Below are 110,232 nucleotides of genomic sequence, written 5' to 3' on the forward strand. Positions count from 1 at the left end.
CCCCGCGGAGCGGGTACCTGAGCGCTGCGCGCTCAGGACTGAACGGCCTCGCTGCGCTCGGCCGAGGCCCTTCGGGCCCGGCTCGCCGCTTCGCTGCGAGCCATGGCCGGCCCTTCGGGCCGGGGTCCTGCGCTTCGCTTCGGACTGCCCGGGTTTCGCTGCGCTCCACCCGGGCGGGCCCGCTTCGCGGTCCCTTCGGTCTACCGCGCTTCGCGCTGGAGGTGACCCCGTCTCACGGAGTCCAGGCCTTCGGCCTGTTGGGTGTCCGCTTCGCTCCCACCCCGGACCTTTCGGCTTCGCCTCCAGGTCCAGGGCCCGCTTCGCGGTCCCGGCTGGCAGCGGCGGGGGTGCGGGCTCGATCTCAGCCTGACGGCCCGTGGGGTACTCGGGAAGGGGTGGCGTTCCTCGGGATCGTCCCCGCGTGGGGGTGTCCTCCGGGTAGAGTCAGCCTACATCAGGTCGGATGTAGGCTGTGTAGTATCCCGTGAAACTGTTGGCTACCGGATCGGGTTGATTGATAGGCAGTATTCGGCCGGTGTCCCGATCGTGTGAATCTGATGCTGTGTGCCATCCCGGGGATTCTGCCAGTGCCCTGGAAGCTGTTGAATTCTTCTCTATCTGTCAGCGGGAGCGAAATGCAGAAGTCGATCGACTGGGGCAGTGACCGTAGCTTCAGCGTCTGGCGGTACGGCATCGGGCACTCCCAACTCCTGCTCGCGAGCCAGGAGACGGCCACGGAGGCCGGTCTGGGAGTCCACTTCGAGGCCGTGGAGTACATGCGGCTCATCCGGTCCTTCAGGAGCCTGCGCATCAGCATCGCCGATGAGCAGCAGGTACACGAGGTCAAGGCCTCCGGCGCCTTGGTCCCCCCGTCTGGTGGGCTACTTGTGCTGGCCCTGCATCACGACAGCGGCGTGGGTCTGGTCGCCTGCTCCCGGCTGCGGATCGGGTCCTTCACCGGCCAGCCCACCAGCGACTTCGACATCGTCCAGCTTCACGCCACAGCCACCCGGTGACCATGAAGCCCCCGATGCCGAACCAGACCCCCGTCACCCTGCGCCCGCACCAGGAAGAGGCGGTGGAGGCAATCGTCCGCGGGCTCGAAGTCCGCCCCGGGAAGCGTCTTCCGAAGGCCGGTCTACGGGCAACGGTGGTCGCGGCGTGCGGGACGGGGAAGACGTTCATCGCCGCGGCGGCCGCGCTCCGGCTGGCACGGGGCGGGCGGGTCCTGGTGCTGCTGCCCACCCTGGATCTGCTGACCCAGACGGCACGGCAGTGGCGCACCGCCGGCCACCACGGCCCGGCGGTCGCGGTGTGCTCGCTGGAGGACAACGTCCAGCTCTACGGCCTTCAAGTCCGTACGACGACGTCGGCACCGCAGTTGGGGCTGTGGCACGGGGAAGGCCCGGTCACCGTGTACGCGACGTACGCCTCCCTGCCCGTCATCGCCGAAGCCCACGGCGGCCAGTACGGGATCCCGATGGCCCCCTTCGACCTGGTCGTCGTCGACGAAGCGCACCGGACCTCGGGGTCGGCGGGCAAGGCGTGGGCGGAGGTCCACCGCCAGGAGGTCATCCCCGCACGGCGCCGGCTCTACATGACGGCCACTCCGAGGATCTGGGCCGAGCGGCTTCCCCGCACCCGGGCGCAGCGGAAGGCGGCCGAGGAGGAGCAGCGTTCCGCCGAGGAGAAGCGGCGCCTGGAGGCGGAGGCCGAAGGGCGGTTGTACGTCCCGGCCGGGCCGGCGTACGACCCGCTGCCCAAGGAGATGGCCTGCTCCATGGACGACCCGAAGGTGTTCGGGCCAGTCGTGTACGAGCTGTCGCTCGCGAACGCGGTCGCCCGGGGGCTCCTCGCGCGCTACCAGGTGGTCGTGGTCGAGCTCGTCGATCCCGTGGTGACTCCGAAGCGGCTCTACAGCGAGGAGCGCTGGGAGGAACGGCTGCGCGGCCAGCGCCTGGCCGCCGTGCAGACCGCCCTGCTGGAGACCATGGCCGCACACGGCCTGAACACCACGATCACCTTCCACCACCGCACCGTCGAGGCCCAGGCCTTCGCGGAAGGTCTGCCCCGCGTCGCCGCCCGGCTCCACGAAACGCACCCCGAAAAGCACCCCGAACACATCTGGACCGGGTGGCTGCGCGGCGAGCACGAGGCGGAGTACCGGGCTGATGTCCTCGCCGACTTCGGACGCCGGGCCGGGCGCGCGGTGCTCGCGAACTGCCGCGTCCTGGGCGAAGGCGTCGACATCCGGGCAGTGGACTCAGTAGCCCTGATCGACCCCAAGGGGTCCGCCGTCGACATCGTCCAAGCCATCGGGCGTGCGCTCCGGCAGAAGCCCGGAGAAGGGAAGATTGCAACCCTGATCGTGCCCGTTTTCCTGGCCAAGGAAGAAAAGCCCGAGGACCTTCTCTCTTCGAAATCATACGGGCCTTTGATTCGGGTATTGAATGGCCTTCGTGCGCATGATGAACGTGCGGTGGAATTGCTTGCAATTCCTCAGGCGAAGCAGAAGCGTACCGTTCAGCCGTCGCCGGTGATCGGCGACGGACCGGCTGATGGGGAGGAGGCGCGGCTTCTGCTCCGCTTCGCGGCACCGCGCGACCCAGCGCTGATCGCGAAGTGGATCGGCTACCAGGTCTTCAACACCGAGCGCCAGGACTGGCGCCGGGGCATCGAGGCCGCCTTCCGATACCGGGAACGCGAGAGCGACCTGGAGGTGCCGTACGGGCACTCCGAGGGTGCGTACCCGCTCGGACGGTGGCTGTCCGACCAGCGGCGCGCCTTCCGGGCCGGGACCATGACCGGCGAGCACGCGGGCGAGCTGGAGGAACTGGGGATCGTCTGGGACACCGCCGACCAGACCTTCGCCGAGAACCTCGCCGCCGCGAAGGCCTACTACGACCTCCACGGAACCCTGGCCACCCCGCGGCACGCCACCGCCCTCGACCGCCCGGTCGGGCAATGGCTGACCAACGTGCGCCGCCCCGGCGGACTCGGCAAAGACCCCGTACGCGCCCGCCGGCGGGCCGAAGCGCTCGCCGCGATCGACGAGGACTGGAACCCCGGCGCGCGCGGCTGGACGGTGGACTGGCAGCGCCACCTCGCCTACCTCGCCCAGCTCCTCGCCGACGGCGCCCGCCTGGCCGCGATCCTCCCCGGGGTCACCCGGCACGGCGAGGACATCGGACGCTGGCTCGCCACCCAACGCCGGAACTTCAGCCGGCTGACCGACGAGCAGCGCGAGCGGCTGGCCGAACTCGGCGTAAAGGGCCCCGCACGGGCCCGCAAGACCGCCGCGAAGACGCCTTCGACCTCCACGTCCAGGCGGGGCGCAGCAGCCTTCCAGGCCGGCATCCAGGCCCTCACCCAGTACCGCGAGCGAGAAGGCGGCGGTCTGCCGGGACGCGGGCACATCGAGCAGCTCCCCGACGGCACGGAGCACCGGACCGGGGTGTGGATCGTCAACCAGACACAACGCCGCGACCGCCTCAACCCGCAGCAGCGCGCTCAGCTCGCCGAACTCGGCGTCCACTGGGCACGGTAACCGGGCCGGCCGGGCACCGCAGCCTGCCGCGGCCAAACGGTCTAGCTTCCCGTGCGGGGCAAGGGGCGCCCGTCGAGGGTGGGGACAGGCCGACACGGGGTCTGCCGTCACATCGCCGAAGGAAAGCCATCCATGCGCGCCTTGAAAACCATCACCCTGGCCCAGGGGCTACTTCTTGCCGTAGCCGCCACGGCGGCCATGATCAGCCCTGCGGCCGCCTCCCCGGCGCCCGCGGCCGCACCGTGCCGCACGGACAGCGCGATCCCCTGCGTTCCCCGTGCGCAGTGCACGCGGTATTACGGCGAGTCCCCCACCGACATCGCCGAATACGGCGTCGTTCTCCCCTGCCTGAGGCTCGGCTACGTCCGCTGCCTGGACTCCCTCCTAGGCCCCCGCCTTTCCGAAGCACACATGTAGGACTCCTCAGCCCGAGGGCCGATGCGGCCCAGGCCGTCACCCGCCTCCGGACAACCCTCCACGAGGCGGGTGAACCGGCGAGAGCCCTGCATCGACGCACAGCTGCAGACAGGCAGCCCCGATCGGCCGTCCAGTTCACACACGCGGGTAGTCGTGGCCGGGCGGCGGGTACTCCTGGCCGGGGAGTTCGGCGGCGCCGTAGAGGACGATCCACTCGAACTCCGACAGCTCCCCGCCCTGCCCGAGGCCGTCATCGGCGGCTTCGTCGATCGCCTTCAACAGCCGCATCGACCGGCTCCCGGTCCGCCACGGCCCACGCCCAGGACGGCGGCGGCGTGGGGGTGTCCGGCGCCGGCTCGGCGGCCTGCGGAAGGTGCAGGGCGCCCGAGCACCACGCACCGCCCAGCACCACGGCCCCGGCCAGCAGGGTCAAGGCCAGGCCCACGACCTCGTACCCGGACCACTGCGCCCACCAGCCGGCCGTCGCCAGCGCGAGCCCCGCCAACGCGCTGCCACCGGCCCGGCGCTGCCTGCCCGTCATCACCACCCGCGTCCCTCCCTCAGCTCTCTCCGGTCAGGCCCCGGGCCCGGTGCCCGCCTCACGGGCGGGCGTGCCGCTGGACTTCTCCGAGGGTGCCACCAGCGGCCCGGCCACAGGCGGGGCGGGCTCCGGCCGCCACACGGCGCCCCGGCACAAGGTGGCCACACCCGCCGTGCCGCCGAGCACCGACAGGACGAAGTCCGCCTGCACCAGACCCAGGTGGCCCGCCCGCAAGGCGGCCGCGAGCAGCGCGCCGGTCAGCAGCAGGCCCTTGATGCCGATCCGGTCCCGACCGGACAGCGCCCACCAGGCCGCCCGTACCCGGTCCGCGCGCTCCCGGACGCCCCACCCTGCACGTTCGAGGGGAGTTCTGGCCGTCACCGTGCGCGGCATGTCCCCTTGACGCGCGAGGCGACCTGCCGGTGGGCGGGCACCGCGGCCTCGGCCGGAGCGGCCTGTCCCGGCGCCGCCCCGCCGGACATCGAGGTGGAGCGTCGCCGGGCCGCGCCCGGGGACACCCGCACCCGGGAGACCGGTCCCGGTGGCGGCGTGGTCAGGGCATGGTGTGTCTACTCGACCAGGCGTCCCACCAGCGCGGAGTCCGGACCCTGCTTCCAGGAGGTGCCCGTGCCCAGACGGGCCAGGTGCGCGCCGAGGACCTTTTGGCCCTGGCTGTCGCCGAGCTGCTGCATGCGAGCGGCCAGCAGTGGCCACCGACGGGCGCCGATGCGGAGGCCCGCCTCGTGCTCGGGCAGCACGTCCCTGACCATCGACACCATCCCCGCATGCGCGGCCGGCTCCACGCCGAGCTGTTCCAGCGCTTTCGCCCTGTCCCCCAGATCCAGGTCCAGAGGGACCTTCAGGCCCTCGGTCAAGGGCCCCCAGGAGCGGCGCGCGTCCTCACTCACCGCCACCGTCGGAGCCGGCCCTGGAGCAGGCGCTGGAGCAGGGGCCGGGGCCGGGGCGGCAGCAGCAGGGGCGGGGGCGGGCGGCGCCCACGGGTCGAAGTCCGCTCGCACCGGCGCCACGGCAGCGGGCACGGTGCCCGGAACGGGGGCCGGGGCGAGGACTCGGGCATCGGCCGAAGCCGGAGCGGCGGTGGAGGTACGGGCAGGAGCGGCGGTCGCCGCCGGTGCGGACGCGGGTGCCTTGGCGGCGGCCGCGGTGGTGACGGCGGCGACGGCCTGGTCGACCCCGGCTCCGGCGGCGTGCGCGTCGAGGAGGATCCGGGCGACGTCCACGCCGCGGGCGTCGAGCAGGCCCATCGCGGCCGCGATGTCCGGCCAGGCCGGGGAGGCGAGGATCGCGTCGCGCACCAGGCCCTCCGACATCGTCGCCTTCAGGAGATCGGCCCACCGGTCTGTGCCCTCCACCTTCGTCCGGGCCGCGTTCGCCACCACGGCTTGGTGAACCCCGGCCGTCATGCGACCCATCTGCGGCAGAAACGTGGCGAGGTCGACACCGACCTGCTGGAGCCCGACGAGCTGGCGGGCCATCACCGGCCAGTCCGCGCCCCGCATCAGCTCGGCCAGGATGTCGTCGCCGAGGACACCGCGCAGCTGGTCGACCGACCAGCCCGACGCCATCTTCTCCGCGTCCTCGCCGAGCTCCTCCTTGCCCGTCAGGCGCTTCTGGGTGGCGCGGCGGACCGCGTCAGTGATGGCCATCACCAGCCGGTAAGCCGCCGCCGCGGACTGCGCGGCTTCCCCGAGGGCTTCGGAGAACGGCTCGGGCTGGGGCGGGTACGTCATCGACAGGAAGCTCCCTCGGTCACGGTCAGCGCGTACGGAAGGGGCCCGGCCGTCCGGGATCCGGGCGCGGCCGGACCGATACACCGGCAACGGGTGTGGTGGTCGGCAGGCCACGGCCCGGCGTCCGCGCGGTACGCGCGGTGCGCGGCTTCGTCCCCGGGGGCAGGTTGCCGGTCAGGCCGGCTGCCTCCCGCAGCAACACCGCCGCCCCCGAGGCGGCCATCGCCTGCGCGCGGAAGGCCTGCCCCCGGTGCCACACAGCGGCGGCCTCCACCGCCTCCGCGAGCGCCAGGAGCAGCGTCAGCACCACCGCGGCGCCGCCGCCCCGTGCCGCGCGCGGGGCCCTCTCCAGGGCCCGGGCCAAGGCACGCCAGCCCGCACGCACCCGGCCCTCCAGACAGCGGGCGCCGGGGGCGCGGCCGGCCTACTCGAACGCGTCGGCCGCCGCCTGCACACGGTCACGGACCAGGGCCGGAGAGTGCACCGCGGCCACCGCCAAGGGATCACCGAGCACCGCGACATCGCCCGCGGGGTCCTGCGGCGCCGTCGTCGATCCCGGCGAAACACCCAGCCTCTTCCCCAGCCGTCGACAGCACGGACTCCAGGGGGAGTGTGACACCACAGCCCAGCAAACTGGCCGTGCCCGTGACGTGAAGTCAGGGCACGGCCAGTTCCGGTGCCGGTGCCAGCGGGCCCGGATGAGGCTCACCGGCGATGGGTTCCGGCTACTTCCACACCTGGTAGTCGCTGCCGTTGCAGGGTTCCCTGTCAAGTCCTTGTGTTCAGGTTCAAGGTCACGCGTAGGTGGCCTCCGGGAACCGGCTGCTGTGCCACGGGGGCGGTCCTGCTTGCCGTAAGAGCTGACTCACCGCGCCAAAGTAAAGCAGCGCGGGGTTAAAGGCGGACATCATCGGTCTCGCTGGGGAGGATCTGGGGAGTCCGGGAGGCCGTGGGGCGCCTCTGGGGAGAATCGGCCGCATAACTCAGCGCGATCCCGAAAGACACTGAAAGACTCATCCGCGCAGATCAGAGGCGGGGACTCCCATATCGATGCAGGTCAGCGCCCCCAGTTACACGACTTCATAACGACCCTCACCATGTTGGACGCGCGGGCGCGTCACCTCGTGCGCGGGACTCCGATCGGTTCCGTCGCTTTCTGTACTTGGTTCCATGCGCATTCTCCGTTGTCAGTGCCCGGCCTCGGTTGTCCGGCACAGGTGGCGAGGTTCCCGCGACTTCGCGTGTGTCCAGCTTGGTGCCGCCCTCCATCTTCCCCCGCGAGGGCAGAGTCCCTGGCCGGTTTCGGGGTCAGACGAGCAGGCCAAAGACATAGAAGTTCTGTCGGCTGGTGACGACGAGGTCGCCGTCCTGGCCCCAGGCACAGTTCGTGCACGGCTCGTCGATCCGGTCGAAGGCGGCGACGATGTGATGCTGGGCGTCCCAGATGCGTACGGTGCCGTGGTCGTCGGTGGAGGCGATCCAGCGGTCGTCCGGGGAGACGGCGACCGACTGCACCCTGCCGGGGTGGCCCCGGAGTACGGCGGTGCAGGTTCCTGTCGCTCGGTCCCAGATCCGTACCGTGCGGTCGAGGGAACCGGAGGCGAGCCATGTTCCGTCGGCGGCGACGGCCACCGCGCTTCCGGCGTCTTCGTGACCTGTGAGCGTCATCGTGCACTGCCCGGTCGACAGGTCCCAGACCCGGATCGCCGCGTCGGTGCCGCTCCCGGCCAGCCAGCCGCCGTCCGGGGCGACGGCGAGGGCACTCACTCTGCCCTCGGGGGCGGCGAGTTGGGTGGTGCAGGTGCCGGTGGCACGGTCCCAGAGACGTACGACACGGTCGTCGCCTCCGGAGGCGAGCCAGGTGCCGTCCGGTGCGACGGCCACGGCGCGCAGGGTGTGGAGATGGCCTTCGAGGCGGGCGAGTGTGTCCCCGGTGAAGCGGTGCAGGAGCACCACGGCCAGGCTCTCGTCGACCACGGCGATCCAGGAGTCGTCGGGTGCGACGACCACGTCGAGGACCGAGCCGGTGAGGCCGGGGTACCGCGTCAGGCGCTCTCCCGTGCGCCGGTCCCACCGGGCCATAGCGCCGTTCGTGCCCACCGTGACGAACCAGGAGCCGTCCGATGCGAAGGCCGCCGCGAGCGGCCAGCTCGCGCCCTCGGTGTTCTGGCCGGGGGTTCTGCGCACGGCGGCGGCCCGGTCCCAGATCCGTACCGCGTCGTCCACTCCGGCGGTGGCGAGCCAGGAGCCGTCGGGGCTGATCGCGACCGCCTTCGCCGGCCAGGCGGCCGGAGGGAGCTCTGCGATCTGGGCCCCGGTGCGGAGGTCCCACAGGAGCGCTTCCCGGCTGCCTCCGGTGGTTGCGAGCCAGCTGCCGTCCGGGGCGAGGGCCATCGACGTCACCGGTCCGGTGTCGAGGTCGGGGTCCGGGCCGTCCCCGGAGCGCTGCAGCCGGATGCGCCGCACCCCGTGGTGGCCGCCCGAAGCGAGCCAGGAACCGTCGGGGGCCAGGGCGAGGAGACCGGCCGTCGGCCGGTGGTCGGTGAGGATGCCGAGGAGATCTCCCGTGCCTGGGTCCCAGCGGCGTACGGTCCCCTCCGAACCGGCGGTGGCGAGCCACGCCCCGTCCGGGGCGACGGACATCGCGGAGATATAGCCCTGATGACCGTCGGCGAATGTCCTGCACTCGCCGGTGGATGGGGTCCAGAGTCGTACCCGTTTGTCGTCGCCGCTCGTTGCGATCCAGGTGCCGTCCGGGGAGATCGCGAGACATGTGGCCCGGTGAGTTCCGGTGAGTTCGGCGGTGAGGGCGCCGGCCGCACGGTCCCAGATCCGTACGGTCGAGTCGTTCTCCGCGGTAGCGAGCCAGGTGCCGTCCGGGGAGATCGCGAGGGCCTCCACCGCGCTGGTGCAACCGGTGATTTTGACGGTGCAGGCGCCGGAGGCGCGGTCCCAGATCCGTACGGTCCGGTCCCCTCCGCCGGTGGCGAGCCAACTGCCGTCCGGGGCGACGGCCAGGGCCCTGACTTGCGCGGTGTGCCCGGTGAGAGTCCGGACCAGGGCGGTCTCCGGCGGGCCGAGGTGGCTCAGGCGGTTGACGAGGACGGGCCGGGTCGCGGGATCGTCGCGGCGGGCCAGGACCTGGGGGCGCCAGTGGGGGTCGGCCTCGAGATGCCGGTGGAGGATGCCGACGACCGAGTGGGGCGGGTCGGTCGGTGCGAGCGCGTGGGCGATGCGGGCGAGGGTGCGGGCCAGCGCTCCGGCCTGTTCAGTCCCGATCCGGTCCAGGTCGCTCCACGGTGCCGTCGGCCCGCGCTCCAGGAGACGCATCTCCACCCACCGGACGTCGCCCGCCACCGCCTCCGCCGTCGCCGTCCGCCCGGCGTCGACCAGGTGGGCTATGAGGTGGGCACGGATGTACGGTTCGTCCGTCTCCCACCACTCGGCGTCCCCTTCCGGTGCGATCGCGTCGACGAGCGCGGCGTTGGTACGGCGGATACCGTCCTCCGCCAGCTCACCGCGCAGATAGTCCCGTACGACGTCGTGGAGGGTAATCCGTCCGCCGTCCGCCGGGTCCAGGCCGACCAGGGACAGACCGGCCAGCTCCGCGCACAGGGCCCGCGCCCGGTGCTCCGGGAGGCCGCCGGTGGCGGACCAGAACCGGACGGCGAGGCGGATCGGGACCGGTTCGTCCTCCGCGAAGACGCAGAGCTCGGCGAGGCGTTGTGCACCCTCACCCGGCAGCAGCGTGGTCGCCGCCTCGATCGACGCCGTGACGGCGCGGCTCCGCAGCCTGGGATCGTCCAGGTCCCACGCCGCACCGACGTCGTCCACGGCTCCCGGCCCCGCCTCCCGTAACCGGCGCAGCAGCGCCTCGGCCGCGGCGACTGGCTCCGCGCCCGTCGCGAGCTGCCTGGCGAGCACACCGTTCGCGAGGCGCAGCAGCAGCGCCCATCTGCCGGTGGCCCGGACCAGTCCGGTGATCACCGGTTCCGGCAGTGGCGGCAGCCCTCGCCCAAGTACGGTGCGGGCCTGCTCCACAGACATCGCGTCCACCCGGATACGTTCCGCATCCGGCGGGAGCAGCCCGGGGTTGCGGGTAGTGACCAGGCGGACGCAGTTCTGTCCGCCGTGAAGGAAGGGCGCGAGCTGGTCGCCGTCCCACACGTCGTCGAGGACGAGCAACGTGCGCGGACGCTGGTCGAGGAGACGCCCCAGGTGGGCGCCGGCGAGGCCCGGGTCGTCGCCGAACTCGGCCGTGTCGCCCGTGATGTACCGCGTCACCGCCGCGACCTTGGCGGCGATCGCGGCGCGGCCCCGTACGTCACGTCCGATCGTCACGAAGTGGACGCGTTCCCGGAACCTCTTCCGAACGGCCGGATCCGCGCAGACGGCCTCCGCGAGAGTCGTCTTCCCGAAGCCGCCCGCACCCCACAGGGACGTCGTGACGCCGACCGTCCGCCGCCCTCCGCAAACCGCGGCGACCGCCGCGGCCGTCTGCTCCTCGCGCGGGACGAACCAGTCACCCAAGGCCGGCGCCGGGGGCACCGGCGGATCATGTTCTCCGGCCGGGGCCCGCCCCTGCCACCAGGCCACGCCCACGGCGACGGCCACCGCCGTCGCCCCGAGAACGCCCACGGATTCCCACGGCCGGGTCCGCAGCAGGTCCAGGACACCAGGCCACCGCTCCGTCGCCGTCGCCGCGTTCCCAGCCAGGGCCGCGAGCACGGCGAGCGCCGCCGTGGCACCGGCCAGCATCCCAAGGACCCCACCCCGACCTCGCACCGCGCACGCACCCCCCTGTTGATTCCACCCCTGAATCCTATGTCTCCGCACGGGACTTCACGGTGAGGAGTGGGGAGCTTGGCGTCTGCCACAACGCGATCAGTCGCATTCAAACGGGGGAATGTTCTTGAAGTCCTTGTCCGAGGGGTGGTCTGCCCTTCCGTACCACTCCGCCGCACACCGCCGGTGGCTCCGGGACCGCAGCATCGTCCCTCGCATCGCCCGGCCCGGCATCGAGAACGGCGAGCGCCTGGGCCGACACCGTTGGAAGATCGAGCGCACCATTGCCTGACTCTTCGGCTACCGCCGCCTCACCGTCCGACACGAACGGAAGGGAGATCACTTCCTCGCCTTCCTCGGCCTCGCGGCCGCCCTGACCTGCTACAAGAACCGCGCAAAACTTGCCACGTGAGATGACCTCTTAGTCGCCGGACGGGCGGAGCGGGATGACGTTGTCGGGGACAGGCTGGTCTTGGCCATCGGGTTGCCGGAGGATGAGAACGGCTGCCGCGAGGGCCATCTGCTCCGCTCGATGCCGGGACTGGGCCTCGGCGGCCCGGGAGTCCTTGAGAGCTTCCTTCAGGCGGACCACCTCTTTACGAAGCCGCCTTTCGACCTCCGGCGTCTGGTGCGTTGCCGTATGCACCCGCGCGTAGAACTCCTCCTTCAGGTCGGCGTGGCGCTTTTGCAGAGCCATGCGGTGGACGGCCTCTGCGGCGAGCGCGACCACCGTGAGGCTGCCGTTGGAGCAGGTGGGCTTGCCGGCCAGAAGGCAGTCCATGGCCGCGCGGATGCGGGAGCGTTCGTCCTCGTGCTGCTGGTTCATGCGATGGCCTCCTCGGCAGTCTGGGCGGCGGAGTCGTGGGCGTCGGCGAGAGCGCGGAAGCGGCCGGCGGTCAAGCGAAGCCGGTCGCCCAAGGGCTGTGGCATCAGGGCTGCCCTCGCATCGAGCCGATCAGCGTGGTCTCGCGCGGCCTGCGCGTGGCTGTCAGTGCGGATCGCGTTGCCGCAGCCGAGCTGGCAGGCGAACTGGTTGGGGGCCGTCGCCCCGGGATCCGGATCGCACAGGGCTGTGTCGTGCTTGAAGGCGCAGATGAGGAACGCGTCCGGATTGTCGAAGAGGACGAGGCCATCGCGTGCGAGGAACTTGGCGGCGGCCTTCGGGGTGGTCAGGGCGCCTTCGAAGGCGGGGATCGAGGTTGCTCCGACGAGAGCCCGCCGAGCAGCGGGCCCGGAGATCTTCTCGCCGGCCGCAGCGGCGTCGCGAAGCCGCGCTGCGGTCTGCGCCGCGGCAAGAGAAGTCTCGACGTCGAGCTCTCCGTGGAATCCCCGACGGGCGCGGCTGCCGTAGCCGGTGGACGTGCGGGTGTCCAGGGCGGTGCGCATGTGGCCGTACTGGATGGCGAGCGCCACCAGGCCGCCGGGCCGGCGGGCGATGTGCCAGGCGAGCGTGCGGCGCAGACGGCTCAGTCCAAGGTTGCTGTGCGGGTCTGGCGGTATCTGTTGGGCGGGCAGGCCCTGGGCGGTGGCCTCCTGGTTGATCCACGAGACGAGGGCCTCGACGCGCAGACCCAGACTGCTGCGCTTCAGCGCACCGTGGTGCTTGCGCTGGCTGACGACGTCATGATGGGTGGAGCTGAACAACAGCTCGCCCTCAAGGACGATCCGCTCCAGCACCCGGATGGCGTTCACCTCGCGGAACGGGTCAAGGGCAGGCGGTATCGGCGATGACGCGTCGGCAGGCACGGTATTCCAGGCAGGTCACGGGGCATCCAGAACTCCATGATCTTGGAAGACCGTGCCTATCCGCTTCCAGGGCCCACCGGTTGACAGATCGTCACGAACCCGACGACCTTCTACTCCGCCGAAGCCCCGGCGGCGGCGGGCTTTCTCGGAGCAGTCATCATCATCTGCAACCCGGTCACCTAGGATGACGTCCGATTTTGACCGACAGCTCTCCCGAAAGGAGTGGTGAGCCGGCATGCACAAGATCAGATGCGAGATCGACACCGAGTACCGCGACCCCGAGGCACTGGCCGATCTCGCCTGGCGCTGGCTCACGGAGTGCCCAGATCGCTTGGAGCACGAGACCTTCCAGGCAATCCTCGACTCCACCGAGCAGGTGGAGGAGTCGATCAAGAAGTCGGTGCAGTGCGGCCCACCCGGGTCGCTCTGGGGCTTCCTCCAGGCGGACATCGTCAGCGGCACCACCGGGCGGGTCACCAACCGGTCCCGGGTGCTGACCCGCAAGAACCTGCCGATGCTGCGCAAGTGGCTGGCCCTGGACGTGCAGCTGGTCGAGACCGCGGTCTACCGGCTGGACGATCACGGTATGCCCGGTGAGCAGCTCCTGCGGGTGGGCGTCGCGCGCGCGAGGACGGCTCCGAGGACTGGGTCAGGCTCAGCGTGCACACGCCCGAAGACCACTTCGGGCCGGCCGCCCAGGCACGCTGGACGGACCTGCTGCGGGACTTCTCGCAGGAGGTGGACCCGTGCTACGCCCAGATCGGCTACGGCCTCACGCTGGGCCGCACCGAGCACGAGGAGCGGGTCGGCCCGCCGCTACCCAAGTGGACGCTGCCGGAGTCACGGCGGCTGCTGCGCGGGTACGAGTGGCTGATGGTGATCCCGCGCGAGATCGCCCAGCGGCTCGGCGGCGACAGGATCGCCGCGGCCGGTAACTTCCACCGCGTCGAGACCCTGCGCGATGGCGCGGTACTGCTCCAGGTCACACCGGAGTTCGACGGCTTCACCGGCGAGGCGATCGAGCGGACGTGGCGGCTGCTGCGCCCCGCACTGAGGCCCGGGATGCCCAGGCGCTACCCGGACTCCGACCAGACCAGCCCGCCGAGCCGGATCTGGTACGCCGACGTCGTCTGACCCCGCACGGCCGGGGATCACGGGGCGTAGGACTCCATGTTCTGGAAGCGCCCCGTCCGAGACCGCTGTCGACCCGCCCGCCGCCGGACTCCGGACACCGCCTCGCCGCCGACCCCGGCCGAGCCTGCCGTCCCGCGACCGGATCGGCACCCGGACCGCCCGCTCGCAGCCGCGCCCCCACGCGCACCCGTCGTCCCGGTTCTCTTCGGTCAGGCGCCGGGCTCGTGCCCGCCTCGCGGGCGGGATGGCGCTGGACGTCCTCCGATGGCGCCACCAGCGGCCCGCCCTGAGGCGGGGGCGGGCTCCGGCCGCCACACGGCGCCCCGGTGCAAGGTGGCCACACCGGCCGTGCCGCCCAGCATCGACAGGACGAAGTCCGCCTGCACCAGAGCAAGGTGGCCCGCCCGCCAGGCGGCCGCGAGCAGCGCGCCGGTCAGCAGCGGGCCCTCGATGTCGATCCGGTCCCGGCCCGACAGCACCCACCAGATGCCCCGAACCCGGTCCGCGAACGCCCGAACGCCCCGTTGTCCGGGCGCGGGAGTCGCCCCTGTCACCGCGTGCGCCCCGCTGTCCTGTGCCAGCGAACCTTGATCGTGTGCCACCGAAGATTGATCGACCGCCCGGAACACCGCCCGGAACGAGGCAGCGTGGGTTCTGCGTAAGCCTTAAGACGCAGCTGTGGCCCGGCCGCCTTCCCCGTCGGGAGACCGCCGGGCCACAGTCTGGCTGTCCTGTTCGCCTATGCGCGCCGACGGTGCCGGGGTTCAGGCGCCGGCTTCCTCGACGGCGAACGCCCACAAAGCGTCGTCCTCGACCTCGTTGTCGGGCAGCTCCCCTTGAGGGCTCAGGCCGTCAACGAGCGCGGGAAGCTCCTGGGCGAGGTAGTCGGCGTACTCCTGAACCGAGAGGTTCAGCTCAGCCGCAAGATCGCTCAGTACCCCCTCGGGCAGGGCGCCGACGAGCTCCGTCCCGGTGAGCGGGAGATTGGTGACGTCCGGGCTCATCCAGGAGCCCACCTGGTCGGCATAGCCGTGATCAGCCAGGTGCACGAGGAGAACTTCCAGGTCGTCCGGGGCCTCTGCCCCCGTGTTGACGGCGGTCACTGGCTCGTCCCCTTCTCCGATGCTGCGCGGCCCAGTGCGCTCAGCCTGCTGCGCGCGTCTGCGGCTGTACCGGTTCGGCCGAGACGTCCGGCAGCAGCACCGGCAGCCTTCCCGGACAAAGTCTCTGGCGGATTCGCCTCGCTGACGCTGATGGTGCGCCGCTCGTGGATGATCCCGTGCAGTGCGGTGACGGCACCCTTCGCTTCCTCAGGGGTCGACATCTCCACAAAGCCGAAGCCCTTGCTCCGGCCACTGTGGAAATCACGGATCACCTTGACGAACGACACCTCTCCACACGGACTGAACAGCTCCCTCAAGCCATCGTCGTCAACGCTGTAGGACAGCCCTCCGACGTACAACCGTTTGTTCACCAAGGCTCCCGACCGATAGATCAACACCGATACACGCCGACCCTGTCCACACGACGGACAGGGCAAACCGCAGAGGGGAAACCGGACACCGTCAACCCGCGCCCTTGGCCGGTCCGGCGTGCTGCCGGAGCGCGGGTACCGCGGCTTCGGCCGGGGCCGGCTGTCCGGGAGCCCGGCCAGTGGGAGCGGTGGTGGAACGGGAGCGGGCCGCCGCCGCGGACACTCCCCTCGCCACGGCCGCACGCTCGGCGCTCTGCGCGCGGGCAGGAGCCTCGCCAAGAAGGTCCCGTGCGCCGGGCGCAGCGGCCCTCGCGAGTTCATCGAGGTCGATGGCCAGGTCCCACCGCACGCCCTGCGCGGCCGGGGCGGGCTCGGCGAGGGCCGTGTAGACCAGGGCTGACCGGCCGACGTCGCGCAGAGCCGCGACGTGTTCATCGGCCCACAGCTCGGGGAAGGCGGGGCCGGCCTGCTCCCGGAACACATGGTGGACGCGCTGCAGGGCGGAGGTGAGGGCGTTGATCTGCCCCCACTCCCGGTACGGGTGCAGGTTCACCCCGCAGGTCTGTGCCCGGTACAGAGCGGTCTCGATCGTGTCGATGCCCTTGCCCGGCGTGGCACCGGCCCTCGTGGATCGCGGCCATACCGCGCGCCTTGCGGGTCTCCACCCGCACGTACTCCCCGCCAACGGACGCAGTCCCCGCCCCGGCCAGCACGAGCTCCAGGTCGGCGACCGCGCTCACCACAGCCCCTCGTCAGTCCCCGGCCGGGTCCGGGCGAAGTCGGCGAACACGGCGCCCCAGCGCATTGGAAGGGCGGTCGAGGGACTGGCGGACGTGGTCCAGTTCGGTGACGTCCTCAAGCCAAACGAGGTCGACTTCGTGGTGGATCTCGTCGTCGGAGATGAGGGAGCTCACGCGTTCTCCTCCTCCGCCAGCAGGCCGATGCCGGGATAGTACTTCTTCGAGTTAGACAAGATCATTTCGCTGCGCTCCCACCCCGGTCGCTTCGCTTCGGACTGCTCCGGTTCCGCTTCGCTTCACCGGAGCTGACCTCGTTTCACTCGGTCGGCGCCTTCGGCGCGTTGGGTCTGCGGGCGCTTCGCACCCTTGATGAGCAGGTCCGCTTCGCCCCCCTGCCCGGGCTTTCCGGCTGTGCCTCCAAAACCCTCGGGCTGCTGATCAGGCTGGCTGAGGTGTGGGCGTGCGGTGGTGTCATAGATGGTAGGTCTCGTGATAAAGGCGCCAGTGCCACCAGCCTCCCCTGCGATGCGCTTGTCGGTAGGCGAACGGGTCAGGGAGGGTCCTGCGCCACAGTTCGTCATCCAGTTGTGCCAGCAGCGCCTCCAGGTCCCGGCGCGGACGCGGAGGAAGCCCATGCACAACCATCTCAAGCAGATCCCGTGCCACCGCAACGTTGTCCTGGAGCTCGTGTTCCTCACTGCCAGAGATGGACAGACGTAGATACAGGTACCTACCCGGAAGAGCGAGGAACTTGCGATAGGCATCGAGAGCCTGTCGCGTTGCACCAGGCCACAGTCCCTCGTCGTACGGGCGCCGGCACTCCTCGCGATGGATCGCAAAGACCGTCCCGGGAGAAAGACCGTCAATTCGAGTGGGCCAGGGCTGCAAGAACCGCTCGTCCCACCAAGGGCCGGCACCCGCGTACAGCTGCCGCGGTACCCCTCGTTGCGCGCGCAGCGCGCCAGGCCGCCTACGCGGCATAAGCCTTTCGGATAGCACTCATGAAACCGATCATCACATCACCACGAGGAGACGTCCAGAGCCCCCGGCCAGTCCAGTACTCAACCAACCTGCGCACCCCTTGCCCAGGTCAACGAACACCGCAGGTCAGACAACTAACGAGCCCCGACGCTGCGCAGATTCAGTGAGCCAACCCATCACCAAGCCCACTCACCCAAACTGCACAACCCCAGGTCAGAAGCATGACGGCTGCTCAGCTTCGCTGACCGCCGACATCGCCGCCCTCGCGAAGCTGGGCGTGGACTGGGCGTGAGCGCTCCCCGAACCGGAGCGGTATCCGAGGCCCCGGGCATAACACCCGGAGCCCTTCCCCGGCCCTCTGACACCGTGCCGGGATACCGCGCATCCCTGCCTCGGCACCCCACTCATCCGCGGCCACCACGGTCCCGAAGAGGGTCTGTCCAGTAGACGGTGTAACCGTGGTTGGTTTGTAGGTCAGATTCGGTTGTTGGTGAGGCGTCCGTCGAAGGCGATGTCGAAGGCCTGGAGGGCTAGCTTCCAGCGGGTGGTCCAGCGTTTGCGGCCGGCGCCGGTCGGGTCGAGGGACATCACCGCGAGGTAGACGCACTTCGTGGCGGCGTTCTCCGAAGGGAAGTGGCCGCGGGCCCTGACCGCCCGGCGGATCCTCGCGCTGACGGACTCGATCGCGTTCGTGGTGCAGACGATCCGGCGGATCTCGGCGTCGAACTGCAGGAACGGGACGAACTCGGCCCAAGCGTTCTCTAAGAGGTCGTCCTTGGCTGTACCTCGCGCAGGGCCCAGGCGGCTTCGCAGTATCGCCCGTCTACGCCGGTGGCGGGCTGCGACGTCTTCATTTGTGGTCGCGCATGAAGGTAGGGATCTCGTCGCGGGTCGGGTAGTTCGGCAGGGGTGCCGGCTTGTCCTGAAGGAACGCAGTGATGACGGCGGCGGCTCGGTCGTTGTTGTCGAGGCCGTTCCACATGTGGTGTCCGACTCCGGGCATGTACTGCGTGCGCTGGATGGCGGGGTCATTGGCGAGGACGGCGGTCGCCCATTGACGGACCTGGGAGGAGCATTCGGCGATCATGAGCATCGCGGGGGTCCGGGACTGCCTCAGTAGCGGTGCGATGGAGGGCGAGTCCTTGACTGTCTGCTGGACGCGGAGGCTGGCGGCGGGGCTGAAGGAGAAGTTCTGTGCGGTGTCCTCGCTGGGGATGCGGTGCGCGTCGCGCGCGCAGTAGGCGGATGCGGTGTCGCTGCCGAGGTCTGCGGCGGTGAAGGCGTTGTCGCCTTCGGCCTGTCCGATCAGTCCGGTGTCGGGGGTGAGGAGTCCGAGTCGCATGAGGCCGAATGCCACGGCGTACCGGGGGACGTGCGTCGATCGCGGTCCGGTCGGGTTCGGGGCGAGGCCTTGTGCGGATGCTCGGCCCTTGTGCCCGGTGATGTGTGCGGTGGGGCCGTCCATGGGCCCGGGCTCGGCGATGATCGCCCGGTGCAGACGTGTGGCGACGCCTGGGTCGGCCAGGGCTCGGGTGAGCACGACTCCGCCCCCGGAGAATCCGAGGATGTCGACCTTGCCCTTGTCCAGGCGGTCGACGAAGGCGGCGAGGTCACGGACCGCCCTGGAGATCGTGTACTGGTCCATGGGGAGCAGGTCGCTTCGTCCGCCGCCGGCCTGTTCGTAGGCGTAGACGTCGTAGCCCTGGCGTGCCAGGAGTCGCAGAAAGGTGTGGTCCTGCACCGAGATACCGCGGACGGGTCCTCCGTGGAGGTACACGAACGGGACCGAATGCCGGGGGCCGGGGTTCGCGGGCGGGTAGTGATACACCGCGACCCGGCTGCCCGTGGCCAGGTTCCAGTGCTGAGTGGACACGAACGGCAGCGCGGACGGGAACCGCCGGGCCGTCGGCACGGTCGGGATGCAGACCGCCGCCGTCAACGCCGCCGCTACGACCACCGGCAGGAACGGCACGAGCCGCGCCGGCCAGGTGCGGTGCCGACCCCGCCACAGCGCGAGGACAGTCCCGGTCCCGAGGGTCGTCAACCACGCGGCGAGCCCCGAACCCGCCCCGTCCGTGAGTGCGATCAGTAAGAGGAAGACGATGACCAGCGCCGCAACGGCGGCCAGGGCCAACAGCAGGCGTCCCGTGAAGCGGACGAGACGTATGGCGGACGTGGGCACGGCGGACCTCCGACAGTTTCAGAACGCTGTTTCAAAACGACGTTATCAGATGGGGGTAGGCTGCTGACCGTGGGTAGGCCCAGAACAAACGACGAGGCCGTCAAAGAGCGGCTTGTGGAGTGCGCGACCGAGATGCTCGCCACCCGTCCGCGGGAGTCCGTCACGGTCCGCGCCGTGGCCACTGCCGCCGAGGCGTCGACGACGGCGGTGTACTCCTTGTTCGGTGGTAAGGACGGGCTGATCCGTGCGGTGCGCGACAGAGCCGTCGCCGGCCTGTTCCAGGACCTGTCGGCGGTGCAGACCTCCGCGGACTCTCTCGCCGACCTCTATGCACTGGCCGTCGCCTACCGTCGTTGGGGGCGCGGACACAGCCACCTCTACACGGTGCTGTTCGGTGGTGTGCAGTCCTTCGATCCGTCGGGAGAAGCCAGTGCCAGTGACCCGGTCCGCCCGCTCCTCACGGCGATCGATCGCGCCTTGACGGCGTCCGTCCTCGCCGGCGAAGCAACGTCGATCGCCCTGTCCATCTGGGCTGCCCTGCACGGGCTCGTGACTCTCGAACTCGCCGGCGCCCTCGACGCCACCACGGCCGAGGCGGCATTCCGCTCGACGATTCACGCCACGCTGCGCGGATGGACGACCCCGGAGGTGTTCCGCGGTCTTCGCCAAGCCGAACTCGCCCGGTGACCGGATCAGGGCCGGAATCCAGGCCCTCCCGACCCTGGCTGAAGCTGTGGTGCGTGGTCGGTGAAGACCGGCAGGGCCTTCCCCCGTGAGGGTGGGCACGCGGTTATTGATCACGCGGCGAGGGTGAGTTTAGCGGCGCGGTGTCGTCCTGGTGACCTTGAGCTCGTCGCAGAGGTCGGCGTAGGCCCGGGCCCGTATTGGGCTCCGTGATCGGAGTGGAACACCGCCCTGTCCAGGGAGCCGCGGGGTGCGGGCGACCAGATCGCTGCGCATGTGGTCGGCGAAGTCGGCGATGGACCAGCCGTCGATCTTGCGGCTGAAGCAGTCCAGCACCGTCGCGAGATAGAGGAACTGTCCTCCCGCGAGCGGAAGATAGGTGATGTCACCCCATGTACTTGCGTCCCGGCCCGGCTCGGCGGTGATGGGGATTCCGAAAACGGCTGTGGCGGATATTTCGTGACGGTCACGGTGCCGTCCGACACAGGGGTGGCGGCCGCGTAGGGTCAGCGGCATGGCTGACAGGCTCGACGTAGCTGAGGCACTGGCTGGTGGATTCCCGGCGCGGGCGGACGCATGGGCCTTCGTCCGGGGCTTCGCTGCTGCCTGGTCCACCCCGGTGTCGCCGACTGATGGGTTCACATCGGCTGAGGTGCAGCGAGCTGAGGACCGACTCGGTATACGCCTCCCAGTCGCTCTCAGGGAGGCGTATGCGTTGTTCGGTCGACGGCGTGACCTGGTTGCCCAGCAGAATCCGTTGCTGGAGCCGGACGAGCTTCTGCTCGACCCTTCCGGCGAGCTGCTGGTGTTCCGCAGCGAGAACCAAGGCTGCGCCGGGTGGGGTGTGGCCTTGGCCGACCTTTCCCGTGAGGACCCGCCGGTCGCCCTGTTCGCTGATCGCCTCACCGGCTCCAGCCGACTCCACTTCCTCGACCGCCTGTCGCTGGCCTGTGTGGAAACCGTCCTGAGCGAAGCCGCCATGGCTGATGGGACCGAGGGCCGCACCTGTCAGGCAACGCCCGAGGTGGTTGCCTGTCTGGAAGAGGAGTTCGCTCCGGTTGCCTTGCCGCCGTATCCGGCGTGGTTCGAGCCGATGGGGCAGCCCGTTCGTTGGTTCTCTTCCTCTGGCCTGCTGCTCTGCCTGGAGCCCGGCTTGGAGGGAATGGATCTGGTCGTGACCGGCAGGACGATGGCTGATGTTCAACGTGCGGTTGAAGCCATCCCCGGCACCTGGCCGCCCGCCGTGCCAGCGGTATCCGAGGCGGTCGACGATCGCGAGTGGGTTCTGCCGTTCTGACGCTCACGGTGGCTGAGCGAGAACCAGCGTCCGCAGGAGAGCGAAGGACGCCCGCCCGTACGACCGGCGCTTGATCAGCTCGATCCGTGTGACCTGGCCTTCGACGGCGCCGGAGCTCCAGGGCAGGGTGCGGCCGCCGCCGAAGCGCGGGCCTTCGGCGCCGGCCCGGCGGCCGCCGTCGACGAGCGGGTGCGCGGCCTGCTCGGGCAGTCGGCCGACTGGCGGTCGACCGGCGAGCTGGGCCGCGCGCTCAACACGGCAGCTGAAGGCCGACCGCTACCCGGCTGGTCCATCGGCACGGGCCGCACCGAGGACCTCGGGTGACGCCAGGCCCGCACCACGCTGCTCGACGCCGTCGCACACCACCACCACGCTCACCTGCTCGCCGCCATCGTCGAGTTCGGCGGGTAGCGGGAGCTCCCAGCTACCCGTTACGGGCGTTTCAGGGGCGCGGTGATCCCAGAAAAGCGGCACGGTCAGCGCCGGCCGCCGCCGATGCGGCGGTCGTCGGCCAGTGCGGTCAGCGGGCCGAACTCGCGGGCAAGCTGGTTCCACGTCAGAACCTCGCCACAGCGGGCCGGGAACTCCTTCGGGTTGAACTCAGGCATGGTCCAAGTGCCAGTTCCCCGGTCCCGCAGCCACAGGTCCCCGTCACCGTCGACCACAGTCGGCGGGACCGGTACGGGCTCGGCCTGATCGATGGGCTCCCAGGTGACCCGGCCCGGGTGGGAAGCGCGGCGCAGCTCGGTGGTGGCCAGCCGCGCGGCCAAGTCACGGGTGGACTCGTCGGCGTCCTTGACCGACTCGAGTCGGAATGCGTCGTCAAGTACGGGCAGGGCTGGATTCTTGCTGCGCTTTGAACTCATACGCTGACTACCTCCGGTGGGGGGCGTCACATCCGTTATGGCACCCCGTAGAGGAACACGGTATCCGAGGCATGAGCCGGGCCGCTGCTCCCTGGGCGCTCGGGGCGCCCACGGAGCAGAGAGGGAAACGAGGTCAGGCCGGGGTGATGTTCTCGGCCTGGGGGCCCTTCTGGCCCTGGATGACGTCGAACGTGACGACCTGGTCCTCCTGGAGTTTGCGGAAGCCCGAGGAGTTGATCGCGCAGTAGTGGGCGAAGACGTCCGGGCCGCCGCCATCCTGGGCTATGAAGCCGAAGCCCTTCTCAGCGTTCAACCCCTTCACAGTTCCCGTAGCCATATCCATGCCTTCCAGTCGATGGACGCCTCCCGCCCGATGCGGAAGGCACCCCGTCACCAGGGGAAACGGCAGGGCGTGGTCCCAGAGCCCGCCGGTGTCAGGCGGGCACGGGCTTACGGTCTCAGGCCGCGGCCGACGGGTTCACCCAGCCGGCGGCGCTGGTCCCACACGCGATCTCTGGCCGCCTCGCCCAAGGGCGACAACGACGGAACCTCCGCCTCCGCCAGACGAAGGTGTCCCACATCAAAGAGGTCAACACCCACAGGGGGCAGCATCTCGGGCACCGGCACCTCGTAGAGCGAGCAGAACACACTGGAATCACCGATCCTCTTGGCGCTGGACGGACCCGTGAAGCTCAGCAGCGGCCAGGCCGACCGAACGCTGGCCATGGGGAGCCGCCCGCCACGAGGCCCGGCTCCGTCGCGGCCGTAGCCCGACGGGCCACCGCACGCAGCTCACGCAAGGCCTGCTGACCAAGATCGCCGAGCGCAAGGCCCGCAGCTCGACTCATTCGGGATTGACCTGGTAGAGGACGTGTGAGCCGTGGATCTCCGGCATACCCAGGTGGTGGGTGTTGCTGTGCAGGCGGGGCGGGGCTGGCCCGGGCGGTGGCCCGGGCCAGCCGTTGGACGCTAGGGCTTGGCGTCCGGAGCGGCCTTGGTGTCCGAGGCGGCCTTGCCGCCCTGGTTCAGCATGCCGCCGAGGGCGCTGAGGTTGCCGGCGCCGCCGACACCTCCGGTCACGAGGGGTGCCGCCTTGGCGGCGGCGTCGACTGCGATCTGGGCCATCTTCTGCAGGTGCTCGGTGGCGGTCTTCATGGCTTCCTGGGCGCGTTCGCCGGCGGCCTTGTCGTTGCCGGCGGCGGCTTCGATGCCCTTGGTCAGCACCTGGCCCATCGTGTTCAGGCCGCTCATGTCGCGGAAGAGGTTCGCGGTGGCGATGGCCTGCGCCGTTTGCAGGCCGACCGGATCGGGCATCGCCGCGAGCGGCGTGAACTTCGCCTGGGAGGCACCCATGCCGGCCGCCGTGACATCGAGGTCCTTCGCCCGCCCTCCCATGGACACCGGCGCGATGTCGGCCGGGGTGATCTGGATGGGCGAGTCCTTCCAGTTCCAGAAGCGGGTGAGGTCGATCTTCTCGGCCGAGTTGGCCCGGCCGAGGACGGCCTCGGCGAAGACGCCCTTGGTGGCGATGGCGATCGTGTTGGTGACCTGCGCCCCGAACGTGTTGTCGGCCGGCTGGCGGGACTTGGTCCACGCCTCCCGTTCCTGCTCGCTGTTGAAGTTCCACCGGAAGCCGAGGTAGTTGCCGGTGGCGGCGATCGGCTTGGGGTCCAGCAGCGTGCCGAGCAGGACGGGGGCGGCGTTCGAGCCGGCCGGGGTATAGGAGTAGTTGGCGAGGATGCGGCTGAGCGTCAGCTCGTCGGCGTTGGCCCACACGGCCTGGCTGTAGTGGCGGCGGTTGTCGTTGAGGTGGTCCAGGACCGCCTGGGGAACGTTCCCGCCGCGCACGTGGAATCCGAGTGAGGCGAGGTAGGTTCGGGTGCCGGACTTCACCGTCGCGCCGAACAGTCCGCAGATGGCCGCGCCGCCGGCGTCCTCGGTCAGGTCGGGCGCTGCGGTGGTGGTCGCGGCGATCCCGAAGTTGACCACGCCCGAGGCCATCGTCAGGCGCAGCCCGGCGAGACTGCCGCGGGCGGCCGTGCTGGACCAGGCGTCGACGGCGAGCAGCTTGTCGGCGCCCGTGAAGGTGTGGGAGGCGTGCTGCTGGATGCCGGAGCCGCCGGTGTCGCCGCAGCGGAAGGTGTGGCCGGGGAAGACCACCTGGAGGCTGCGGATCCCGAACTCGTCGTACCAGACGTCGATCTTGGATGCGTAGGGAGAGTCGGCTTTCGGCGGGACGTCGAAGGGGACGGGCGCCTCCCGCGGCGCGGTGAGCAGCCGGGCAAGGGCACCGTTGGGGAGGATCAACCAGTAGTCGCCGTTGACGGACGAGACGATGTCGCCCAGCCCGGAGACCCCGGCAAGGATGCTGTTCTTGGGAGCGGTCCAGGTCGTCGCGCCGGCTTCGACCACCAGGACCTTGCCCTCGGCCGTGACGCCCCACAGCGTGCCATCCGGGCCAGCGGACACGCGCTTCACGTTCGGTGCCGGGGTCCGCTCCGTCCAGCCGGAACTGGTGCGCTCGGAGGTCCGCCCCTCCCGGCAGTACCAGAGTCTGTCCCTGCCGACGACGGCGATGTCGTCGGCCTTGACGTTCAGGCTGTGGATCGTGCCGTCCGGGGAACGCTGGCCCAGTGAGCTGTCCCCGCCGATGAGGTAGAGGGTGCCGTCCGAGCCGCAGGCCAGGGCAAGGGCCCGCCAGCTCTGCGGGTGAGTTCGCCAGGTGGTCCCGTCGAACTGCATCAGCATGTTGTCGGTCCTGAGCCCCCAGACGGTGTCCTTGCCCGGTGCGATGCGCGCCAGGTCTCCGTCCAGTCCGGTAGTGGGCAGCGGGTTCCACTGCCGGCCCACCGCGTCGAAGCGGACCGGGCTGCCGTCGTACTTGCGCACCCCGTACACGCCCATGGCCGAAGCGGCGATGTCGGCCAGATCCACACCGTCGAAGACCTGGGGGACCGACGGCGCCTCCGGTGCCGTGCACGCGTCGAGCTTGCGCACGGTGGTATCGAACGGGTTCGCGGCCCGGATCTTCGCCGCCCAGTCAGCGGGCGCCACCGAGGCGAGCACCTCCTTGTACCGTTGCAGGCTGGTGTAGTTGAAGGTGAGCTCTTGCAGCGGGATGAACAGGCAGCGTTCCAGCTTGGTCGGCTTGGTCGTCACGTTGTAGACCTGGACGACCTCGTAGTACTGCACGGACATCGCGTGCATGTGGTTGTAGTTGGTGACGACCCGGGTGAGGACCTGCTCCTTCTCCAACTGCGTCGTCTCTCGCACGACCGTCATGTTCCGGCTGCGGGCCGCGGTCGCCAGCTGCTGGGTGCGCGCGCTGATGCGCTGCGTCGCCTCCTCCGCGACCGATTTGACGCCGGTCGAGCGCGACACCGCGGTCGTGAAGCCCGAGTTCGACGAATTGCTATAGGAACCGCCGACCCCCATACCGAAGAACGCGATGCCGCCGCTGGCGCCGGCGCTGGAGGAATTGCTCCTCTGGGACGCCTGGGACGTGCCGTACTGCTCCTCGTGGGCGATCGCGTTGGCGACCTCGCTGATCGACCGGTTCTGGTCGGTGGTGCCTGACAGTGCTTCGGCCTCGGAAGCCGCTTCGGTGCCGGTGGCCTTGGTGGTGCGCTGCCAGTCGACGACCGCGACCTTGGTGCTCTCGCCGGGCGCGAGCGCGAGGCTGTGCAATAACCGGCCGAGCGTGACGCCCTGGGCCGACCAGCTCTGCTCCGTCGTGACGATCATGCCCTCGGCCGGGCGGTCGTAGAACGGCAGGTTCTCCTCGCCGAGGTCGATGGCGCCGGTCAGCTTGCGAGCCGGTTTCGCCCCGGGGATGTCGGTGAGCACCACCGAGCGGTACCGGACGATCTCCACCGGGTAGCTGCCGGTGGTGGGAAGCAGGTCCTTGGGCGTCGGACCGTCGAGCATCGCCTTGTCCACTTCGAACGGGGGCGAGGTGCCCGCCGGGGCCGTGGTGCCGGCCGGGGTCGTCGCTGGTGTGGTGGCAGGTGTTCCGGTGCTCGGGGTGGTCATTACGGTCCCGTCTGCGAAGAGGGTGGAAAGGCCGTCAAGGCCACCAGGACCGGGAGCGCCTGGCCATCGGCATATGACGCCTTCCGAATCGCTCGAAAGCTTCACATCCCGATCACAACAGCGTCAGACTTTGTCGAATTCGGCCGGAAATGGTGCCCGGCTGCGGAGGCCCGCCCGCAGCGCCCGCTCCAGGAAGCCGGGTACCCGCGGGCCCTGGGGCTGGACTTCCGCCCCGAGCACCACAAGCCCGTCGGCCTCGAACCGCGGCGCCTGCATCCGGCGAGGCCGGATGACATGTGGCCGGGCGCCATCCAGAACGCACAGGGCCACAAGTGGACGCACGCCACAACGCCTTGCCGTCCGGAACGGAGACCCGCGCGGCCACCGGCTCCCGAGCGGCCACCGGCTCCCGCTCGGTCGGGGCGGCACCACCTGCCCTTCGGAAGCCCCGAATCTCCTTCTCAAACGATCAGTAAGGCGTGTCTGACAAATGATCACCCGGCTGGTTCGCGGAGCCAGAGGATCAGGGAGGCCAGGACGACTCCGGCCTGGTAGCGGTCGGCGAGCTTGTCGAACCTGGTCGAAATCGCGCGGAACTGCTTGAGGCGGGCGGAGCATCGTTCGACCACGTTGCGGTCGCGGTAGATCTCCTTGTCGAAGACGGGCGGTCGGCCGCCAAGACGCCCTCGGCGTTGCTGGTTGGCTGCCTGGTCTCGGCGCTCGGGGATCGTGGCGGCGATGCCCCGCCGCCGCAGCAGGTGGCGGTTCGCCCCGCTCGGATGGGCTTGTAGCCCAGCACACGTTCCGGGTCGTGCGCGGGCGGCCCGTGGTCGCGCACGGGACGCGGATCCCTTCGAGGACCTGGCCGAACGCGGTGGCGTCGTTGACGTTGCCGGGCGTGAGCACGATCGACAGGGGCAGGCCCCGGCCGTCGACCGCGAGGTGGACCTTGGTGGTCAGCCCGCCTCGGGACCGGCCGAGGGCCTGGCTCGCTTGCGAGCGGCCCTGATCTTCCAGTTCGTCCCCGTCCACGTCCCCTTTTTGCGGGCGCCGGCGGCATGCTGGTGGGCCCGGTTGACCGTGGAGTCGACCGCGACGGTCCGCTCCACCCGGCCCACCGCGTCGTCGCGGACCTGCACGTGTTCCAGCAACCTCACCCACGTCCCGTCCGCTTCCCAGCGGGCGAAACGCTCGTAGACGGTCTGCCACGGCCCGTACCGCTCGGGCAGGTCGCGCCACGGGGCCCCGGTCCGAAGCCTCCACAACACCCCGTTGACCACCTGCCGGTGATCACGCCACGGACAGCCACGCCCGTCCACCTGCGGCGACAAGGGCTCTATCCGCTCCCACCCCGCGTCCGTCAACTCTCCCCGACCTGCCGAAAGATCAATTGCCAGACCCTGCCTAGGGGCGAAACGGGCGGGCCACTGACCCGCTGCAACCACGGCGCAGGCACACCCGGACAGAGGGCGGCCGCGCCCCCGACGGTGTGTCGCGACCGAGCCGCTGACAGCCGGCCACCGGATCCGGCGTGACCGACGCGCAGGGCCGGGCTCGCCGTACGTTCCCGTGGCCGCCGGTCACCAATGACCGGCTGGGTGACCTGCACTGCCGCCCCTGCCGGAGCCAGCCAGCGCCTGGTCGAGCGTCAGCGCCCGCAGAGAAACGAGCGGTTCGGCTCGTTGACCGCCCCACTCCCCCGCCCCCAAGCGCATGCGCGCTGGTGAGACCCAGCCGAGCGGGCACAACCTCGCCTCGCCGACACGACGACCTCGGCCGTATGCCGTCGGCTGCCTCCGCGGTTCGTTCAGGCAGGGTCAGACCTGCTGCGGACCGGACGCGGTCGGATAGGCGCCGTTCGTCGCGGGCTGAGAGCCACGTGTCAGTGTGGTGCGGCAGGATCCTCCGCATGACGGACGGAATCGTTTGGCTCGCGGAGCCACAGAGCATCGCCTTCGGCGGCTACAGCGTGACCCTGGCTCGGGGGCTCGGGGTTGAGGCGCTGGCGGCGCGGATCGCGGCCTCGTCCGAGTGGTCGCAGCGGACGGTGCAGCCGGTCGGGGAGCTCACCGGGGACGAGTTGGTCGACGTGTTGGACTCGGAGTACGGGGACGCCTGGGACGGGGTCGGGCTGCGGCTGGGGGTGAGCGGCGGGTGGTCCTTCGCGGTGGCGTACGGGGGCTGGTTCGGAGAATTCCGGGACGATCCGGCGATCTCCGAGGGGGAGGCCGAGGTCTTCCAGGTGGAGTACGAGGAGGAGAACGGCAAGCCTGTGCCTCCCACCTTCCGCTACCAGCGCGACGGCCGGACGGTGTGCTCGTTCAATCTGCACCTGGACGACTCCTGGGGCAACGGCCAGGTCACCGGAGACCCCGAAGTCGTTTACAAGATCAAGGAGTTGCTGCGTGCAGAGGGCCTGCCGGACGAGGGGCGAGCGAACCGGGAGGTGCACCGGACCGTTCTCGGGGTGCTGGAGCGGCATTTCGACCTGACCCTCCCCCGCCCCCTGGTGCTGGAGGCCCCGTTGCCGGCCGTCCTGCTCCCCGACCAGAGCTGCCTCTCCGACGGGTCGGGCTGTTGAGGCGTGAACCACCAAGGCCGAGGAGCGAGCGTAGGAGTGTGCGGATGAACGTGCGGGGGCGCGTGGCGGTGGATCGGTGACGGTGTATCACATCAAGCACCTGCCTGCCGCAATGGTGCCAAACGACGGTGTCGGGGGCCGGTCCGGGGTCCGGGAAGGTGTCAGGACCTGGTCCGTGACCCGGGACGGTGTCGCTTCCCGGTCCGGGTCCGGAGGCGGCGTCGCCACCTGGGCTGTGGCCGACGCCGAACGGTGGCGAAGGGCGGCGGTACCGTCCGTTCTCGCTCCCGGCGTGGGCGGATGGGTACTGGCTGCCCTGGTGGCGGCGGCGTACGTCCTGCTGTTCGGGCTCTCGTCCGCGTCCGCGGCCTGGCACAGAGGCTCCGGAGGCGGGACGGACTGGCTGAGGTATCCGGGGCTGGTGCTGCTGACCGCCCTGCCCCTCTGGTATCGGTACGTTCCGGTCGCTGCCATACCGGCGGCCGTGATCGCCGGTGGAGAGGCGGTTCTCACTCTGGCCCGGTCCGGTGACGTGGACCGTCCGGCGCGGGCCGGGTGGCTGGTCGTTCTCGCCGCCTGCGCCGTCGCGGCCATCGGAGCCTGGTTGCGGCTGCGGGCCCGGCGCCGGCAGCGGGCGCTGGCCCTCGCCGCCGCGGGAGCGCGGCGCTTCCCGCTGCCCGATGGCACCCCGGAAGCGGACGGCCATCGCGGACACCAGCAGGTCTACCTCGGACTGGCGCTCTGCCTGCTCGCGGCGGCCATCCTGGCCGACGGCCTGTTCGGGGACCTGACCGCGTCCGGCACCGCCTTCGACGCCGTGGGGCAGCAACGCATCGCTCTGGTGCTCCTGGTGGCCGGTACGACCGTCTACGGCCGGGGGCAGCTCGCCTACCTGGCCGCCCGACGCCTGCACGAGGAGCTCCAGCCCGCTCTGATCGTCGGCGTTCGTGCCGGGGCCGACGGGCGCCACTGGGTGTGCGCGGACGCCCGCACCCGCTCGGCGGCGCCCCTGATCGCGTACGTTGCCGGCAAGAGCGACACCCCCGCACGGACGCGGCTCCTGGGCAGCGGCTCGGCGTACGCAGCGGTGAACGGACACCACGACATCGACCCCCGGCACGAGCCCTTCGAAGCGGTCCTCTACGGCACCCTCGCGGAGGGCGACGAAGTCGTCCTGGCGTACGCCTGTGCCGAATACCACCTCCACCAGGAGACGGCGCAGATGTACGAGACCGTCACCACTGCCCCGCTCCGCCCGGACCGCCGGCACGGGCTGGGCCCGTGGGATCCGGCAGACGGCCCCACCAGGCAGCGTGAGCGGCTCCGCGAAAGCCAGGAGAGGGCCGAGCGCCACCGGGAGGAACAGCGCAAGGCACAGGAGCGCCGCAGGAACCAGCCCCGCCGTTCCTCGACCCGGGGACGCGGGAACGGCTCCGGCCCCCGGCACCATGGAGGCGGGGGCTGCGGCTCCAGTTGCGGCTCCAGTTGCGGCTCGAACTGCGGGGGCGACTGAGCCGGAGTACTGGGACGCCGGGCGGCAGGGTGCCACTGTCGGCGCCCTGCTTCTCGTCGCAGGCACTCGGGACTTCCGAGGGAGGGGCCACGACCTCGCGCACCGTGGCATCCACTACACCTCGGGCACCGCCTGACACTGAAATGGCGCCTCGGTCCTTGGACCCGGACGCCATCTGCAACACCCGCCGCTACCGAGCCCGACCACCGGCACCCAGGCCGGCCAGCGGCTCAGGAATCTGTACCAGACTGTCCGGCAGGCGTCACAGATCGTCACCACTAAAACGCGGCATCCTGTCACCAGTACAGATGACACACCGCGGTCAGTGACATCTCTGCTCCCCCAGGGACAACAAACCGCAGATCCGCGCGTCGCTTCTGATCGGCAAAGCGCCCACCGAGGGCGAGGAGGAGACCCGGCTCCTGCTCCGCTTCGCGTCCCCCGCGCCCCCGCACTCATCGCGAAGTGGATCAGCTACCAGGTCTTCTTCAACACCGAGCGGCAGGACTGGAGGAGGGGCGTCGAGGCCGCATTCCGCTACCGCGAGCGCGAGCAGCACCTTCAGGTGCCCTACGACCACGTCGAGTGCCGAGGGCCCGTACCCGCTCGGGAGGTGGCTCTCCGACCAGCAGCGGGTGTTCCGGGCCGGGACGATGACCGGAGAGCGGGCCACCGAGCCGGAGGGGCCTGCTCGGGGGACATGAAGCCGGGTGAACCAATGACCATGCCCGTACGGGGCATCGCGGATTGCGGGGAGATCGTCTCGAGACCGTCGAGAGACCGCGCGATGCCGGAGTCGATGGCCCGCGGCCTGTCGGCGGTGACCAGGATGTTCGTCGGTTTGAGGTCACGGTGGATCAACCCGGTGCCGTGGATGGCCTGGAGTGCGAGGGCGAGGCGGTTGGCGAGGACGCGTAACGAGTGTTCCGGCAAAGGGCCGAAGTCCTCGGAGACAACGGTGCTCAGGTCCGGACCGGGTATGTACTGAGTCGCGACCCAGGGGATGGTCGCTTCGGTGTCCGCGTCGAGCACGGTCGCGGTCCACGAGCCCCCCACGCGTCGCGCGGCGGCCACCCCTCGAGCGAACCGGCGTCGAAAGTCCGGAACTTGGGCAATTCGTCGTGGACCACCTTGAGGGCTACGGCACGCCCGCCCTCGGACCGACCCAGATGCACCCGGCCCATACCGCCCTCACCGAGCCGGCCCAGCCGATGTCGTGCAGCGGCCCTGAAGTACAGGCCGTGCTAATGGAGTTGATCCATGCCCGTCATCCTTCACTCCTGTGGCGCGACGCCCCTTCGTGCACCTCCGCAGCGATGCCGGAGCCGGCCTCGAGTTCGCCGCATCCCTGTGACGGACATGGGCGTGTGCTGTGCGGCCGCGCAAGCATTTCGGGTGTACGTCGGGCGGGTCGGAGGGCGGCCGGCGGATGAACGTGATGATCTTGGCGGTGTCATACCGCAGGCGCCCGCGCACGCCGTGAGCCGCACGTCAGACGCGCGGGCCTCGCGGTCCCGTAGCCGGCAGACAGGAGCAGGACATTGTCCGAGCAAGCCACCGCCACCATGACCGACGCAGCCAAGCAGCGCATCTTCGCCATGCTCGACAGGGACGGCGACGGCGCCATCTCCCGCTCGGAGTACCTCGCGCGGGTCGACCGTGCGGCGGAGGCCATGGGCCGAGGCACCGACGACCCCGTGGTGCACACGGCACGCGCCGCGCACGAGGAGGTCTTCGCGGATATGGACGCCGACCACGACGGGCGGGTCACGTTCGAGGAGTACCGCACCTGGGCCGGCCACGACGCGTTCGAACGGTCCTGCCGGCCGGCCCTCGGCTCACTGTTCGATGTCGCCGACCACGACGCCGACGGCCGGCTCACCCGCGAGGAGTTCACCCGGCTGCGGATGGCGTCCAGCAACACCGAGGCGGACGCCGGCCGGGCCTTCGACGACCTCGACACCGACCGCGACGGCCTCATCGACCGCGACGACTACCTCGCCGGCATCCACGACTACGTCACCACCGGCTCCTCCCCCATGGCCGCCGCCTACCGAGCCCTGCCGAACCCCTGAACCCGCCCCCTCCGACCCGTCCGTGAGGGGCGAGCGGGATTGCCTGCGCCCAGGTGACGGTGTGCCGGGTACGGCAGGTCTCACCGGCGCCCTACCGGCACCGCGGGTCCGGGGCCGGCGGCAGTCACTGCGCCGGCTCTTGGTCCGCCTTGCTCCGGTTCGGACGGGCGGTCCCGCGCCTCTATATACGTTCCACGAGCTGGTGCCCGAATCCCAGGCCTCAGCAAGCGGGACCATGATGGGCCGCACCCCGCACTGCACCAGGCTTGCCGGCGGCGCCGGGCCGGTCGCCGGAGGGTCCAGATGCTGCTTGAACAGGCTAGTGCGGTAGCCGAACCAGCACTCGGCGGCGCTGGGCCGGTCTCCGACCTCCTGCCGCTCGGCGTGGGCGGCTGCGGTGCGGGCGCGGTCCAGCCGGTAGGCGCGGCCAACGAATGCGCCCGGCGTGCTATTTGACGTAGATCTCGTCGAGGACGTCGATGACCCCCGCTGCGTTCAGGTGGTAGCGGAAGGGCAGGCCCCTGTCCGGGTGGGTCTCCAGCCACCCGGTCAGCTCGCTGGTGGAGATGGGACGGCCCATCACGGCTGCCGTGAGGATCGGATCCGTCGCGGTGATCTTGGCGGTCTCCGCGATCGGGATGTACGTCCACGCGCCCGACGGTTCGAAGCGCCCGGGGCAGCCGTACGTGCCGTGCTGGACGATGAGAGTGGTCATACCGCCCTCGGGTGTGAAGCGGTGCACGGCGATCGTGTCCGGCGAGATCGGCATCCTGTGGTCGGCACCGCAGGCCGGCGCGGGGGGCGGGGACGGGGCCGGTGGTTTCTTCCCCGCCGGGGTGGCGGTCGCCGAGGGTTTGGGCGCCGCGCCGGTCTTCGAGGGGGCCGGCACGGCGGCCGTGGTGCCGGCAGTGGGCGGGGCCGGGGTGGCCGCGGTGGGCTTCGCGTCCGGCGCGGCCAGGTCGTCGCCGTTCTGACAGGCGGTGAGCGCCAGCACGCCGCATACCGCCAGGGCGGCCATGGCCGCCTGCCTGCGAACCGCTCTCATGGTCTTCTCCCTCTCCCGGATTCCGGCGTCGCCGCACCGTAGCCCCCGGGATCCGGCCGGGGCGACGGCCGGACGCGGTTCGTCACCGGGCCGGGATCCCGTTGTTGCGGAGCGCGGACCTCCGTCCCCGACCGGCGGACGCCCTCGACCGCCCACCGGTCGGGGGCGGGGGCCAGGAGGCCTGCGGCGGGGGCCGCGCCCCCACAAGCGGCCCGCCGGCCGCCCTCTCCGGAAGCTCCTCCTCGACACCGTCGTCCGCCGTCACGGGGGATGGACGGCGCCCCCATCACGCTGGTCAAGGGGCCGAACACGGAACATCGAGGGAGAGGTTGCCATGCCCAACGCCCCGCACATCGCACTCGATTCGGTCGGCTCCGGGGTCGTTGACGGACGCCAGATCCGGGCCTTGGCCTTCCAGTCCGTACGGCTGGAGTACCTGCGACACGTGCTTTCGGAGCTCGGCCTCGCGGCGGCTGGCAGCCGCGCTCTCGTCGTCGGCAGCGGGCGCGGACTTCTGGCCCACGGCCTCGCCCGGATCGGCTTCGAGGTGGTCGCCGTCGACCCGTCCCCCACCGCGACGGCCCTCGCCCGGGAAGCCGACGACGGTCTCGGCGTCACGTACCTGACATCACCAGCAGCGGAAGTCGGTCTGCCTGACGACTCCTTCGACCTCGTGTACTGCGTGTACTGCGCTGACACCCTGGAGATCACCGACCGGCAGGACGCGGTCCTCGCGGAGGCGGCACGCGTACTGCGCCCCGGTGGGGCCTTCGTCTACGACACGGTGAACCGCACTCCCCTGTCCCGCCTCATCTACCTGGGTGCCTTCCAGGCCTTTCCGGGCACACCGATCATGCCGCGCGGCGGCACGTTGACCGATGAACAGCTGCCGGAGCTGGTCGACATGGTGCTCATGCCGAAGGGGAATCCGGTGGTGACGTATCTGGGGTACGCGGTCCACGGCGCCCGAACCACCTTCGTCCGGCGCTGTCGGGCGACGTCGCGTGGCAGGAGGGCCTGCCGGTGGAGTCGTCGGCCGGGCGCTGCCGGATTCACGGCGCGAGCGCCTGGAGGACATCGACCAAGAGCTCCTGGCCGAAGCCGCTGTCACCACCACCCGAACGACGCGGTGCGCACCCGATCGCGGGCTCGCGCATCGCCCGAGTAGGCGGCCGCGGTCTCAGAGAATGGAGCAGCAGTCGGGAGGCGGTGGGTTGAGTCTCCCGTAAGGGGAGACGCGAAGGTGGGGTCATGAACGGCGACGCGCTTTACTCGATCGGCGATCTGGCCCGGCGGACCGGGCTGACGGTCAAGGCCATACGGTTCTACTCCGACTCGGGGATCGTGCCGCCGACTGACCGCAGCCCGGCCGGCTACCGGCTCTACGACATCGATGCCCTCGCGCGTCTGGATCTTGTGCGGACGTTGCGCGACCTGGGACTCGACCTTGCCGCTGTCCGGCAGGTCCTGGACCGGGAGATATCGCTGCCCGCGGTCGCCGCGGCGCACGCCGACGCGCTGGAGGTGCAGATCCGCACCCTGCGGCTGCGGCGTGCGGTGCTGCGAGCGGTGGCCAGGCGTGGCTCTACCCCTGAGGAGATGGACCTGATGCACAAACTCGCCAAGCTTTCCGATGACGAACGTCGGCGTCTCATCGGCGACTTCATCGATGACACCTTCGGCGGTCTCGACGCCAACCCCGAACTCGTGGCCATGATGCGCTCGGCCATGCCCGACCTGCCCGACGATCCCACCCCGGAGCAGGTCGACGCCTGGGTCGAACTCGCCGAGCTCTCCCAGGACCCGGACTTCCGCGCGTCCGTGCGCCGCATGGCCGAGTACCAGGCGGCCCAACGCGATCAGGGCGACACCACAGGTCTGCACCACGACCTCACCGAAGCCGTCCGCGACCAGGTCGGCCGGGCGTTGGCGGACGGGATCGCGCCGGCCTCGCCGCAGGCGGCCCCGGTGATCACCGCGCTCATGGCCCGCTACGCACACGTCTTCGGCCGCGCCGACGACGCAGAACTGCGGCAGTGGCTGCTGACGCGTCTGGAGACCGCCAACGATCCCCGCGCGGAGCGGTACTGGCACTTGCTGGCCGTGGTCAACGGTTGGCCTGTCCCCGAGACCCTGGGCCCGGTGTTCGACTGGTTCGTCCAGGCCCTGCGCGCCCGGGTGGGACGCTAGCGCGAGGTCGATCGGAACGCGGCGCGGCCCGGCTGACCAGGCCCTGCCCGCGCCGCCGGGATAGACCTGGCGGCGCGGGCAGGGGCTCGGTCCTAGCTACCGCCCGTCGGGTGCCACTCGCGGCGGAGGAGGCCGAAGACCCAGGAGTCGGAGACGTCGCCGTTGACGACGCAGTCCTCGCGGAGGGTGCCCTCGCGGACGAAGCCGAGCTTCTCCAGGACCCGGGCGGACGCCACGTTGCGGGTGTCGGTCTCGGCCTGGACGCGGTTCAGGTCCAGGGCGTCGAACGCCCACCGCAGAACGGCGTGCGCGGTCTCCGTGGCGTAGCCGTGGCCCCACACGGAAGCGTCGAAGACGTAGCCGAGGGACGCGCTGCGGAAGTCCGGGTTCCAGCTGGTCAGGCCGCACCAGCCGATGAACGCGCCGTCGGAGAGGCGTTCGACGGCCACCCGGGCTCCCGTGCCTTCCTCCTCGATCCTCCGGCAGGTCGTGAGGAAGCGCTGGGAGCGGGCCGGTTCGGTCCACGGCGGGGAGTCCCAGTAACGCAGCACGTGGGCGCTGCTGTGCAGCGCGTAGAGCGGCTCCGCGTCGGCGTCGGTGAAGGGCCGCAGCCGCAGCCGGGCGGTGTGCAGCTCGGGAGTGGGCAGTGTCATGCGGTGCATCCTGCCGCGTCACGCCCACCCCGACCATCGGTTTATCCGGGCGGTCGGGGCGCGGCGCGCGCGTACGCACCCGATCACGCCGGACGCGCGCCACGGGCGGCGAGGCCCCTGTTCCGACCGCTCCGCTGACGGAGGCTTCGGGCGTGCCGGGCGACCGGCCGGTCACCGCCGCGGACGCGGGCCCGGGAGCGGGTGCTGGCTGGTGGTGCGGGGCGTGGTGCTACGCAACTGCCGTACGGCCGGCCCCGTGTCGGCCCGGGGCGGCCGGGTGGGTCAGTAGCGGACCCAGAGGGTGATGATGTCCGGGCGGCTGGTGCTGAAGGGCTCGCAGAAGAAGATGGGGCCCCAGATGTTGTAGCCGGCCCGGCCGGCGGCCACGCATTCGGTGTACGAGGCGTGGTTGCTGCGGGCGTAGAAGCCGGGGCCGGGGGTGGCCTCGGCGGCTCCCGCGGCGCCGAGCGCGAGGGCTCCGGCGGTGACGGCGGTGGCGAGAGCGGCTGCTGTGCGGCGGTACATGGCATGTCCTCCTGAAAATGCCGGGGATGCCCGGCAGATTGCCCGACGATGCGATGTGGTGCGGTACGTGCAGGCTGCGCAGCCGGACATGAACGTACCGTCACGAACCAGACCACACAATAGGTCTAGGCCAATGCGCGCGTTCCACCGCGACCACCATCCGCGGCACCACCGCCCGGCGTCAGACGCCGACCGCCTCTTCCATCTCCTCCTCCACCCTCGCGCCCCGCCCCTTCGCATCCTCCGCCTCCGTGGCGCGCCGGCGTTCGACGAGTCCGGCTGTGGCGGTGAGCAGGAGGCCGAGGAGGAGCCAGAGGACGAGGGTGCCCATCTGGCGGGAGAGGTCGTCGTTGCCGAAGTAGAGGAGGCTGCGCAGGCCCCCGATGTATCCGGCGCCGTTCCAGAAGGCGTTCAGGGAGCCGAAGAAGCCGTTCTGCAGCTCAGGCCGGAACAATCCGCCGGAGCTGGTGAAGTTGAGCATCACGAACAGCACCATCATGGCCAGCGTCGTCCAGCGCTTGAGGAAGGTGTGCAGGCCGACTCCGATGAACAGGATGCCCGCGCAATACAGCCAGGTCAGGCCCCAGACACCGGCCAGTCCGTGGTGGGCGAGGTGGAAGACCGGTCCGGCGAGCAGCGCGCCGATCGCGCTGACGACACCCGATACGCCGACCACGAGCACGGCGCGGCTGCGCATGCGCAGCGCGGCGCCCGCACCGCCGAGTACCGCCACCGAGGCGTAGGAGCCGATGCTGACGGCGACGAGCAGGAAGAAGAGTCCCTGCCCGGTCGGGTCGTCGTCGACGGTGGGGACGACATCGGTCACCGCGAGCGGGGCGCCCTGCCGGGCGGCGATCGGTGTGAAGATCTTTTCCGCGACGGTGGCGCCCGTGTCGGAGGCGGCCGTGGCCACGATCAGCTCGGGCGCGGTGCCGCTCGGTACGTAGGCGCCGGTGATGCGGCGGTCCTTGAGCTGCCGCACCGCGTCGGCGCGACGGGCCACCGTGCGCACGTCGAGGGCGTCACCGGCCCGGTCCTTCACGGTCTGGGCGAAGACCTTCGCCTGGGGCCCTTCGCCCACCACGGCGACCGGCAGATGGTGGGGCTCCGGCTGGACGAAGGCGCCCATGTAGGCCAGCCCCATGCCGAGGCACATCAGCAGGGGGGTGAGCAGGTGGGTGAGCACGTGACGGAGCGCGGGGTTCCGGGCCGACTTCTCCGGGTGGTGCGAGGCGGTCGTGTGACCGGACATGAGACGGGACCTCCGATGTCGGCTCGGGCTGCGGAACACCCCACCGGCAGATAGTTGGTATATACAACGGCCGTAATGGTTGTACTATACAACTACAAGCCGGAAGGAGTGGTCATGATCAGGAACGCATCGGGGACCCGAGCCCCGTCCAGCGGCGCCAGCGATCAGGGTGAGACGCGTCACGACGCGGCCGTCGAGACGATCCAGCGCGAGATGACCGCCTTCGCCCGGCGCGCCCGGTCGGTGGCCGCGCGGATGCATCCGGAGCTCTCACTGGTGTCCTTCACCCTGCTCGGCCACCTGGAGGAGCACCCGGGCACCCGGGTCTCCGATCTCGCCGCCCACTACGCGCTCGACAAGTCGACCGTCAGCCGCCAGGTCGCGGCGCTGGAGCGGGCGGGACTGATCGAGCGGCGCGCCGACCCGGACGACCATCGGGTGTGCGTACTGGAACCCACCCCCGCGGGCGCCGCGACCCTCGCGCGGGCGACGGCACACCGGCGGGCGATGTTCCGGGACCGCCTCGCGGACTGGCACCCCGACGACCTCGACCGCTTCGCCGCCTACCTGCTCCGCTACAACGACTGGCCGGGGTCGGAGCGGGACGACCGGGACCCCGGCGGCGGAATGTCCCAGACCCTTTAGTTGCTATATGCACCGAACTGCGCGGGCGACTCCGTGTCCCGCGCGACCTCCAGGAGATTCGCATGTCGGACCGCACCCCCGAACAGCCCGCAGACGTCGTCGCACGCCTTCGGAACGCCTTCGCCACCGGCCGCACGAAGCCGTTGAGCTGGCGCACCAGTCAGCTCGAAGCACTGCGGACGCTGCTCACCGAGCGGGGCGAGGAGCTGGCCGCCGCGCTCCGGTCCGACCTCGGCAAGAGCCGGGCGGAGGCCTACCGCACTGAGATCGACTTCGTCGTGCGCGAGATCGACCACACCCTGGATCACCTGGCCGACTGGCTGCGTCCCCAGCCCGCCCCGGTTCCGGAGCGGCTGAACCCGGCGACCGCGCACACCGTGCAGGACCCGCTCGGCGTGGTCCTCGTGATCGCGCCGTGGAACTATCCCCTCCAGCTCCTGCTCGCTCCGGTCGTCGGCGCGCTGGCGGCGGGCAACTGCGTCGTGGCCAAGCCCAGCGAGCTGTCGCCCGCCACCTCGCGCGCGGTCGCCGACCTCCTGCCGCGCTACCTGGACCGCGAAGCCGTGGCCGTGGTGGAGGGCGCGGTGCCCGAAACCACCGAGCTGCTGGCCCAGCGTTTCGACCACATCTTCTACACGGGCAACGGGCAGGTCGGCCGGATCGTCATGCGGGCCGCCGCCGAGAACCTCACCCCCGTCACGCTCGAACTCGGCGGCAAGTCGCCGGCCTTCGTCGACCGCGGTACGGACATCGGCGTCGTCGCCGCGCGCCTGGCGGCCACCAAGTTCATGAACGCGGGCCAGACCTGCGTCGCGCCCGACTACGTGCTGACCGATCCCGGCACCGCCAGGGAGCTGGAGCAGGCTCTCGCCGAGGCCCTGCGCGGGCTCTACGGCGAGGACCCCTCGGCGGCCCCGGACTACGGCCGGATCATCAACGAGCGCCACTTCGACCGCCTGACCGGCCTGCTCGACTCCGGGCGCACCGTCACCGGCGGCGTGCACGACCGCGCCGACCGCTACATCGCTCCGACCGTCCTGGCCGGGGTGGCGCCCGATTCCCCGGTCATGCGCGAGGAGATCTTCGGCCCGATCCTCCCCGTGGTCGAGGTGGCCGACCTCGACGAGGCCATCGCCTTCATCGGTGACCGCGACAAGCCCCTGGCGCTGTACGCCTTCACCGAGTCCGACGTCACCCGCGAGCGCCTGAGCCGGGAAACCTCCTCGGGTGGCTTGGCCTTCAACCTGCCGGTCGCCCACCTCACCGTCTCCGACCTGCCCTTCGGCGGCGTGGGGGAAAGCGGCATGGGCAACTACCACGGCCGCTACTCCTTGGACACCTTCAGCCACCGCAAGGCCGTGCTGGACAAGCCCCTGAGCTGACGGCCCCGGCCGCCCAGCCAAACGATCCTCCGGCCACGGCGCTAGGCTGCGCGGCATGTCTGCGAACATCGCCTTCACCTTCCGCGTCACCGGCATCGAGGACGAGGCCCGGGCGCGGGCGGTCGTCGAGGAGCTCCGGGAGCTGATGCGGGACGAGAGCATCGGCGGCCAGGTGAGCATCGCCATCGTGCAGGAGCGCGGCGGGCACGTCGTCACCGGCGGGACCGACTTCCCCGTGTCCGTGAGCCGCGCCCACCTCTGGTGCCCGGAGTTCGAGAAGTCCCTCGCCTGGTACGCGAAGGAGGCGGCGCCTTCGGCGACGTGCGCGGTCGAGTGGGGCCACCCGGACGAGCAGCACTGACCCGGAGCCGGCCCACGGAGCCGGGCCGACGGGACGTCGACCCGCGCGGCGGCACATGCGCGGGCAGCGAGCGGAAGGGGAACGTGGACGTGTTGGCGGCGCCCTCCTCGTCCCGCGACGTGGCCGAGCTGGCCCGTCGACGAACTCGGCCTCGGCGACATCGACCCCGGCATTCGGGGGCAGACGCGCGACGGGCGGCTCACCCTGTTCACCCGATCAGGCCCCTGCTGAGGCGGTGCGCCTGGTCGGGCTGCCGCAGCCTGCTCGAATGGAACCGACCCTGGCGATGGGCGGAACGGGATCGCCCGTACTGGACGAGAGGACGCCATGCAGATCGCCGTCACTACCCCGACCGGCAACGTCGGCCGGCACGTCGTCACCACACTGATCCGCGCGGGGGTCCGACCCCGGGTCCTGCTGCGCGACCCCGGACGGCTGGCACCCGGGATCCGTGCGGAGGTGGACGACGTGCGGGTCGACCAGTACGACGCCGACGCGGTCGCGGTCGCCACCCGTGATGTGGACGCCCTCTTCTGGGTGGACCCGACTAACGGGGGCGAGGACCCCCTCGCCGACTACGCACGCGCCACCACCAGCGTGGTCCGCGCCGTCACGGAGAACGGCATCGGCCGCGTCGTCTTCCTGAGCAGTGTCGGCGCCGAGAAGCGCCACGGCGCCGGCGAGATCGACGGGCTGGCCCACACCGAGACCGCACTCGACGCGGTGGCCTCGGGCGCGGGCGTCGACGTCGCCCATCTGCGCTGCGGCTACTTCTTCACCAATCTGGAGCTGCAACTCGACGCCCTGCGGGCGGGCACCCTCCAAGTGGTCCTTCCGCTCGATCAGCCCATGCCCTGGGTGGCGCCCCGCGACATCGCCGAGGTCGCCGCCACCCTCCTGCTCTCTCCCGCCTGGTCGGGGCGCCGCGTACAAGCGGTCCACGGACCCGCCGACCTCACCTGGGACCAGGTCGCCCGCATCCTCACCACCGCCACCGGCCGGCCGATCGACGTCAAAAGGATCACCGACGAGGCCATGCGCGCCCACCTCCGCGCAGCCGGGATGACCGACGGCCTGGTCGAGGCCGTCCTGGGCATGTCGACGGGTCTCCGCGAAGGCTTCGTACCCGAACAACCCCGCACCGTCCGGACCACCACCCCGACCCCCCTGGCTGCCTGGGCCCACGCCCATCTACGGCACCGGATCACCGACGTACCGCGGTAGGGCGGCCGTCCACCCAGCCTCCATCACCACCTCACACAGGTCAACTACGCCTTCTTCAGCAGGCTTTGGGATCGTCGACGAGGTCCACGGCGCCGCCGCCCCTCGGGAGCCATCGGTGCGTTCGCGTGGCGGGCTCGACGGTGGACGAGGCCCCACATGCCGACGGCCAGGAACCAGAGGAGCAGGGGAAACGCGGCGACGCGCTCCATGCCGCCCATGCCGAGCCCGAGGTAGCGGTGCGAGAGGAACAGCCCGAGGGCCGTGAGCGCCGTGGCCCCCAACAGGCCGGCGCCCCACCGCGACGGTGCCGGAGCCTGCTCCCTCATGCCGAGCCCGGCGAGGACCAGGCCGATGTTGCCCACGGCCATGATCAGAAGCGCGCCGAGGACGTGTTGGTTCTCGTTCACGTCCGCGGGAGCCAGCCCGGCCAACACGAAGCCGACGCCGGCACCGGCCAGCATCAACCGGGCCAGCACACCGGCCGGGCCGCGTCGCCACAGGCCGGCGCCGGTCATCGCCACACCCACGACGAGCAGCAGTCCCAAGGCGACGAACGACATGTTCATCAAGCCGTGTTCGGGAGAGCAGACGTACCGAGGTTCAGGATCCGGTTGCAGCGCACACCGCGCATTGCCCAGATCGCTGATGTTGTTCCGTGCCCAGCTGTACGGCCTCGCCCACGCCGACTCGACGACACCGTGGATCACGAAGAACTGCGCTACGCCCACGACCCAGGCCGCGTACCCGATCCGAACCCTCACGGGTCCCCCTTCCGTCACGTAACTCCCGTACGGACAGCCGATCATGCGGCCGGACATCCACGCACTCCCACGAACCCCCCGCGCCGGGGTGGGGCAGGCCCCACCCCGGTCTAGAGAAAACCTGGAGCGGCAGGCGGGAGCCTTCGGTCATCGGGGTTCACGACCTCACTTGCGAAGGAGTCCGACCGTGAAGCAGCTACTCCGTCTGGGCCTTGCCGGGCTGTTCGCCTTGGCCGCCGTGTTCGGCGGCGCGTCCTGGGGCGCCGCGCCGGCGCGGGCCGCGTCCGCCGTGGGCGGGCAGATCACGCGTTCCGAGGTGCTGCAACGGGCGCAGCACTGGGTCAACCAGGGTTACACGTACCTCAATTCCGGCGACACAGGGACCTGGCGGGCGGGGCCCGACGGCGGGAAGAGCTACCGGCGGGACTGCTCGGGCCTGGTCTCGATGGCCTGGCACCTCGACGGCAGCTACGTGACCGGCGACTTCCTCTCCGGCGGGCACGGCTGGCACACCCTGGCCGGCGGCATCGACGCGCTCAGGCCCGGCGACGCGTACGTCAACTCCGGGCACATGGAGCTCTTCGCCCGGTGGGACAACGAGAACGACCATTCCCAGGGCGCGGAGGTCTACTCGTTCAACAATACCGGCGAGACCGTGGAGAACCCGTACGCGCCGAGCAACTTCGGTACGACCGGGCACCGTTCGCGATCCGCGCTGAACAACTACACGGCCATCCGCTACGACAACGTCGTCGAGGACGGCGGCGCCGTCCACGAGGTCAGCGGGCTGTCCACCGGGTGGTCGGACGGCACGGTCACCGGGACGGCCGCGTCCGCGGTGAGCGCCGTCGTGGTGGGCGGCTACCGCACGGTCTACTCCGTGGAGGCGGGCGGCCAACTGCACGAGCGCGGCGCCGCCTCCGGTTGGGCCGACGGCTACATCCCCACCAGCGCTCCGGTCAGCGGGGTCTCGGCGATCGTCCACAACGGTGTGCGGCTGGTGTACGTCATCGAGAACGGCCAACTGCACGAGCTGGACGGCGGGCACGGCTGGGCCGACGGCTACATTCCGACGTCCGCGCCGGTCACCGCCGTGTCGGCGATCAGCATCAACGGTGTCCGGCTCGTCTACGCGGTCGAGAACGGCGTCGTCCACGAGATCAACGGCGGAGCGGGCTGGTCGGACTCGCCCATCGGCACGACCGCTTCGGTTTCGGCGGTGTCCGCGGTCGACTACGGCGGCACGCGCATGCTGTACACCGTCCAGGGCGGGACCCTGCACGAGGTCAACGGCGCAGCGGGCTGGTCGAACACCCAGGTCTCCCCCACCCCCGTGAGTGCGGTCTCGGCGGTCATCCGTAGCGGCACCCGGCTCGTGTACGCGGTGGAGGCCGACGGGCGCCTGCACGAGTTCGACGGCGGCGCCGGTTGGGCGGACGGCACGGTCATGAGCACCGCCGTGAAGCCGGGTTCGATCGCCGCGCTCAACGACAACGGTCTGCGGCGGATCTACACCCTCCAGTAGCGGGCCACCGGGGGCGGGGCGGGTTCGTCCCGCTCCCGGGCGTCGAGCTCCTGGAACGTCGCCAAGGCGGCGGCGCACAGGCCGGCGGCCCGGGCGCCGTCGCCCAGGGCTTCGTACACGCCGGCGAGGTCGCGCTGCGCGCGGGCCCGGAAGAGCGGGACCCCCAGACCGTCCCAGATGGCGATGGCCGCCGACAGCGGGGGCCGGGCCTGCGCAGCGCGTCCTTCGGCGAGGTGCAGTTCACCGATGGTCCGCAGGACCAGTCCCTCACCGAAGCCGTCCTGATGGGCCCGGCAGACCTCCAGCGCCTGTGACAGCGGCGGAAGGGTAGCCGTGCCGAGCCGTATCCGCACCTTGCTCAGCGCCTGTTGGGCGTACGCCGCCATCAGGTGGTCACCGATCGCGCTGAGCAGCCGGAGGGCCTGGTCGAAGAGGGTCTGCGCCTCTTCGTAGTCGCCGAGGGCCCGATGGACCAGGCCCGTGGTGCGCAGGGTCAGAGCCTCGCCGCGCCGGCTGCCGAGCCGCTGGTAGGCCCTCATGGCGGTGTCGAGCGTGTCCAGGGCCCCGGGATAGCGGCCCTGTTCCAGGTCCACCGAGGCCAGCAGTCTTGACGCGCAGCCCAATCCGGCATCGTCCTTGGCCTCGGCGAAGATCTCGACGGCGCGGGTGAGGGCGTGGCGGGCGGCGGCGAACCGGCCCTGTTCCCGGTACGCGCTGCCGGCGCCGGCCCGGACCACGCCCTGACCGCGCAGGTCGCCGGCTTCCTCGAAGAGCGGTAGTGCCAGGTCGAAGTACGCGTGCGCCTCGTCGTAGCAGTCCTGCGAGTACCGCAGTTGGCCCAGACCCGCGAGCAGCATGGCCTCACCGGCGCGGTTGCCGGCGCGGCGGGTGGCGGCGATCGCCGCGTCGTGGGTGCGCCACCAGGCGTCGAAGCGGTTGCCGACGCCGAAGGACGAGGAACACAGGGCGAGGGAGAGCTCCATGGCGGCCACGTCGAGGTCCAGTGCGGCGGCGCGTTCGACGGCGGCGACCAGGGCGGCCGACTCCGCGGCGAACCACTCGGCGGGATCATCGGGCACGGGCGCGCCCGGGCGGGCCGTCGTGTACTGGACGCACATGTCGACCTCGCCCGACGGGGCGTCGACCGCGACCCGCCGGATCAGCCAGAGCCAGGAGCCCAGCGCTCTGGCCGCGGCGGCGCGTCGCTCCCCGGTGGGCTCCTCGGCCTCGGCGCGTTCGGCGGCGTACACCCGGTGCAAGTCGTGGATGCGGTACCGGACCTCTCCCGACGGTCCCACCGAGACCACGGAGAGCAGTTGGGCATCGAACAGTTGCTCGACGGCGTCGTCCGCCGTGTGCGCGTCCCCGTCCAGCAGCGCGGCCACGAGCCACGGGGCGAAATCGGGGACGCCGAGCAGGCCGAGGAGCCGGAAGGCCCGCCGGATAGGGCCGTCGAGGGCGTGGTAGCTCACCCCGATGCTCGCCCGCACGGCGAGGTCGCCCACGGCCAGTTCGTCCAGGCGCCGCCGCTCGTCCGAGAGCCGATCGGCCAGGGTTTCCAGGGACCAGTGCCGACGCGTGGCCAACCGGGCACCGGCGGTACGGATGGCCAGGGGCAGGTGTCCGCAGAGGGTGATCAGCCGGCGCGCCGTCCCGGGGGACGCGTCGACCCGTTCCGGTCCGGCGATCCGGCGGAGCAGTTCGACGGCGTCCTCGGTGCCGAAGACGTCGAGGTCCACGCGGTGCACTGCGGTCAGCGCCGGGAGGCGGCTGCGGGAGGTGACGAGTACGGCGCACCCCGCGCCGGCCGGCAGCAGGGGGCGGATCTGCTCCTCGGAGGCCGCGTCGTCCAGGACGAGGAGCACCCGACGGCCCGCCATGGTGCTGCGGAACAGGTCGACGCCTTCGGCGAGGGTGTCGGGGACCCGGCAGCCCAGAGCGGTCAGGAAACGGCCGAGGACCTCTTCGGGGCCGGCGGGGACGGTGGCCCCGCGCAGGTCGACGTAGAGCTGTCCGTCGGGGTAGGCGGCGCGCGCCCGATGGGCCGCCTGCACGGCGAGGGTGGACTTCCCGACTCCGCCGGTGCCGGACACGAGGCAGACCGGGACGGTCTCACGGGGGCCCGACAGCAGGGCGTCCAGCCGGTCGATCAGGTCGGTGCGGGCCGTGAAGTCGGTGGTGGCGGGAGGCAGCAGGGCCGGAGGCGGGGTGGTCGTCGGTCCACGATCCGGGGCGGGCGGATCGGAGAGGGTGCGCAGGCCGTCATCGGCACGCAGGATCGCGCAGTGCAGTGCCCGCAGCTCGCGGTCGGGGTCGACGCCGAGTTCGTCCGCGAGCACCCGCCGTCCCTCCTCGTAGGACTGGAGAGCCTCCGCCTGCCGCCCGGCCCGGTACAGGGCGAGCATGAGGTGGCCCCGCAGGCGTTCGCGCGTCGGGTGCTCGGCCAACAGCGCGGCCAGCTCGTTGCCGTCCACCTCGTGGCCCGTGGCGAGCTCGGCCGCCGTTCGTTCCTCGACGGCGGCCAGTCGCTCCTCGTCGAGAAGGGCCGCGGCGGAGCGGAGGGCGCCGCCGATGCCGCCGAGGGCGGGCCCGCGCCAGTATCCGAGGGCGGTGCGGAAGGCGGCCACGGCCTCCTCGTGCCGGCCGTGCCCGGCCGCCTCCCTGCCCCGGGCCAGCCCGCGGGCGAAGTCCTCGTGGTCGGTCCGACCGGGGCGGACGTGGAGGAGGTATCCCGGCGGGCGCGTCTCGATCAGATCGCCGAGGGCCCGGCGGAGCGTCCACACGTAGGTCTGGATGAGGGTCCGGGCGGTGTCCGGCGGGTTCTGGTCCCAGATCAGGTCGATGAGCGTCTCGGTGGAGACGACCCTGCCGGGTGAGAGCAGGAGGGCGGCCAACAGGGCCCGGGGCTTCCTGCCGCCGAGCGGCAGCCGCTCGGCTCCGCGCCATGCCTCGACTGGTCCGAGCAGCCGAAACTCGATCGAAGGCCCCATCGCGCTCCCCCTTGTCGCGAAACCGGGGGTCACCATAGCCGACCGGCGATGACGGACGGGGCCCGCCGAAGAGCGACCTCGAAGGAATGGCCGGCTCCGCACGGACTCGGCCTTCGACCGGGGCGCGCCGCCCGCCGTGTCCGCCGTCCGTACCCGCCTCGGACGCCTCGTCGCCTTCCGCAACGCTGGCGCTCCTCGTACGAGGCGATAGGCTACTTATGTATGGATATCCAGCTGTCGCGAGAGCATCCACGTCTCAGAAGCCGGGGAACTGCCATGAGCCAGTACGACGAGTACTCCACCCCCTCGCAGGCCGAGGGCGAGCGACTTGACGAGGACCTGGACGAGGCCCAGCGCAGGCAGCGCCACCCGCAGACGCAGCGCAGCACTCCCTCGCAGGCCGAGGGTGACCGCGAGGCGGACGAGGACGGGAAGAAGTAGCGGGGCGCTCCGGCGCGGGAGCCGTACCGGGGCCGGCCCACAGGGAGTCAAACCGCTCTTCGCGGGCAGGAGCGCGATATGACGCTCCCTCAACACACCTCTTTGTCCATGGCTCAGGTGATAGGTCCCTCCTGGGTCCACCTCCTCGTGATGGGCTTCGCGTTGATCGTCCTCGTACGCTCGCTCACACGGCACCGCTGAGGTTCGGTGCGGGCCGGCCCCGCCGGTTCACGCCCCGACCGTCATCGCGGCACACCGGGTGACGACGGACGACAGGCTCTGTCCCTGCGCGCGCAGCCCGCGCTGGACGCGGGCACCGTTCCCGCGTTCGTGCAGGTGGGCGATGGCCTCCCGGACGCGCTCTTCGTCACCGTGGTCCTCCAGCGCTTCGCGCACGTGCAGGAACAGGGTTTCGACGGCCTGCTCGGGGGACGTCTCGCGCATGGTCACGGGGTGCAGCAGGGGTCCGTCCAGCCCCGAGCGCGCGGCTCTCCACGAGGCGAGTCGCAGCAGGTTCGTGCCGATCCTGGCCGCTGGCCGGCCGTCCTGCCAGTCGCGGGCCGCGGTCTCGACCAGGGCGCGGATGAGGGCGGCGAGGAGGACGGGCGCGGCGGCGTCGAGGCACACGTCGGCGACCCGGACCTCCACGGTGGGATAGGTGGCCGACAGGCGGGCGTCGAAGTAGATCATGCCCTGGTCGCACAGCACCCCGGTGTCGATCATCGCGCGGACCTGCTCGTGGTAGCGGTCCGCCGAGCCGAAGAGGTCGACCGGGCCCGCGGAGGGCCACCGGTTCCACACGCGGCTCCGGTAGCTCGCGTACCCGCTGTCCTCGCCCTGCCAGAAGGGCGAGTTCGCGCTCATCGCCGTCAGTACGGCCAACCAGGGCCTGATGCGGTCCAGGACCGCGACGCCTTCTTCGTCGGAGGCGACCGACACGTGGACATGGCAGCCGCACGTCAGCTGCTCGTGCACCATCAGCCCGAACTGGTCGCCCATCCACCGGTAGCGCGAGCCCACGTTCAGCGACGGATGTACCACCAGCGGCGACGTCGCCACGGCCGCCACCACGGCGCCCGCGCTGGCGGCGTGCCGGGCCGCCTCGGCGCGGATGCGGACGATCTCCTGCTGGAGCTCGCCCATGTCCACCGCCGGTTCGGTGGCGAATTCCAACTGTTCCTTCTGCAGTTCCTTCTCGAACTCGTGGTCCCGACCCACCGCGTCCGGGCGCTGCCATGCCGAGCGGTCCGCCGCTGCCAAGACCGCCCCGGAGACTGCCATCGGGGCACCCGTTCGCGCGTTCACGAGCAGCAGCTCTTCTTCCACGCCTACGCTTCGCATCTTGCCGCCCGTGCGTCGATCGTCAGTTGCCCCACGCCTGCCCCGCTTCCCCTCGTCCATGTCGGCGTCCGTCTCCCGTGTGAGCGGACGGCGCGGGTGTGCGCAGATGCGCGCCGCGGTCCCTTCGTCGGGATTCCGTTCGCCGTGCTGGATCAGCCCGGCCGACGGATACGGATCGGGCCCCGGGCCTTTGCGGGGTCGACGACTCGACCCGCCTGGGTGATCTCCACCTCGCCCGCCGTCACCAGTCGGCGGGCCGCCCGGCGAGCCGGCTCCATCAGCGCTCGCCAGCCGTCGTCGTCCCCCGCGTACACCGCCCGAGCGGCGTCCGAAGGGCAGATCGTCGCGGTGGGTCCGCGCCGCTGCAGCAGCTCCAGGATGGCCCGCTCCACACGCCGGTCCGTCCGTCGTCCCGTATCGCGCCACGGCGGCGGCTTCATCGGCGTGTCCGCCGGCGCCGCGTCAGCAGGAAGACGAGCAACGCTCCGCCGACGGCCAGCAGCGGCCCCCGCTCGGCGTGTCCCACCCGGGCCACGTGCGTCCCCTCGTCGATCGCGGGGGCCGGCGGAGCCGCGCGGCGCACGACCCGTACGGCCTTCTCCGCGCCCTTCTTGATCTCATCCGCTACCAAGGCGGTCTTCCGGACGGTGCGGTCCTTCATCGTGGTCGGCTCCTCCTGCGTCATGGGGTTCCGTGGCCCGTTCCGGCCGCTCCCGGTGACCACGGGCCCGCGCCACGCGGTCCGGATCGGCCGGCGGCCCGTCCCCGGTGCCCGTTCGGGATGCGACGCCCGGCGGGCGGCCGTGTTCGTCGACCGGGTCGCCTCGTTCGGGACGTCGCGCCCGGCCCTTCGCCTCGTGCTCCTCGCCCATGCGACCACTCCTCCGCGCGTCTCGTCGGGCGTGTGCCCCGCACCCCGCGGGGAAAACGCTCCCGGGGCCGTCCGCACGATCGGACCGAACCCTTCGCTCAGGCCGTCGGGGTGGCGTCGCCGAGGGTGAACAGACAGCGGGTTTCGGTGAGATCCAGGACGCGTCGTCCCTGGTGCGGAACATCGGCCAGTTCGAGCGTCCACTCCTCGTCGATGGCGCGGGCGCGCAGGGCGAGCAGGACGTGCAGAGCGCTGGTTCCCAGGAACGTGCTCTGTCCTAGGTCGAGCACCAGGGTCCGGCCCGACAGGTCCAGGGTGTCCAGGACCGCGGTGAGCATGGGGCAGGTGTGGTAATCGATGTCGCCGGTGACGGACACCACGGCCCGCTCCGTCGACTGCTCCGTGACCTCGACGGCAAAGGTGTGGACGCGCATGGCCGCCCGCCGTTCGTGAGGAGCCCGTCACGGCCGTCCGCTTCGCGCGGCAGGCCGTCCAGCGCGCGACCCGTGCCGCGCACAGCCTGGTGGGCACCCGTAGGCCGCGCAGCACACGGGACGACGGCGTTCAGGACGCCGCGACCCACCAGACCGGGCTGTTCGACACGCTGCGCCTACCCCTGCCGCGGCGCCGCAACCGGAAGCCCGGTTCGACGGCCGTCCCCGGCACGTCCGGTCATGACCGCAGCCTGGCCCACCGCACCTCGTCGAAGATCTCCGGAGGTCGAATGGCGGGCCCTTCGCCGGGCAGTCGCGGTGTGACCGGTGTGGCCGGTGCGGGCTGCTGCGCACCTCTGCGCCGCGGACGATCCAGGAGGTACACGATGTCCAGTGCAACGATGGCTCTGAGCCCGTCGCCCGCGAGCCTGTTCGCCCTCCCCGGTGTCTACCGGCCCCAGGGGGACACCCTGCTGTTGGCCCGGGCGCTCGCCGGCGAGGAGCTGGGGCCCCGTACGAAAGTCCTGGAGATCGGCAGCGGCACCGGCGCCCTGTCCCTCCAGGCCGCGTACGCGGGGGCGGACGTCACCGCCGTCGATGTGTCCTGGGCCGCGGTGACCACCGCCCGCCTCAACGCCCGGCGCCACCGCCTCGCCCTGCGCGTACTGCACGGCGACTTCGCGCAGCGCACGGCGGGGCGCCGCTTCGACCTGGTGGTGACGAACCCGCCGTACGTGCCGACCGCGGCGTCGGGCCCACCGGCCCGCGGACCGCGGCGGGCGTGGGACGCCGGGCCCGACGGGCGCGCGGTGATCGACAGGATCTGCGGAGCGGCTCCTACCCTGCTGCGTCCCGGTGGTCGCTTGCTGATGGTGCATTCGGGGATGTGCGGACCGGACGCGACGGTGGCCCGACTCACCGCCGCCGGCCTGTCCGCCGAGGTGACCGCGCGCGCGACCGTGCCCTGGGGGCCGGTCCTGCGCGCCCGGAGGGCCTGGCTGGAGCGACAGGGCCTCGCGCGTCCCGCCGACGAGTGGGAAGAGCTGATGGTCATCCGCGCCCGCCGCCGGTAAGTCCTGGTCGCCCCGGGCGGGCGGTCCGTACGCGGACGACAGCGGCGGCCGCTCACGTTTCGGAACGGGGTTCGGGGCCAGACGAGCGGGTGGAGCGTGTGTTCCGCATGGCCCGGCGGTAGGAGACGATCGGAAATGGCGAAGGTGTCGCATTTGCCCGGGAGGGCCGAACACCACTGGATATGGCAGATGGAGGCCGCGTGCCGGGGCGTGGGGTCGGAGGTCTTCTTCCACCCCGAGGGGGAACGCGGCCAGGAGCGTGCGGAGCGCGAGGAGACGGCCAAGACCGTGTGCGCGACGTGCCCCGTCCGCGCCCGCTGTCTGGAGCACGCCCTGCGCGTCGCGGAGCCCTACGGAGTCTGGGGCGGGCTGTCGGAGAAGGAGCGCCGCTCCGCCGTCGAGTCCGGCACGGCAGCGGCATGAGGGCCCCCGGTGCTGCGGGGGTCGATGCGGGTGAACCGGTGGCGCCCTCCGACCTGCCACGGCGGTCCTGGTGGGCCGTACTGCGCGGAACGGTCGCGGAGTTCACCAACGACGAACTGGGTGACCGCGCCGCGGCGCTGACCTATTACGGCGTGCTGGCGCTCTTCCCCGCGCTCCTCGTGCTCGTGTCCTTGCTGGGCACGGCCGGGGACGCGGTGACGGGGCAGGTGCTGGACGCCCTCCGGCAGCTGGCACCTGGTTCGGCCCGGGACGTGATCGGCGACGCGGTGGCCCAGGTGCGGGCCCGTAGCGGCGTCGGCTCGGTGATGGCCGTGGTGGGCCTGGTGCTGGCGCTGTGGTCCGCGTCCGGCTACACGGCCGGCTTCATCCGCGCTTCCAACGCCGTCTACGACGTGCCCGAGGGCCGGCCGGCATGGAAGGTGCTGCCGCTCCGCCTGGCGCTCACCGTGGCGCTGATGGTGCTCGCCTGTGCGAGCGCGCTGATCGTCGTCTTCACCGGCACCCTGGCCCGGCGGGCGGGGGACCTCCTGGGCGTCGGTGACGGCGCGCTGACGGTGTGGTCGATCGCGAAGTGGCCGGTCCTGGTGGTGCTCGTCACGATCATGATCGCGCTGTTGTACTGGGCCGCGCCCAACGCGAAGGGCCGAGGATTCAAGTGGGTGACCCCCGGCAGCTTCCTGGCCCTCCTGATCTGGCTGGTCGCCTCGGTCGGGTTCGCGTTCTACGTCGCGAACTTCGCCTCCTACAACAAGACGTACGGCGCCATCGCCGGGGTGGTCGTCTTCCTGGTGTGGCTGTGGATCAGCAATCTCGCGGTCCTGTTGGGGCTGGAGTTCGATGCGGAGATGGTGCGCCAGCGGGCGATCGCCGGTGGGCTGCCCAAGGGGGAAGAGCCCTACGTCGAGCCCCGCGACACCCGTGCCTGGAGCGACGAGGACCGCCGCCGGATGAAGTGACCGGTCACATCACACCGCCGCCCGGCGTCGCCCTCAGGGGGCGGCCGGGCGGCGGTGTGGTGGGACGGATCCGTGGGATCAGCCGGGCCAGGTTCCGGTCACCCGGCGGGTGGCCACGGCTCCGGAGCGGTCGACCGCGGCTTTGACCACGGCGAAGATCGCGCCCTGGAGACCGGCGGCGAGGAGGATCTCCTTCCAGGAGCGGTGCTCGTCCGTCGCGTCGGGAGCGTCGCCCTCGCCTTCGATCAGCTTCCAGGCCTGCTTGAAAGCCATCCCGGCCAGCATGCCGCTGACCGCGCCCAGGGCCAGGCCGACGGGCTTGTACACGATCGCGGATGTCTTCACTTGCGCCCCCGTCCCCAGGACCGGCGCACCAGCAGGAACACGACCACAGCGGCGCCGAGGGCGAGCAGCGGGGTGCGCTTGCCCTTCGCCGCGGTCACGACCTGGCCGGTCGTGTCGAGGACCGGCTCGGGCGTCTTCTCTTGCACCAACCGCGCGGCCTGCCCCGCCGTCTCACGGATCTGGTCGGTGACGCGGGCCGCCTTCTCCATGCTCTGCTCCTTCATCGCTGCCGCCTTCTCCTTGGTCCGGGCCTTGACGTCGGCCTTGCTGGCGAGCGCCTCGACGGTGCGGCCGAGTTCGTCGCGGGTGTGCTCGATCCGGTGGCGCAGTTCCTCGGCACCGGGGGCGGAGGCAGAGTCGGCGGCGGCCGAGTTGGAGTCGGCGTCGGCGTCGTTCCCGTACGGATGGGCGGTCATCGGTGGGTCCTCTCCTTGATCTCGGCCACATCGGCCTTGACGCTGTCGATGGTCTGCTCGGGGACGGGCGGGACGGCCCGCGCGATCTACTGGCCCACCGAGTCGTCCGCAATGCGGGGGTGTCGTTCGGACGTACTCACGATGCGTACGCTCCTTTCCTCGTGGAGCTCGACCTGCTGAGCGAAGGGGGGCCCGAACTCGTGGAGTCCGGGCCCCCCTTCACCCCCTGCGGGGTCAGGCGGGTCGACCACCGAACGGGATGTCCGGGCCGTAGTACGTACCCACTTGCGCGCGGTAGGTCGGATCGGCGAGGTGCTTGTCGCGGAGGAACTCGGGAGCGTTCTTGATCTGCTCCTTGGTCCGGCCCACGAAGATCTTCCTGTCCTCCGGGTCGATCCGGATCACCGTGCTGGCCGGGAGGAGGACGTCCTTGCCGAATATCCAGACCCCGGTGTCCACGACCAGGTAGGCGTCACCGACCTCGTCGGAGTGCTTGTCCACCTTGCCGATGCTGCCGTCGCTCGCCTCGACCTTGTAACCGGTCAGATCGGCGCCGGCCAGGTGCCCCGAGGTCGACGTGTAACTCCACACATGCTCAGTCACGCGAAAACAACTCCTCCGGTGAGTGGAGGGCGCCACAGGCTTGCCTGCCGCCCTCCTTCTTCCGTTGCCGTACGCGGCGAAGGCGTGTACTCCGCCTCAACTCCGCCTGCCCGGGCCCGGAAGAGTCATGCGCACGACCGCCGCGCGATTCACCGCGTGGGAACCCTTCGGGCGGGCAGACGCCCGGCATGATCGGGGACGCAGAGACCGTGGCGGGTGGGCCGGGCGCGGGTCCGCTGGTGTTCTTCGCCAATTTCCTGTCCGACGTGGCGGTGGACCTCGCGGAAGGCCGGGCCCTGGCCCAGTGGGCCGAGCAGGCGCCGCGCAAGGCCTGGCTGTTGCGGGCCGGCGACGTGCTCGTGACCCCCGGATCGCTGAGCGGGGACTTCCGGCGGTACGTCAGCGAGTTGACCGGGGTACCCGTCGAGCGAACCGCCGTCATCGAGGTGCCGCCGGCCGGCCCCGTCCCCCTGGCCCGGGCCGTGCGGGAGGCCGGGCTGATGGAGCGGGTCGCGGCCCACGTCCACCCACCGGGGACGGCCTTGCTCCCGATCGCCCTCGACGCGTCCGCCGTCGCGTTCGCGCGTGATCTCGGGCTGAGCGTCCACCCGTACCCCACGGTCGACGAAGCCGTGGCGGCCCTACCGGTGACGATGCTCTTGAACACCAAGGCCGGCTTCCGCCGGGCGGCCGCGCAGCTGGGCATGCGGGTCCCGGAGGGACGGGTGTGCCGCCGCTCCGAAGTCGAAGCCGTCGTACGGCAACTGCTCGGGCGGCACGAGAAGGTGGTGGTCAAGCCCGACCGCTCGGCGGGGGGTCACGGGATGCGTTTCCTCTCCCGCGAGGACGGACGGATGGGCGTACCGGCGGACGTACCGGGGGCGGTCCCGGCGCTGGAAGCCGTCGGCGGAGCGCACGGCACGTGGGTGGTGGAGCAGTGCCTGGCCGTGGCCGAGTCCGTGAGCGTCCAGATGGACGTCGCGGCTTCCGGTACCCGCGTGCTCTTCAGCGGTGCGATGCGCACGGAACGAGGCTCCTTCACGGGATACGCCTCGCCCTTGCCGACGTCGTGCGCGCACGTGACCGGCGAGTTGGAGCAGTGGGGGCTGGCACTGGGCCGCCACCTGGCCCGTCATGGCTACCTCGGCCCGTTCGGCCTGGACGCGCTGGTCGACGCGGACGGGGTGCTCTACGCCGGCGAGAGCAACGTCCGCCGGACGGCCACCACCACGCCCCACGCCATGGTGAACCTCCTGACGAAGGCGTCCGGCACGGCTCGCCCCGCGTGGACGGTGGCGAAGGCGCGCGCCCGGACGGCGTTCGACCTCGGCACGGCGCTCGACCGGCTGCGCGCCCACCGGCTCGCGTTCGACCCGGAGCGCGGCGACGGGGTGGTGCTGTACGCGGGCGCCCCCGCGGACGGCCGCTCCTGGCGCTACGCCGTCATCGCCGCGGACGCGGACGGGGTGTACGAACGGGAGGTCGGACTCACCAGCGCACTCGGGCTCGCGGATCACCTCGGACTCGGTTGAACGGGTCCGGTCCGCGTGGCCACCGCCGTCGGCGGGGACCACGTCGGCGAGCCCGGTCGGCCGAGTGCCCGCCCGCGGCGCTCCGTCCGGCGCGGCTCGCGCCACGGGGGTGGGGTCGATGCGGCGCGGTCAGCCCGCGACGGCCGGTCGGACGGGGAAGAGAGCGGCGGTGCCGGTCAGGTCGAGCAACCGCAGCATTTGGTGGCTGGGGGCCGCGAGGCTGAGGACGTGGCCGGCGCGCAAGGCGGCTTGGCGCGCGCGGAGGAGGGCGTTGAGGCCGGAGGAGTCGCAGAAGGACGAGTTGCTGAGGTCCACGACGATCTCTGTCGAGGGTCCCGCGCCGGCGAGGGCCGCGGTGACGAGGCTCTCCAGCTCACCCGCGTGCTGGATGTCGATCTCACCGGCCACGCGGACGACGACCGGGGCCCGGGCGTCGTCGTCCGCGTGGCCGGTCGCGTGGCCAGTCGTCCGTGCGTCGAATTCGGCAGCCATGTGAGGCCTCCTCGCCCCCTGTCCTGCGGACGCATGGCGTCTGCCCGCGCCGTCGCCGGCCACACCCCGCGGACCGCACGGCTCTCGGGTGTGGCCGCAGGGAGTGCCGCTCGGGTCAGCCGTAGAGTTCGCCGGCCGATCGCGTCGGCTCGGGCTGGGAGCCCGGGGTGGTGTAGGCGAAGTTCAGCACGGTGCGGCGTACGCCGGGTCGGGTGAGCGGGGTGACGCGGTGCGCGGTGGTGTCGCTGCGCAGGAGGTAGGCGTCGCCGGCGGCGTGGTGGGCGGTGGCGGCGCGTTCGTCGTCGACGTCCTGGAGGACCGCGGTGTGCGGGGTGAACTGCGCGAGGCCCCCGTCGGCGGGATGGTCGGGGGCTTCGAGGAACAGGACGAGGGCGTACGGGTAGTCGTCGGTGTGGGCGCCGTGGGTGTCGCCCACCCGGTGCAGGATGTTCAGTACGTGCCGTTCCAGCGGGTCGGGGACGGGCGCCGCGGGCCGGCCGGTGAGTCGGCTGACGAGTGCCAGCAGGCCCTGGTCCTCGTACAGCCGGGGAATCAGCTCGGAGTGCTCGGCGATGACGTGGCCTCCCAGGGCCGTCATGTGGCGGGGCGAGCCGTCCGTGCACGCCATCGTGAAGTCCCGACGACGTGCGATCTTCTCCAGTTTCCCCGCCTCGCGGCGCAGTGTGGTGAGCCCGGCGGGAGTGAGCAGCCCCGGCAGGCGCACGTAGCCGTCGGCCAGGAACCGTTCCCGCTCGGGGCCGGCTCCGTCGGCAGGAAGGAATGGCGCGGCGTGGAAGAGGGGCAGCACGGTGGGGCTCCCTTTCGGACGGTCGGCCGGCCGGTGCCGCACCACTGTCCCCCGCGGTCCGCGCCCGCACACCTGGGGACCTCCGATCGGCCGAAACGACCGGGCCCGCGGCTTTGACCGCGCAGGGCCGCGCTGCGGCCGGCGTGGGATCTCGTGGGCGGACCCCGCGCACCCGCGGTACGCGCATACCGACCGGGAGTGCGGGCAGCCGGGGTCCATGGACACCACAGAGACCACTCCGCTGCGCGCCGTCGCCCTCGTCTGCACCCTGTCTCCCTCACCGTCCCCGTCCAGTTCCCAGCTGCTGGCCGAACAGACCATGGCCGCCCTCGCCGAGCACGGCGTCACGGGAAAGGTCATCCGGGTCGCCGATCACGACGTCAAGGCGGGCGTCCAGGTGGACATGGGCGAGGGGGACGCCTGGCCCGAGATCCGGGATACGGTCCTGGGCTGCGACATCCTGGTCCTGTCCACGCCGATCTGGCTCGGGCACCCCTCCAGCGTGGCCCAGCGCGTGCTGGAACGCCTGGACGCCGAAATCGGCGAGAGCGATGACGAAGGCCGCATGCTCACCTACGGCAAGGTCGCCGCGGTCTGCGTCGTCGGCAACGAGGACGGCGCGCACAAGGTGAGCGCCGATCTCTTCCAGGGCCTGAACGACGTGGGCTTCTCCCTCGCACCGAACGCGGTCACGTATTGGGTCGGCGAAGCCATGCAGGGGACCGATTACCAGGACCTCGACAAGACCCCCGAGAAGACCGAGGCCACCACGGCGACGCTGGCCGCGAACACCGCGCACCTCGCCCGCTGCCTCAAGGCCGCCGCCTACCCGGCCTCCTCATGACGCGATGAGGCCGTCGTGGGGCGGCCCGCGGCCGCGCGTGCGCCGCGCGATCACGGGTAGACGCGCGGCATGATCGCTTCTGCTCCCCAGGACCCGCCGAGCCCGCGGGCACTCGGCACCCCCGCCCACGACGCCCCTGCCGAGTGCCCGCGGGCTCGGCGGGTCCGCGTGGAGCCCTCGGGCCCCGTACTCGTGGAGGGGCCGGTCGAGATCATGATGGAGGACGGCACGACGGCCCGCTCGGACCGCTTCATGGTCGCCGTGTGCACCTGCCGTCGCAGCCGTAGCTACCCGTGGTGCGACACGAGCCACCGGGCCCGCGAGCAGAGGTCCCCGTCCCCCAAGGGCACACCCGAAGGCACGACCGAAGGCAGGAGCGCGTCATGACGCCACCCTCCGGAGCCAACGCCATCACGAGGGCGACGTCCACGCCCGCCCTCGTACGGGGCCGCGGCGAGCTCTCGCACGCGGTGGTGCGCTCCCTGCGTACCGGGCGACCCCCCGCGTGGGCCCCGGGCTCCGCCCTGCGGGCCGATCCGTGGGGGGAGGACCTCCAACTCGCCCTCTACCTGCTGTACGAGCTGCACTACCGCGGGTTCGCGGAGGTCGACGAGGCTCTCGAATGGGACCCCGGGGTGCTGCGGATGCGCCGCGCCCTGGAGGACCGCTTCCTCCATGCCCTCAAGGCGGATACGGCCGACGCGCCGCGGTCCGTGGCGGCGGCGTTCGCCCCCCTGCTCGTGGAACCCGTCGACCTGAGCGACAGCCTCAGCCATCTCCTGCAGATCGAAGGTGAGCTGTGGCAACTGCGCGAGTACGCGGCCCTGCGCTCCCTCTACCACCTGAAGGAGGCGGACCCGCACGCCTGGGTGATCCCCCGGCTCACCGGCCGTGCCAAGGCCGCGATGGTCGCCATCGAGTACGACGAGTTCGGGGCGGGGCGCGCCGACCGCATCCACGCACGGCTCTTCGCCGACCTCATGGCCGACCTGGGCCTGGACCCGGCCTACGGCCACTACCTGGACCGGGCCCCCGCCCCCGCGCTGGCCACCGTCAACCTGATGTCGCTCCTGGGCCTGCACCGGGCCCTGCGCGGCGCCCTCATCGGTCACTTCGCGTGCGTCGAAGTGACCTCCTCCCCCGGCTCGCGGCGCCTCGCCGCCGCCATGCGCAGGTGCGGCGCCGGTCCGGCCGCCGAACACTTCTACGCCGAGCACGTCGAAGCGGACGCCGTCCACGAACAGGTCGTACGCCACGAGGTCATCGGCGGACTCCTCGCCGACGAACCCGCTCTGGAGCCCGACGTCGCCTTCGGCTGCGCGGCGACCCTGCTGCTGGAGGACCGCCTCGCCGCGCACATCCGCACGGCTTGGGAGCAGGGCCGCAGCGCGCTCCGCCCTGCCTGAGCGACGCCCTCACCCATATCGACCATCTTCCTTGTCGGCCATCTCCCTTTGCGCCAGCATTTCTTAGGCCCGGATTCCGCATGCCCTATATTCCGCTCCGCACGAAAGTCAATCGAATGCATTACCAGAAACAGGGTCCGCACATCACGACATGGCTGTGGCCTGCCACCCCAATTGAGGAGGGGGCAGGCCACAGCCATGACGTGCGAGAGCTGTACGAACAGCAGACGGCTACCAGCGATACCAGCGGCCGCTACCGCCCTTCGGCCTGGCTACGAACCCGACCAGCCACAATACGAGGACCGCGATCGCGACCCACCAGAGGATCTTCAGCGCGAAACCCGCACCGAAAAGGATCAGTACCAGCAGAAGAACGAGAAGCAGGGGAACCATGAATATCAACCTCCAAGGCACCGCATGCCCGGTCGCACCCCGAACATGCACGCACAGTTGCCGCCTTTATGAGGGCGAGACGGCCCGGGTTCCACATTCAGGATGACTCGCGGCCGGGTCGACCGTTTTGCCGGCGGCTAGGCCGACCGTTGCGGGGTAGACGTCCGCCACAGCACATCGCCGGACACGCGCACGTCATGTCCGCACCGCACGGAGGCACCATGAACGACACCGATCGGGACCGGCTCCGTGACAGCTCGAACGGCAAGCCGTGGCGCCACTTCGACGAGGTACGACGGGCCATGGAGCACCTCTTCGCCGAGTCCACGGGAACCGGTGCCGGAGACGGATCCCCCGACCGTAGGGGCTACCGCCCGGCGCCGGCCACGAGGCTGGGCGACGAGGGAGCGCCGTCATGATCTCGGTGGCGATCTCGCTGATCCCGGCGACCGACGGGCAACTACTGATCCCGGCCGCCCAGGTCACCGCCCTCATGCGCACCATGGCCGCCGACCTGTTGACCCCGGCCGGAGTCGAGGACGCGCGGGGCGAACCCAGAACCATCGACGAGGCGGCCGGCGCCATGAACCAACTCGCCGATCAACTCGACGTGGAGTGCATCGCGTGCACCGACGACCCGGGCAACGGACCGCGGCGATGACGACCGCCGGGACAGCCGGCCGGCCCCACCCTTCACCCCTTCGCCGGCAGCGGGTGTGCTCATACGGGTATGGGAGCGCGCCGCCCGGGCAGGCGCCTATCTGAGTAGGAGAGCCCGAGACCACGACGATACGGACGCCTCCCGATGATCCCTTCCCATGCGACAGAGCGACGGCAGCACCTGGACCTGCCGACCGGCACCCACGCGGCTGCCCGCGCCCGAGACGCCACGGCGCACTTTCTGCGCGATGCGAAGGATGACGGGGAGACGGTGTCCGCGGTGACCGAGGGCGATGCCGCTCTCGTCGTCACGGAGCTCGTGAGCAATGCGGTGCGGCACACCACCGGCCCGTTCAGCCTCGACCTGCTCCTGCACGAGGGGCTTCTGGACATCGACGTCACGGACACCAGCCCCGCCCTGCCCGAGGTCCGGCCGCCCCACATGGGCGGCAGCGGCGGCTGGGGATTGATCCTGATCCACCGCATGGCCCGGACCGTGACCGTCACACCGGCCGCGGGCGGCGGGAAGCGGGTACACGCCTGCCTGGACGTCGAGGGGGCGAACACACCACCGGACGGGCCCTGAACAGATGTGGGCGCGGCGGTGGCAAGGGTCGGGGCCACGACCTGCGCACCGCCCCGGCCGGAACGCTCACTCGGGCCGGGAGGAGCGGGTGGCCTCCCAGGCCGCTTCGATCATCTCGAAGATCTCGTCCACCGCCGCGTCCGGATCGGCCGCCTCGCGGCCCAGCGCGTAGGCGTCGATCACGAAGCGCGCGATGGCCCGGCAGGCCGTCGGCGTCGCCGCCAGTGCGCGGTCCGCGACCATGGCCCCGGCCAGGGCTTCCGCGTGCCGCAGGCGCATCGAGTCCTCGTACTCGCGCAGGGCACGTGACTCGTCGATCATGCGATAGATCGGGGCCGCGCCGTCCGCCGTGCAGTGCCGCACCATGTCCCGGATCGCGTGGCGCAGTGCCGGCATGAGCGGTTGCGCCGGGTCCCTGTCCGTGACCGCGCGCGTGAGGCGCTGCTCGAAGTTCTCGTCCTGCTCGAAGACCAACGCCTCTTTCGAGGCGAAGTGGTAGAAGAGCGTGGTCACGGCGACGTCGGCCTCGGCGGCCACGTCACGGATGCCCACCGCGTCGTACCCGCACTCCAGGAAGAGCCGTAGGGCGGTGTCGGCGATCTTCTGGCGGGTCGCGGCCTTCTTGCGTTCACGGCGTCCGGTCGGCACGGTCATGGCGTGATACTAACAGGGGCAGATTCATAACGATCCCTAAATCCTAACGGTTAGTGCTACGGTCGCCGGTATGAAGAAGGTGAGCTTCGCCGAATTCGGCGGTCCCGACGTCCTGCACCTCATAGATGCCGAGGAGCCCCACGCGGGCCCCGGCCGGATACGCATCGCCGTGCGCGCGGCGGGCGTCAACCCCGTCGACTGGAGGCTCCGCGAGGGCCAGGCCCTGGGTCCTCGTCCGGTCCCACTCCCCTCTGGCGTCGGCCTGGACGCGGCGGGCGTGGTGGACGAGATCGGCGAGGGGGTCGAAGGGGTCGAGATCGGCGACCGCGTGTTCGGTGAAGGGGCGAGCACCTACGCCGAGTTCGCCGTCCTCGGGGTCTGGGCCCGGATGCCCGACGGCCTGACCTTCGAGGAGGCGGCGGGATATCCCTCGGTGGTGGAGACCGCCCTGCGCGTCATCGCCGAGACGGGTGTGCGCCCCGGCCAGACGCTGCTGGTGAGCGGCGCGTCAGGGGGCGTCGGTTCAGCGGTGCTGCAGATCGCACGCGAGCGCGGCGTCACAGTGATCGGCACGGGCGGCGCCGCGAATCAGGACTACCTGCGGAGCCTGGGCGCGCTCGCCACGACGTACGGCGACGGCTGGGTCGATCGGGTGAGGCGGCTCGGCACCGTCGACGCGGCGCTCGACCTGGCCGGCTCGGGCGTGATCCGCGAACTCGTGGAGCTGACCGGTGACCCGCGCAAGGTGGTCTCCACCGCCGACCTCGACGCACCGCGGCTGGGTGTCCGCTTCTCCGGAACGGCGGGAAGCGTGCGGGACGCGCTCGCCGAAGCCGTCGCCCTCATCTCCAGGGGGAAGCTCCACATCCCGGTGGAGAAGTCCTACCCGCTCACCGAAGCCGCGGCCGCGCACATCGACAGCCAGGCGGGCCACACCCGAGGCCGGCGGGTCATCGCCATCTGAACCGATTCCGGGCCGGTCGGCTTGCGGACCGGTCGTCGGGGGTCGTCACAGGACGCGGACGGCGCCTGAGGGGCTGGACCAGTCGAGGCTGCGCTCGACGACACCGACGCGGGAGTTCTGGGCGCCGACGTACGTGCCGTTCCCGAGGTAGACGGCCACGTGGGTGGCGGCGCCCTTGGCGCCCCAGTAGAGGAGGTCGCCCGGTCGCAGGTCGGACAGGTCGACGTCCCGGCCGCTCGCGGACTGCTCCTGGGAGACGCGCGGGAGTTCGACGCCCGCCTGACGGTAGGCGGCTTGGGTCAGGCCGGAGCAGTCGTACGCGTTCGGGCCCGTCCCGCCCATCACGTACCCCTTGCCGACCTGGGCCCGCGCGAAGGCCACGACCTTCGCGGCGGTTCCCGTCACGCTGTCCGACGCGGAGCTGTCGGAGCTGCCCGAGCTCCCGGGGGCGGTGGCGCCATCGGGTCGGGAGGACGGTATCTGCCCACGCGCGCCCGTCGGGCCCGAATCCGCCTGGTGGGCCGAGGCCGGGGTGGCCGTGGCGGCCAACGCGAGGGTGCCCAGGACACCCCCGAGCACACCGACGCGCGTCGAGGAGGTGCGGGAACGGGGCTTGGCATGACGAGGCTTTCGAATCGTTTTGATCATGCGGCCAGCTCTACCAGCGGCTTCGAGACTCCCTCAAATCGTATGGAATGCGCCACAACTGAGACCGCATGGAGCCGAAACCCCTCCGTGCGACGCCCGGCGGCCGCCCCGAATTTCCCACCGCGCCCCGTTATCGTCCCGTGACCTGCACTTCTTGACGGACGTTCACGATCTGACCCCGCCCTACCATTTCGAGTCCGCCGGGGCCACCCGCACACCGACCGGCGGACCGACCACGTGGCACACCTCACCCCGGACGGCCCCTTATAGGTGGTTTCGAAAAGGGGTCGCGTGGGGCACGGCGGCGGATCAGATCCATTGGTAATTGCTGTCGTCCATGGTCGGAAGCAGTGCCCGGGCAGCATCGAGCGGCGCCGTGGGAGTAACGAGTGCGGCGAGTGGGACCGGTGGGAACAGCGCCTTGTCGGCCGTGTCCTTGTAGTGGCGCCAGGTGAGGTGGCCGGCGCCAGCAGTGTCATCGTGCTCAATGGTGCGCAGACGAGCGCGGGTGGTGTTGTCGATGTGGACGCGGAAGACGAGGTGGAGTTTGCGGGGTGGGGCGCTGCCGGGGCGGGTGACCATGGCGTCCTGGATCCAGGTCAACTGTGGAACGCTGCTCGCCTCTGCGAGGTCCAGGCCCAGTTCTTCGTCGAGTTCACGTGCGAGGGCTTGATGGATGGGTTCGCCAGGTTCGACGTTGCCACCTGGCAGGGTGTACTGGTCCTGGCCGTTCTTCGTGCGGCGGATGAGGGCGATCTCGTCGCCGTTGAACAGGGCTGCGGCCACGCGAATCTTGATACGGGTGAACGGCTCGGCGGAGGTCACTGACTGGTTTCTCCTTCGATGGGCGAGGTGCGGTGGCGCCCGGCGTCGCCCTTGCCCCGTGCGGTCGAGGATCTGGGCACCGTCCGCAACGTCGATGTCGAGGTGCGGGTGACAGCGGATGACTCACGCTGGAGTGCGACCGTGTTTACCCTTGCCGAGGACGATCGCCTGATGAAGCGTTGGTGTCGAACGGGCGAAGAGCGGGGCGGGCGTTGCCCCTGGTGTTCCGACGGCCTGATCGTTCGGGACGCGACATCGGCAACATGACTCAAGTGCTCGTCGGCCTGCTCGACTCCGGTGCCCTCACGCAGGTCCTCCAACGACTCGACGAAGAATGACCGCCCCGACCCCATTCTGAAACGATCAGTCAGTCACCTGCCTTCCGGGCGCCCTCGGCGATTTCTTCCAGCACCTTCGCCGGTCGGCCGCCCGGCTGCACGGCTGCGCCGATCTTCTTCTTCAAGTCGGCGTTCACCCCGGCCCAGGACTTCTTGCCCACCGGGTAGAGCCGTGAGGTCGGCAGGGCGTTCAGGAACACCTTGAGCGGTGCGGTCCCGGGATCACCGGAGTCGAGCATCCGCTGGTAGCCGCTCGTCGTCACCGGCAGCAGTCCGTACTTCGAGGTGAAGGCGGTGACGTTCTTCTCCTCATACAGGAAGTCGAGGAACTTCCCGGCTTCCCGCGGATGCCCGTTCCTGAAGGCCATGAGCCAGTCCGCGACGCCCATCGCCTGCGGCTCCGAGCCGTTCGCCGTGGGCAGCGCGACCATCCCCAACTTGATTCCCTTCGCAGCGGCCTGCTTCACCAGGGTGGGGTGACCGTTGAGGATCCCGACCTCTCCGCGGGTGAAGGCGTCGAAGGCCTTCTGGCGGTCGAGCCTTCCCGGTTCGCCCGGGCCGGTCAGTCCCGCGCCCACCAGGTCGTCCCGCAGGAACTCGAAGGTCTTCACGTTCGCGGTCGAGTCGATGACGTAGTTCCCGGAGTCGTTCGTGATACCGCCACCGCCGGCCAGCATCCACTGCATCGACTCGGCCTGTGCTTCCTCCGGCCCCAGGGGCAACGCGATCGGGGTACGCACCCCGTCGCTCTTGAGCTTCCTCGCCGCCGCCGTGAGGTCGGCCCAGCTCCGGGGCTGCCACGGCGCGCCCTTGGCCATGACGCCCGCGTTCTCCAAGAGCTTCGTGTTGTAGAACATCAGCCGGGTCGAGGCCACGAACGGCAGACCGTACTGATCGCCCCGGACCCTGCCCGCTTCCGCGAGCGGCGCGAGCAGATCGGATTCCGTACGCAACGAGAGGAGATCGTCGGCAACGTACAGCTTCCCGGCGGCCGCGTAGTCGGCGTAGGCACCGATCTGCGCGATGTCGGGCGGATGGCCCGCCTCGACCATCTCGGCGACCTTGGCGTCCACGTCGTTCCAGGAGAGGACGCTCACCTCGACCCGCACATGGGCATGTGCCTGCTCGAAGCTGGACGCCACCTCCTTCCAGTACGGCTCGGAGGAGTTGGCCGGGCCATCGCCGTAGTCGGCGGCCACGACACGGAGCACCACCTCGGCCGCCCCGGGGTCGGACAGCATCCCGCAGCCGGCCAGCAGCACCACCGCCAAGGAACTGGTCGCGGTCGCCCGCAGCCAACGACGCTTCACCCTCATGCCTCACCCTTTTCCGCTCCGCACTGGGCGTAAGGTCTACACCACATGTGCGCCACCGTCACAGGGTTCTGCACTATCGAATCAGCATCGCTTGCCTCACCAAATCACCTCATCAACAGACCAGTTGTCGCCGCTGCGCGGATTCCCAACCGGTCCCTGGCCCATGCCCCACGCCCCATGGGCGGGTCAGCGGGCCAGGGAGATGGCGAAGGGGGCGAAGCCGTTGCGGCGCAGGATGTGGGGAACGAGGAGGACCATTGCTTCGGTGGCGCGGGCCGTGGTGATGTCGCCGAGGTCCTCGATCTGTTCGGGGCGCCAGCCCAGGTCCGCGAGGAGGTCGGTGACGGTCTTCTTCGCCTCGTCGTCATTGCCCGAGAGGTAGGCGGTCGGTGGGGTGGTCAGGGTCTCGGGAGCGGTCATGACCATGAACAGCATGGTGTTGAGGGTCTTGACGACTCGGCTGTCGGGAAGGGCGTCCTGGAGTTGCTCGGCGAGGCTGCTGCCGGGGTAGACGAGGTCGCCCGGGAGCCCGTCCTCGGCGTGGTGGGTGGCGTTGGAGACGTCGACGAGTATCTTGCCGGCGAGCTCGGTGCGCAGGTCGGCCAGGCGGTCGAGGGCGCTGTCACCGGGGGTCGCATTGATCACGAGGTCCGCGGTGCGGGCGGTGGTGCGCTGGTCGGCGAAGGAGATCCGCGGGGAGAGCCCGGTGGCACGGGCGGCGCTCTCGTCCGGGGTGCGGCCGCCGAGGGTGACGTGATGTCCGGCCGCGGCGAGCTTGGTGGCGAGGTTGGTGCCGACCCGGCCGGTGCCGAGGATGCCGATGTTGGTCATGGTGTGGTGCTCCTTGTGGGTGTCGGGCGTCGGAGGGGGAGGAAGCGGCTGCGTCAGGCGAGCGGCTGGAGGATGTCGAGGGTGGCCTGGTGGAGGCCGGGGGCGGCGGCCAGGAAGTCGCGGCTGGCGGTGCTCCAGGGGGCGCCCGCCAGGTCGGTGACGGCGCCGCCGGCCTCGGAGACCAACAGGGCGCCGGCGACCAGGCCGGAGCGGACGTCGGAGAACTGCCAGAACGCGTCCATCCGCCCGGCGGCGACATGGATGAGCTGCAGCGTCGCGGGCACGGACACCCGCACGACCAGGCCGTTGATGAGCATGGCGGTGACCGAGTCACCGATCCGCCGGAACGTCGCCTCGTCCTCGCCGGGCTTGGCCTGACCGGTACCGATGAGGGCCGCCCCCAGATCGGTCTTGGCGGACACCTTCAGCGGGTGGCCGTTGAGGTGGGCGCCACCGCCGGCGACGGCGGTGTAGGTGTCCCCGGTCAGCGGCAGGTGCACGACGGTGAGGACCGGGTGGTTGTCCCGGACCAGCGTGGCGGTCACGGCCCAGTCCGACATGCCGTGGACGTGGTTGATGTTGCCCTCGGCGGGGTCCACGACCCACCACTCCCCCGCCGGGAGCGCCCCGCCGGCCAGCTCGTCCTCCGCCCACCGCGAACCCGGCCGGGCCCGCAGCAGCGGCTCCCGGAGCACCGCCAGCACCGCGTCGTCGTTGGCGTGGATCTCCGCCACGACCTCCTCCAGGCTCACCCCCCGGGCATGCGGGGCGAAACGGTCCAGCAGGGTCAGACCGGCGGTCTTCACCGCGGCGGTCACCTCGGACAGGAACGTGGCGGTGGCAGTGGCAGTGGCTGCGGTCGTGCTCATGGTGGGCTCCCCTGAATTCGGTCCGTACGTCGGTCAGTTGGGCGGTGCGGGAGGCGACTTGCGCCGCTTCCCTTGCCGCACTCCGAAGTTATGGCCCCGGCCGATTAACAACAAGTGCATGCTTTGCACTCGTGGAGTTACTCCTATGCAACTGAATCCGACCACCGAGAGCCCGCTCAGTCGATGACGTAGGCGGTCAACCTGGCCATGTCATCGAGGCCCTCGGTGGCGGCACCTTGCGCTTCGGCGAGCTGCGCGACGAGGTCGAGGGCATCAGCCACAAGATGCTCACCCAGAACCTGCGCATGCTGGAACGCAACGGCCTGGTCGTGCGGAACGTGCACCCCACGGTGCCGCCGCGGGTCGAGTACACCCTCGCCGAGTCGGGCCAGGGGATGCGGGCGACGGTCGATGCGATGTGCGGCTGGACGCACCGGTACCTCGGCGACATCGATGCCGCCCGCCGCCGCTTCGACGCCTGACCGGCCTCCTCACCTTCCTGTGGGCAGCCCCTCCTGCAAGTACACGGCGCGGCCCGCCAAGGCCGCGGCGTGCAGCGCGACGAGCGTCCGGCGGTGCGCCGCCAGACGGTCCGGGAGGTCCGCGGGGTGGTGAAAGGCGTACTGGTCGTGTTCGAGGCTGAGCCGGATCCGCTGTCCGGGTGCGCGCCTCGCGGCGAAGAAGTAGTCCACGACGGGTCCGGTGCCCAGGACGTCGACCCTGTGGTCGATCCCGATGAGGCAAGGGTGCGCGCCCAACGCGATGCCGGTCTCCTCGCTCATCTCCCGGCGGGCCGCCGGCCAGGGGTTCTCGCCCTCGTCGACCATGCCACCCGGCAGCCACCACGCCCCACTGGCTTCCGCCTGGCCGGGTCCGTACCGCAGGAGAAGCATCCGGTCCTGGTCGTCCAGCAGCATGACGCACGACGCCACGAGCGCCTGCGGCTGCGTCTTCACCCACTCCTCGCGCGGGATCCAGTCGCCCACTTCTGCCTCCCCTTCGGTGGTCAGCGGAACTCCTACCCCGCAGCGCGCGCTCCTTCACCAGCGCACGTATCTCCCTGCGGGAAATCCTGTGGTGGGACCCGTGCGTCGAGCGCGGGATTGACGTCCGATGTCTCGTACGTGCCGACCGTTGACGGAGTCCACGTCTTCGACGCCGGAACGGATCTGGCCCTGCGCGGCCGGTCCGGCTACCGCTGGCTGGTCCGGGAGGCCCCGCTCCTCGACGGCAGGGTCGAACTCGATCAACTGGTAGGGGGGTTGCCGGCGGGGAGGCACGAGGCGGTGCGCGCCCTGGCGCGACAGTTGCACCGCCGGGTGTGTGGTCGACGCCGCGCGAGTCCGCGCGAGTCCCCGGGCGCCCCCGAGGTGGGGAAGTGCGCCTAACTGCCCGTCTTGCCGTGTTGCGGATCAACACCCGGGTCGGGGACCTCTACAACGGCAGGAGCACGAGATGGTCAACCACCCCGAGTTCGGGCCGTCACCGACCTCACCCCCCAGGCCATCCCCTACGGGGAACCGCGCGCTCGATCCCACCTCGCCACCGGCATCGAGGAAGCGTTCCTGACCGGCTACAAGGAAGGCAGCTTCCACGGACCGCGTCTGACGCCGGCGCACGCACACCCGTGTGGCATCCTGCGCAGACACCGGCGGGCCGGCCGTCGGGGACGGAAAGGACCTCCCGTGACCCGTAGCGCGCTCCTGGTCGGAGCCACCGGACTGGTCGGCGGACAGCTGCTGGCGCGGCTGCTGCACGATCCGCTGTATGCGCGCGTCACCGTGCTGGCCCGGCGTCCGCTCGCCCTCGAACACCCGCGGCTGGACACCCGGGTGGTGGACTTCGCCGAACTCGGGGCCGACGATCTGACCCTCGGGCCCGGTGGGGCCGACGTGTACGGCGCTCTGGGGACCACCATCCGGCAGGCGGGCTCGCAAGAGGCCTTCCGCGAGGTGGACCAGCACCACACCGTGCGGGTGGCCGGGCTGGCCCGGGAGGCGGGCGCCGAGCGGATCGCGGTGGTCTCCTCGGTTGGCGCGAGCTCCGGCTCCCGGACCTTCTACCTGCGGGTCAAGGGGGACATGGAAGCGGAGGTGACGGCGCTGGGCTACCCGCAGACCGAGTTCTTCCGGCCCTCCTTCATCCTCGGGCACCGACCCTCGCACCGTCGGGGCGAGGGGCTCGGCAGCGGCGCCGCGACCGTGCTGGCCCCCCTGCTGGTGGGGCCCGCCCGCCCCTACCGGCCGGTGCCCGCGGGCCGGCTCGCCGCGGCGATGATCGCCGCACTGGCCGAGGACCGGCCCGGGCTCCGGCTCCGTACTCACGACGACTTCCTGACCCTCGCCCCGCAACGGGCCGCCGGCGGCCGGGCGTAACCGGTACGGCCTCCGGTTCGTTGGGGAGGCCGGTGGCGGGGTAGGGACCTGCCCCGCGAAGGGAGGCGGTGCGGCGTGCGGACTGGCGGACTCGTCGATCTGACGGACAGGTCGTGCCTGGTCACGGGCGCTGCCAGCGGGATCGGACGGGCCACCGCGGACCTCTTCGCCCGGCTCGGGGCCCGGGTGACCGCCGCGGACCTGGACACCGCGGGGCTCAGCGCGCTGCGGCGCGACTGCGCCGACCGGGGCGACGCGCACGAGGTGACCGTGGTGACCGTGGTGACCGGGGACGTGTCCCGGCCCGCGGACGCCGAGCGGATGACCGACGCCGCGGTGGCGGCGGGCGGCGGGCTGGACGTGCTGGTCGCCAACGCGCGGATCCTGCCGCTGTCGGGCCTCTTGGAAACCAGCGCGGAGGACTGGGACCGGGTGATGGCCGTCGACGGCCGCGGGATGTTCCTCTGCTGCAAGTACGCCATCGCGCAGATGGCCGGGCAGGAGACCGGCAGGTCCGTCGTCTGCGTCTCCTCGATCTCCGGTGTGGCCGGCCAGGCCCGCCAAGCCGCCTACGGACCGGCCAAGTTCGTCGCCTCCGGGCTGACCAAGCACCTCGCGGTCGAGTGGGCCGGGCGCCGCATCAGGGTCAACGCGGTGGCTCCCGGCACCATCCGCACCGAGCGCGTGCGCCGCCTCGCGGACGAACCCGACGGCCCCGAGTACCTCGACCGCATCACGGCCCTGCACCCGCTCGGCCGGCTCGGCGAGCCCGCCGAAGTGGCCCGGGCCATCGCCTTCCTCGCGTCCGACGCCGCCTCCTTCATCACCGGCACCGTCCTCCCCGTCGACGGCGGCTACCTGGCCCAGTAGGTCGGGCCGGCGGTGGTGTCAGGTGCGGTGCCGACCTCGGGAGGTCGGGATCCCTGTCACAAGGCGCCGCACCGCAGTCGACGTGCGCAGCGGCGGGTGTGTACTGGAGGCCGGCCGCACGCTTCCGTCTCCCCTGCGGCGTCGTCCTCGCCCTGGTCCTTCTCGTCCTCGGGGTGGTCGTCCACGACATCGCCTTCTGAACGCCGGGGATGGAGGGTCAGGCGGGTCGGCCGCCGGACGGGTCGGGGACGCTCATGTCACCCGTGGCCGGCGTGCCGTCGGCGAGCCCGTCGATGCGGCCGCGCCTTTGCTCGGAGGCTGGCCGTGAGCAACTGCGACGACACAAGGGGAGCACCGGCCCGAGCAGGACTCCCCCGCAGGCCGCGGAGCATGGGCCGGGGGGCGGCACCCGGACCTGCGGGGGAATCCCCACGAGGAGTCAGACCTCAGACCTCAGACCTCAGAGGATCTCGATGGAGTTGACCTTGGGCGGGCGGTTCGGGAAGGTGATCTCGGTCCAGCGGTTGATCCGCACGGAGTCGCCGTTGGCGTCGTAGTAGATGAGGTCGTTGTTACCGGTGGAGATCTTGTCGACCCACCAACCTCCGAAGCCGGTCCGGCCCTTGTTCGCATAGCAGTCCACGCTGTTGGAGCCGCCGCTGTGGGACCAGATCTTCAGGAAGTTCTCGCCGCCGCGGCACTCGACGTGGTCGATGGCGTAGGCGTTGCCGGGGATGGTCAGGGTGAACGACGCTGCCGCGGCGAATGCCACGGCGGCCGATCGTAGGAGCCTCTTCGTATTCATGCGCACGCACTCTCCTTGCACGGAAAACGAGCGACTGAGGCACCCGCGAAGTGTTCGCTGGCGCACATCAAGGTTCCTGCACAATGGGTGCGTCATGCAATCAACTCGACTGCGCACGGCTGGATTTGGTGCTACGACGTCCCGTTTCAACCATCTGCGTCGGAGATGAAACGTTTAAGCCATCATGTGGCTCCTTGTCGATCGGTCACGCTTCAGGCCGCGTGGCGCCCGTGCTTGCCCCGCGACGCCGCCGGCCGCGGCGCTTCGGCCCGGGAGTCCTCCGTTACGGGTTCCGGAACGACGCGCAGGTGCCGCGCCCGGGCCGGCGCGCGGTCACCTCTCACCGGGCCCAGCACGTACTCCTCGTAGCGTCCGAGCCCGAGGAGGGCGCACATCAACAGGGGCGGAACGAGCAGTGCCAGGAACAACACGGAGGGTCCTTCGGCCGAGGATGTCTCGTACGGGCTCCGTGCGCGCATGCCCGCTCCTCGGCCGCGAACACCCGGCGATCCGGACCTGTACCCGTACGGGGTCGCCTACGGCGCCCAGGGCCCGAGCGCGGCCTTCATCGCGTCCGTCATCGCGAGTTGCAGCAGCGGGCCGTAGGTGATCCGACCGACGCCGAGGCGGCGGAAGCGTTCGAGGTCGTGCTTGACGGGGTGGGCCGTGGAGTTCACCGGAATGCCGACGGCCTCGATCACGGCCCTGAGCAGGTCGTCGTCGTCCTGGATGCGCACCGGGTAGACGCTGTCGGCTCCTGCCTCCTCCAGGGACCGCAGCCGCTCGATCGCCTCGTCCAGGACGGCGGAGGGATCGTCCGCGTGCAGGAAGAGGTCCGTGCGCCCGTTGACCCAGACGGGGACCCCGGCGTCGTCGGCCGCCGCGCGCAGGCCGGCGACGTAGCGCGCGTGCTCCTGCGTGCTGCGCAGTCGTCCACCGTCCGAATGGACGGTGTCCTCGACGTTGAGGCCGACACCGCCGGCCTCGACGAGTCCGGCGACGAGGTCCGCGGGCTCCTGTCCGTACCCGGCCTCCAGGTCCACGGACACGGGAACGTCGACCGCCCCGATGATCGGCCTGACGGCGGCGAGCACCTCCTCGAAGGTCTGCCCCTCGTGGTCCTCGGCCCCCGGGACTCGGCGAGCGGATGACTGCCGATCGTCAGCGCCGCGAACCCGGCCGCGACCGCCGTACGCGCGGACCAGACGTCCCACACGGTCGGCAGTACGAGCGGCTTGTACGCGCCGTGCAGGTGCTTGAGGCGTTGAGCGCGCTCAACAGTGGTGCGAAGGTCCATGCCCGGCACGCTACCCCCGCAACGGCCCCGACGGCGGGCGGGCGTGCGGGGGTGGTGTGCTGTTGGGCGTGCGGGCGTCAGAAGGCGTAGCGGATCCTCAGCCACGGGGCACGGGTGGCGACGAGCCCGCGCAGGGTCTCGACGGCTCCGGACTTCACTCCGCCCCGGTAACGGACGTTCCAGCTGCCGTTCTGCGAGCGTTTGGGCTCCTGGAGGTCGGGGCGCCACAGGGCGTCCTCGGCGCGCGGGTGCCAGCCGAGTCGCTCCTACGACACGCTCGCAGCCCGGCCGACCCATCACCCGGTCGAGCGCGGGGCCGATCGTGGCCTTGCCCAGGCCTTCCCGGGACAACGTGGGAAGCACCCCGGGGCCCCGAGACCACCCGAACGGGTGGGGTACGACCTCCTCACGGCCGGCGCCGCGGAGGAGGCGGCGGTACGAAAGGGCGGCCGCCGGCGGTCGGCCGGGAACGACGGAGCGGCTCTCCCTCGCACCGGGAGAGCCGCTTCCAGTACTGCCGTCCGGGCGCACCTGTCAGGCGTGCCGGTGGGAGTGCCGACCGCCGGTAACCACGCGGTACAGGGCCAGCAGGATGACGGAGCCGATGATGGCGGCGATCCACGTGGAGAGGTCGAAGAAGCCGTCGATCGAGTCGACGCCGAGGATGACCTTGCCGAGCCAGCCACCGAGCAGGCCGCCGGCGATGCCGATGAGCATGGTGATGATGATGCCGCCCGGGTCCTTGCCCGGCATGATCGCCTTCGCGATGATGCCGGCGAGCAGACCGATGACGATCCAGGCGATGATGCCCATGGTGGGTCTCCTACCTCGTGATGTGTGGTCGGTGTCAACACCGCGTCTGCACCGTCTGAACGTTTCCAAACCCCCCTCCGGACGTCGTCGCGTTCACCTCGGCGGTGGCAGGTACGGGGAAGGTGCCGGCGCCTTCCCCGGGCGGGGTCCTGGTTCGGCCAACGGGTGATTCCTGCGGCCCGGCAGGTGCACGACGCCGCGAACCGGGCAGGCGCGTCACCGACCTGGTGGACCTCAGAAAGGACGACACCGTGGCGCGACCGAGGATCCTCGTGGTGGGCGCGGGCTTCGCAGGAGTGGAATGTGTACGCCGTCTGGAGCGCAGCCTGTCCCCCGGCGAGGCCGACATCAGCGTGATCACCCCGAACTCCTACCAGCTGTACCTGCCCCTCCTCCCCCAGGTGGCGTCCGGGGTGCTGACACCGCAGTCCATCGCCGTGTCCCTGCGCCGCAGCAGCCGCCACCGCACGCGGATCGTTCCCGGCGCGGCGATCGGCGTGGACACCGGGGCCAAGGTCGTCATCGTCCGCAAGATCACCGGCGAGGTGATCGACCAGCCGTACGACCACCTCGTACTGGCACCCGGCAGCGTCACCCGCACCTTCGACATTCCGGGGCTACTGGACCACGCGCGGGGCATGAAGACCCTCGCCGAGGCCGCGTACCTGCGCGACCACGTCATCGCCCAACTCGACCTCGCGGACGCCAGTCAGGACGAGGCCGAGAGGGCGGCCCGGCTGTGCTTCGTCGTGGTCGGCGGTGGATACGCGGGCACCGAGACGGCCGCGTGCCTCCAGCGGCTGACGGACCACGCGGTGAAGCGGTACCCGCGGCTGGACGCCCGGCAGACCAGCTGGCACTTGCTGGACATGGCTCCCAAGCTGATGCCCGAGCTGGGCGATTCCCTGGGCCGCACGGCGCTGGAGATCATGCGCAGGCGCGGCATCCGTGTCTCGCTCGGGGTCAGCGTCGCCAAGGCGGGGCCCGAGGAAGTGACGCTCACCGACGGACGGACCCTGGCGACCCGGACCCTGATCTGGACGGCCGGCGTCGCGGCGAGCCCGCTGATCGGGACCATGGACGCAGAGACGGAGAAGGGACGGCTGGTGGTGACACCACAGATGACGGTGCCACAGGCGCCCGGGGTGTTCGCTCTGGGAGACGCCGCCGCCGTCCCGGACCTGGCCAAGGGCGGGACCGGGGCGATCTGCCCGCCGACCGCTCAGCACGCGCTGCGCCAAGGACGCGTCCTGGCCGACAATCTGGTCGCCTCGCTGCGCGGGCAGCCGCTGCGGTCGTACGTACACAAGGACCTCGGTCTGGTCGTGGACCTCGGTGGCACCGACGCCGTGTCCAAGCCCCTGGGCATCCCACTGCGCGGCCTGCCGGCCCAGGCGGTGGCCCGGGGGTACCACTGGTCGGCACTGCGCACGAACGTGGCCAAGACCCGGGTGATGACCAACTGGCTGCTGAACGCTGTGGCCGGCGACGACTTCGTCCGCACCGGCTTCCAGGCCGCGCGGCCGCCCGCGCTGCGGGAGTTCGAGGACACCGACATGTACTTGACGCCGGCGCAGGTCCGGGAGCACACGCGGAGCCTGCGTGCCGCTGGTTGACCGGAGCGGGGCGGCCCGGCTCCCGCCTTCGGTTCAGGGCGTCCAGTACTGGGCGAGGGCTCCTTCGCGGTAGGGATCCGGGCTGACGCTGAGGTCGCCGGAGAAGGGGCGGTCCAGGACGAAGACCAACAACAGGCTGAAGCCGATCAGCGCGGATACCGAAGCGATGAACATGATCTGCACCCGCAGCTTGCGCAGACCGTAGAGGAACGTGAGCGGCACCAGCACGACCGCACCGCCGAAGGCCAAAGCCTGGAGCAGCGGGGGCAGTTCCTGGCGGGCCATGGTCAGGCGGGCACGGCGCTGGGAGGCGACGTCGTTGAGGTGCTCGACGGCTTGTTCGTAGAAGACGCGCTCCGTCTGGCTCTTCGGTTCGTACGCCTGGAGCACCCTGAAGGCGGATTGCAGGTGCACCTCCGTGGCCCCGTAGCTGGGTCGTCCCGAGCGCATACGGGGCCACTGGTCCTCGACGACCGCATGGACGTACCCGCTGATGGCCGCATCGAGACCGGCGCGCACCGGCTCCGGGAACGCGGCGGAGTCCCGGCTGATGAGCGCCACGTCGGTGGCCTCGGAGGCGACGATGGTCTGGGTGTCGTCCAACTGCGTCCAGAGGGTGACGATGACGAAGGCGAGGATGATCCCGTAGATCGCACCGAACATGCCCAGCGTCACGCCGACCATGTCGTTGTGCTCGCCCCTGGCCAACGACGGATACCTGCGACGCAGCAGCAAGCTGCCGGCGACGGCAAGGAGAACGGTTCCTCCGACGGCGACGACGGCCAAGGTGAACGTACTGAAATGGTTGAGCAGCCAGAGCGACATGACCGCCGAGTCTAGGCGCGCGGACCGACCGATTGCGGCGCCATGCCCCGCGCGCCACTCGTACGAGTCAACCGATCGCACGGGTTGATCAACAGCCAGGCCGTGACTTCTCGTTGGGGGGCACGCAAAGAACGTACAAGACCGACCCGGGGTATGGCCGGCAGGGTCGGGTCATGAGCAACGAGACGATCAACGAACAACCCATCGACAGCTACGGGAAGAGCGGGGACAGCGGGAAAAGCGGGGACAGCCTGGAGAACGGCGGGCAGGTCGGCGTGGGCGGCGGAGCGGACGGGCCCGTGCGCTTCGAGACCAAGATCGCGGTGCTGCTGCGCGACGACCTGGAGACGTGGCAGCGGCTGAACGTCACCGCCTTCCTCGTCAGCGGGCTCGGAACGGTCCTCCCCGAGGTGGTCGGCGAGCCGTACCTGGACGCCGACGGCACCTCCTACCTGCCGATGTTCCGCCAGCCCGTGCTGGTCTTCGAGGGTGGGAAGGAGGCGGTGACGGCTGCGCACGAGAGGGCGCTGCGCCGTGGGCTGCCGATCGCGGTGTTCACGTCGGACCTGTTCGCCACGGGCCACGACCGGGCGAACCGGGCGGCGGTGGCGGCGGTGCGCACGGACCAGCTCGACCTGGTCGGGATCGCCGTCCACGGGCCGCGCAACTCCGTGGACAAGGTCCTCAAGGGCGCCCGCATGCACGGGTGAGGGCCGGTGGACACCGGTGCGGGGGGTGCGGACCCGACCATGCCGTCCGGTCCGGGCAGCTCCGGGTCCAGGGCGTCCGGGCCGAGTCGTCGCGTCCGTGCCGTGCGGGCGGCCGGCGCACCCTCGGCACCGCCGCCCGCTGTGCGGCGGTGGTCAGTCGGCGGCCTGGGGCGCGGGGGGACGCAGGCCGTGGAGGGCGTTGTCGACGAGCGCGTCCGTGTATGCGGGGGTGAGCGGTCCGGTGCGCAGCAGCCAGCGGTTCAGCAGCGGGCCCCAGATGGCGTCGATGGCGAGGTCGAGGTCGACGCCGGGGGCGAGTTGGCCTGCCTGCTGGGCGGCCTCCAGGCGGCTGCGCTTGAGCGCGCGGACGGGTTCGTCGAGGTGCTCGGCGTACCGGGCGGCGAGCTCGGGATCGCCGGCGACCTCGATGGTCAGCGCACGCATGGGTTCGGCGATGCGGGGGTCCCGGAGTTCGGCGAGGGTCGCGCGCAGCACCGCCTTGAGGTCCGCCGCCAGGTCTCCGGTGTCCGGTAGTCCGGCGGCGGGGTCCTCCCCGCGGCCGGCGTCGTGACCTGTGCCGTGGCCTACGCCGTGGCCTTCGCTGAGCATGCGGAACGCGTCGAAGAGAACGGCGCCCTTGCTGGGCCACCAGCGGTAGATGGTCTGCTTGCCGACTCCCGCGCGGGTGGCGATGGCCTCGATGTTGAGCTTGCCGTAGCCGAGCTCTCCGGCGAGGTCGAAGGCGGCGGTGAGGATCGCTCGGCGGGAGGCCTCGCTGCGCCGGGCGGCGTTGGGGGCCTTGGACGGCGGAGTTGTCATGGGGGAACCCTACCCAATCCAGAGAGACGAGACGATCCGTCTTGCGCAACTCGTCCCGCGCGTGCCATGCTGACGATCGAGCGAGACGGACCGTCTCGTCTCTTGAATGGGTTCGGTTCCACGAAAGAGGAAGAGGTAGTCATGACCACCACCACCGCAGCATCGGCCGGCCCGGTCGCCGACGGACCGCGGACCTGGTTCGTCACCGGCGCCAGTCGAGGCCTGGGGCGAGCGTTCGCGGAGGCCGCTCTCGCCGCCGGCGACCGGGTGGCGGCCGTCGCCCGTACGACGGCCGCCCTGGACGAACTGGCGGCGGCCCACCCCGGCCGCGTCCTGCCGCTGACCGCGGACGTCACCGACCGGGCCGCCGCGGTCGCCGCGGTCGAAGCCGCCGCCGACCACTTCGGACGGCTCGACATCGTCGTCAACAACGCCGGCACGCTGTCGGCCGGCATGGTCGAGGAGTTCACCGAGGCCGAAGCCCGGGCGCAGATGGAGGTGAACTTCTTCGGCGCCCTCTGGGTCAGCCAAGCGGCCATGGCGGTGCTGCGGGGCCAGGGCGACGGTCACATCGTCCAGATCTCCAGCATCGGAGGCATCTCCGGCTTCACGACCACCGGCCTCTACAGCGCGAGCAAGTTCGCCCTGGAGGGGATGAGCGAGGCTCTGGCCATGGAGGGCGCCCCGTTCGGCGTGAAGGTCAGCATCGTGCAGCCGGGCGGTTACTGGACCGACCTGTACGCGGCCATGCGCACCACCACCCCGATCGCGGCCTACGCCCCGCTGCGGGCCGAACTGGAGAGGCAGTGGGCCGAGGGATCGATCGACAGCGAACCGCGGCTGGCCGCCGAGGCACTCCTGAAACTGGTCGCCGCCGAGGAACCGCCGATACGCATGGTCCTCGGGAGCATGGTGTACGACCTCGCCGTCGACGTGGCCGAACGCCGCAAGGCGACCTACTCCGGTTGGGAGCAGGTCAGCCGGGCGGCGGAGAAGGCGGTGCCCGCGCCGGCGTCCCTCGCCAGCGGACCGCGGTGATGTCAACTGACCTGGGCCGCAACGGCCGGGCGCGCTGCGCCGGCGCTTCCCACCACCGTCGCGCCATCTCGTCAGCGGGCAGACAGCGTTGTGAGCGTCCCTCCGGGCGTGCCCGACGACCCGCTCAGCGTCGGCCTGCGCGTCGGCCGCCCGCGGGAGAGATACAGCCGCCGCGGGTCCTGCGCCCGGGCGGCGTGTCCCGTCGGGAAGCCGGCCCGCTGCGCGCCACCCCTGCTCGCGCTCAGGTGGCCAGGGCGCGGACATGCCTTCGGCGCCGACGTCCCGTGGGTGCACGAGCCGTCGGCGCCGTCGGGCAGCGGGGGCCGCCGCGGATCACGACCGCGGAGCGGCCGTCTCCGGGGCGAGGGAGTTGCCGCTGGCGATCCGACCGCAGTCGGACGGCGCGGTCCGGCCCGCGAAGCGGTCGCCCAGCCAGCCCAGCGCGACGGGGGCCCAGGCCAGGGTCGCGCCCGTGTGGCTGAGCAGCTCGTACTGGTCGTACTTGACGGCGGAGCCGCCGGTGGCACAGTACTGCCGCGCGAGCGAGCGCACGTCGCCGGCGACCATCACGCCGTCGCCGGTGCCGATGCCCGGGCGGTTGCTGAAGGTTCCCTCGAAGACGCCTCCGTTGCCCTGGCCGATGAAGCCGGGGACGGTCGGGGTGCCGGCGGAGCCGAGGTTGAGCTTGTTCATCGCCGTCAGGAAGGCGGGGATCGAGTTGGGGTCGGCGTATTCCGGCTTCGCCATCTTCTTCCAGGTCAGACCCGGGTAGTGACCGAGGGCGTTGATGATCGAGCCGCGCTCCAGGTCCTTGTAGACGCTCAGACCGTAGCTGTTGAGGTAGCTCTTGAGGTCGATGCCGTACGAGCGGGAAACGCCGATGACGGCCATGGGGATGACACCGGACCAGGCCAGCGAGCCGTCGACGTACTTCAGGTTGTGCGCCGGGTCCACGAGCAGGCCGCCCTCGGCGTAGCCGACCAGCCGGCGGTTCACGTCCGGCGCGTAGCTGGGCGCGAGCGCGGCGGCCCAGTTGGTGGCGATCGCGCCGCCCGAGTAGCCGAGGAGGCCGAACGACGTGGTGGAGTCCAGGCCGGTCTCGGTCGCCCTCGTCGCGGCGCGGATCGAGTCCAGGGTGTTCGTCCCGTACTCCGGTCCTGCGGCGAAGTTCGCCTGCTGTCCCTCGGTGTCCGGGATCACGAGGTTGTAGCCCTGCAGCAGCAGCGGCGCCATGAAGAGGGCCTCCGCATTGGGGATGGCACCACCCAGGGTGACGCCGCCGGCGATCGCGCGGGAGGGACTGTCCTGCGGGTTCAGCGAATCGTAGAACGACTGGTAGGAGACCGCCTTGCTGCTGTCGCCCGTCAGACTGCGCACCACCGTGGTCACGTTGGCGGCCGGGCGGCCCTGGGCGTCGGTGGTGCGGTAGAGCAGCTGGATCGCCTTGAGCGGCGTGGGGATGCCGAGGACGTGGTAGGGCAGGGTCCGTGTCTTCAGCACGGTGCCCGGGGTGAAGGTGGACAGCGGCTCGCTGCCGCCGTAGCTGTAGAACGGGTCGCTCGCCGAGGCCGTCGCGGCTGCCGGCGCGGCGGCCGGCGGCGTAGCTGCGACGGCGGTGGCGGCGGGAGCGGTGGCCATGGCTGCGGCGGCTGCGACAGCGACGGATATCAGGCGAACGGCCGTCTTGGACATGCGTTCCTCGAATCCTGGGTGGGGGGTCCGACGCAGCCGCATGGGGTCCGGTGCGCGCCGCGTCGGGCCGGGGCGGGCGGTCCCCGGCAAGGAGATGCGGTGAACGATGCGGCCGAGGTCCTGCCACATCTGGCCATGCACCGGCCAGTCGTGTTACCAACCAGTAAGTGATGTCCCGGAAACATCATGGGGCCGGTACGCGGCCGGGTCTCCGGGGTGGGGAACAAAGATGTGCGAGGTGGATTGTGACCGGATCCAACGCGGTGGAACGGGACCTGGAACGGGACCGGGTGCCGCGGTTCGGCGGTGTGCCGGTCCACAAGCGGCTTCAGGACGCGGCCGGTGCGCTCGAACGCGCCGTGATGGTCAGGCTGGTCGAGCGGCTCCCCGTATACGGGACGCTACCGGCGGAGCAGCTCGGCGGCGACATCGCCAAGCAGGTGACGCACGGCATACGGGGGTTCGCGGCCGTCCTGCGCACCGGAGAGATGCTCGGGCAGGCCGAGGCGGCGGTCATCCGCGAGTCGTCGGCCAGGCGCGCCGACGAGGGCGTGCCGCTGGAGGCCGTGGTCGGTGCCTACCACCTCGGTGCGGAGGAATGCGCCGCCCGGGTCTTCCCCGCGGCCGAGCCGGGCGACTTGGCCGACGTACTGCTGGTGCAGCGCCAGATGCTCGCGTACTTGCGGTTGGTGAGCTGTGAAGTGGCCTCGGGGTACGTGCAGGAGCGGCAGACGGCCCTCAGCGACGAGCAGGTCGCGCTGCAGTCGCTGCTGTCCCGGCTGCTGGAGGGCGGCAGTCCGCAGGGCGCGGCGGACCGGGCCGGCATCCGGCTGCCGGCCTGCTACCTGGTGCTGAGCATCGCGGTGGGGCCGCACCCCGACGAACTGGTGCCCGGTGTGAACCACTCGGTCGCCGCCCGCCGCAAGCTCCGGCGGTTGCGCAACGAAATCCAACGCCAGACGACGGGCGTTCCGCTCTCGGTGCTGTCCGGCGGCGGCGGGACGGTGCTGATCCCCTACGAGGCACCGCCGGCCGAATCCGGCCACGTGGACCGGGCGTGGCTGTCCCGGCTGGTCGAGCAGCTCGGCCGGATGTGCGGCGCCGAGCTGCTGGCCGCGGCGACCGTCGCGGCGCCGGAAGGGGTCGCGGAGGCCGCCCGGCTGGCCGGCGAGGTGCGGGCCGTGGCGGAGGCGTCCGGCCGGGGACCCGGCCTGTACCTGCTCGACGACGTGCTGCTGGAATACCAGTTGAGCCGCCCGAGCCCGGCCAGGGCGGGGCTGGCCGCACTGCTCGAACCGCTGGACGCCCGCCCGGAGCTGCTCGACACGCTGCGCGTCTTCCTGGCCCGGGGGCTCGATCGACGCCGGGCCGCCGCCCGGCTCCAGGTGCACCCGAACACGGTCGACTACCGGCTGCGCAAGGCCACCGAGCTCACCGGGCTGGACGCCTCCCGGGGCGCGGACATCCTGACCCTGCGCGCCTCCCTGGCCGCCCACGACGCCGTGCACCAGGCCGAGCTGGACGCGGGTCGGCCCGGGACGCCCCGGCCGTCGAACTGGTGGTCGGCACGGACGTAGACCTCCGGCAGCGCCTCGGACCTCGGGCGGCACCACGGACTCGCGCGCCGGTGGAAATGAATCGCTCGGGACGGCAGTTGGTGACGATCATGTCTGATGATCTTGAGTGGGCCGGTCGGCTGCACCCGCTGCTGGCCGATCGGTTCAGCCCGTACGCCTTCGATCCGGCCGGTGTCGTGCGGGACGAGGCCGTGGAACTGCTCCTGGAAGCGGCCAGGTGGTCCCCTTCCGCGGGCAATTCCCAGCCCTGGGGCTTCCTCATGGCCAGGCCCGGGGAGCCGGATCACAAGCGGGTGCTGCCCCATCTGGCGCCCAGCTCCGCGCGGTGGGCCAAGGACGCGGGGCTGCTGGTCGTGGCGCTGGCGCGCCGCCATGTCGACGGGTGCGACGTGGTCTACTCCGAGTTCGCCGACTACGACCTCGGCCAGGCGGTGGCCCACTTGAGCCTCCAAGCTCAGGCCATGGGCCTGTCCACCCACCAGTTCCGCGCCTTCGATCTCGAAGCGCTCACCGAAGAGCTCCGGCCGAACCCTGGGTGGGAGATCGTCGCGATGGTCGCGATAGGAAAGGCCGCCGACGCGCCCGCGAGCACGCGGTCACGGCGCGGAACGGACGATCTGCGTTCCGCCCCGTGGGCCGTGGCCCCGCGCTGACGGACGGGTCGGCCCGGAGCGTCGTATCGCCGGCGAGATCCCCGGCACCCCCGCGCGCGGCTACTGGCTCGGCGCACCGCCGATCAGGTAGTCCACCCGGCGCCTCAGGCCGCTCCAGCGCCGGTCGTGGTGGTAGGCCCGCTTGATGGCCCTGGCCCGGGCCCTGTGCCGGCCGCCGTAGAAGCGCCGGGCCCACGGTGACACGGGCCGGGCCAGCCGGACGGCCCCGACCAGGGCGATCACCGGGACCACCACCCCGAGTACGGCCATCCGTGGCTTCCCCTTGGACAAGGCGACGACCGCCAACAGCAGGTTGCCCACCACCGTGGCCATCACCGTCAGCCGGCTGGCCTCCTCCTCGGGCGAGAGCCCGTCCACTCCCAGCGGCAGGAACCCGCAGAGCAGCAGCGCCGCCAGCGCCGAGGTCATGATCACCACCTCGATGCTGATCGTGCCCTGCTTGGTCCAGTAGACGTCGCTCAGGTGCAGGATCAGTGCGAACTCGTCCAGGACGAGACCCGTTCCCATGCCGAACACCACCGCTGCCAGCCCGGCCCCCCACCCCGTCCGGCCGGCCGCGCTGCCGGTGAAGCCGCCCACCGTCATCAGGATCACGCCCGGGACGGCGTGGTGGACGTGCAGGCCGCCGGGAGTGATGTTCCGGAACGGCCCCTTCCCCGCCCTGATCATCCGGGTGATGACCCGGGTGACGGCGAAGGTGAGGACGAACGCCGACAGGGCCAGGAACAGCGGCAGCTTCCCGGGCTCGACGATGTTGCGGTACCACCAGTCACCCATGCCGCCGCCCTCCTCGGCCCTGCCCCGACCTGTGCGACCGCTGCGCGCGTCCTCGGTCGACGGCTACTTGCCGCGGCGGCCGAGCAGCCATGCCGTCGCGGCTCCCGCCAGGAAGGTGACGGCCAGCACGAACCACATCGGCGCGTCGACCCACGGGATCCAGAAGTGGATCCGCGCCGTTCGCGTGTTGATCAGCACGAACCACACGGCCAGTCCCGCGATGACCAGGCCTGCCACCAGCCGTGGAGACAGAGCCCGCCGCGATCCGGAACCATCGGCGCGCCGGGTCGATTTCGTCTGGGCCATCGAACACTCCGTCCTGCGAGAAACACTGACCGGCACGAACCATCACCCGACGGCACCTGACCGCACCTGGCAGCACGCGCCGACTCCCCCACTCTCACCCGCACGGGCCGCCACCGCACGTCCATCCCCGCTCGGCGGCCGGGCCGATCTCGCCGGGTCGATCTCGCCGGGCCAGGAATGAGCGACCGGGCGGCCGGGTTCAAGGGATGGCTCGCCGGGGCCCGCCCGGGCAGAACACGTTCAGAGAGAATGCAGAGGGAAGACGTGACGATGCGTGCTGTCATCTTGTCCGAATACGGTGGTTCCGACGTGCTCCGCGTCGCCGAGGTGGCGACCCCCGAGCCGGGTGACGGTCAGATCCGCGTCCGGGTCTCGGCAGCCGCCTTGAACCCCGCCGACGTCTTGATCCGCTCCGGCGCCCTCGCCTCCCGCGTGCCCGCGCGGGACCACTACATTCCGGGTCTCGACGTGGCGGGGACCGTCGACGCCCTGGGAAGCGGCGTCCGCGAGTTCGAGGTCGGCGACGCCGTGATCGGCCTGTCCGACTGGCCCGAGACCCAGGCCGGCACCCACGCCGAGTACGTCGTCCTGCCCGTCACCGCCGTCACCACCGCACCGAAGCACGCGACCCCGGTGCAGGCGGCGACACTCGCGCTGAACGGACTCACCGCCTGGCAGGCGCTGGACCTGCTCGCCCCCGCCGCGGGCGACACCGTGGCGGTCACCGGCGCCGCGGGCGCCGTCGGCGGCTATCTCGTCGAGCTGGCGGTCGCGCGCGGCCTGCGCGTCGTCGCCGTCGCCGGGCTCCAGGACGAGGAGTTGGTGCGCGGGTTCGGGGCCGACCTGTTCGTACCGCGCTCCGAAGACCCCACCGCGGCGATCCGCGCCGCCGTCCCCGGCGGAGTGGCCGGGCTGATCGATACCGCGGCCTTGGGCGGGTCGGTGATCGGAGCGGTGGGAGACGGCGGCTCGTTCGTCAGTGTCCTCGGCGCGGGCCCGGCGGCCGAGCGCGGGATCCGCGTGTCGCAGGTCCGCGTACACAGCGACGCCGAGCAACTCGCCGAACTGGCCCGGCTCGTGGACGCCGGCCGGGTGAGCCTGCGGGTGGACCGGACGGTGCCGTTCTCCGAGGCGGGCGCGGCGCACGACGCGCTGACCTCGGGCGGCTCGCGCGGGCGCATCGTCCTCGTGCCGTGAGCACCCGTAGCCGGTCCCGCTCGCCACACTTGCGTAACAGAGGGTGCTACGAGCGGCGCGGAGAGTGGCCGCCGGTCTAGTCTGGGCCCCGCCGAGGTCGACGAGAGGGGCCCCACGCGGGGAGTCGACGACGGCGGGACATCTGGTTCGCGTGCGGGAGGACCCGCATCCGATGGGGGGATGAGACATCACCATGGACTGGCTTCACAATGTCCCGGAGCTGGCGGCGTTCTGCGGCACCACGGTGCTCACGGCGGCGCTGACCCACGGCTACACCGCCGGCGCGCTCCGGGTCACCCGGCTTCTCGGCCGGGGCGACAGCGGGCGGCAGAGCGAGGTGGAGGCGGGCGTGGAGGAGACCGTCGCCGCGCTGGGCGCAGACCTGGACGACGACGAGCGGGAGCGGGTGCGCGCGGAGCACCTGCGGAGGTGGACTGCCGAGTTCGCCGAGGTGCTGGCAGCCATGGATCCGGCCGAGCGCGGCCGGGTGGCCGCCGAAGCGCGTGCTCTGGCCGGGGAGTTGGCGACCGGTGACGGCTCCGCGGGGGCGGGCGTGATCAACCACTTCCACGGTGGTTCCCCCGTGGTCCTGAACGGCGCGAACAGCCGTGCCGTGGTCAACTTCGGGACGGCCGGGTGATCAACAATTTCTTCAGGCCCGCGGTCGTCCTCAACGGCCACGGCAGTCGGGCCGAGATCCACCACACGACCTTCGCGATCACCGAGAACGACCTGGACCGGGCCGCCGACCAACTGGCCGAGGCCGTCGGCACGCACTGGCACGCGGAGGCGAACAGCCGGGGGCTGCTCACGAACCAGGTGCCCGTGCACTGGCGGTTGAGCCGGCGCCGGCTCACGACCAGGGTCGCCGCCGCGATGGCCGAGCGGGGTACGCCGAGGTTCCCGCCGCTGCCCGGGGTCGTACCGGTGGCGGAGGAGGACCTGAGTGCGGGCGGCGACCTCAACGATCTGCACCGGGTGTACGGCGGGCTGGCCTCGGGGCGCCTGATGATCGTCGGATCCGCTGCGGCCGGCAAGACGTCCGCCGCGATCGTGCTGCTCCGGGCCGCCCTGCAGCACCGCGCGGACCCGGCGCGGGCGCCGTACAAGTCGGGGATCCCGGTGCCGGTACTGGTGACGCTGAATGGCTGGGCGCCGGACGACGAGGGGAGGAACGTGGTCGACTGGGCGGTCGAGCGGCTCTCCCCCTGGCACAAGGGGCACCGGCATCTGCGCCAGTTGTTGGCCACGGGCCGCATCGCGTTGTTCCTCGACGGTTTCGACGAGGTCCACGAGGAGGTGCGGCCGCTGGCGGTGGCCGCGTTGGAGTCCGCGCCCTTCCGAGTCGTCCTGATCTCCCGCACCGAGGAGGCCGCGGACACCGCCGAGCGGGAGCTGCCGGCCGGCGCCGTCGCCCTGGAGCTCGAACCGGTGCGGCCCGCCGACGCCGCTTCGTACCTGCTCGACTCGTTGTACGACCCGGCTCCCGCGGGATGGCGGGAGCTCGTCCGGCAGGTCCGGGAAGAGCCGGACAGCGCGGTGGCCCGGGCGCTGGTCGATCCCCTGACGGTGAGTCTGCTGGTGGAGGTCTACGCGCCCGACGGCCCGGTCGAGGAGTTGTTCGCCCTGACCGATCCCGACGCCGTCCGCGACCACCTGCTCGATCACGCGGTCGCCGCGGCCTACACGAGAAGGCCGCGGCCCCACGGATGCCGCCCCTACCGCCCCGAGGCGGCCGAACGGACGCTGCGGCATCTCGCCGCGCGGCTCACCGAGGACGGCGCCGCGGAACTGCACTGGTGGCGCATCCCGTCCTGGCCCGGGCGGCGATCGAGGATGTGGATCACGGCGACCGCCGTCAGCCTCGTCCACCTGGCGGTCGTCCTGCTCACCCTCACCCCGTGGATCGGAGCGCTCTGGGCCGCGGTCGCCGCACTCATGGGGTGGACCCTCGGTACTCTCGACGCCGGCATCCGCATGTCCCGGCTCCACCATGAACAACAGCTGACCAGCGCCGGCTGGCGGGACGTGCTGCCCCTCCTCGCGATCGCGGGCGGTCTGTTCGACTGGGTCATGTCGACCGGTCTGGCCTGGCTCCTCCTGCCCTTCGCCGGCCAGCCGCAGAGCCTGCTGCTGTGCTGCTTGTTGGGGCTGCCGTACGGCTTCGGCGGCGCACTGCTGCGGGGGCGTGCCGCGGGCCTGGTGGCGAGGACCATCGTGGCGCCCTTCCCGTTGACCCGCTTCGCTCGCGCCATGATCCCGGAGCTGGAAACGCGGACGAGGGTCCTCGGTCCCCGGGACGTCTGGCGTCACCACACGCGGATGCTCTTCCCCCTCGGGCTATTGGCGGGCGGCGCCGTGGGACTGTACGTCGGAGCGGTGGGCGCCATGTCGAACGGAGCCGGTTTCGGTCTCGCCCTCGGCGTGGCCGTGGGCAGCGGCCACGCCCTCGCGGCCGGCGTCCTCGGCAACGCTGCGGTCGCCACCGCCCTCACCGCCGTGCAACTCTCCGTCCGCGAAGGCACGCCTCTGCGTCTGATGGCCTTCCTCGACGACGCGCACCTGCGCGGGCTCCTCCGATCGAGCGGGCCCGCCTACGAGTTCCGCCACGTCCGGCTCCAGGAGCGCCTGGCCCGCCAGCCGTAGGGACCGGCCGTCACCCTTGAGCCGCAGGGCCCGGGCTGATGCGGCGTCACCGAGAACGGGGGAGATCCGCGGCCGGGGCCCCGGCCGTGGGTAGGGTGCGGGGATGGACATCTCCGGTCGGCCGGACACCGGCGACACAGCGGGGCGGGGCTCCTCATCGGCCCGGCCGGGCGCGGCGGCCGATCGTCTGTTGCGGCTCGGCCGTCTGCCGGTGGCCGTCATGGTCCTGACGGGTGTCCTCGCGGCCTACATGGCGCTCGTGGCCTTCGGCAACATCACCGACTTCGACTCCAACCGTGCGTTCGTCCGGCACGTGCTCGCCATGGACACGACGTTCCGGGACCCGGACCTGATGTGGCGGGCCGTCGATTCGCCGACGCTGGTGTACCTCGCCTACGTCGGGATCATCGCCTGGGAGGTCCTCACCGCCGCGGTGCTCGCCACCGCGACGGTGCTGCACGGCCGGGGCCTGCGTTCGGGGCGCCACGAACGTGCCCGGCGGGCGACGACGCTCGGGCTGCTCATGCTGATGCTGCTGTTCGGCCTCGGCTTCCTCGTCATCGGCGGCGAGTGGTTCGCGATGTGGCAGTCCGCCAAGTGGAACGGACTGGAGCCCGCCGGCCGCGACTTCACCCTGGCGGGGATCGTCCTCCTGCTGGTCCACCTGCCCTCGCGGCAATGGGGGCCCACGGAGGGCTCCGAGGCGTAGCCCGGCGTCCTCCCGCCTCAAGACCGGTCGCCGCGGGGCTCGGGCACGAGGTGGCCGTCGGGTGCCCGAACGGCTTTGGCCCGTCCCGCACTCCGTCCGCCCGTGGTCCACACCAGGGGCACCGGAAGAGGAACCACTTAGGGAACATCGGTGGTTCCTCTCAGGACCTTCGACCTCCTTTGCCTTCTCTTGACCTGGTCAAGACTGAGGGGACTCGGGCCGAAGACGTTCCGAGTCCGGTACGACGCGATGCGGGGATAACTCATCGTGGATTACGGTAAGACGGCCCCGGCCGTCCTCGAAGGTGTCGGCGGAGAAGGCAATGTCGAGTCCCTGGTGCACTGCGCCACACGGCTCCGCTTCGTCCTCAAGGACCCCTCCAAGGTCGACAGGGCGGCCGTGGAATCGGCTCCCGGTGTCATCACGGTCGTCGAGAGCGGCGGCCAGTTCCAGGTGGTCATCGGCAACGACGTGGCGCAGGCACATGCCGCGATCACCAGGATCTCCCGGCTCGGCGCGGACGCGCCCCGCGCGAGCGGCTCCGAGCCCGCGGCCCCGGCTTCCCGGGGCAATCCGCTGACCCGGCTCGTCGACGTCATCTCCAGCATCTTCACGCCGTTCCTGTGGACGCTGGCCGGTGCGGGCCTCCTCAAGGCCACGATCGTGCTGGTCACCAAGCTCGGCCTGGTCGCCGAGACCTCGCAGGAGTTCACCGTCCTGAACGCCGCCGGCGACGGGGTCTTCTACTTCCTCCCGGTCCTGCTGGCGGTGACGGCCGCGAAGCGCTTCGGCGCCAACCAGTGGACGGCCATGGCCGTCGCGGGATCGCTGGTCTACCCGTCGATCGCCGCCCTGAACGAGGCGGGAGACCCCGTCTCCTTCTTCGGCATCCCGATGGTGATGGTCGCGTACGCCTCCTCGGTCATTCCGGTGATCCTCGCGGTGTACGTGCAGGGCTTCGTGGAACGCGGCCTCGACAGGGCGCTGCCGTCCAGCATCCGCAACTTCATCACCCCGATGCTGACGATCGCCGTGATGGTCCCGCTGACCCTGCTGACCATCGGGCCCGCCTCGGACTGGGCCGGTCAGGGAGCCTCGGGCATCATCGGCTGGCTCTTCGGCCTCAGCCCGGCCATCGCCGGAGCCGTCCTGGGCGGCACCTGGCAGATCATGGTCGTCTTCGGCATCCACTGGGGCCTGGTCCCCATGATGGCCAACGACCTCGCGGTACAGGGTCATTCGCTGCTCTACGGTCCGCTGATCGCCGCATCGGCGGCGCAGGGCGCCGCGGTGCTCGCCGTACTGCTCCGCACCCGCAACAAGGGCCTCAAGAAGCTCGCCGGTCCGGCGGCGGTCAGCAGCTTCCTCGCCGGCATCACGGAACCGGCCGTCTACGGCGTCAACCTGCGCCTGAAGAAGCCCTTCGTCTACGCCTGCGTCGCGGGCGCGGTCGGCGGCGGCATCGCCTCGGCGGGCGGCTCGGCCTCGACGGCGTACATCATGCCGGGCCTGCTCTCGCTCTCCGCCTATCTCGAAGTCGGCAGCTTCACCCTCCAGTTGATCGGCGTCGGCGTGGCCAACGCCCACGACAGCCTCAAGGCGGTCGCCGACGAGATCACCACCAGCAACGACGAGGACGGCGTGGCCGTCACTCTGGAGCGCCACCTCGACCGCCCGACCCGCACCGCCGCCTGAAACCGCGGCGCCGTCTCGGTCGCCGCGTTTCCCCAGTACGGAGGGGGTGCTACCCCCACCCTCGGCCGGCCCGCTGTCCCGATGGTCCGGCGGATGGCGAGAAACGAGGCTGAACCCGTACAGATCGACCGAGCGAAACAAGGGAAGCCTCTGTGTTCAGCTTCAAACCGCCGCGCCGCCGCCGTACCGCCCGTGCCGCCACCGCTCGCGCCGTCGTGGTCGCTGGTCTCGCCGCCGTGGCCTGCGCCACCGTCACGGCCGGCAGCGCCGGTGCCATCGTCAACGGGTCGCGATCCAGCGAGAGCTATCCCTTCATGGCGAGCGTGCCCATGTCGGCCCCGAAGCACGGCGTGCTCGACGGGAACTGCGGGGCGTCCCTGATCGACGAGCAGTGGGTCCTGACCGCGGCCCACTGCGTCCAGGGCGACGGCCTCGAGCTGGAGGGCATCGTGCGCCTCGGCAGCGACCACCGGAAGTCCGGCGGCACCGTCCGGAAGATCGACCGGACCTTCGTCCACCCCGGCTACCTGAACGGCGACAACGCGGCCGCCAACAAGGACGACGTGGCGCTCATCCGCTTGGACCGGCCGGTCTCCGCGAAGCCGATCAAGATCGCCGAGCGGCCGGGGAAGCCCGGCACGCCGACCCGGATCCTGGGCTTCGGCACCACCTCCGACACCGAGTTCCTGTTCCCGGAGCGGCTGCAGGAGCTGAACACCCGCAGGGGCGCCGAGTCGGAGTGCGCGCCCGGCTACGCGGACCGGACCCGGCTGTGCACGATCACCACCGTGCCGCATGCCATGGCGTGCTTCGGGGACTCCGGCGGACCGCAGATCCAGCGGGGGCGCGGCGGCCGCTGGGAGCTGATCGGCGTCACCTCGGGGCCCGGCGCCCCGAACGTCGCGTGCTCGCAGGGCCCCGGCCTCTACTCCAGCGCGCCCGCCTACGCCCGTTGGATCGAGCGGACCATCGAGGCCAACGGCACGGAAGGGTAGCGGGCGGTGAGCCGCGGTGCCCCGACCACGGGCGCCTCGGCTCACCGTCGGCGCTCCGCTCAGGCGGTCCCGCCCTTCGCGGGTCGTTCCTTCTCGGCGTTGACGACGGCCCGCTCCAGGACGGCGGTGCGCTCGACGACCGTGCCGGGCTTGACGCCGTCGAACTCCTTGACCTGGACGCCGCGGCTGCCCAGGTAGGCGAAGGTCGTGCGGTCGAAGACCAGCTCGGTGCGTTCGCCCGTCTTCTCGTCCAGGCGCGCCAGGGCCAGACCGCTGCGGCCGGCGGCGTCCTGGGAGTTCTGGACGACGAGCACGCCCGGGATCTGCGCCATGGCGCGGTAGAGCGCGGCCGCCGTCGGGGCCGGGACGAGCTGCTCGTTGATGATCATCTTGATCTCTTCGAACGCCTGCTGGTCCCGGTCGCGCGGACCGCTCGGCTTCGAGTAGATCGCCTTCAGCAGGGCCTGCGGGTCGGTCGGCTGGGCCTTGAGCCAGTCGTACGACAGGGGGGTGTCATCGCCCGCGATGTCCTTGCCGTTCTGGGGTTTGGAGTACGGGTTGTTGCCGCCGAGGCCGATGCCGCCCTTCTTCTGGTAGCCGGGCTCGTCGAGCCAGCCCTTCTTCCCGTCCGGGGACTTCCATATCTCGCGCTGGTGCAGCGGCTGCACCCACGTCTTGGAGTCGTTGGTGTCGCCGTTGAGCGAAGAGGACAGCCAGGAGACCGTGCTCTTGACGTAGACGAACTGACCGGGCTCGGGCTCCGGAAGCTGCCGCGCGCCCGCGGCCGTGGCGATCTGCTGGGCGGTCGCGACGAGCTCGACCGTGCTGCCGGCCTCGATCGCCACGACGGGCGCCTCCACCCGCGCCGGTTCGCCACTGCCCCTGCTGGTCAGCGCGCTGGCGGCGAAGACGGCGGCGGCGAGCGCGAAGGCGGTGACCGGAACGCCGATGAGCAGGGCGCGCCGGGCCGGCCGCTTTCCGGCCGTGGGCCGGGGGGCGGGAGTGCGGATCTCGTTCAACAGGTGCTCCTCGAACAGCGACTGGCGGTCGGGAGACATCTCGGGGGCGGACGGGGCCGGCAGCAGCCGGGCGAGCTCCGCGTGGTCCAGCTCCGTGTGGGCCATGGGCTCGGTCCGCTTCCAGAACGTGCGGGTCATCCGTGCGTCTCCTCGTGCGACTCGTACGACCGGGCCGCGGAAGTGCGGCCACCCCGTACTTGTCCGGGGCGCGGAAGCGGTTCCCGGTTCTTCGTCAGTTCCTGTCCGGCGAGTTTGCGCAGCCGCGCGCGGGCACGCGAGAGGCGCGACCGTACGGTGCCGACGGGGACGCCCAGGGCGGCGGCGGCCTCGGCGTAGCCCAGGCCGGACCAGACGCACAGGGTGAACACCTCGCGCTCGGTGCGCCGCAGCCTCTTCAGCGCCCGCTTCGCCGCGGCGAGTTGGTCGGCGTCGGCCATGCGTCCGACGAGCTCGTCGGCGAAGTCCGGGACGGTGTCGCGGACCGGCAGACGCCCGAGGGCGGCTTGGTGGCGGCGTGCGGCACGTCCGGTGTTGCGCAGCACGTTGACCGCGATGCCCATCAACCACGGGCGCGGGCCGGCCTCGTGGTCGAGGAGCCGCTCGCGCAGCCGCCAGGCCTCCAAGAAGGTCAGCGAGACGACGTCCTCGGCGAGGGCCCGATCGCCCGTCACGCGGACGGCGTGCCGGTGGACCAGGGGCGCGTGGTCGCGGAAGAGTTCCCTGAACGCCTCGGGGTCCCCGGCGCGTATCCGGTCGTGCAATGAGTAGTTCACGAACTGCCTTGTCCACCGGGGGCGCCCGGTTCCGGTGACCTGCCTCACAGGCCATCGGCAGCGGGGCGGCCCGCCCAGGACCCTTCGGGCACGTCGGCGCGCCTCAGCCGCGCAGGTCGAGCATCATCACCTCGCGGGGGTTCCCGCCGGCCTCCCGCGGCTCGGCCTCGCCGATCGTGCGGTATCCCCAGGCCCGGTACGCGGCCACCGCGGCCTTGCTGCCCGGCTGTACGTTCAGCAACACGCGCTCGGCCGCGTTGCCTTCGAGCAGCGCCTCGTGGAGGCGGCGCGCGATGCCCCTGCCCCGCCACGGTGCGCGTACGGCGAGTTCCATCAGCCCGAAGGTGCGGCGCCCGTCCTCGCGTCGCATGTCGGCGGACACCGGCACGGTCAGTTCGTCCCACCACACCGTGTCCGGGGGGACGGACCAGCCGTAGGCCATGCCGACCGGGTCCCCGTCCTGCGTACGCGCCAAGGCGGCGCGGAAGGTGGTCCGGTGCAGCTGCGAAGCGAGCCGCCGCATGGCCGCTACGGCGTCGGCCTCGGTCTCGTGGTACGGAGGTTCCGCGAACACCTCGGCGTAGATCAGCCCCAAGGCCCCCTCGGCCTTCGCTGCGGCTGCTCCGTCCATGCGCTCGATCGCAACCGTCGCCTGCTCCGTCATCCCATGCCCCCGGCCTGCTGAAGAAGATCGAACAGGCAACAGGATCGCCCACCGCCCGGCCGAGGGGGCTGGGGGGCCGACAGTTCGGTCAGTCGGTCAGGGGAAAGAGCATGCAGCTGCTGGTGGCGTGGGCGAGCAGGCGGTCCTTCGCGTCGAGCAACTGGGCCTCGGCGAGGGCGGTACGGCGCCCGGCGCTGATCACGGTGCCGACGGCGCGCACCCGGCCCGTTTCCACCGTGACCGGCCGCAAGAACTTCACGGTCAGATCGAGCGAGGTGTAGGCCATCCCGCGGGGGAGCGTGGACTGGACGGCGCAGCCCGCCGCCGAGTCGAGCAGCGTGGCGAAGACGCCCCCGTGCATGCTCCCGATCGGGTTGTAGTGCTCCTCCCCCGGCAGCAGGGAGAAGACGGCCCGACCGTGTTCCACCTCGTCCAGGGTGAAGTCGAGGGTCTTCCCGAGGGGCGCCCCGGCCAGTCGCCCCGCCCGCACCTCGCGCAGGAATTCCAGCCCGGCCATGGCTCCCGCGGCCTGAGCCGGGACCGCCGGATCGTCCCAGCTGTACGTACGTGTCCGCCCCACGGCGCAGCGCCTTCCCTAGCATCTGGCTTTCGCGAACGAAGCTAGACCCCGCGCCACCTGACTGTCAATGACGCAGCCAGGCGCCTACGATGGCGGGATGGAGTGGCTTGAGGCGAGCACGGAGAACTGTCCCGTACAGCGGGCGCTCGACGTGGTCGGGGAGAAGTGGACCCTGCTGATCCTGCGTGACGCCGTCAACGGCGTCCGCCGCTTCGACGACTTCCGCCGCCACATCGGCTTGTCGGAGGCCGTCCTCAGCGACCGTCTGCGCAAGCTGACGTCGGCCGGCGTCCTGCGGACCAGCCCCTACCGGGAGCCGGGCAGTCGGTCCCGCAACGAGTACCGTCTGACCCGCAAGGGCTGGGACCTGTGGCCCGTGCTGGTGGCGCTGAGCCAGTGGGGCGAGGCTCACGCGCTCGGCCCCGAAGGTCCCGTCATGGACGTACGCCACACCGACTGCGGCTCCCCGGTCCGTGTCGCCGTCCAGTGCTCCGCGGAGCACACCGTCCTCTCCCCCGGGGACGTCACCGCCACGCTCGGCCCGGGGGCCCGCCCCAGGCCGTGAGCGGGTCACCACCGCGGACGGGCACGCGATGGTCGTGGTCGAGCACGAGTGACGCCGCCAGGGGCCCGTCGGTACGAGCCCGCCCCTTCAGGGACCGAGGTCCGGGCTCCGGGTCGGCCGACGGGCCGCGGGTCAGCCGACCGGCAGCAGGGTCGGGTCCGCCACGATCCGGCGGACCGTCGTCAGCGCCGCGCCCAGCAGCGGCCCGCGCCGCCCCAGCGCGGACGGGCGCAGGGCCTCCGGAGCCCACGGCCGCACGGTGACCCGGGCGGCCAACTCGGCGCGCACGGACGGGAGCAGCCAGTCGGCGAGTTCGGCGTAGGCGCCGCCGAGGACCAGACCGTCCGGGTCGATGAGTTCCACGGCCGAGGCGAGGGCGAGGCCCAACGCCCGCCCCGCGCGGTCCAGCGCCGCCAGGGTGGGCGCGTGCCCGGCGGCGGCGCGCTCGGCCAGCAGGGCGATCGGGTCGCGCGCCGGAAAGGCGCCGGCCCCGGCGGCGCGGCCGTGCTGGGCGAGACCTGCCTCGCGCAGCACGGCCGCCTCACCCGCGTACTGTTCCAGGCAGCCCCGGGCACCGCAGGGGCATGCGACGCCGTCGGGCTGGATGGGGATGTGGCCGAGTTCGCCGGCGAAGCCGCGGGCGCCCCGGAACAAGCGCCCGTCGATGACCAGGGCTGCGCCGATCCCGGTGTCGGCGGAGACGTGGACGAAGGTCTCCACGGCCTGCTCGGCGCTCCAGTACTCGGCCAGCGCCCCGAGGTTGGCCTCGTTCTCCGGTTCGGGCACGGTGGCCGGGTCGGGCCAGTGGTCGGCGAGCCGGATGCCGTGCCAGCCGAGGTTGGGCGCGCGCTCGACCAGTCCGCCGGGGCCGTTCGGCACCACCCCCGGCACGGCCAGGACGCGGCCCGCGGCCCGCAGTCCGAGGGCGGCGGCCTCGGCCTCCGCCTCGGCGGCCAGTGCGGCGACCTCCGCCAGTACCCGCGCGGCCGGCCGGCCCGCGTTGGCCCGTTCCACCCGGCGCCACACCCGCGGCTCGCCGCGCAGGTCCACCACGCAGGCGCCGAGGTGGGTGACGCCGATCTCCAGGCCGACTCCCGCGGGTCCCTCGTCGGCCACCGACAGCGCGCGTCCCCGGCGACCGACCCGCCCGTCGGGCGGGCTCTGCGCCTCGGTCAGCGCGCCCCGTCCGATCAGTTCGTCGACCAGCGACGAAACGGCCGCCCTGGTGAGGCCGACGCGTCCGGCGACGTCCGCGCGGGACAGCGGGCGGGAGAGCGAACCGTGCGCGGCGACCTCGCCGAGGACCACCCCGAGGTTGCGCCGTCGCATGTCCTGGAGCGAAGCGGGCCCGTTCCCCGGGTCGCCCTTCGCCTTGCCGACCACTGCCACGCGCCGCCCCTCCTACCGGTCCTCGGCCGGAGCGCCCTGCAAGGCCCCGGCCCGACGCAGGGTATCCCCGATCCGCGTCAGGGCGTCCTCGTCCCGCTCCACCGGCTCCAGCACCGGGCCCCGCGCCGTCTTCCAGCGGCGGGCGACGGCGTCGGCGGGCTCGCCGGTGAGCAGCGCCGCGGCTTGGGCGGCGGCGCCGAGCGCCACCAGTTCCTGCGCGTCGGGCACCTGGACCGCGCGGCCCGAGAGTCGCAGGACGGTCCGCTGCCAGGTCCGCCCGCGGGCGCCGCCGCCGATCAGGAGCAGCGGCTCGTCGCCCGCCGGGTCCGCGCCGCCCGCGCGCAGCACGCCGTCCAGGGCGGCGAGCAGGGCGTGGGCGGCGCCGTCGTAGGCGGCCTGCAGCAACTGCCCCGGGGTGGTGTCGTGGCGCAGCCCGTGGACCAGGCCGGAGGCACCCGGGAGGTCCGGTGTCCGCTCGCCGTCCAGGTAGGGCAGGACGACCGCCGTGCCGCCGTCCTCGACCTCCTCGCGGCCGCGGCCGAGCAGGGCGGCGAAGTGGTCGACGGCGAGGGTGCAGTTGAGCGTGCAGGCCAGCGGGAGCCAGCCGCCGAGGGCGTCGGCGAAGCCGGCGACGGTGCCGCTCGGATCGGCGGGCCTGGTGCGGCCCACCGCGTAGACGGTGCCGGAGGTGCCGAGGCTGAGCACCGGCTGCCCGGGGAGCAGGCCGAGGCCGAGGGCCGCGGCCATGTTGTCGCCGGTGCCGGTGGCCACCGGCGCGCCTTCGCGCAGCGGTGTTCCGGCGCGCACGGCGCCGGCGCGGGCGCCTGGGGGCAGGACCTCCGGCAGCAGCGCCGGATCGAGGCCGATCCGGGCGAGGACGTCCCGGTCGTAGCCGTCCGGACCCCACCAGCCGGTTCCCGAGGCGTCACCCCGGTCGGTGACGGCCGCGCCGGTCAGCCGCTCGGTCAGGAAGTCGTGGGGCAGGCGGACGGCCGCGACGCGGTCGGCGGAGGCGGGCTCGTGGGCGCGCAACCAGGCCCATGTGGGGGCCGTGAAGGCGGCGGTGGGCACGCTGCCGGTACGGCGGGCGAGTTCCGCGGCGCCGATCGCGGCCTTCAACTCGGCGGCCTGGGGCGCGGACCGGACGTCGTTCCAGAGCAGCGCCGGACGGACGGGCGCTCCGGCGGCGTCGAGGGTGACCAGACCGTGCTGCTGGCCGGCGATCGAGACGGCGGCCGCGCGGTCCGCCCAGCCGGTGCGCGCCGCGGCCTCGCCGAGCGCGTCCCACCACTGCTCGGGGTCGCTCTCGCGGCCGGCGCCCGTGCTGACGGTGTGCACGGCGCGGCCCCGGCCCAGGACGGTGCCGGTGTCGAGGTCGACGGCGAGCGCCTTGGTCGACTGGGTGGAGCTGTCGAAGCCGATCACGACGCGCTGTTCGGGCATGCGTTCCTCCGATGGGGTTCCGTCTGACGTTCCGGCATACTAATTTGTTTAGAGTCATTACAAACACCCTCGGCACTGAATCCGGAGCCGCCCCATGTCCAGCGACACCCTCACCCCGACGCCGGCACACAAGTTCACCTTCGGTCTGTGGACCGTCGGCTGGCAGGGTCGGGACCCCTTCGGCGACGCCACCCGCCCCGCCCTCGATCCGGTCGAGACCGTGCAGCGACTGGCCGGCCTCGGCGCCTACGGCGTCACCTTCCACGACGACGACCTGATCCCCTTCGGAGCGGGCGAGGCCACGCGGGAGCAGATCGTCAAGCGCTTCCGGGCCGCGCTGGACGACGCCGGCCTGAAGGTTCCGATGGCGACCACCAACCTGTTCACCCACCCGGTCTTCAAGGACGGCGCCTTCACCGCCAACGACCGCGACGTACGGCGCTACGCGCTGCGCAAGACGATCCGCAACATCGACCTGGCGGCCGAGCTCGGCGCCTCGGTCTACGTCGCCTGGGGCGGGCGCGAGGGCGCCGAGTCCGGCGCGGCCAAGGACGTGCGCACCGCGCTCGACCGACTCAAGGAGGCCTTCGACCTGTTGGGCGAGTACGTCGAGCAGCAGGGCTACGACCTGCGCTTCGCGATCGAGCCCAAGCCGAACGAGCCGCGCGGCGACATCCTGCTGCCCACCGTCGGCCACGCCCTGGCGTTCATCAACGCGCTGGAGCGGCCCGATCGGGTCGGCGTCAACCCCGAGGTCGGCCACGAACAGATGGCCGGGCTCAACTTCCCGCACGGCATCGCCCAGGCCCTGTGGCACGACAAGCTGTTCCACATCGACCTCAACGGCCAGTCCGGCATCAAGTACGACCAGGACCTGCGCTTCGGCGCCGGAGACCTGCGGCAGGCCTTCTGGCTGGTCGACCTGCTGGAGTCCGCCGGTTACGACGGCCCGCGGCACTTCGACTTCAAGCCGCCGCGCACCGAGGACTTCGACGGCGTCTGGGCCTCGGCGGCCGGCTGCATGCGCAACTACCTGCTGCTGGCCGAACGTTCCCGCGCCTTCCGGGCCGACCCGGAGGTGCGAGCCGCGCTCACCGCCTCCCGACTGCCCGAGCTCGCCCTGCCCACGGCCGAGGACGGCCTGGCCGGGCTGCTCGCGGACACCTCCGCCTTCGAGGCGTTCGACGTGGACGCCGCCGCCGGGCGCGGCATGGCCTTCGAGCAACTGGACCAGCTGGCCCTCGAACACCTCCTCGGCGCCCGCTGACCGCCCCCACGCCGGGGCCGGGGCGGGGCCGTACGGGTGGCACGGCCCGGCCCCCGGCGCCGTCCACCTCCGGGTGCCGACCTCGGGCCGGGACGGCAGTCCGGCCTCCCGGGTGCCGGCCGGTCCGGCGTGCGGGGCTCCGTCCGGGCCGCCGATCCGCAGCTGCCAGGGGTGCGGGTTGCCGGTGGTCACCCGCAGGCGGTCGCCGGTGCGGCGCAGCGTGCAGCGGGCGCTCTCGCCGGGGCCCTCGGCGTGCGGGATCACCCCGGTGCGTTCGGCGCCGTCGGCGAAGGCGTGCACCCGCAGCTCGACGCCCTCGGCCCAGGCGGAGACCGGGCGCTGGCCGTCCACTGCGAACGGGATCACGCAATCCCGGCGGGCGCGCAGCGCCAGGGTGTGGAAGCCGTGCCGTTCGCGCATCGAGGGGGGCCGGTGACCCGGTCGCCGAACGGGATGCGGGTCCACGTCCGCTTGGGCACGTAGTACTCGACCGCGGCCTGCTCGGTGAAGACCGGGGCGCCCAGCGGGTGCTGCCGGTCGAGCGCGGCGGTGGCCGGATCGTCCGGGAAGTCCACCGCGGAGCCCGAGAGCGTCCGGTTCGACCTGGCCCGGCTGCGGCCGTCCTCGACACCCCGAGCCCCGCCGTGCCCGGGCTCGCCGAACTCGCACGCCTCGGCGTCGAGTTCGCGCGGACGGGTGCGCTGGTCGCCGGGATCGTGCCGGACGCCGACATCGCGGTGGTCGACTCGATGCACAGCAAGTAGCCGAGTCCGGTCCGTGCACCACGCCACCCTCGCCCCCTTCTACCGCGGCGCCTTCGAGGCCGGCCGCCAGGTGCGCATCCCGCACGCCCGCCAGCCGCACGTGCCCGGGGGGAACGCGGGGGCCCGGCACTCGAACTGGCCGCGCGGCGCCACCCCGTACCGGTTGTCCCCGAGCCCTGGCTGCCTGGCCGGCCCCGGTGCACCCGGCCCACGCGCTCGGTGCCCGCCGGCGGATCGGCCCCTCATCGCCCGGGACGTGCGGGGCTTCCTCGTGTCCTGAGCGCGACGGGGGCGGTGGGCCGACCAGGCCGGCCGCCCCGCGCGTTGCTCGCCCTACTCCGTGGAGAAGCGGTACGCCGTCCTCGACCGGTACCGCTCCCCCGGCCGCAGGACGGTGGAGGGGTACCGGGGCCGGTTGGGCGAGTCCGGGAAGTGCTGGGTCTCCAGGGCGATGCCCGCGTAGGCGGGGTACGGGCGACCGGAGCGGCCCCGCAACGAGCCGTCGAAGTGGTTGCCGGTGTAGACCTGGATCCCCGGCTCCGTGGTCAGGCACTCGACGCGACGACCGCTGGCCGGGTGGCTCAGGATCGCGGCCCGCCGGTAGCCGGTGCCGTCGAGCACCCAGGTGTGGTCGAAACCACGGCCCGCCCGGTGGAGCTGCCCCTGATCCTCGGCGATGGAGGTGCCGATCCTCCGGGCACGTCGGAGGTCGAAGGGGGTGCCGGCGACGGGCTCGGTCGGGCCGAGCGGTATCAGGTCCTCGTCGACGGGCAGGTACCCGGCGGCCTCGACCCGGAGCAGGTGGTCGAGCACCGTTCCGCTGCCCTCACCGGCCAGGTTGAGGTAGGCGTGGTTGGTGAGGTTGACGACCGTCGGAGCGTCCGTGGTGGCCCGGTAGGCGATCGAGAGCTCCCCGTAGGAATCGAGCAGGTACGTCACCTCGGCGGTGAGGTTGCCCGGGAACCCCTGGTCCCCGGCGCGGCTGCGGGTGCGCAAGCGGACACCGATCCGGCCGTCCGCCCGAACCGGGACACCGTCCCAGAGGCGGGTGGCGAAGCCGTCCGGTCCGCCGTGCAAGGTGTGGCCGCCGGCCTGGGTCGCCAGCCGGTGCGTGACGCCGTCCAGGCGCAGCGCGCCGTGGGCGATCCGGTTGGCATAGCGGCCGACGGTCGCACCGAAGAAGGACGCCTCGCCGAGCATGTCCGCCACGCTGTCGCTACCGAGGAGGACATTGGCCCGCCGCCCGGACCGGTCGGGCGCGTTCACGGCCTGGAGGCGGGCGCCCAGGCTGAGCACCTCCACCATCACGTTGTCCCACGAGCCGAACGTCCATCGGGTGACCGACCGCCCGTCCGGAAGTCCTACGAAGTCCTCTTGACTGAGCGTCAGTCGGCCGGGGGAGGCGAGTGCGTCTCTGGACACGGAACTGCTCCGTTCGACATGGTGCGGAAAAGGGCGACGCCCGCCGTCCTGGCGGGCGTCGTCGGGGCGGGGCGCGGCGGGGGTCACAGCCCTTGGGCCAGCCGGCGGTGGGCACGGTTGCAGCGCCGGTCCTCGATGAAGCGGCGCATCGTGGTCTCCTCGTCGATCTCCAGGAGTTCGACGCCGTGGTGCGGCGCGCCGGCGGTCAGCCGGGCCTCGGCGGATGTCTTCAGGTCGGGGTGCGGCTTCCAGGCAACACGGGCGAAGGGCAGGTGGGGCAGCGGCTCCGGCGCGGGGACCGCGCCGCCCTCGCCGCCGTAGCCGTAGCCGTAGCCGTAGCCGTAGCCGTAGCCGTCGGCCATCAGCCGCTGATCCGGTCCGCCCGGGGCAGCCAGGCGGCCGTCGCCGCCAGCGGGGTGCCGTACGCGAACGCGGCCGGGACGGCGGTACGCGCCGCCTCGCGCCGGTCCGCCGGGTGCCGCAGCGCCCCATCGGGCCGCAACACCGGCCCGGGGGCGGGCCGTTCGCTGTCGATGACGGCATGCGGGCAGTCGTGCACGGCGGCGCCCAGCGGGTCGACGCCGACGACGTGCCGGTCCGGGGCGGGGGCGGCAGGAATCGCGGTCACTTCCTCATCCTTCGTACGGGAGGTCTGCGTCGTCGCCCGCCGCAGGGGCGAAAAGCGCGGTGTTGTTTAACGTTCACGCAAATTGTGAGCGTTAACAAATGCGCTTGTCAAGGAAGCCCCAGGAGGGCGGCCACCGGGTCAGCGCCGGACGGCCGGGCCCGCGCTGCGTCGCAACACCATCTCCGGGGAGATCTGCACATGGGTCGGCGAGGGCGTGCCGCCCGCCAGCTCCCCGACGAGCAGCTCCAGCGCCCTTCGGCCGAGTTCACCGAAGTCCTGCCGCACGGTGGTCAGCGGCGGGATGAAGTAGCCGGCTTCCGGAATGTCGTCGAAGCCGACCACACTGATCTCGTCCGGGACCGACCGGCCCGCCTCGTGCAGCGCGCGCAGCAGGCCGAGGGCCATCTGGTCGCTCGCGCAGAAGACCGCGGTGACGTCGGGCAGTTCGGCGATCCGCAGCCCCGCCTGGTAGCCCGAGCGAGCGCTCCAGTCTCCGCGCTCCACCGCCGGTTCTGGGGCTCCGGCCGCACGCAGGGTCAGCCGCCACCCCTCTTCCCGGTCCTGGCTCTCCAGCCAGTTGGCCGGCCCGGCGAGGTGGTGCACCGTGTGGTGGCCCAGGTCGAGCAGGTGCCTGGTCGCCTCCCCCGCGCCGTAGCGGTTGCCCACCGACACCATCGGCACCTGGCTCTGGTTACCCGAACCGACCGCGACGAGCGGCACGGAGCTGGAGAGCCGGGCCACCGCGCTGACGGCGGAGGTCTGGGGCGCGATCACGACGACGCCCTCCACTCCTTGGTCGCGCAGCCGGTCGACGGCCTCCTGGACCGAACGGCCGTCAAGGGAGCGCAGGCTCGTCACGCTGACGGCGTACCCGGCGCTGCGCGCGGCCCGCTCGATGCCTTCGAGCATCGACGCGGGGCCGTACAGGGTCGAGTCGAAGCTGACCACCCCGAGGGCCTGCGAGCGTCGGGTGACCAGGGCCCGGGCGGCGGAGTTGGGCCGGTAGTCGAGCTCCCGGATGGCTGCCAGCACGCGTTCCCTGGTGTCGGGCCGGACGTGCGGGGCGCCATTGAGCACCCTGGACACCGTCTGGTGGGACACCCCCGCCAGTTTCGCCACGTCCGCCATCACGGGCAGGCGCGATTGCGTCCCGGCGTTATCGGTTGCCACTCGCAGTTCCCTCCTCGACTGCGGACCACAGTACGCGACCGGGGCGGGGCCGGACCGGTCCGGTGCCGGTCCGGCCCCGATCCGGTGCCGGCCCGGCCCCGATCCGTTTCTGGTCCGGTACGCGACCCTCGGTCCAACCGGCGGGCTCCCTTCATACGGCCACGCACGGAACTCGCACCTGACCGCACGTATCGCACGTACTCGTATGCACGCGCAGGCACTCGTATGCACGCGCACGCACTCATCCGTGCTCGCGTTCGCCGAGATCACCGTCCCGCCGCGCACACGGCGCACATCAGATTCACGGAAGCCCCCGACGCCCCTTGACGCCTCCGATGTGAGCGTTAACACTTCATTTCACGCCAGGCCAGAGCTACCGCAGACCACCGTTCCACGGCACCGGGAACCGCTCCGGCCGGCCCCGCCCGACCGCTCCCGGTCGCCCGACCAGGGTCGCTCCATGCCGGTCGCGGAACATCATCACTGGAGGATCTTGTGCGGAAGCTTTCAGCTGGACTCGTCGCGGTGGGGCTGACGCTCTCGCTGGCGGCCTGCGGCCAGAGCGCCAACGGCACCGACGGCGCCGGCGGCGGTACGGCCAAGGGCGACGCCAAGGGTGGGCTCGTGGGCATCGCGATGCCCACCAAGTCGTCGGAACGCTGGATCAACGACGGCACCAACATGGTCAAGGAGTTCCAGGCCAAGGGCTACAAGACCGACCTGCAGTACGGCGACAACGTGGTCGAGAACCAGGTCTCCCAGGTGGAGAACATGATCACCAAGGGCGCCAAGCTGCTGGTGATCGCCGCGATCGACGGTTCCTCCCTCACCAACGTGCTGCAGAAGGCCGCCGACGCGCACATCCCGGTCATCTCCTACGACCGACTGATCCGGGGCACCCCGAACGTCGACTACTACGCGACCTTCGACAACTACAAGGTCGGGGTCCTCCAGGGCACCTACATCGCCGACAAGCTCGGCCTCAAGGACGGCAAGGGGCCGTTCAACATCGAGCTGTTCGCCGGCTCACCGGACGACAACAACGCCACCTTCTTCTACAACGGCGCGATGAGCGTCCTCAAGCCGTACATCGACCAGAAGAAGCTGGTGGTGCAGAGCGGGCAGACCGACTTCAACCAGGTCGCCACGCTGCGCTGGGACGGCGGTGTCGCCCAGTCCCGGATGGACAACCTGCTGAGCAAGGCCTACACCAGCGCCCACGTCGACGCCGTGCTGTCGCCGTACGACGGCATCTCGATCGGGATCCTCTCCTCGCTCAAGGGCGTCGGCTACGGCGGCGCCAAGGCACTGCCCGTCGTCACCGGCCAGGACGGCGAGTTGGCCTCCGTGAAGTCGATCATCGCGGGCGAGCAGACGCAGACGGTATACAAGGACACCCGGCAACTCGCCAAGGCATCCGTCCAGATGGGCGACGCCCTGTTGACCGGAGGCAAGCCCGAGGTCAACGACACCACCCAGTACAACAACGGCGTGAAGATCGTTCCGGCCCAGCTGCTCCAGCCGGTCAGCGTCGACAAGGACAACTACCAGAAGGTCCTGGTCGACAGCGGCCAGTACACCGCGGACCAGCTCAAGTAGCCCGTGGGGCCCGGTAGACGGGCCCCGCACCGCCCCGAACGATACGGACGCACACCCATGGCCGGACCCCTTCTCGAAATGCGGTCGATCAGCAAGTCGTTCCCCGGCGTCAAGGCGCTCTCCGAGGTCAACCTGGCCGTCGCCGCCGGTGAGGTGCACGCCATCTGCGGTGAGAACGGCGCCGGCAAGTCCACCTTGATGAAGGTCCTCAGCGGGGTCCACCCGCACGGCGGCTACGAGGGCGAGGTCCTCTTCGAGGGCGAGCCCTGCCGGTTCAAGGACATCCGGGCCAGCGAGCAGCGCGGCATCGTCATCATCCACCAGGAACTGGCCCTGGTGCCGTACCTGTCGATCGCCGAGAACATCTTCCTGGGCCACGAGCACGCCAGCCGGGGCATCATCAGCTGGCGCCGCACGCTCAACCACGCCGCCCAACTGCTGCGCCAGGTGGGCCTGGAGGAGAGCCCGCACACCCGGGTCGCCGACCTCGGCGTCGGCAAGCAGCAGCTGGTCGAGATCGCCAAGGCGCTGGCCAAGGAGGTCAAACTGCTCATCCTGGACGAGCCGACCGCCGCGCTGAACGACGAGGACAGCCGCAAGCTGCTCGACCTGATCCTCGAACTCAAGGCGCAGGGCATCTCCTGCATCATCATCTCGCACAAGCTGAACGAGATCGCCCGGGTCGCGGACTCCGTGACCATCCTGCGCGACGGGCGCACCATCGAGACCCTCGCCATCGGTCCGGAGGGCATCTCCGAGGACCGGATCATCCGCGGCATGGTCGGCCGCGACCTGGAGCACCGCTACCCCGAGCGCACCCCCGACATCGGTGAGACCGCCTTCGAGGTCGAGGACTGGACCGTTCGGCACCCGATCGACCAGCAGCGCACCGTGGTGGACCGGGCCACGCTGCACGTGCGGCGCGGCGAGATCGTCGGCATCGCCGGACTGATGGGCGCCGGCCGCACGGAACTGGCGATGAGCGTCTTCGGGCGCTCGTACGGGCGGTGGAGTGGCGGGCGGGTGCGGCTGCACGGCCGGGAGATCCGCACCCGGACGGTGCCGGAGGCGATCGGGCACGGCATCGCCTACGTCACGGAGGACCGCAAGCACCTCGGACTGAACCTCATCGACGACATCAGCCGGAACATCTCGCTCAGCGCGCTCGGCAGGATCGCGCGGTTCGGCCGGGTCGACCGGCACGAGGAGAGCAGGGTCGCAGAATCCTTCCGGCGGACCATGAACATCAAGGCCCCGACGGTGTTCACCCGGACCGGCACGCTCAGCGGCGGCAACCAGCAGAAGGTCGTCCTCAGCAAGTGGATCTTCGCCGAGCCGGAGGTACTGATCCTCGACGAGCCCACCCGGGGCATCGACATCGGTGCCAAGGCGGAGATCTACACCGTCATCGCCGAGTTGGCCGCCCAGGGCAAGGCCGTGCTCGTCATCTCGTCCGAACTCCCCGAACTCCTGGGCCTGTGCGACCGGATCTACACCATGGCCGAAGGCCGGATCACCGGCGAAGTCGCCCGCGCCGACGCGACCCAGGAAAACCTCATGCGGCTCATGACCATGAGCACCGCATCCAGCAACGAGCAGGTGTGAGGCATGGCCCCGACCGAGATCATCCCGGACTCTTCCCCGAAGCCGAAGGCACAGAAGACACCGAAGGCCGGCTCGAGCCGCTCCGTCGGTTCCGCCCTGGCCGGCGCGCTGCGCGGCAACGTACGCCAGTACGGCATGTTGGTCGCGCTGGCCCTGATCGTCCTCCTGTTCCAGATCTGGACGGACGGCATCCTGCTCCAGCCGCTCAACATCACCAACCTGATCCAGCAGAACGGCTACATCCTCATCCTGGCGATCGGCATGATGATCGTCATCATCGCCGGGCACATCGACCTCTCCGTCGGATCGCTCGCCGCCTTCGTCGGGGCGGCGGCCGCCGTGATGATGGTCAAGCACCACATGCCCTGGCCGGTGGCCGTGCTCGCGGCGCTGGTGATCGGGGCGCTCGCCGGGGCCTGGCAGGGCTTCTGGATCGCCTACCTCGGGATCCCGTCCTTCATCGTCACCCTGGCGGGCATGCTGCTCTTCCGGGGCGGCACCCAGATCCTCCTGCAGGGCCAGTCGGTCGCCCCCTTCCCCAAGGGCTTCCAGAAGATCAGCAGCGGCTTCCTCCCGGAGGTCGGCCCGCACACCGACTACCACAACCTCACCCTGCTGCTGGGCCTCGCGGTGCTGGTCGTCGCCGTCCTCCAGGAGCTGCGCGGGCGGCGCCAGACGGCCTCGTACGGGCTGGAAGTGCTCCCGCTCGGGCTGTTCCTGACCAAGCTCGCGGTGATCACCGCGGCCGTGCTCGTGTTCACCCTGCTGCTGGCCAGCTACCACGGCGTGCCGATCGTCCTGTTGATCCTCGGCGTCCTGCTGGTCGGCTTCGGTTACCTGATGCGCAACTCGATCATCGGCCGCCACACCTACGCGATCGGCGGGAACGAGGCCGCGGCCAAGCTGTCCGGGGTGCGGAGCAAGCGCGTCGTCTTCCTCGCCTTCACCAACATGGGCGTCCTCGCGGCGCTCGCCGGACTGGTCTTCGCGGCGCGGCTCAACGCCGGCACGCCGCAGGCCGGCATCAACTTCGAACTGGAGGCCATCGCCGCCGCCTTCATCGGCGGCGCCTCCGCCAGCGGCGGTGTGGGCACCGTCCTCGGCGCGATCATCGGCGGTCTGGTCCTGGGCGTGCTGAACAACGGCATGTCGCTCGTCGGCGTCGGCACCGACTACCAGCAGGTCATCAAGGGCCTGGTGCTCCTCGCGGCCGTCGGCTTCGACGTCTACAACAAGCGCAAAGCCGGTTCCTGACCCCGGGTGCTCGCGGCCGGGACTGCTGGCCCGGTACCGGGGCAGTCCCCCGCGGGTGCGCCCTCGCGCCGTCGGTGATCTGGTCGGCCCACCCCGTGGCCGATCGAGGATCCGGCGGCGCTCCGGTCGTCGGTCGGCGGGGCGGCGAGGCCGTGGGCAGCGCCGCCCGCTGCCCCGAGGTTGTCGGTACCGGCTGACATGATCATGGCCGATGATCCGCACCACCGAGGGGGAGACCATGACCGCACAACCGAGGACCCACCGCAGAGCGCTGCTCACCGGGGCCGTGGCCGGACTGGCCGGCGGCGCGGCCGTGTTGGCGACCGGCACGAGCGCCGCCGCGGCGCCGACCGCCGCGGGGACGCCCGACTGGTTCGACGTGAAGGCCCACGGCGCGGTCGGCGACGGCGTGGCCGACGACGCGCCGGCCATTCAGCGGGCCCTCGACGCGGCGGCCGCCGCGGGCGGCGGCACCGTCTACTTCCCCGTGGGGAAGTACCTGGTCAAGCCGGTCTCCGGGCTGCCGGCCCTCGCCGTCAAGGGCGACGGCATCCGCCTCGAAGGCGCCGGTGCCAAGGCAGCCACCCTGATCAAGGGCGGCGACGGCATCCTGCTGCGGATGTCCGGGACCGGCACCTCCGGCTCCACGGGCTCCACCCACCGCCGCTACTGCGCGGTGGAGGGCCTCGGCTTCAACGGCAACCGCAAGACCGGCCTGCTGCTGGAGCTCTACTACAACAACAACTCCTTCTTCCGCGACGTCTTCATGTCCTCCAACAACGACATGTGCATCGACGCCGTCGAATTCTGGGACTCCCGCTTCTACAACCTCGTCATCGAGGACAGCACCGGCACCGCCGGAAGCACCACCCAACCCAACATCTGGCTGCGCAACGCCTCCTCCGCCACCGCGGACACCTGGGGGTACAGCCTGGACAACATCAACCAGATCCACTTCATCGGCTGCCGGCTGGAGGCCTTCGGCACCGGCGCCCTGTGGATCGGCCAGGGCGCCGTCACCGCCAACAACCCCAACGGCGTCTACGTCACGGACTGCAAGTTCGAGACCTCCCGGATGCAGGGCGGACCGCACCTCAAGACGGACGCCGGTTGCACGCACGTCTACGCGACGAACATCTACTGCTACGCGGGCGACTTCGCGGCGGGGACCCCCGCCACCGCGCGCAACATCATCGCCTGGGCGGCGAGTGCCAGCGCCCTGGAGAACGTGGTCATCGCCAACAAAGCGGGCAAGGCCACCGTCAACGCGGGCGTGGCGCTCTACTCCGGACCCGGCTCGACGGCGGTGCTGCGCAACGTCGTCGGGCTCTACGGCACCGCGCCGACCGGCACGCACATCTACTACGAGCAGTCCTCCACCGGCGACTTCCGCGTGGAGAACAGCTACGGCAGCAGCGGCGCCCAGGCGACCGGCACGGTCCCGGTCAAGAACGCCCCGAACCCGCCACTGCGGCTGGTCCCGGGGCCGGTCACCGACGCCTCCTTCACCCGCCCGCCCCTGGACGGCACGATGGCCGTCGACTCCGTCAACAAGCGCCTGTACGTGCGGGTCGGCGGCCAGTGGCTCTGGTCGGCCCTGAACAGCTGACCGCCGCTCCCCCGCCTCCGGCCCACCCGCCGGGCAGCGCCACCACTGAGCGGGGTGGCACTTATCCGCCACGTTCATCCCGCACCCCACGGCTGGACACACCGCGGTAATGCACCCGTAACCGTGCCGGGTTTGTCGGATTCGGCGTCGATCCGCCGAATCGCACCCCGAAATACTTGCAGTAACCACGCTCCCGAGGTCCCGTTCGGCCGAAATGCGCATCTCGGCTGACGGGGTCTCACTTCTTGATGGTCCGTCAATTCTGGCGGGCGTGCGCCAATCCTCCCGGCCCTCTGTGCATGCGACCAGGTCGATTGTCATGCTTCCGACAGCTTCGTACGGCGCGCCCAGTCGATCCCCACCCCGACGGGCACGGCTTCCCGTGCGGAGCCGCAGCACCCGTTCCGCCCCCTGCGAGCACTCACCCAAGTGCCCCGGAACGAGGTGCGACCGCGCACACGCGGTTGGATCGGAAGGAAGATCACGTGAAGCGAAAGCTCACTGTCGGAGCCGTACTCTCCGCCTCGGCCCTGCTCGCCGGTGCCATCCAGGTCAGCTCCGGAGCGGCACAGGCCGCTCCCACCCCCGCTCCCGCTTCCGGCCCCGCACAGCAGCGCGCCGCCGACCTCGCCCGGGCCACGGCCGAGGCGCCCGCCGCGGCCCGCACGCTGGGCCTCGGCAGCACGGAGAAGCTCGTCGCGAAGGACGTCGTCACCGACGCGGACGGCAGTCGCCACGTCCGGTACGAGCGCACCTACAACGGGATGCCCGTGCTCGGCGGCGACCTCGTGGTCCACCAGGACGCCAAGGGGGCCGTGAAGTCGGCCGACAAGGCGGTCCAGGCTCCGATCGCCCCCGCTTCGCTCTCGCCGAAGCTCTCTGCGGACCAGGCCGCCACGAAGGCCTCCGGAGCCGTGCAGGCCACCGTCGGCATCACCAAGGACGCCGACGAGCCCGCCCTCGCCTCGGTCGGCCGCGCCGGCACCCCGCGCCTGGTGGTCTGGGCCACCAGCGGCACCCCGCGCCTGGCGTACGAGACCGTCGTCGAAGGCGTGCGCGCCGACGGCACCCCGAGCCGGCAGCGCGTCGTCACCGACGGGGAGAGCGGCGCGGTGCTCTCCACCCACGAGAGCATCCAGACCTCCAACGCCACCGGCAGCGGTAAGGGCGTCTTCGTCGGATCGGTGCCGCTCACCACCAACCTGAGCGGCTCCACGTACCAGTTGAAGGACGCCACGCGCGGCGGCCAGTACACCACCAACCTCGCCAACAAGACCTCGGGCAACGGCACCCTCTACACCGACGCCGACAACGCGTGGGGCACCGGGACCGTGTCCAACGGCCAGTCCGCGGCGGTCGACGCCCAGTACGGCGCCGCGGCCACCTGGGACTTCTACAAGAACACCTTCGGCCGCAGCGGCATACGCAACGACGGGGTCGGCGCCTTCAGCCGGGTCCACTACGGCCGCAACTACGTCAACGCCTTCTGGGACGACGACTGCTTCTGCATGACCTACGGCGACGGCGCGAGCAACACCCACCCGCTCACCGAACTGGACGTCTCCGGCCACGAGATGAGCCACGGCGTCACCTCCAACACCGCCGGCCTGAACTACTCCGGCGAGTCGGGCGGCCTGAACGAGGCCACCTCCGACATCTTCGGCACCGGCGTGGAGTTCTACGCCAACCTCGCCTCCGACAAGGGCGACTACCTCATCGGCGAGCTGATCAACCTCAACGGCAACGGGACGCCGCTGCGCTACATGGACAAGCCCTCCAAGGACGGCGGCTCCGCGGACTCCTGGTCCGCCGGCGTCGGCAACCTCGACGTCCACTACTCCTCGGGCGTCGGCAACCACTTCTTCTACCTGCTCTCCGAGGGCAGCGGCGCCAAGACCATCAACGGCGTCTCCTACAACAGCCCCACCTCCAACGGCGTCGCGCTCACCGGCATCGGTCGGGACAAGGCCCTCAAGATCTGGTACCGCGCACTCACCGTGCACATGACGTCCACCACCGACTACAAGGGCGCCCGCACCGCCACGCTCAATGCCGC

The 110,232-nt window shown here is 71.3% G+C and carries 107 protein-coding genes and 9 pseudogenes (1 of these 116 only partly in view); 50 read left to right on the forward strand and 66 right to left on the reverse strand.

Annotated elements, in window-relative coordinates; all coding sequences use genetic code 11:
• The first annotated feature begins 635 nt into the window (after nt 1-635).
• Nucleotides 636-1,016, forward strand: coding sequence for a hypothetical protein (locus ACZ4UB_RS28755; protein ID WP_468074516.1), 381 nt, complete (start codon nt 636-638; stop codon nt 1,014-1,016).
• 14 nt (nt 1,017-1,030) lie between these two features.
• Nucleotides 1,031-3,547, forward strand: coding sequence for a helicase associated domain-containing protein (locus ACZ4UB_RS28760; protein ID WP_468074518.1), 2,517 nt, complete (start codon nt 1,031-1,033; stop codon nt 3,545-3,547).
• Nucleotides 3,548-4,099: 552 nt separating this feature from the next.
• On the opposite strand, the gene ACZ4UB_RS28765 is transcribed toward ACZ4UB_RS28760, so the two are convergent.
• From ACZ4UB_RS28765 to ACZ4UB_RS28790, 6 genes are all read right to left on the reverse strand, one after another.
• On the reverse strand, nt 4,100-4,252 hold the full coding sequence (locus ACZ4UB_RS28765) for a hypothetical protein (RefSeq protein ID WP_468074520.1): 153 nt from the start codon (nt 4,250-4,252) through the stop codon (nt 4,100-4,102).
• Nucleotides 4,215-4,505 (reverse strand): hypothetical protein, encoded by a 291-nt coding sequence (locus ACZ4UB_RS28770; protein WP_468074522.1) that lies wholly within the window; start codon nt 4,503-4,505, stop codon nt 4,215-4,217. Before ACZ4UB_RS28770 ends, ACZ4UB_RS28765 begins: the two co-directional genes overlap by 38 nt.
• A 33-nt stretch (nt 4,506-4,538) precedes the next feature.
• The gene (locus tag ACZ4UB_RS28775) at nt 4,539-4,898 is read right to left on the reverse strand and encodes a hypothetical protein (protein ID WP_468074524.1); all 360 of its coding nucleotides are present in this window, start codon (nt 4,896-4,898) and stop codon (nt 4,539-4,541) included.
• A 176-nt stretch (nt 4,899-5,074) separates the two neighbouring features.
• The gene (locus ACZ4UB_RS28780; protein WP_468074525.1) at nt 5,075-6,256 is read right to left on the reverse strand and encodes a hypothetical protein; all 1,182 of its coding nucleotides are present in this window, start codon (nt 6,254-6,256) and stop codon (nt 5,075-5,077) included.
• Nucleotides 6,257-6,281: 25 nt separating this feature from the next.
• Nucleotides 6,282-6,641: a hypothetical protein gene (locus ACZ4UB_RS28785; protein ID WP_468074527.1), complete on the reverse strand. Its 360-nt coding sequence runs from the start codon at nt 6,639-6,641 to the stop codon at nt 6,282-6,284.
• Nucleotides 6,642-7,564: 923 nt separating this feature from the next.
• Entirely contained in the window at nt 7,565-11,014 is a 3,450-nt protein-coding gene (locus ACZ4UB_RS28790; RefSeq protein ID WP_468074529.1) for an NB-ARC domain-containing protein, read from the reverse strand.
• A gap of 208 nt (nt 11,015-11,222) precedes the next feature.
• Between ACZ4UB_RS28790 and ACZ4UB_RS28795 the strand changes: the two are divergent.
• Nucleotides 11,223-11,453: pseudogene (locus ACZ4UB_RS28795) on the forward strand (IS5/IS1182 family transposase); the annotation flags it as partial.
• Nucleotides 11,454-11,462: 9 nt separating this feature from the next.
• On the opposite strand, the gene ACZ4UB_RS28800 reads toward ACZ4UB_RS28795, so the two are convergent.
• Complete coding sequence (locus ACZ4UB_RS28800) at nt 11,463-11,867, reverse strand: hypothetical protein (protein ID WP_468074531.1); 405 nt, start codon at nt 11,865-11,867, stop codon at nt 11,463-11,465.
• A complete protein-coding gene (locus ACZ4UB_RS28805; protein ID WP_468074533.1) occupies nt 11,864-12,787 on the reverse strand; it encodes a hypothetical protein in 924 nt (307 codons plus the stop codon). The genes ACZ4UB_RS28800 and ACZ4UB_RS28805 overlap by 4 nt, the downstream gene beginning before the upstream one ends.
• 660 nt (nt 12,788-13,447) lie before the next feature.
• Here ACZ4UB_RS28805 and ACZ4UB_RS28810 point away from each other — a divergent pair.
• Entirely contained in the window at nt 13,448-13,921 is a 474-nt protein-coding gene (locus ACZ4UB_RS28810; RefSeq protein WP_468074535.1) for a hypothetical protein, read from the forward strand.
• A gap of 209 nt (nt 13,922-14,130) precedes the next feature.
• On the opposite strand, the gene ACZ4UB_RS28815 is transcribed toward ACZ4UB_RS28810, so the two are convergent.
• The 7 genes and pseudogenes from ACZ4UB_RS28815 to ACZ4UB_RS28845 all read right to left on the reverse strand — a co-directional run bounded on the left by ACZ4UB_RS28815 (nt 14,131) and on the right by ACZ4UB_RS28845 (nt 19,298).
• Nucleotides 14,131-14,523 carry a hypothetical protein gene (locus tag ACZ4UB_RS28815; RefSeq protein ID WP_468074537.1) on the reverse strand — a complete coding sequence of 131 codons (393 nt, stop codon included), beginning with the start codon at nt 14,521-14,523 and terminating at the stop codon, nt 14,131-14,133.
• Nucleotides 14,524-14,685: 162 nt separating this feature from the next.
• Nucleotides 14,686-15,024: a YidB family protein gene (locus tag ACZ4UB_RS28820; protein ID WP_468074539.1), complete on the reverse strand. Its 339-nt coding sequence runs from the start codon at nt 15,022-15,024 to the stop codon at nt 14,686-14,688.
• Entirely contained in the window at nt 15,021-15,395 is a 375-nt protein-coding gene (locus tag ACZ4UB_RS28825; RefSeq protein ID WP_468074541.1) for an RNA recognition motif domain-containing protein, read from the reverse strand. Before ACZ4UB_RS28825 ends, ACZ4UB_RS28820 begins: the two co-directional genes overlap by 4 nt.
• Nucleotides 15,396-15,486: 91 nt before the next feature.
• Complete coding sequence (locus ACZ4UB_RS28830) at nt 15,487-15,948, reverse strand: hypothetical protein (RefSeq protein WP_468074543.1); 462 nt, start codon at nt 15,946-15,948, stop codon at nt 15,487-15,489.
• Nucleotides 15,949-16,147: 199 nt separating this feature from the next.
• Nucleotides 16,148-16,309 carry a DUF6009 family protein gene (locus ACZ4UB_RS28835; protein ID WP_468074545.1) on the reverse strand — a complete coding sequence of 54 codons (162 nt, stop codon included), beginning with the start codon at nt 16,307-16,309 and terminating at the stop codon, nt 16,148-16,150.
• Nucleotides 16,310-17,590: 1,281 nt separating this feature from the next.
• A pseudogene (locus ACZ4UB_RS28840) lies at nt 17,591-17,884 on the reverse strand (transposase); the annotation flags it as partial.
• An 82-nt stretch (nt 17,885-17,966) separates the two neighbouring features.
• Nucleotides 17,967-19,298 (reverse strand): alpha/beta hydrolase, encoded by a 1,332-nt coding sequence (locus tag ACZ4UB_RS28845; RefSeq protein ID WP_468074547.1) that lies wholly within the window; start codon nt 19,296-19,298, stop codon nt 17,967-17,969.
• A gap of 69 nt (nt 19,299-19,367) precedes the next feature.
• Here ACZ4UB_RS28845 and ACZ4UB_RS28850 point away from each other — a divergent pair, with 69 nt between their 5' ends.
• On the forward strand, nt 19,368-19,985 hold the full coding sequence (locus tag ACZ4UB_RS28850; RefSeq protein WP_468074549.1) for a TetR/AcrR family transcriptional regulator: 618 nt from the start codon (nt 19,368-19,370) through the stop codon (nt 19,983-19,985).
• Between the two features lie 144 nt (nt 19,986-20,129).
• Here ACZ4UB_RS28850 and ACZ4UB_RS28855 read toward each other — a convergent pair.
• Nucleotides 20,130-20,372: pseudogene (locus ACZ4UB_RS28855) on the reverse strand (DDE-type integrase/transposase/recombinase); the annotation flags it as partial.
• 124 nt (nt 20,373-20,496) lie between these two features.
• Here ACZ4UB_RS28855 and ACZ4UB_RS28860 point away from each other — a divergent pair.
• A complete protein-coding gene (locus ACZ4UB_RS28860) occupies nt 20,497-21,279 on the forward strand; it encodes an SMI1/KNR4 family protein (RefSeq protein WP_468074551.1) in 783 nt (260 codons plus the stop codon).
• 476 nt (nt 21,280-21,755) lie between these two features.
• Here ACZ4UB_RS28860 and ACZ4UB_RS28865 read toward each other — a convergent pair whose 3' ends face one another.
• The 4 genes and pseudogenes from ACZ4UB_RS28865 to ACZ4UB_RS28880 all read right to left on the reverse strand — a co-directional run bounded on the left by ACZ4UB_RS28865 (nt 21,756) and on the right by ACZ4UB_RS28880 (nt 27,568).
• Nucleotides 21,756-22,145, reverse strand: a complete 390-nt coding sequence (locus ACZ4UB_RS28865) for a hypothetical protein (RefSeq protein ID WP_468074553.1) — start codon at nt 22,143-22,145, stop codon at nt 21,756-21,758.
• A 133-nt stretch (nt 22,146-22,278) separates the two neighbouring features.
• Complete coding sequence (locus ACZ4UB_RS28870; protein ID WP_468074555.1) at nt 22,279-22,482, reverse strand: cold-shock protein; 204 nt, start codon at nt 22,480-22,482, stop codon at nt 22,279-22,281.
• Nucleotides 22,483-23,114: 632 nt separating this feature from the next.
• Nucleotides 23,115-26,177, reverse strand: a complete 3,063-nt coding sequence (locus tag ACZ4UB_RS28875; RefSeq protein ID WP_468074557.1) for a hypothetical protein — start codon at nt 26,175-26,177, stop codon at nt 23,115-23,117.
• 469 nt (nt 26,178-26,646) lie between these two features.
• A pseudogene (locus ACZ4UB_RS28880) lies at nt 26,647-27,568 on the reverse strand (IS5 family transposase).
• Between the two features lie 518 nt (nt 27,569-28,086).
• Here ACZ4UB_RS28880 and ACZ4UB_RS28885 point away from each other — a divergent pair.
• Nucleotides 28,087-28,758 (forward strand): hypothetical protein, encoded by a 672-nt coding sequence (locus ACZ4UB_RS28885; RefSeq protein WP_468074559.1) that lies wholly within the window; start codon nt 28,087-28,089, stop codon nt 28,756-28,758.
• A 292-nt stretch (nt 28,759-29,050) separates the two neighbouring features.
• Nucleotides 29,051-30,271 (forward strand): hypothetical protein, encoded by a 1,221-nt coding sequence (locus tag ACZ4UB_RS28890; RefSeq protein ID WP_468074561.1) that lies wholly within the window; start codon nt 29,051-29,053, stop codon nt 30,269-30,271.
• Between the two features lie 687 nt (nt 30,272-30,958).
• On the opposite strand, the pseudogene ACZ4UB_RS28895 reads toward ACZ4UB_RS28890, so the two are convergent.
• Nucleotides 30,959-31,509 (reverse strand): annotated as a pseudogene (locus ACZ4UB_RS28895) (serine/threonine-protein kinase); the annotation flags it as partial.
• A 303-nt stretch (nt 31,510-31,812) separates the two neighbouring features.
• Here ACZ4UB_RS28895 and ACZ4UB_RS28900 point away from each other — a divergent pair.
• On the forward strand, nt 31,813-32,346 hold the full coding sequence (locus tag ACZ4UB_RS28900) for an EF-hand domain-containing protein (protein WP_468074563.1): 534 nt from the start codon (nt 31,813-31,815) through the stop codon (nt 32,344-32,346).
• A 448-nt stretch (nt 32,347-32,794) separates the two neighbouring features.
• On the opposite strand, the gene ACZ4UB_RS28905 is transcribed toward ACZ4UB_RS28900, so the two are convergent.
• On the reverse strand, nt 32,795-33,391 hold the full coding sequence (locus tag ACZ4UB_RS28905) for a hypothetical protein (RefSeq protein ID WP_468074565.1): 597 nt from the start codon (nt 33,389-33,391) through the stop codon (nt 32,795-32,797).
• A 334-nt stretch (nt 33,392-33,725) separates the two neighbouring features.
• On the opposite strand from ACZ4UB_RS28905, the gene ACZ4UB_RS28910 reads away from it, so the two are divergent.
• Both ACZ4UB_RS28910 and ACZ4UB_RS28915 read left to right on the forward strand, forming a co-directional pair.
• Nucleotides 33,726-34,559, forward strand: coding sequence for a class I SAM-dependent methyltransferase (locus ACZ4UB_RS28910; RefSeq protein WP_468074567.1), 834 nt, complete (start codon nt 33,726-33,728; stop codon nt 34,557-34,559).
• Between the two features lie 83 nt (nt 34,560-34,642).
• On the forward strand, nt 34,643-35,581 hold the full coding sequence (locus ACZ4UB_RS28915; protein ID WP_468074569.1) for a MerR family transcriptional regulator: 939 nt from the start codon (nt 34,643-34,645) through the stop codon (nt 35,579-35,581).
• 92 nt (nt 35,582-35,673) lie between these two features.
• Here the strand turns inward: ACZ4UB_RS28915 and ACZ4UB_RS28920 are convergent, their stop codons facing one another.
• From ACZ4UB_RS28920 to ACZ4UB_RS28930, 3 genes are all read right to left on the reverse strand, one after another.
• A complete protein-coding gene (locus ACZ4UB_RS28920) occupies nt 35,674-36,234 on the reverse strand; it encodes a GNAT family N-acetyltransferase (RefSeq protein ID WP_468074571.1) in 561 nt (186 codons plus the stop codon).
• A 282-nt stretch (nt 36,235-36,516) separates the two neighbouring features.
• Nucleotides 36,517-36,759, reverse strand: coding sequence for a hypothetical protein (locus ACZ4UB_RS28925; protein WP_468074573.1), 243 nt, complete (start codon nt 36,757-36,759; stop codon nt 36,517-36,519).
• A gap of 181 nt (nt 36,760-36,940) precedes the next feature.
• Entirely contained in the window at nt 36,941-38,011 is a 1,071-nt protein-coding gene (locus tag ACZ4UB_RS28930) for a YhgE/Pip domain-containing protein (protein WP_468074575.1), read from the reverse strand.
• Nucleotides 38,012-38,224: 213 nt separating this feature from the next.
• Here ACZ4UB_RS28930 and ACZ4UB_RS28935 point away from each other — a divergent pair, with 213 nt between their 5' ends.
• From ACZ4UB_RS28935 to ACZ4UB_RS28950, 4 genes are all read left to right on the forward strand, one after another.
• The gene (locus tag ACZ4UB_RS28935; protein ID WP_468074746.1) at nt 38,225-38,656 is read left to right on the forward strand and encodes a MarR family winged helix-turn-helix transcriptional regulator; all 432 of its coding nucleotides are present in this window, start codon (nt 38,225-38,227) and stop codon (nt 38,654-38,656) included.
• Between the two features lie 62 nt (nt 38,657-38,718).
• Nucleotides 38,719-40,038 (forward strand): aldehyde dehydrogenase family protein, encoded by a 1,320-nt coding sequence (locus ACZ4UB_RS28940; protein WP_468074577.1) that lies wholly within the window; start codon nt 38,719-38,721, stop codon nt 40,036-40,038.
• A 55-nt stretch (nt 40,039-40,093) separates the two neighbouring features.
• On the forward strand, nt 40,094-40,399 hold the full coding sequence (locus ACZ4UB_RS28945; RefSeq protein WP_468074579.1) for a hypothetical protein: 306 nt from the start codon (nt 40,094-40,096) through the stop codon (nt 40,397-40,399).
• Nucleotides 40,400-40,726: 327 nt separating this feature from the next.
• The gene (locus tag ACZ4UB_RS28950; protein ID WP_468074581.1) at nt 40,727-41,623 is read left to right on the forward strand and encodes an NmrA family NAD(P)-binding protein; all 897 of its coding nucleotides are present in this window, start codon (nt 40,727-40,729) and stop codon (nt 41,621-41,623) included.
• A 44-nt stretch (nt 41,624-41,667) separates the two neighbouring features.
• Here ACZ4UB_RS28950 and ACZ4UB_RS28955 read toward each other — a convergent pair whose 3' ends face one another.
• Nucleotides 41,668-42,441, reverse strand: coding sequence for a DUF998 domain-containing protein (locus ACZ4UB_RS28955; RefSeq protein ID WP_468074583.1), 774 nt, complete (start codon nt 42,439-42,441; stop codon nt 41,668-41,670).
• Nucleotides 42,442-42,571: 130 nt separating this feature from the next.
• On the opposite strand from ACZ4UB_RS28955, the gene ACZ4UB_RS28960 reads away from it, so the two are divergent.
• Complete coding sequence (locus ACZ4UB_RS28960) at nt 42,572-43,909, forward strand: hypothetical protein (protein WP_468074584.1); 1,338 nt, start codon at nt 42,572-42,574, stop codon at nt 43,907-43,909.
• On the opposite strand, the gene ACZ4UB_RS28965 is transcribed toward ACZ4UB_RS28960, so the two are convergent.
• Nucleotides 43,894-46,899, reverse strand: coding sequence for an AfsR/SARP family transcriptional regulator (locus tag ACZ4UB_RS28965; protein WP_468074586.1), 3,006 nt, complete (start codon nt 46,897-46,899; stop codon nt 43,894-43,896). The two genes, ACZ4UB_RS28960 and ACZ4UB_RS28965, sit on opposite strands and share 16 nt — an antisense overlap.
• A gap of 276 nt (nt 46,900-47,175) precedes the next feature.
• On the opposite strand from ACZ4UB_RS28965, the gene ACZ4UB_RS28970 reads away from it, so the two are divergent.
• The gene (locus ACZ4UB_RS28970) at nt 47,176-47,340 is read left to right on the forward strand and encodes a hypothetical protein (protein ID WP_468074588.1); all 165 of its coding nucleotides are present in this window, start codon (nt 47,176-47,178) and stop codon (nt 47,338-47,340) included.
• Between the two features lie 228 nt (nt 47,341-47,568).
• On the opposite strand, the gene ACZ4UB_RS28975 is transcribed toward ACZ4UB_RS28970, so the two are convergent.
• From ACZ4UB_RS28975 to ACZ4UB_RS28990, 4 genes are all read right to left on the reverse strand, one after another.
• On the reverse strand, nt 47,569-48,681 hold the full coding sequence (locus tag ACZ4UB_RS28975; RefSeq protein WP_468074590.1) for a glutamate--cysteine ligase: 1,113 nt from the start codon (nt 48,679-48,681) through the stop codon (nt 47,569-47,571).
• Between the two features lie 152 nt (nt 48,682-48,833).
• Complete coding sequence (locus tag ACZ4UB_RS28980; RefSeq protein WP_468074592.1) at nt 48,834-49,121, reverse strand: DUF3253 domain-containing protein; 288 nt, start codon at nt 49,119-49,121, stop codon at nt 48,834-48,836.
• Nucleotides 49,118-49,366 (reverse strand): hypothetical protein, encoded by a 249-nt coding sequence (locus tag ACZ4UB_RS28985; protein WP_468074594.1) that lies wholly within the window; start codon nt 49,364-49,366, stop codon nt 49,118-49,120. The genes ACZ4UB_RS28980 and ACZ4UB_RS28985 overlap by 4 nt, the downstream gene beginning before the upstream one ends.
• A 284-nt stretch (nt 49,367-49,650) precedes the next feature.
• A complete protein-coding gene (locus ACZ4UB_RS28990; RefSeq protein ID WP_468074596.1) occupies nt 49,651-49,986 on the reverse strand; it encodes an STAS domain-containing protein in 336 nt (111 codons plus the stop codon).
• 386 nt (nt 49,987-50,372) lie between these two features.
• Between ACZ4UB_RS28990 and ACZ4UB_RS28995 the strand changes: the two genes are divergently transcribed.
• The 3 genes from ACZ4UB_RS28995 (at nt 50,373) to ACZ4UB_RS29005 (ending at nt 52,459) form a co-directional block, all read left to right on the forward strand.
• Entirely contained in the window at nt 50,373-51,059 is a 687-nt protein-coding gene (locus ACZ4UB_RS28995; protein ID WP_468074598.1) for a HemK2/MTQ2 family protein methyltransferase, read from the forward strand.
• A 135-nt stretch (nt 51,060-51,194) separates the two neighbouring features.
• On the forward strand, nt 51,195-51,482 hold the full coding sequence (locus ACZ4UB_RS29000; protein WP_468074600.1) for a WhiB family transcriptional regulator: 288 nt from the start codon (nt 51,195-51,197) through the stop codon (nt 51,480-51,482).
• Nucleotides 51,479-52,459 (forward strand): YihY/virulence factor BrkB family protein, encoded by a 981-nt coding sequence (locus ACZ4UB_RS29005; RefSeq protein ID WP_468074602.1) that lies wholly within the window; start codon nt 51,479-51,481, stop codon nt 52,457-52,459. Before ACZ4UB_RS29000 ends, ACZ4UB_RS29005 begins: the two co-directional genes overlap by 4 nt.
• Nucleotides 52,460-52,537: 78 nt before the next feature.
• Here ACZ4UB_RS29005 and ACZ4UB_RS29010 read toward each other — a convergent pair whose 3' ends face one another.
• The 4 genes and pseudogenes from ACZ4UB_RS29010 to ACZ4UB_RS29025 form a co-directional block, all read right to left on the reverse strand.
• Nucleotides 52,538-52,804 (reverse strand): DUF4235 domain-containing protein, encoded by a 267-nt coding sequence (locus tag ACZ4UB_RS29010; RefSeq protein ID WP_468074604.1) that lies wholly within the window; start codon nt 52,802-52,804, stop codon nt 52,538-52,540.
• On the reverse strand, nt 52,801-53,220 hold the full coding sequence (locus ACZ4UB_RS29015) for a DUF3618 domain-containing protein (protein ID WP_468074606.1): 420 nt from the start codon (nt 53,218-53,220) through the stop codon (nt 52,801-52,803). The genes ACZ4UB_RS29010 and ACZ4UB_RS29015 overlap by 4 nt, the downstream gene beginning before the upstream one ends.
• Nucleotides 53,217-53,306 (reverse strand): annotated as a pseudogene (locus ACZ4UB_RS29020) (phage holin family protein); the annotation flags it as partial. The pseudogene ACZ4UB_RS29020 and the gene ACZ4UB_RS29015, both read right to left, overlap by 4 nt.
• 148 nt (nt 53,307-53,454) lie before the next feature.
• Entirely contained in the window at nt 53,455-53,823 is a 369-nt protein-coding gene (locus tag ACZ4UB_RS29025) for a PRC-barrel domain containing protein (RefSeq protein WP_468074608.1), read from the reverse strand.
• A gap of 188 nt (nt 53,824-54,011) precedes the next feature.
• Here ACZ4UB_RS29025 and ACZ4UB_RS29030 point away from each other — a divergent pair, with 188 nt between their 5' ends.
• Nucleotides 54,012-55,355: a preATP grasp domain-containing protein gene (locus tag ACZ4UB_RS29030; RefSeq protein ID WP_468074610.1), complete on the forward strand. Its 1,344-nt coding sequence runs from the start codon at nt 54,012-54,014 to the stop codon at nt 55,353-55,355.
• A 129-nt stretch (nt 55,356-55,484) separates the two neighbouring features.
• On the opposite strand, the gene ACZ4UB_RS29035 is transcribed toward ACZ4UB_RS29030, so the two are convergent.
• On the reverse strand, nt 55,485-55,847 hold the full coding sequence (locus tag ACZ4UB_RS29035) for an STAS domain-containing protein (protein ID WP_468074612.1): 363 nt from the start codon (nt 55,845-55,847) through the stop codon (nt 55,485-55,487).
• 115 nt (nt 55,848-55,962) lie between these two features.
• Nucleotides 55,963-56,655, reverse strand: coding sequence for a HalD/BesD family halogenase (locus ACZ4UB_RS29040; protein WP_468074614.1), 693 nt, complete (start codon nt 56,653-56,655; stop codon nt 55,963-55,965).
• 217 nt (nt 56,656-56,872) lie between these two features.
• Between ACZ4UB_RS29040 and ACZ4UB_RS29045 the strand changes: the two genes are divergently transcribed.
• From ACZ4UB_RS29045 to ACZ4UB_RS29055, 3 genes are all read left to right on the forward strand, one after another.
• Nucleotides 56,873-57,499, forward strand: coding sequence for a flavodoxin family protein (locus ACZ4UB_RS29045; protein ID WP_468074616.1), 627 nt, complete (start codon nt 56,873-56,875; stop codon nt 57,497-57,499).
• Nucleotides 57,500-57,568: 69 nt separating this feature from the next.
• Nucleotides 57,569-57,886, forward strand: a complete 318-nt coding sequence (locus tag ACZ4UB_RS29050; RefSeq protein WP_468074618.1) for a CDGSH iron-sulfur domain-containing protein — start codon at nt 57,569-57,571, stop codon at nt 57,884-57,886.
• Complete coding sequence (locus tag ACZ4UB_RS29055; protein ID WP_468074620.1) at nt 57,883-58,905, forward strand: iron-containing redox enzyme family protein; 1,023 nt, start codon at nt 57,883-57,885, stop codon at nt 58,903-58,905. Before ACZ4UB_RS29050 ends, ACZ4UB_RS29055 begins: the two co-directional genes overlap by 4 nt.
• Nucleotides 58,906-59,136: 231 nt before the next feature.
• Here the strand turns inward: ACZ4UB_RS29055 and ACZ4UB_RS29060 are convergent, their stop codons facing one another.
• Entirely contained in the window at nt 59,137-59,298 is a 162-nt protein-coding gene (locus tag ACZ4UB_RS29060; protein WP_385773101.1) for a hydrophobic protein, read from the reverse strand.
• Between the two features lie 221 nt (nt 59,299-59,519).
• Between ACZ4UB_RS29060 and ACZ4UB_RS29065 the strand changes: the two genes are divergently transcribed.
• From ACZ4UB_RS29065 to ACZ4UB_RS29075, 3 genes are all read left to right on the forward strand, one after another.
• Nucleotides 59,520-59,717: a hypothetical protein gene (locus tag ACZ4UB_RS29065; RefSeq protein WP_468074622.1), complete on the forward strand. Its 198-nt coding sequence runs from the start codon at nt 59,520-59,522 to the stop codon at nt 59,715-59,717.
• Nucleotides 59,714-59,959 carry a DUF6213 family protein gene (locus tag ACZ4UB_RS29070; protein ID WP_468074624.1) on the forward strand — a complete coding sequence of 82 codons (246 nt, stop codon included), beginning with the start codon at nt 59,714-59,716 and terminating at the stop codon, nt 59,957-59,959. Before ACZ4UB_RS29065 ends, ACZ4UB_RS29070 begins: the two co-directional genes overlap by 4 nt.
• A 144-nt stretch (nt 59,960-60,103) precedes the next feature.
• A complete protein-coding gene (locus tag ACZ4UB_RS29075) occupies nt 60,104-60,544 on the forward strand; it encodes an ATP-binding protein (RefSeq protein ID WP_468074626.1) in 441 nt (146 codons plus the stop codon).
• A gap of 66 nt (nt 60,545-60,610) precedes the next feature.
• Here the strand turns inward: ACZ4UB_RS29075 and ACZ4UB_RS29080 are convergent, their stop codons facing one another.
• Nucleotides 60,611-61,198: a TetR/AcrR family transcriptional regulator gene (locus ACZ4UB_RS29080; RefSeq protein WP_468074628.1), complete on the reverse strand. Its 588-nt coding sequence runs from the start codon at nt 61,196-61,198 to the stop codon at nt 60,611-60,613.
• Between the two features lie 70 nt (nt 61,199-61,268).
• Here ACZ4UB_RS29080 and ACZ4UB_RS29085 point away from each other — a divergent pair, with 70 nt between their 5' ends.
• The gene (locus tag ACZ4UB_RS29085; RefSeq protein WP_468074630.1) at nt 61,269-62,162 is read left to right on the forward strand and encodes an NADP-dependent oxidoreductase; all 894 of its coding nucleotides are present in this window, start codon (nt 61,269-61,271) and stop codon (nt 62,160-62,162) included.
• A 45-nt stretch (nt 62,163-62,207) separates the two neighbouring features.
• Here ACZ4UB_RS29085 and ACZ4UB_RS29090 read toward each other — a convergent pair whose 3' ends face one another.
• The 5 genes from ACZ4UB_RS29090 to ACZ4UB_RS29110 all read right to left on the reverse strand — a co-directional run bounded on the left by ACZ4UB_RS29090 (nt 62,208) and on the right by ACZ4UB_RS29110 (nt 66,989).
• The gene (locus tag ACZ4UB_RS29090) at nt 62,208-62,810 is read right to left on the reverse strand and encodes a C40 family peptidase (protein ID WP_468074632.1); all 603 of its coding nucleotides are present in this window, start codon (nt 62,808-62,810) and stop codon (nt 62,208-62,210) included.
• Nucleotides 62,811-63,119: 309 nt separating this feature from the next.
• Complete coding sequence (locus ACZ4UB_RS29095) at nt 63,120-63,635, reverse strand: NUDIX hydrolase (protein WP_468074634.1); 516 nt, start codon at nt 63,633-63,635, stop codon at nt 63,120-63,122.
• Between the two features lie 367 nt (nt 63,636-64,002).
• Nucleotides 64,003-65,289 carry an ABC transporter substrate-binding protein gene (locus tag ACZ4UB_RS29100; protein ID WP_468074636.1) on the reverse strand — a complete coding sequence of 429 codons (1,287 nt, stop codon included), beginning with the start codon at nt 65,287-65,289 and terminating at the stop codon, nt 64,003-64,005.
• 186 nt (nt 65,290-65,475) lie between these two features.
• Nucleotides 65,476-66,120 carry an NADPH-dependent F420 reductase gene (locus ACZ4UB_RS29105; protein ID WP_468074638.1) on the reverse strand — a complete coding sequence of 215 codons (645 nt, stop codon included), beginning with the start codon at nt 66,118-66,120 and terminating at the stop codon, nt 65,476-65,478.
• A gap of 53 nt (nt 66,121-66,173) precedes the next feature.
• Nucleotides 66,174-66,989, reverse strand: a complete 816-nt coding sequence (locus ACZ4UB_RS29110) for an inositol monophosphatase family protein (RefSeq protein WP_468074640.1) — start codon at nt 66,987-66,989, stop codon at nt 66,174-66,176.
• Nucleotides 66,990-67,198: 209 nt separating this feature from the next.
• Here ACZ4UB_RS29110 and ACZ4UB_RS29115 point away from each other — a divergent pair.
• A pseudogene (locus ACZ4UB_RS29115) lies at nt 67,199-67,471 on the forward strand (winged helix-turn-helix transcriptional regulator); the annotation flags it as partial.
• A gap of 9 nt (nt 67,472-67,480) precedes the next feature.
• Here the strand turns inward: ACZ4UB_RS29115 and ACZ4UB_RS29120 are convergent.
• Nucleotides 67,481-67,975 carry an NUDIX hydrolase gene (locus ACZ4UB_RS29120; protein WP_468074642.1) on the reverse strand — a complete coding sequence of 165 codons (495 nt, stop codon included), beginning with the start codon at nt 67,973-67,975 and terminating at the stop codon, nt 67,481-67,483.
• 138 nt (nt 67,976-68,113) lie between these two features.
• On the opposite strand from ACZ4UB_RS29120, the gene ACZ4UB_RS29125 reads away from it, so the two are divergent.
• From ACZ4UB_RS29125 to ACZ4UB_RS29135, 3 genes are all read left to right on the forward strand, one after another.
• Entirely contained in the window at nt 68,114-68,377 is a 264-nt protein-coding gene (locus tag ACZ4UB_RS29125; protein ID WP_468074644.1) for a hypothetical protein, read from the forward strand.
• Between the two features lie 297 nt (nt 68,378-68,674).
• Nucleotides 68,675-69,364 (forward strand): NAD(P)H-binding protein, encoded by a 690-nt coding sequence (locus ACZ4UB_RS29130; protein WP_468074646.1) that lies wholly within the window; start codon nt 68,675-68,677, stop codon nt 69,362-69,364.
• A 75-nt stretch (nt 69,365-69,439) separates the two neighbouring features.
• On the forward strand, nt 69,440-70,234 hold the full coding sequence (locus tag ACZ4UB_RS29135; protein ID WP_468074648.1) for an SDR family NAD(P)-dependent oxidoreductase: 795 nt from the start codon (nt 69,440-69,442) through the stop codon (nt 70,232-70,234).
• A 460-nt stretch (nt 70,235-70,694) separates the two neighbouring features.
• Here the strand turns inward: ACZ4UB_RS29135 and ACZ4UB_RS29140 are convergent, their stop codons facing one another.
• From ACZ4UB_RS29140 to ACZ4UB_RS29160, 5 genes and pseudogenes are all read right to left on the reverse strand, one after another.
• On the reverse strand, nt 70,695-71,039 hold the full coding sequence (locus ACZ4UB_RS29140) for a beta/gamma crystallin domain-containing protein (protein ID WP_468074650.1): 345 nt from the start codon (nt 71,037-71,039) through the stop codon (nt 70,695-70,697).
• A gap of 212 nt (nt 71,040-71,251) precedes the next feature.
• Nucleotides 71,252-71,518 carry a hypothetical protein gene (locus ACZ4UB_RS29145; protein WP_468074652.1) on the reverse strand — a complete coding sequence of 89 codons (267 nt, stop codon included), beginning with the start codon at nt 71,516-71,518 and terminating at the stop codon, nt 71,252-71,254.
• A 57-nt stretch (nt 71,519-71,575) separates the two neighbouring features.
• A pseudogene (locus ACZ4UB_RS29150) lies at nt 71,576-72,336 on the reverse strand (isocitrate lyase/PEP mutase family protein).
• Nucleotides 72,337-72,413: 77 nt separating this feature from the next.
• Nucleotides 72,414-72,596: pseudogene (locus tag ACZ4UB_RS29155) on the reverse strand (spore photoproduct lyase family protein); the annotation flags it as partial.
• Between the two features lie 274 nt (nt 72,597-72,870).
• Nucleotides 72,871-73,149: a GlsB/YeaQ/YmgE family stress response membrane protein gene (locus ACZ4UB_RS29160; RefSeq protein WP_468074654.1), complete on the reverse strand. Its 279-nt coding sequence runs from the start codon at nt 73,147-73,149 to the stop codon at nt 72,871-72,873.
• Between the two features lie 251 nt (nt 73,150-73,400).
• Here ACZ4UB_RS29160 and ACZ4UB_RS29165 point away from each other — a divergent pair, with 251 nt between their 5' ends.
• Nucleotides 73,401-74,765, forward strand: coding sequence for an NAD(P)/FAD-dependent oxidoreductase (locus ACZ4UB_RS29165; protein ID WP_468074656.1), 1,365 nt, complete (start codon nt 73,401-73,403; stop codon nt 74,763-74,765).
• A gap of 33 nt (nt 74,766-74,798) precedes the next feature.
• On the opposite strand, the gene ACZ4UB_RS29170 is transcribed toward ACZ4UB_RS29165, so the two are convergent.
• Nucleotides 74,799-75,590 (reverse strand): bestrophin-like domain, encoded by a 792-nt coding sequence (locus ACZ4UB_RS29170; protein WP_468074658.1) that lies wholly within the window; start codon nt 75,588-75,590, stop codon nt 74,799-74,801.
• A 275-nt stretch (nt 75,591-75,865) separates the two neighbouring features.
• On the opposite strand from ACZ4UB_RS29170, the gene ACZ4UB_RS29175 reads away from it, so the two are divergent.
• The gene (locus tag ACZ4UB_RS29175) at nt 75,866-76,300 is read left to right on the forward strand and encodes a DUF2000 family protein (RefSeq protein ID WP_468074748.1); all 435 of its coding nucleotides are present in this window, start codon (nt 75,866-75,868) and stop codon (nt 76,298-76,300) included.
• A 153-nt stretch (nt 76,301-76,453) separates the two neighbouring features.
• Here the strand turns inward: ACZ4UB_RS29175 and ACZ4UB_RS29180 are convergent, their stop codons facing one another.
• Nucleotides 76,454-77,119, reverse strand: coding sequence for a TetR/AcrR family transcriptional regulator (locus ACZ4UB_RS29180; RefSeq protein ID WP_468074660.1), 666 nt, complete (start codon nt 77,117-77,119; stop codon nt 76,454-76,456).
• A gap of 141 nt (nt 77,120-77,260) precedes the next feature.
• Here ACZ4UB_RS29180 and ACZ4UB_RS29185 point away from each other — a divergent pair, with 141 nt between their 5' ends.
• Nucleotides 77,261-78,157 (forward strand): SDR family NAD(P)-dependent oxidoreductase, encoded by an 897-nt coding sequence (locus ACZ4UB_RS29185; protein WP_468074662.1) that lies wholly within the window; start codon nt 77,261-77,263, stop codon nt 78,155-78,157.
• A 333-nt stretch (nt 78,158-78,490) separates the two neighbouring features.
• Here ACZ4UB_RS29185 and ACZ4UB_RS29190 read toward each other — a convergent pair whose 3' ends face one another.
• On the reverse strand, nt 78,491-79,849 hold the full coding sequence (locus tag ACZ4UB_RS29190; protein WP_468074664.1) for a lipase family protein: 1,359 nt from the start codon (nt 79,847-79,849) through the stop codon (nt 78,491-78,493).
• Nucleotides 79,850-80,094: 245 nt separating this feature from the next.
• Here ACZ4UB_RS29190 and ACZ4UB_RS29195 point away from each other — a divergent pair, with 245 nt between their 5' ends.
• Together ACZ4UB_RS29195 and ACZ4UB_RS29200 are read left to right on the forward strand one after the other, a co-directional pair.
• Nucleotides 80,095-81,426 (forward strand): PucR family transcriptional regulator, encoded by a 1,332-nt coding sequence (locus ACZ4UB_RS29195; RefSeq protein ID WP_468074666.1) that lies wholly within the window; start codon nt 80,095-80,097, stop codon nt 81,424-81,426.
• 89 nt (nt 81,427-81,515) lie between these two features.
• Nucleotides 81,516-82,079, forward strand: coding sequence for a nitroreductase family protein (locus ACZ4UB_RS29200; RefSeq protein WP_468074668.1), 564 nt, complete (start codon nt 81,516-81,518; stop codon nt 82,077-82,079).
• Between the two features lie 60 nt (nt 82,080-82,139).
• Here ACZ4UB_RS29200 and ACZ4UB_RS29205 read toward each other — a convergent pair whose 3' ends face one another.
• Entirely contained in the window at nt 82,140-82,877 is a 738-nt protein-coding gene (locus ACZ4UB_RS29205; RefSeq protein WP_468074670.1) for a hypothetical protein, read from the reverse strand.
• Between the two features lie 63 nt (nt 82,878-82,940).
• Nucleotides 82,941-83,183 carry a LapA family protein gene (locus ACZ4UB_RS29210; protein WP_468074672.1) on the reverse strand — a complete coding sequence of 81 codons (243 nt, stop codon included), beginning with the start codon at nt 83,181-83,183 and terminating at the stop codon, nt 82,941-82,943.
• Nucleotides 83,184-83,453: 270 nt separating this feature from the next.
• Here ACZ4UB_RS29210 and ACZ4UB_RS29215 point away from each other — a divergent pair, with 270 nt between their 5' ends.
• From ACZ4UB_RS29215 to ACZ4UB_RS29240, 6 genes are all read left to right on the forward strand, one after another.
• Entirely contained in the window at nt 83,454-84,380 is a 927-nt protein-coding gene (locus ACZ4UB_RS29215; protein WP_468074674.1) for an NADP-dependent oxidoreductase, read from the forward strand.
• 193 nt (nt 84,381-84,573) lie between these two features.
• Entirely contained in the window at nt 84,574-85,020 is a 447-nt protein-coding gene (locus ACZ4UB_RS29220) for a hypothetical protein (RefSeq protein WP_468074676.1), read from the forward strand.
• A complete protein-coding gene (locus tag ACZ4UB_RS29225; RefSeq protein WP_468074678.1) occupies nt 85,017-87,026 on the forward strand; it encodes a hypothetical protein in 2,010 nt (669 codons plus the stop codon). Before ACZ4UB_RS29220 ends, ACZ4UB_RS29225 begins: the two co-directional genes overlap by 4 nt.
• A gap of 103 nt (nt 87,027-87,129) precedes the next feature.
• Nucleotides 87,130-87,735, forward strand: a complete 606-nt coding sequence (locus ACZ4UB_RS29230) for a DUF2165 domain-containing protein (protein WP_468074680.1) — start codon at nt 87,130-87,132, stop codon at nt 87,733-87,735.
• Between the two features lie 267 nt (nt 87,736-88,002).
• On the forward strand, nt 88,003-89,430 hold the full coding sequence (locus ACZ4UB_RS29235; RefSeq protein WP_468074682.1) for a PTS transporter subunit EIIC: 1,428 nt from the start codon (nt 88,003-88,005) through the stop codon (nt 89,428-89,430).
• Nucleotides 89,431-89,582: 152 nt separating this feature from the next.
• The gene (locus tag ACZ4UB_RS29240; protein WP_468074684.1) at nt 89,583-90,425 is read left to right on the forward strand and encodes a S1 family peptidase; all 843 of its coding nucleotides are present in this window, start codon (nt 89,583-89,585) and stop codon (nt 90,423-90,425) included.
• 59 nt (nt 90,426-90,484) lie between these two features.
• Here ACZ4UB_RS29240 and ACZ4UB_RS29245 read toward each other — a convergent pair whose 3' ends face one another.
• The 4 genes from ACZ4UB_RS29245 to ACZ4UB_RS29260 all read right to left on the reverse strand — a co-directional run bounded on the left by ACZ4UB_RS29245 (nt 90,485) and on the right by ACZ4UB_RS29260 (nt 93,461).
• Nucleotides 90,485-91,582, reverse strand: a complete 1,098-nt coding sequence (locus ACZ4UB_RS29245; protein ID WP_468074686.1) for a CU044_5270 family protein — start codon at nt 91,580-91,582, stop codon at nt 90,485-90,487.
• Nucleotides 91,579-92,217: an RNA polymerase sigma factor gene (locus tag ACZ4UB_RS29250; RefSeq protein ID WP_468074688.1), complete on the reverse strand. Its 639-nt coding sequence runs from the start codon at nt 92,215-92,217 to the stop codon at nt 91,579-91,581. Before ACZ4UB_RS29250 ends, ACZ4UB_RS29245 begins: the two co-directional genes overlap by 4 nt.
• Nucleotides 92,218-92,320: 103 nt before the next feature.
• Complete coding sequence (locus ACZ4UB_RS29255) at nt 92,321-92,848, reverse strand: GNAT family N-acetyltransferase (RefSeq protein ID WP_468074690.1); 528 nt, start codon at nt 92,846-92,848, stop codon at nt 92,321-92,323.
• A 121-nt stretch (nt 92,849-92,969) separates the two neighbouring features.
• A complete protein-coding gene (locus ACZ4UB_RS29260; RefSeq protein ID WP_468074692.1) occupies nt 92,970-93,461 on the reverse strand; it encodes a PaaI family thioesterase in 492 nt (163 codons plus the stop codon).
• Between the two features lie 97 nt (nt 93,462-93,558).
• Between ACZ4UB_RS29260 and ACZ4UB_RS29265 the strand changes: the two genes are divergently transcribed.
• Complete coding sequence (locus ACZ4UB_RS29265; protein WP_468074694.1) at nt 93,559-94,026, forward strand: winged helix-turn-helix transcriptional regulator; 468 nt, start codon at nt 93,559-93,561, stop codon at nt 94,024-94,026.
• Between the two features lie 132 nt (nt 94,027-94,158).
• Here the strand turns inward: ACZ4UB_RS29265 and ACZ4UB_RS29270 are convergent, their stop codons facing one another.
• Nucleotides 94,159-95,355, reverse strand: coding sequence for an ROK family transcriptional regulator (locus ACZ4UB_RS29270; RefSeq protein ID WP_468074750.1), 1,197 nt, complete (start codon nt 95,353-95,355; stop codon nt 94,159-94,161).
• Nucleotides 95,356-95,427: 72 nt separating this feature from the next.
• A complete protein-coding gene (gene xylB, locus ACZ4UB_RS29275; protein ID WP_468074696.1) occupies nt 95,428-96,858 on the reverse strand; it encodes a xylulokinase in 1,431 nt (476 codons plus the stop codon).
• A 94-nt stretch (nt 96,859-96,952) separates the two neighbouring features.
• Between xylB and xylA the strand changes: the two genes are divergently transcribed.
• A complete protein-coding gene (gene xylA / locus ACZ4UB_RS29280) occupies nt 96,953-98,125 on the forward strand; it encodes a xylose isomerase (protein WP_468074698.1) in 1,173 nt (390 codons plus the stop codon).
• Nucleotides 98,126-98,487: 362 nt separating this feature from the next.
• Here the strand turns inward: xylA and ACZ4UB_RS29285 are convergent, their stop codons facing one another.
• From ACZ4UB_RS29285 to ACZ4UB_RS29305, 5 genes are all read right to left on the reverse strand, one after another.
• A complete protein-coding gene (locus tag ACZ4UB_RS29285; protein ID WP_468074700.1) occupies nt 98,488-98,880 on the reverse strand; it encodes a hypothetical protein in 393 nt (130 codons plus the stop codon).
• A gap of 342 nt (nt 98,881-99,222) precedes the next feature.
• Nucleotides 99,223-100,311, reverse strand: a complete 1,089-nt coding sequence (locus ACZ4UB_RS29290) for an aldose epimerase family protein (protein ID WP_468074702.1) — start codon at nt 100,309-100,311, stop codon at nt 99,223-99,225.
• 83 nt (nt 100,312-100,394) lie between these two features.
• Nucleotides 100,395-100,673, reverse strand: coding sequence for a hypothetical protein (locus ACZ4UB_RS29295; RefSeq protein WP_468074704.1), 279 nt, complete (start codon nt 100,671-100,673; stop codon nt 100,395-100,397).
• Entirely contained in the window at nt 100,673-100,939 is a 267-nt protein-coding gene (locus ACZ4UB_RS29300) for a hypothetical protein (RefSeq protein ID WP_468074706.1), read from the reverse strand. The genes ACZ4UB_RS29295 and ACZ4UB_RS29300 overlap by 1 nt, the downstream gene beginning before the upstream one ends.
• A gap of 138 nt (nt 100,940-101,077) precedes the next feature.
• Nucleotides 101,078-102,109 (reverse strand): LacI family DNA-binding transcriptional regulator, encoded by a 1,032-nt coding sequence (locus ACZ4UB_RS29305; protein ID WP_468074707.1) that lies wholly within the window; start codon nt 102,107-102,109, stop codon nt 101,078-101,080.
• 495 nt (nt 102,110-102,604) lie between these two features.
• Between ACZ4UB_RS29305 and chvE the strand changes: the two genes are divergently transcribed.
• The 5 genes from chvE to ACZ4UB_RS29330 all read left to right on the forward strand — a co-directional run.
• On the forward strand, nt 102,605-103,708 hold the full coding sequence (gene chvE / locus ACZ4UB_RS29310; protein ID WP_468074708.1) for a multiple monosaccharide ABC transporter substrate-binding protein: 1,104 nt from the start codon (nt 102,605-102,607) through the stop codon (nt 103,706-103,708).
• 57 nt (nt 103,709-103,765) lie between these two features.
• The gene (gene mmsA, locus ACZ4UB_RS29315) at nt 103,766-105,313 is read left to right on the forward strand and encodes a multiple monosaccharide ABC transporter ATP-binding protein (RefSeq protein ID WP_468074710.1); all 1,548 of its coding nucleotides are present in this window, start codon (nt 103,766-103,768) and stop codon (nt 105,311-105,313) included.
• A gap of 3 nt (nt 105,314-105,316) precedes the next feature.
• Complete coding sequence (gene mmsB, locus ACZ4UB_RS29320) at nt 105,317-106,567, forward strand: multiple monosaccharide ABC transporter permease (RefSeq protein ID WP_468074712.1); 1,251 nt, start codon at nt 105,317-105,319, stop codon at nt 106,565-106,567.
• A gap of 211 nt (nt 106,568-106,778) precedes the next feature.
• Complete coding sequence (locus ACZ4UB_RS29325; protein ID WP_468074714.1) at nt 106,779-108,176, forward strand: glycosyl hydrolase family 28-related protein; 1,398 nt, start codon at nt 106,779-106,781, stop codon at nt 108,174-108,176.
• A gap of 485 nt (nt 108,177-108,661) precedes the next feature.
• Nucleotides 108,662-110,232, forward strand: partial view of a M4 family metallopeptidase gene (locus ACZ4UB_RS29330; protein WP_468074716.1) — the 5' portion only. 76 nt of this gene lie beyond the right edge of the window; 1,571 of the gene's 1,647 nt are visible here — the first part of the coding sequence; it begins with the start codon at nt 108,662-108,664; the stop codon falls past the right edge of the window.

The sequence above is a fragment of the Streptomyces sp. NPDC028419 genome (genome assembly GCF_055565515.1).

Coding starts and splice junctions, on each gene's coding strand:
- ACZ4UB_RS28755 (WP_468074516.1), top strand. CDS start 636: ATGCAGAAGTCGATCGACTGGGGCAGTGACCGTAGCTTCAGCGTCTGG.
- ACZ4UB_RS28760 (WP_468074518.1), top strand. CDS start 1,031: ATGCCGAACCAGACCCCCGTCACCCTGCGCCCGCACCAGGAAGAGGCG.
- ACZ4UB_RS28765 (WP_468074520.1), bottom strand. CDS start 4,252: ATGCGGCTGTTGAAGGCGATCGACGAAGCCGCCGATGACGGCCTCGGG.
- ACZ4UB_RS28770 (WP_468074522.1), bottom strand. CDS start 4,505: ATGACGGGCAGGCAGCGCCGGGCCGGTGGCAGCGCGTTGGCGGGGCTC.
- ACZ4UB_RS28775 (WP_468074524.1), bottom strand. CDS start 4,898: ATGCCGCGCACGGTGACGGCCAGAACTCCCCTCGAACGTGCAGGGTGG.
- ACZ4UB_RS28780 (WP_468074525.1), bottom strand. CDS start 6,256: ATGACGTACCCGCCCCAGCCCGAGCCGTTCTCCGAAGCCCTCGGGGAA.
- ACZ4UB_RS28790 (WP_468074529.1), bottom strand. CDS start 11,014: ATGCTGGCCGGTGCCACGGCGGCGCTCGCCGTGCTCGCGGCCCTGGCT.
- ACZ4UB_RS28800 (WP_468074531.1), bottom strand. CDS start 11,867: ATGAACCAGCAGCACGAGGACGAACGCTCCCGCATCCGCGCGGCCATG.
- ACZ4UB_RS28860 (WP_468074551.1), top strand. CDS start 20,497: ATGGCTGACAGGCTCGACGTAGCTGAGGCACTGGCTGGTGGATTCCCG.
- ACZ4UB_RS28865 (WP_468074553.1), bottom strand. CDS start 22,145: ATGAGTTCAAAGCGCAGCAAGAATCCAGCCCTGCCCGTACTTGACGAC.
- ACZ4UB_RS28870 (WP_468074555.1), bottom strand. CDS start 22,482: ATGGCTACGGGAACTGTGAAGGGGTTGAACGCTGAGAAGGGCTTCGGC.
- ACZ4UB_RS28875 (WP_468074557.1), bottom strand. CDS start 26,177: ATGACCACCCCGAGCACCGGAACACCTGCCACCACACCAGCGACGACC.
- ACZ4UB_RS28885 (WP_468074559.1), top strand. CDS start 28,087: ATGACGGACGGAATCGTTTGGCTCGCGGAGCCACAGAGCATCGCCTTC.
- ACZ4UB_RS28905 (WP_468074565.1), bottom strand. CDS start 33,391: ATGAGAGCGGTTCGCAGGCAGGCGGCCATGGCCGCCCTGGCGGTATGC.
- ACZ4UB_RS28910 (WP_468074567.1), top strand. CDS start 33,726: ATGCCCAACGCCCCGCACATCGCACTCGATTCGGTCGGCTCCGGGGTC.
- ACZ4UB_RS28915 (WP_468074569.1), top strand. CDS start 34,643: ATGAACGGCGACGCGCTTTACTCGATCGGCGATCTGGCCCGGCGGACC.
- ACZ4UB_RS28920 (WP_468074571.1), bottom strand. CDS start 36,234: ATGACACTGCCCACTCCCGAGCTGCACACCGCCCGGCTGCGGCTGCGG.
- ACZ4UB_RS28925 (WP_468074573.1), bottom strand. CDS start 36,759: ATGTACCGCCGCACAGCAGCCGCTCTCGCCACCGCCGTCACCGCCGGA.
- ACZ4UB_RS28930 (WP_468074575.1), bottom strand. CDS start 38,011: ATGTCCGGTCACACGACCGCCTCGCACCACCCGGAGAAGTCGGCCCGG.
- ACZ4UB_RS28935 (WP_468074746.1), top strand. CDS start 38,225: ATGACCGCCTTCGCCCGGCGCGCCCGGTCGGTGGCCGCGCGGATGCAT.
- ACZ4UB_RS28940 (WP_468074577.1), top strand. CDS start 38,719: ATGTCGGACCGCACCCCCGAACAGCCCGCAGACGTCGTCGCACGCCTT.
- ACZ4UB_RS28945 (WP_468074579.1), top strand. CDS start 40,094: ATGTCTGCGAACATCGCCTTCACCTTCCGCGTCACCGGCATCGAGGAC.
- ACZ4UB_RS28950 (WP_468074581.1), top strand. CDS start 40,727: ATGCAGATCGCCGTCACTACCCCGACCGGCAACGTCGGCCGGCACGTC.
- ACZ4UB_RS28955 (WP_468074583.1), bottom strand. CDS start 42,441: ATGTCCGGCCGCATGATCGGCTGTCCGTACGGGAGTTACGTGACGGAA.
- ACZ4UB_RS28965 (WP_468074586.1), bottom strand. CDS start 46,899: ATGGGGCCTTCGATCGAGTTTCGGCTGCTCGGACCAGTCGAGGCATGG.
- ACZ4UB_RS28970 (WP_468074588.1), top strand. CDS start 47,176: ATGAGCCAGTACGACGAGTACTCCACCCCCTCGCAGGCCGAGGGCGAG.
- ACZ4UB_RS28975 (WP_468074590.1), bottom strand. CDS start 48,681: ATGCGAAGCGTAGGCGTGGAAGAAGAGCTGCTGCTCGTGAACGCGCGA.
- ACZ4UB_RS28980 (WP_468074592.1), bottom strand. CDS start 49,121: ATGAAGCCGCCGCCGTGGCGCGATACGGGACGACGGACGGACCGGCGT.
- ACZ4UB_RS28985 (WP_468074594.1), bottom strand. CDS start 49,366: ATGACGCAGGAGGAGCCGACCACGATGAAGGACCGCACCGTCCGGAAG.
- ACZ4UB_RS28990 (WP_468074596.1), bottom strand. CDS start 49,986: ATGCGCGTCCACACCTTTGCCGTCGAGGTCACGGAGCAGTCGACGGAG.
- ACZ4UB_RS28995 (WP_468074598.1), top strand. CDS start 50,373: ATGTCCAGTGCAACGATGGCTCTGAGCCCGTCGCCCGCGAGCCTGTTC.
- ACZ4UB_RS29000 (WP_468074600.1), top strand. CDS start 51,195: ATGGCGAAGGTGTCGCATTTGCCCGGGAGGGCCGAACACCACTGGATA.
- ACZ4UB_RS29005 (WP_468074602.1), top strand. CDS start 51,479: ATGAGGGCCCCCGGTGCTGCGGGGGTCGATGCGGGTGAACCGGTGGCG.
- ACZ4UB_RS29015 (WP_468074606.1), bottom strand. CDS start 53,220: ATGACCGCCCATCCGTACGGGAACGACGCCGACGCCGACTCCAACTCG.
- ACZ4UB_RS29030 (WP_468074610.1), top strand. CDS start 54,012: ATGATCGGGGACGCAGAGACCGTGGCGGGTGGGCCGGGCGCGGGTCCG.
- ACZ4UB_RS29035 (WP_468074612.1), bottom strand. CDS start 55,847: ATGGCTGCCGAATTCGACGCACGGACGACTGGCCACGCGACCGGCCAC.
- ACZ4UB_RS29045 (WP_468074616.1), top strand. CDS start 56,873: ATGGACACCACAGAGACCACTCCGCTGCGCGCCGTCGCCCTCGTCTGC.
- ACZ4UB_RS29050 (WP_468074618.1), top strand. CDS start 57,569: ATGATCGCTTCTGCTCCCCAGGACCCGCCGAGCCCGCGGGCACTCGGC.
- ACZ4UB_RS29055 (WP_468074620.1), top strand. CDS start 57,883: ATGACGCCACCCTCCGGAGCCAACGCCATCACGAGGGCGACGTCCACG.
- ACZ4UB_RS29060 (WP_385773101.1), bottom strand. CDS start 59,298: ATGGTTCCCCTGCTTCTCGTTCTTCTGCTGGTACTGATCCTTTTCGGT.
- ACZ4UB_RS29065 (WP_468074622.1), top strand. CDS start 59,520: ATGAACGACACCGATCGGGACCGGCTCCGTGACAGCTCGAACGGCAAG.
- ACZ4UB_RS29070 (WP_468074624.1), top strand. CDS start 59,714: ATGATCTCGGTGGCGATCTCGCTGATCCCGGCGACCGACGGGCAACTA.
- ACZ4UB_RS29075 (WP_468074626.1), top strand. CDS start 60,104: ATGATCCCTTCCCATGCGACAGAGCGACGGCAGCACCTGGACCTGCCG.
- ACZ4UB_RS29080 (WP_468074628.1), bottom strand. CDS start 61,198: ATGACCGTGCCGACCGGACGCCGTGAACGCAAGAAGGCCGCGACCCGC.
- ACZ4UB_RS29085 (WP_468074630.1), top strand. CDS start 61,269: ATGAAGAAGGTGAGCTTCGCCGAATTCGGCGGTCCCGACGTCCTGCAC.
- ACZ4UB_RS29090 (WP_468074632.1), bottom strand. CDS start 62,810: ATGATCAAAACGATTCGAAAGCCTCGTCATGCCAAGCCCCGTTCCCGC.
- ACZ4UB_RS29100 (WP_468074636.1), bottom strand. CDS start 65,289: ATGAGGGTGAAGCGTCGTTGGCTGCGGGCGACCGCGACCAGTTCCTTG.
- ACZ4UB_RS29105 (WP_468074638.1), bottom strand. CDS start 66,120: ATGACCAACATCGGCATCCTCGGCACCGGCCGGGTCGGCACCAACCTC.
- ACZ4UB_RS29110 (WP_468074640.1), bottom strand. CDS start 66,989: ATGAGCACGACCGCAGCCACTGCCACTGCCACCGCCACGTTCCTGTCC.
- ACZ4UB_RS29140 (WP_468074650.1), bottom strand. CDS start 71,039: ATGAATACGAAGAGGCTCCTACGATCGGCCGCCGTGGCATTCGCCGCG.
- ACZ4UB_RS29145 (WP_468074652.1), bottom strand. CDS start 71,518: ATGCGCGCACGGAGCCCGTACGAGACATCCTCGGCCGAAGGACCCTCC.
- ACZ4UB_RS29160 (WP_468074654.1), bottom strand. CDS start 73,149: ATGGGCATCATCGCCTGGATCGTCATCGGTCTGCTCGCCGGCATCATC.
- ACZ4UB_RS29170 (WP_468074658.1), bottom strand. CDS start 75,590: ATGTCGCTCTGGCTGCTCAACCATTTCAGTACGTTCACCTTGGCCGTC.
- ACZ4UB_RS29180 (WP_468074660.1), bottom strand. CDS start 77,119: ATGACAACTCCGCCGTCCAAGGCCCCCAACGCCGCCCGGCGCAGCGAG.
- ACZ4UB_RS29185 (WP_468074662.1), top strand. CDS start 77,261: ATGACCACCACCACCGCAGCATCGGCCGGCCCGGTCGCCGACGGACCG.
- ACZ4UB_RS29190 (WP_468074664.1), bottom strand. CDS start 79,849: ATGTCCAAGACGGCCGTTCGCCTGATATCCGTCGCTGTCGCAGCCGCC.
- ACZ4UB_RS29200 (WP_468074668.1), top strand. CDS start 81,516: ATGTCTGATGATCTTGAGTGGGCCGGTCGGCTGCACCCGCTGCTGGCC.
- ACZ4UB_RS29205 (WP_468074670.1), bottom strand. CDS start 82,877: ATGGGTGACTGGTGGTACCGCAACATCGTCGAGCCCGGGAAGCTGCCG.
- ACZ4UB_RS29210 (WP_468074672.1), bottom strand. CDS start 83,183: ATGGCCCAGACGAAATCGACCCGGCGCGCCGATGGTTCCGGATCGCGG.
- ACZ4UB_RS29215 (WP_468074674.1), top strand. CDS start 83,454: ATGCGTGCTGTCATCTTGTCCGAATACGGTGGTTCCGACGTGCTCCGC.
- ACZ4UB_RS29220 (WP_468074676.1), top strand. CDS start 84,574: ATGGACTGGCTTCACAATGTCCCGGAGCTGGCGGCGTTCTGCGGCACC.
- ACZ4UB_RS29230 (WP_468074680.1), top strand. CDS start 87,130: ATGGACATCTCCGGTCGGCCGGACACCGGCGACACAGCGGGGCGGGGC.
- ACZ4UB_RS29245 (WP_468074686.1), bottom strand. CDS start 91,582: ATGACCCGCACGTTCTGGAAGCGGACCGAGCCCATGGCCCACACGGAG.
- ACZ4UB_RS29255 (WP_468074690.1), bottom strand. CDS start 92,848: ATGGACGGAGCAGCCGCAGCGAAGGCCGAGGGGGCCTTGGGGCTGATC.
- ACZ4UB_RS29265 (WP_468074694.1), top strand. CDS start 93,559: ATGGAGTGGCTTGAGGCGAGCACGGAGAACTGTCCCGTACAGCGGGCG.
- ACZ4UB_RS29270 (WP_468074750.1), bottom strand. CDS start 95,355: ATGCGACGGCGCAACCTCGGGGTGGTCCTCGGCGAGGTCGCCGCGCAC.
- xylB (WP_468074696.1), bottom strand. CDS start 96,858: ATGCCCGAACAGCGCGTCGTGATCGGCTTCGACAGCTCCACCCAGTCG.
- xylA (WP_468074698.1), top strand. CDS start 96,953: ATGTCCAGCGACACCCTCACCCCGACGCCGGCACACAAGTTCACCTTC.
- ACZ4UB_RS29295 (WP_468074704.1), bottom strand. CDS start 100,673: ATGGCCGACGGCTACGGCTACGGCTACGGCTACGGCTACGGCTACGGC.
- mmsA (WP_468074710.1), top strand. CDS start 103,766: ATGGCCGGACCCCTTCTCGAAATGCGGTCGATCAGCAAGTCGTTCCCC.
- mmsB (WP_468074712.1), top strand. CDS start 105,317: ATGGCCCCGACCGAGATCATCCCGGACTCTTCCCCGAAGCCGAAGGCA.
- ACZ4UB_RS29325 (WP_468074714.1), top strand. CDS start 106,779: ATGATCCGCACCACCGAGGGGGAGACCATGACCGCACAACCGAGGACC.